The 115,343-nt window shown below is 74.9% G+C and carries 56 protein-coding genes (2 of these 56 only partly in view); 23 read left to right on the top strand and 33 right to left on the bottom strand.

Going from position 1 to position 115,343, the window contains the following annotated elements:
• The 5 genes from TK50_RS11375 to TK50_RS11355 form a co-directional block, all read right to left on the bottom strand.
• Nucleotides 1–1,026: the beginning of a type I polyketide synthase gene (locus TK50_RS11375; protein WP_043962714.1), read on the bottom strand. The gene continues 28,995 nt to the left of window position 1, outside the view; only the first 1,026 of its 30,021 coding nucleotides appear in the window; its start codon is at nt 1,024–1,026; its stop codon lies beyond the left edge, outside the window.
• 25 nt (nt 1,027–1,051) lie between these two features.
• Entirely contained in the window at nt 1,052–24,640 is a 23,589-nt protein-coding gene (locus tag TK50_RS11370; RefSeq protein WP_043962713.1) for a type I polyketide synthase, read from the bottom strand.
• A gap of 247 nt (nt 24,641–24,887) precedes the next feature.
• Entirely contained in the window at nt 24,888–25,745 is an 858-nt protein-coding gene (locus tag TK50_RS11365; RefSeq protein WP_043962712.1) for a metallophosphoesterase family protein, read from the bottom strand.
• Between the two features lie 326 nt (nt 25,746–26,071).
• Nucleotides 26,072–39,991, bottom strand: a complete 13,920-nt coding sequence (locus TK50_RS11360; RefSeq protein WP_422119942.1) for a type I polyketide synthase — start codon at nt 39,989–39,991, stop codon at nt 26,072–26,074.
• Between the two features lie 40 nt (nt 39,992–40,031).
• The gene (locus tag TK50_RS11355; RefSeq protein ID WP_199486000.1) at nt 40,032–45,584 is read right to left on the bottom strand and encodes a type I polyketide synthase; all 5,553 of its coding nucleotides are present in this window, start codon (nt 45,582–45,584) and stop codon (nt 40,032–40,034) included.
• Between the two features lie 286 nt (nt 45,585–45,870).
• On the opposite strand from TK50_RS11355, the gene TK50_RS11350 reads away from it, so the two are divergent.
• Entirely contained in the window at nt 45,871–46,629 is a 759-nt protein-coding gene (locus TK50_RS11350; RefSeq protein WP_043962709.1) for a thioesterase II family protein, read from the top strand.
• Between the two features lie 55 nt (nt 46,630–46,684).
• Here TK50_RS11350 and TK50_RS11345 read toward each other — a convergent pair whose 3' ends face one another.
• The 3 genes from TK50_RS11345 to TK50_RS11335 are packed head-to-tail and all read right to left on the bottom strand — an operon-like array spanning nt 46,685 to nt 64,193.
• Nucleotides 46,685–47,572, bottom strand: coding sequence for an SAM-dependent methyltransferase (locus TK50_RS11345; RefSeq protein ID WP_043962708.1), 888 nt, complete (start codon nt 47,570–47,572; stop codon nt 46,685–46,687).
• Between the two features lie 23 nt (nt 47,573–47,595).
• Nucleotides 47,596–49,176, bottom strand: coding sequence for a bifunctional 3-(3-hydroxy-phenyl)propionate/3-hydroxycinnamic acid hydroxylase MhpA (mhpA, locus tag TK50_RS11340; protein WP_043962707.1), 1,581 nt, complete (start codon nt 49,174–49,176; stop codon nt 47,596–47,598).
• A 35-nt stretch (nt 49,177–49,211) separates the two neighbouring features.
• On the bottom strand, nt 49,212–64,193 hold the full coding sequence (locus tag TK50_RS11335; RefSeq protein WP_043962706.1) for a type I polyketide synthase: 14,982 nt from the start codon (nt 64,191–64,193) through the stop codon (nt 49,212–49,214).
• A 200-nt stretch (nt 64,194–64,393) separates the two neighbouring features.
• Here TK50_RS11335 and TK50_RS11330 point away from each other — a divergent pair, with 200 nt between their 5' ends.
• The 5 genes from TK50_RS11330 (at nt 64,394) to TK50_RS11310 (ending at nt 70,729) form a co-directional block, all read left to right on the top strand.
• On the top strand, nt 64,394–65,251 hold the full coding sequence (locus TK50_RS11330; protein ID WP_063838564.1) for a hypothetical protein: 858 nt from the start codon (nt 64,394–64,396) through the stop codon (nt 65,249–65,251).
• The gene (locus TK50_RS11325) at nt 65,242–66,255 is read left to right on the top strand and encodes a 3-dehydroquinate synthase family protein (protein WP_043962705.1); all 1,014 of its coding nucleotides are present in this window, start codon (nt 65,242–65,244) and stop codon (nt 66,253–66,255) included. Before TK50_RS11330 ends, TK50_RS11325 begins: the two co-directional genes overlap by 10 nt.
• 126 nt (nt 66,256–66,381) lie before the next feature.
• A complete protein-coding gene (locus TK50_RS11320; protein ID WP_144420212.1) occupies nt 66,382–66,972 on the top strand; it encodes a hypothetical protein in 591 nt (196 codons plus the stop codon).
• 56 nt (nt 66,973–67,028) lie between these two features.
• Complete coding sequence (locus TK50_RS11315; RefSeq protein ID WP_043964296.1) at nt 67,029–69,824, top strand: carbohydrate-binding protein; 2,796 nt, start codon at nt 67,029–67,031, stop codon at nt 69,822–69,824.
• 170 nt (nt 69,825–69,994) lie between these two features.
• A complete protein-coding gene (locus TK50_RS11310) occupies nt 69,995–70,729 on the top strand; it encodes a class I SAM-dependent methyltransferase (RefSeq protein ID WP_043962703.1) in 735 nt (244 codons plus the stop codon).
• Between the two features lie 208 nt (nt 70,730–70,937).
• On the opposite strand, the gene TK50_RS11305 is transcribed toward TK50_RS11310, so the two are convergent.
• From TK50_RS11305 to TK50_RS11295, 3 genes are read right to left on the bottom strand one after another with little or no spacing between them, the layout of a single operon-like run.
• On the bottom strand, nt 70,938–71,636 hold the full coding sequence (locus TK50_RS11305) for an HAD-IA family hydrolase (protein ID WP_043962702.1): 699 nt from the start codon (nt 71,634–71,636) through the stop codon (nt 70,938–70,940).
• A gap of 37 nt (nt 71,637–71,673) precedes the next feature.
• On the bottom strand, nt 71,674–72,861 hold the full coding sequence (locus TK50_RS11300) for a Gfo/Idh/MocA family protein (RefSeq protein WP_043962701.1): 1,188 nt from the start codon (nt 72,859–72,861) through the stop codon (nt 71,674–71,676).
• Nucleotides 72,858–74,021, bottom strand: coding sequence for a DegT/DnrJ/EryC1/StrS family aminotransferase (locus TK50_RS11295; protein ID WP_043962700.1), 1,164 nt, complete (start codon nt 74,019–74,021; stop codon nt 72,858–72,860). The genes TK50_RS11300 and TK50_RS11295 overlap by 4 nt, the downstream gene beginning before the upstream one ends.
• Before the next feature lie 267 nt (nt 74,022–74,288).
• Between TK50_RS11295 and TK50_RS11290 the strand changes: the two genes are divergently transcribed.
• The 6 genes from TK50_RS11290 (at nt 74,289) to TK50_RS11265 (ending at nt 78,615) form a co-directional block, all read left to right on the top strand.
• Nucleotides 74,289–74,720: a type II 3-dehydroquinate dehydratase gene (locus TK50_RS11290; protein ID WP_043962699.1), complete on the top strand. Its 432-nt coding sequence runs from the start codon at nt 74,289–74,291 to the stop codon at nt 74,718–74,720.
• A 59-nt stretch (nt 74,721–74,779) separates the two neighbouring features.
• A complete protein-coding gene (locus TK50_RS11285; RefSeq protein ID WP_077937001.1) occupies nt 74,780–75,133 on the top strand; it encodes a DoxX family protein in 354 nt (117 codons plus the stop codon).
• Between the two features lie 5 nt (nt 75,134–75,138).
• Complete coding sequence (locus TK50_RS11280) at nt 75,139–76,116, top strand: ROK family protein (RefSeq protein ID WP_043962698.1); 978 nt, start codon at nt 75,139–75,141, stop codon at nt 76,114–76,116.
• A 54-nt stretch (nt 76,117–76,170) separates the two neighbouring features.
• The gene (locus TK50_RS11275) at nt 76,171–76,731 is read left to right on the top strand and encodes an NADPH-dependent FMN reductase (RefSeq protein ID WP_043962697.1); all 561 of its coding nucleotides are present in this window, start codon (nt 76,171–76,173) and stop codon (nt 76,729–76,731) included.
• A gap of 94 nt (nt 76,732–76,825) precedes the next feature.
• Complete coding sequence (locus tag TK50_RS11270) at nt 76,826–77,656, top strand: MEDS domain-containing protein (protein WP_043962696.1); 831 nt, start codon at nt 76,826–76,828, stop codon at nt 77,654–77,656.
• Entirely contained in the window at nt 77,653–78,615 is a 963-nt protein-coding gene (locus TK50_RS11265) for an anti-sigma factor RsbA family regulatory protein (protein ID WP_043962695.1), read from the top strand. Before TK50_RS11270 ends, TK50_RS11265 begins: the two co-directional genes overlap by 4 nt.
• Nucleotides 78,616–78,634: 19 nt before the next feature.
• On the opposite strand, the gene TK50_RS11260 is transcribed toward TK50_RS11265, so the two are convergent.
• The 4 genes from TK50_RS11260 to TK50_RS11245 all read right to left on the bottom strand — a co-directional run bounded on the left by TK50_RS11260 (nt 78,635) and on the right by TK50_RS11245 (nt 80,990).
• Nucleotides 78,635–79,489, bottom strand: a complete 855-nt coding sequence (locus tag TK50_RS11260) for a S1 family peptidase (RefSeq protein ID WP_043962694.1) — start codon at nt 79,487–79,489, stop codon at nt 78,635–78,637.
• Between the two features lie 62 nt (nt 79,490–79,551).
• Complete coding sequence (locus TK50_RS11255; protein ID WP_043962693.1) at nt 79,552–80,319, bottom strand: TetR/AcrR family transcriptional regulator; 768 nt, start codon at nt 80,317–80,319, stop codon at nt 79,552–79,554.
• A 139-nt stretch (nt 80,320–80,458) separates the two neighbouring features.
• Complete coding sequence (locus TK50_RS11250) at nt 80,459–80,686, bottom strand: GntR family transcriptional regulator (RefSeq protein WP_043962691.1); 228 nt, start codon at nt 80,684–80,686, stop codon at nt 80,459–80,461.
• A 79-nt stretch (nt 80,687–80,765) separates the two neighbouring features.
• Nucleotides 80,766–80,990 carry a GntR family transcriptional regulator gene (locus tag TK50_RS11245; protein ID WP_043962690.1) on the bottom strand — a complete coding sequence of 75 codons (225 nt, stop codon included), beginning with the start codon at nt 80,988–80,990 and terminating at the stop codon, nt 80,766–80,768.
• 119 nt (nt 80,991–81,109) lie between these two features.
• Between TK50_RS11245 and TK50_RS34385 the strand changes: the two genes are divergently transcribed.
• Together TK50_RS34385 and TK50_RS35410 are read left to right on the top strand one after the other, a co-directional pair.
• Nucleotides 81,110–81,271: a hypothetical protein gene (locus TK50_RS34385; protein WP_199485999.1), complete on the top strand. Its 162-nt coding sequence runs from the start codon at nt 81,110–81,112 to the stop codon at nt 81,269–81,271.
• A gap of 19 nt (nt 81,272–81,290) precedes the next feature.
• Nucleotides 81,291–82,454 carry a helix-turn-helix domain-containing protein gene (locus TK50_RS35410; RefSeq protein ID WP_043962688.1) on the top strand — a complete coding sequence of 388 codons (1,164 nt, stop codon included), beginning with the start codon at nt 81,291–81,293 and terminating at the stop codon, nt 82,452–82,454.
• Nucleotides 82,455–82,474: 20 nt separating this feature from the next.
• Here the strand turns inward: TK50_RS35410 and TK50_RS11230 are convergent, their stop codons facing one another.
• The 5 genes from TK50_RS11230 to rfbB form a co-directional block, all read right to left on the bottom strand.
• Nucleotides 82,475–83,830 (bottom strand): SWIM zinc finger family protein, encoded by a 1,356-nt coding sequence (locus TK50_RS11230; RefSeq protein ID WP_241773971.1) that lies wholly within the window; start codon nt 83,828–83,830, stop codon nt 82,475–82,477.
• 11 nt (nt 83,831–83,841) lie between these two features.
• Entirely contained in the window at nt 83,842–86,631 is a 2,790-nt protein-coding gene (locus TK50_RS11225; protein WP_043962687.1) for a DEAD/DEAH box helicase, read from the bottom strand.
• 98 nt (nt 86,632–86,729) lie between these two features.
• Complete coding sequence (locus TK50_RS11220) at nt 86,730–87,563, bottom strand: ABC transporter permease (RefSeq protein ID WP_043962686.1); 834 nt, start codon at nt 87,561–87,563, stop codon at nt 86,730–86,732.
• Nucleotides 87,560–88,531 carry a daunorubicin resistance protein DrrA family ABC transporter ATP-binding protein gene (locus tag TK50_RS11215; RefSeq protein ID WP_043962683.1) on the bottom strand — a complete coding sequence of 324 codons (972 nt, stop codon included), beginning with the start codon at nt 88,529–88,531 and terminating at the stop codon, nt 87,560–87,562. The genes TK50_RS11220 and TK50_RS11215 overlap by 4 nt, the downstream gene beginning before the upstream one ends.
• A 67-nt stretch (nt 88,532–88,598) precedes the next feature.
• The gene (rfbB, locus tag TK50_RS11210; protein ID WP_199485998.1) at nt 88,599–89,597 is read right to left on the bottom strand and encodes a dTDP-glucose 4,6-dehydratase; all 999 of its coding nucleotides are present in this window, start codon (nt 89,595–89,597) and stop codon (nt 88,599–88,601) included.
• A gap of 115 nt (nt 89,598–89,712) precedes the next feature.
• On the opposite strand from rfbB, the gene TK50_RS11205 reads away from it, so the two are divergent.
• Nucleotides 89,713–90,735 (top strand): phosphotransferase family protein, encoded by a 1,023-nt coding sequence (locus TK50_RS11205; protein WP_043962681.1) that lies wholly within the window; start codon nt 89,713–89,715, stop codon nt 90,733–90,735.
• Between the two features lie 25 nt (nt 90,736–90,760).
• Here TK50_RS11205 and TK50_RS11200 read toward each other — a convergent pair whose 3' ends face one another.
• Together TK50_RS11200 and TK50_RS11195 are read right to left on the bottom strand one after the other, a co-directional pair.
• A complete protein-coding gene (locus TK50_RS11200; RefSeq protein WP_144420211.1) occupies nt 90,761–90,991 on the bottom strand; it encodes a hypothetical protein in 231 nt (76 codons plus the stop codon).
• Nucleotides 90,992–91,134: 143 nt separating this feature from the next.
• Complete coding sequence (locus tag TK50_RS11195; RefSeq protein ID WP_043962679.1) at nt 91,135–92,160, bottom strand: trypsin-like serine peptidase; 1,026 nt, start codon at nt 92,158–92,160, stop codon at nt 91,135–91,137.
• A gap of 231 nt (nt 92,161–92,391) precedes the next feature.
• On the opposite strand from TK50_RS11195, the gene TK50_RS34380 reads away from it, so the two are divergent.
• Complete coding sequence (locus TK50_RS34380) at nt 92,392–93,507, top strand: NB-ARC domain-containing protein (protein WP_199485997.1); 1,116 nt, start codon at nt 92,392–92,394, stop codon at nt 93,505–93,507.
• A 286-nt stretch (nt 93,508–93,793) separates the two neighbouring features.
• Here TK50_RS34380 and TK50_RS11185 read toward each other — a convergent pair whose 3' ends face one another.
• From TK50_RS11185 to TK50_RS11165, 5 genes are read right to left on the bottom strand one after another with little or no spacing between them, the layout of a single operon-like run.
• Nucleotides 93,794–95,233 carry an ATP-binding protein gene (locus tag TK50_RS11185; protein WP_043962678.1) on the bottom strand — a complete coding sequence of 480 codons (1,440 nt, stop codon included), beginning with the start codon at nt 95,231–95,233 and terminating at the stop codon, nt 93,794–93,796.
• Nucleotides 95,230–96,888: an NAD(P)/FAD-dependent oxidoreductase gene (locus tag TK50_RS11180; protein ID WP_043962677.1), complete on the bottom strand. Its 1,659-nt coding sequence runs from the start codon at nt 96,886–96,888 to the stop codon at nt 95,230–95,232. The genes TK50_RS11185 and TK50_RS11180 overlap by 4 nt, the downstream gene beginning before the upstream one ends.
• 7 nt (nt 96,889–96,895) lie before the next feature.
• Nucleotides 96,896–97,789 (bottom strand): sulfite exporter TauE/SafE family protein, encoded by an 894-nt coding sequence (locus TK50_RS11175; protein ID WP_043962676.1) that lies wholly within the window; start codon nt 97,787–97,789, stop codon nt 96,896–96,898.
• A complete protein-coding gene (locus TK50_RS11170) occupies nt 97,786–98,391 on the bottom strand; it encodes a rhodanese-like domain-containing protein (protein ID WP_043962675.1) in 606 nt (201 codons plus the stop codon). The genes TK50_RS11175 and TK50_RS11170 overlap by 4 nt, the downstream gene beginning before the upstream one ends.
• Nucleotides 98,388–99,797, bottom strand: a complete 1,410-nt coding sequence (locus TK50_RS11165; RefSeq protein ID WP_043962674.1) for an MBL fold metallo-hydrolase — start codon at nt 99,795–99,797, stop codon at nt 98,388–98,390. The genes TK50_RS11170 and TK50_RS11165 overlap by 4 nt, the downstream gene beginning before the upstream one ends.
• Before the next feature lie 256 nt (nt 99,798–100,053).
• On the opposite strand from TK50_RS11165, the gene TK50_RS11160 reads away from it, so the two are divergent.
• Nucleotides 100,054–101,433 carry an MBL fold metallo-hydrolase gene (locus TK50_RS11160; RefSeq protein WP_043962673.1) on the top strand — a complete coding sequence of 460 codons (1,380 nt, stop codon included), beginning with the start codon at nt 100,054–100,056 and terminating at the stop codon, nt 101,431–101,433.
• Between the two features lie 67 nt (nt 101,434–101,500).
• Here TK50_RS11160 and TK50_RS11155 read toward each other — a convergent pair whose 3' ends face one another.
• The 3 genes from TK50_RS11155 to TK50_RS11145 form a co-directional block, all read right to left on the bottom strand.
• Nucleotides 101,501–102,586, bottom strand: coding sequence for a lytic polysaccharide monooxygenase (locus TK50_RS11155; RefSeq protein WP_422119924.1), 1,086 nt, complete (start codon nt 102,584–102,586; stop codon nt 101,501–101,503).
• 215 nt (nt 102,587–102,801) lie between these two features.
• A complete protein-coding gene (locus TK50_RS34825; protein ID WP_043962670.1) occupies nt 102,802–104,724 on the bottom strand; it encodes an alpha-L-fucosidase in 1,923 nt (640 codons plus the stop codon).
• A gap of 49 nt (nt 104,725–104,773) precedes the next feature.
• Complete coding sequence (locus TK50_RS11145) at nt 104,774–106,228, bottom strand: arabinofuranosidase catalytic domain-containing protein (RefSeq protein ID WP_052503688.1); 1,455 nt, start codon at nt 106,226–106,228, stop codon at nt 104,774–104,776.
• A 551-nt stretch (nt 106,229–106,779) separates the two neighbouring features.
• Between TK50_RS11145 and TK50_RS11140 the strand changes: the two genes are divergently transcribed.
• Nucleotides 106,780–107,568, top strand: coding sequence for a class I SAM-dependent methyltransferase (locus TK50_RS11140; RefSeq protein ID WP_043962669.1), 789 nt, complete (start codon nt 106,780–106,782; stop codon nt 107,566–107,568).
• An 84-nt stretch (nt 107,569–107,652) separates the two neighbouring features.
• Here TK50_RS11140 and TK50_RS11135 read toward each other — a convergent pair whose 3' ends face one another.
• The gene (locus tag TK50_RS11135) at nt 107,653–109,185 is read right to left on the bottom strand and encodes a COG1361 family protein (RefSeq protein ID WP_043962668.1); all 1,533 of its coding nucleotides are present in this window, start codon (nt 109,183–109,185) and stop codon (nt 107,653–107,655) included.
• Between the two features lie 89 nt (nt 109,186–109,274).
• Nucleotides 109,275–109,880 carry a TetR/AcrR family transcriptional regulator gene (locus TK50_RS11130; RefSeq protein WP_043962667.1) on the bottom strand — a complete coding sequence of 202 codons (606 nt, stop codon included), beginning with the start codon at nt 109,878–109,880 and terminating at the stop codon, nt 109,275–109,277.
• An 87-nt stretch (nt 109,881–109,967) separates the two neighbouring features.
• Here TK50_RS11130 and TK50_RS11125 point away from each other — a divergent pair, with 87 nt between their 5' ends.
• Nucleotides 109,968–110,891: an oxidoreductase gene (locus tag TK50_RS11125; RefSeq protein WP_043962666.1), complete on the top strand. Its 924-nt coding sequence runs from the start codon at nt 109,968–109,970 to the stop codon at nt 110,889–110,891.
• 8 nt (nt 110,892–110,899) lie between these two features.
• Nucleotides 110,900–111,817: an aldo/keto reductase gene (locus tag TK50_RS11120; protein WP_043962665.1), complete on the top strand. Its 918-nt coding sequence runs from the start codon at nt 110,900–110,902 to the stop codon at nt 111,815–111,817.
• Here TK50_RS11120 and TK50_RS11115 read toward each other — a convergent pair.
• Nucleotides 111,814–112,653, bottom strand: a complete 840-nt coding sequence (locus tag TK50_RS11115) for a DeoR/GlpR family DNA-binding transcription regulator (RefSeq protein WP_043962664.1) — start codon at nt 112,651–112,653, stop codon at nt 111,814–111,816. The two genes, TK50_RS11120 and TK50_RS11115, sit on opposite strands and share 4 nt — an antisense overlap.
• Before the next feature lie 294 nt (nt 112,654–112,947).
• Here TK50_RS11115 and TK50_RS11110 point away from each other — a divergent pair, with 294 nt between their 5' ends.
• The 3 genes in view from TK50_RS11110 to TK50_RS11100 are tightly spaced (at most 55 nt apart) and all read left to right on the top strand, a layout consistent with a single transcriptional unit that may run on beyond the window.
• A complete protein-coding gene (locus tag TK50_RS11110; protein ID WP_043962663.1) occupies nt 112,948–114,237 on the top strand; it encodes an ABC transporter substrate-binding protein in 1,290 nt (429 codons plus the stop codon).
• 55 nt (nt 114,238–114,292) lie between these two features.
• Nucleotides 114,293–115,249: a carbohydrate ABC transporter permease gene (locus TK50_RS11105; RefSeq protein ID WP_077936965.1), complete on the top strand. Its 957-nt coding sequence runs from the start codon at nt 114,293–114,295 to the stop codon at nt 115,247–115,249.
• A 1-nt stretch (nt 115,250) separates the two neighbouring features.
• Nucleotides 115,251–115,343 carry the 5' portion of a carbohydrate ABC transporter permease gene (locus TK50_RS11100; RefSeq protein ID WP_043962662.1) on the top strand. It continues 750 nt past the right edge of the window, so only the first 93 of its 843 coding nucleotides appear in the window; it begins with the start codon at nt 115,251–115,253; its stop codon lies beyond the right edge, outside the window.

The raw sequence follows: 115,343 nt of genomic DNA, 5'->3' as shown, positions 1-115,343 counted from the left end.
GGCCTCGACGGCGTCCACGTCGGCGGGGGCGAGCCGGGCGTTGCTGAGCGCCTGCCGGATGACCCGCTGCTGCGCCGGCCCGTTGGGGGCGGTGAGCCCGTTGGACGCGCCGTCCTGGTTGATCGCGGAGCCGCGCACCACGGCGAGGACGCGGTGGCCGTTGCGCTGGGCGTCGGAGAGCCGTTCAACGAGGAGCAGGCCGACGCCCTCGGCCCAGCCGGTGCCGTCGGCGGCGGCGGCGAACGACTTGCACCGCCCGTCGGAGGCGAGGCCGCGCTGCCGGGAGAACCCGACGAACGCGCTGGGGGTGGCCATCACGGTCACGCCGCCCGCGAGGGCCAGATCGAACTCGCCGGACCGCAGCGCCTGGCAGGCCAGGTGCAGGGCGACCAGCGACGACGAGCAGGCGGTGTCCACGGTGACGGCCGGCCCCTCCAGGCCCAGCGCGTACGCGATGCGGCCGGAGACGACGCTGGTGGCGGTGCCGGTGAGCAGGTAGCCCTCGTCGGCGCCGTCCGCGCCGCCGTCCTGGCCGACGCCGTAGCCGTTGGCGGCGGTGCCGACGAACACGCCGACCTTCTGCCCGCGCACCGACGACGGGGCGATGCCGGCCGACTCGAACGCCTCCCACGAGGTCTCCAGCAGCAGCCGCTGCTGCGGGTCCATGGCCAGGGCCTCGCGGGGGCTGATGCCGAAGAAGTCGGCGTCGAACTCGGCCGCCTCGTAGAGGAACCCGCCCTGCTGGGTGGTGGAACGGCCGACCCGGCCGGCCTCCGGGTCGTACAGGTTGTCCAGGTCCCAGCCCCGGTCGGCGGGGAAGCCGCCGATGGCGTCGCCGCCTGCGGCCACCAGGTCCCACAGCTCGTCCGGCGACGACACCCCGCCCGGGTAGCGGCAGGACATCGCCACGATGGCGATCGGCTCCCGGGCCGCCGCCGTCAGCTGCTGGTTGAGCTGCTTGAGCCGGCTGGTCTCCTTGAGCGAAGCCCGAAGCGCCTCGACGACCTTATCTGCAGACGTGGACATCAGTTACTCCGTACGTGGGGCAAGGTCAGGACTCGGAGCCGTCGAGCGCCAGCCTGATGAGGGTGTCGGCGTCCATCTCGTCGATGTCGACGTCCCCGCCGGTGGGGGCGGGGTCGGTGTCGTCGTTGGTGAGCTTGAGCAGCAGGTCGAGGAGCCCGGCCTCGCGGATGCGGGCCAGCGGGATGGTGGCCAGGGCCTGGCGTACCGCCGTCTCGGCCGGGTCGGCCGCCTCCTCCCGGTGCGCCTCGGGGACCAGCGCGGTGAGCAGGTGGTCGGCCACGGCGGCCGGGTCGGGGTGGTCGAAGACGAGCGTGGTGGGCAGGGGCAGCCCGGTGGCCCGGGTGAGCCGGTTGCGCAGCTCCACGGCGGTCAGCGAGTCGAAGCCGAGGTCCTTGAACGCCCGCCGCGGCTTGACCCGCTCCGGGCCGGGGTGGCCGAGGACGGCGGCGGCCTCGGCGCGGACCAGGTCGGTGAGGTGCCGGTCCTGCTCGTCGCGGGGCAGGGCGCGCAGCCGGTCCCGCAGGGCCTGCCCGCCGTCGGCCGGCGCGGCGTCGTCGTCGGGGCGCTCGGCGGGCCGGGCCTCGGGCAGGTCGGCCAGCAGCGGCCGGGGCCGCACCGACGCGTACGCCGGGGCGAACGTCGCCCAGTCGACGTCGGCGACGGTGAGGCAGGCCCGCCCGCGCCCGACGGCGACCCGCAGGGCGTGCACGGCGTCGGCGGGGGACATCGCCCGCAGCCCGCGCCGGGCCAGTTCCCGCTGGGCGTCGTCGGTGGCCATCCCGCCGTCGGCCCACGGTCCCCACGCCACGGAGGTGGCGGCGAGTCCGCGGGCGCGGCGGCGCTCGGCGATGGCGTCGAGGTAGGCGTTGCCGGCCGCGTAGCCGGCCTGCCCGCCGCTGCCCCAGATCCCGGCGATGGACGCGAACAGCACGAACGCGTCGAGCGGCCGGTCGCCGAGCAGTTCGTCGAGGTGCACCGCCCCGGCGATCTTGCCGGTCAGCACCCCGGCGAGCCGGCCGAGGTCGGTGTCGACGAGCGGGGCCACGTCGTTGAGGCCGGCGGCGTGCACCACGGCGGTCAGCGGGGCCGGGTCGGCGTCGACGCGGGCGAGCAGGGCGGCGACCGCGTCCCGGTCGGCCACGTCGCAGGCGGCGACGGTGACCCGTACGCCGAGGGCGGTCAGCTCGTCGCGCAGCTCCGCCGCCCCCGGCGCGTCCTCGCCGCGCCGGCTGGTCAGCACCAGGTGTTCGGCCCCGCTGCCGGCGGCCCAGCGGGCCACGTGCGCGCCGAGCGCGCCGGTGCCGCCGGTGACGAGCACGGTGCCGGAGGGCCGCCACCGGTCGGCCGCCGCCGCGTCGGCGGGGACGGCCCGGGTCAGCCGGCGCGCGTACACGCCGGTGGGCCGCACGGCGAGCTGGTCCTCGTCGCCGGCGGCGGTGAGGGCCGCCGCGAGCCGGGCGGGGTCGACGCGGCCGGCGCTGCCGGCGGGGTCCACGTCGGCTCCGGCGGCGGGCAGGTCGAGCAGGCCGACCCGCAGTTGCGGCAGTTCCAGGCCGGCGACGCGGCCGAGGCCCCACAGGCCGCCCTGGGCGGCGCTGCGGACGGCGTCGCCGTCGCCGGTGCCGACCGCGCCCCGCGTCACGCACCACAGGGTCGCGCTCGCCCCGGCATCGTGCAGGGCCTGCGCCAGCGCCAGCGTGGCCGCCGTGCCGACGGGCACGGCCGGGTGCTGCGGGTGCGGGTCGTCGGCCAGGCCGAGCAGGGAGACGACGCCGGTGACGGGCCCGTCGGCGAGCGCGGCGGTGAGCCGCCGGGCCAGGCCACCCCGGGTGGCGCCGACCGGGTCGGCGGGCAGCCGCCGCACGTCCGCGCCGGCCGAGGCGAGCGCGGCGGCGATGTCGTCGGCGGTGTCGCCGTCGGGCCCGACGAGCAGCCAGCCGCCGGCCGCCACCGGCGGGTCGGCCGGGTCGATCGGCCGCCACCCGATCTGGTACGACCAGCCGTTCACCGCCGCGTCCCGGGTGCGGGCCCGTCGCCAGGTGGTGAGGGCGGGCAGGGCCGGGGCGAGTGCGTCGAGGGCGGTGTCGTCGCCGAGTTGGGCGGCGAGGGCGGTGAGGTCGCCGCGTTCGACGGCGGCCCAGAACTCGGCGTCCCCGCCGTCGGTCTCCTTGCGCACCACCGGCCCGGCCTCGGGCCAGAACCGCTGGTGCTGGAACGCGTACGTCGGCAGGTCGATGCGGGACGCGCCCGTGCCGGCGAACCACTGCCGCCACGACACCGGCACCCCGTTGACGTGCAGCTCGCCTAGGGCGGCCAGCAGCGCGGTCGCCTCGGGCCGGTCCCGGCGCTGGGCCGCGACGGTCAGGACGCCCTCGTCACCGGGCAGCACGTCGGCGGCCAGAGCCGTCAACACACTCTGCGGCCCCACCTCCAGGAACGTGCCCACCCCGGCCTTGCGCAGCACGGTCACGCCGTCGGCAAACCGCACCGCCTCGCGGACGTGCCGCACCCAGTAGTCGGCGGTGCGGATCTCGTCGGCGTCAGCCAGCGCCCCGGTCAGGTTCGACACGACCGGCAGCAACGGTGCCGCGAAGCTGAGCGTGGCGAGGACAGCTCGGAACTCGGCCAGCATCGGCTCCATCAGCGGGCTGTGGAACGCGTGGCTGACGGTCAGCCGGCGGACGCGCACGCCCCGGTCCCGCCAGGTCTGCTCGACCTCGTCCAGGGCCTCGACGGCCCCGGAGACGACCACGGCCGACGGGCCGTTGACGGCGGCGATCCCGACGTCGGCGCGACCGGCGATCGACTCCGCCACCGCCTCCTCGGGCGCGGCCACCGCGAGCATCCCGCCGCCGGCCGGCAACGCCTGCATCAACCGACCCCGCGCCGCAACCAGTGCGCACGCGTCCGCCAAAGACAACACCCCCGCCACGTACGCGGCGGTGATCTCACCGACCGAGTGGCCCCCGACGAAGTCCGGCACCACCCCGAACGACTCCACCAGGCGGAACAACGCCACCTCGACCGCGAACAACCCCGCCTGCGTGAACACCGTCTGGTCCAGCAGACCTGCCTCGGGGCTGCCCTCCGAGGCGAACAGCACCGGCCGCAGCGGCTGCGGGAGCAGCGGGTCCAGCCCGGCGCACACCTCGTCCAGCGCGGCGGCGAACACCGGGAACGCCTCCGCCAACTCCCGACCCATCCCGGCACGCTGCGCGCCCTGGCCCGAGAAGAGGACCGCGAGCTGGCCGCGCTGCTCCGGGGTGCCGACCACCACGGCACCGGACGGCTGACCGGTGGCCAGAGCCCGCAGGGCAGCCAGCAGATCGTCCCGGCCCTCGGCGACGACCACCGCCCGCTGTTCCAACGCCGGACGCGTCGTCACAGACGACCACGCCACATCGACGGCGGCAAGCGACCCGTCACCCGCCAACCACCGAGCCCACCGACCCGCCTGCCCGGCAAGAGCCCCATCGGTGCGAGCGGACAGCAGCACCGGCACCACCGGCGGCACCACCCGCTCCACCACCACACCCTCGACGACCTCCACCGGAGGCTGCTCGATGATCACGTGCGCGTTCGTCCCCGAGATCCCGAACGACGACACCGCCGCCCGACGCGGCCGATCCACCACCGGCCACGGCGTCGCCTCCGTGGCCAGAGCCACCGCCCCCGCAGCCCAGTCGATGTGCGGCGACGGCTCGTCCACGTGCAGGGTGGGCGGCACCACCCCGTGCCGCATCGCCATGATCATCTTGATGATCCCGGCGACACCGGCCGCCGCCTGCGTGTGGCCCATGTTCGACTTGATCGACCCCAGCAACAGCGGAGTCTCCCGGTCCTGCCCGTAGGTGGCGAGCAGCGCCTGCGCCTCGATCGGGTCACCCAGCGTCGTGCCCGTGCCGTGCGCCTCCACGGCGTCCACATCGGCCGGGGTGAGGCGCGCGTTGGCGAGGGCCTGCCGGATCACCCGCTGCTGCGACGGACCATTCGGCGCCGTCAGGCCGTTCGACGCACCGTCCTGGTTCACCGCCGTGCCCCGCACCACGGCCAGGACCCGGTGACCGTTGCGGCGGGCGTCGCTCAGCCGCTCCACGAGCAGCATGCCCACACCCTCGGACCAGCCCGTCCCGTCCGCCGACGCCGCGAACGACTTGCACCGCCCGTCAGCCGACAACCCGCGCTGCCGGGAGAAGCCGACGAAGGCGCTCGGCGTGGCCATGACGGTGACGCCGCCGGCCAGGGCCAGGTCGCACTCGCCGGAGCGCAGCGCCTGCGCGGCCAGGTGCAGCGCGACCAGCGACGACGAGCACGCGGTGTCGACGGTTACCGCCGGCCCCTCCAGGCCGAAGACGTACGCCACGCGACCGGAGGCGACGCTGCCGGCGGTGCCGTTGACGAGGTAGCCCTCCAACTCCTCCGATGCCGCCAGGCGGCCCGCGTAGTCGTGGTGGATCAGGCCGGCGAAGACGCCGGTGGTGGCCTTCGTGTCGCGCGGGTCGATGCCGGCGTGCTCGAACGCCTCCCACGACGTCTCCAGCAACAACCGCTGCTGCGGATCCATCGCCAGGGCCTCACGAGGACTGATCCCGAAGAACCCCGGGTCGAACTCCGCCGCCTCGTACAGGAAACCACCCTGCCGCGTCGTCGACGTCCCCGCCCGATCCGCATCCGGGTCATACAACGCGTCGAGATCCCAACCCCGGTCCCCCGGGAAACCACCGATCGCATCCCCACCCGACGCCACCAGATCCCACAACTGCTCCGGGCTGGACACCCCACCCGGGAACCGGCAGGACATGCCGATGATCGCGATCGGGTCGTCGTCGTCCCGGGCTACGGCCCGGGTGGTGGCGGCCGGGGCGGCGGAGTGGCCGAGTTGCTCGTGCAGGTGCTCGGCCAGGCGCTCCGGCGTCGGGTAGTCGAACACCAGCGTCGCCGTCAACCGCAGCCCCGTCGCCGAGGCCAACCGGTTACGCAGCTCCACGGAGGTGAGCGAGTCGAACCCGAGTTCCTTGAACGCCCGCCCACCCGCAACCGCCTGCGCCGACGCATGCCCCAACACCGCCGCCGCCTGACCACACACGAGCTCCACCAACAACCGACGCGCCTCGTCCCGCGACAGCCCGACCAGCCGCTCGGACCAGCCCGAGCCGGCCCCGGCCCGCGCGGCACCCGCCTGGCGGCGTACGCCGGTCCGGGCCAGCAGCCGGACGATCGGCGGGACCTGCCCGGCGTCGCCGGTGATCCGCAGCCGGGCGGCGACCACCGCCGCCCGGGGCCCGGCGGTCGCGGCGTCGAGGAGGGCGGCGCCCTCATCGGCGGTGAGGCCGGTCATGCCGAGCCGACCCAGGCGCTGCCGGTCGTCGGCGCTGAGCTGGGCGGCCATCCCGCCCGTGGCCCACATGCCCCAGCCGATGCTGGTCGCCGGCAGCCCCTGGGCGCGGCGGTGCTGGGCGAGAGCGTCGAGGAACGCGTTCGCCGCCGCGTAGTTGCCCTGACCCGGCGAACCCAACGTCGCCGCGATCGACGAGAACACCACGAACGCCGACAGATCCAACCCCGCCGTCGCCTCGTGCAACGCCCACGCACCGTCCACCTTCGGCCGCAGCACCGCAGCCACGCCGTCGACGGAGAGCGAGCCGATCGTCGCGTCGGCGATCACCCCGGCCGTGTGCACCACCGCCGTCAACGGATGCGCCGGGTCCACCCCGGCCACCAGCGCCGCCACCTGCCCCGCATCGGCGACGTCCACCGACACGGCAGTGACCTGCGCCCCGGCCCCGGTCAGCTCCGCGACCAGGGCCGCGTAATCGGAACCCTCGACCGGCAGCCGACGCGACGCCAACACCAACCGACGAGCCTGACCCGTGGCCACCAGGTGCCGCGCCACCACCCCGGCCAGGGTGCCCGAAGCGCCCGTGACCAGCGTCGTGCCCTCGGCATCGGCGGCCACCGGCACGGTCAGCACCACCTTGCCGACATGCTTCGCCTGACTCAGGTGCCGCAACGCCTGCCGCGCCTGCCGCACGTCCCACACCCGCACCGGCAACGGCCGCAGCGCACCACTCTCGAACAACGCCAACAACTCGCCCAGCATCTGCCCGATGCGCTCGCCGCCCGCCTCGTTCAGGTCGAACGCCCGGTAGACCACCCCCGGGTGCAGCTGCGCGACCGCGTCGGCATCACGCACATCGGTCTTGCCCATCTCGACGAACCGGCCGCCACGCGGCAACAACCGCAACGACGCATCCACGAACTCACCCGCAAGCGCATCGAGGACCACATCCACACCCGCGCCACCGGACGCGGACGCGAACACCGCCTCGAACTCCGTCGACCGCGACGACCCGATCCGCTCCGGAGCCACCCCAAGGCCCCGCAAAGTCCCCCACTTACCAGGACTCGCCGTCGCGTAGACCGTCGCGCCGAAGTGCTGCGCAAGCTGGATCGCCGCCATCCCGACGCCACCCGCACCCGAGTGGATCAGCACCGACTCACCCGACCGCAGCCCTGCCAGATCGTGCAACGCGTAGTACGCCGTCAGGAACACCACCGGCACCGACGCCGCCTCGACAAACGACCACCCGCGCGGCACCCGCGCCACCCGCAACCGCTGCGCCACCACCTGCGGCCCGAAACCCGGCTCAAACAACCCGAACACCCGATCACCCGGGCTCAGATCATCCACACCCGGCCCGACCTCCAGCACCACACCCGCACCCTCGCTACCCATCACCGCCGACGGATCCGGATACATCCCCAACGCAATCAACACGTCCCGGAAGTTCACCCCGGCGGCACGTACCTCGATGCGGACCTCGCCGGGGGCGAGGGCGGCCGGGGCGGCGGCGACGATCTCGACGCCGTCGAGCGTGCCGGGGCGCGCGGCGGCGACGTGCCACGCACGGTCCGCCGGCGGGGTCAGCTCCGCGCCCGGCTGGCGCACGAGCCGGGGTACGCACACCGCGTCGCCCCGGAGCGCGAGCTGGCCGCCGACGGTGGACAGGTCGGCCGCGACGGTCGCCAGGACGGCGAGCGCCTGCGGGCCGATGGCCTCGTCGGTGTCGGCGAGCACGATGCGGTCGGGATGCTCCGACTGCGCCGAACGCAACAGACCCCACACCGCCGCACCCGCCAGGTCGGTCACCCGGTCCTCGTCCCGCGCCACCACGGCACCCCGGGTCACCACCACCAACCGCGAATCGGCGAGCAGATCGGCGGCAAGCCACCCCTGCACCACACCCAACACACCCGCGACGACATCCCGCACCGCGTCCGGCACAGGCCCTCCGGCGACGCCGACGGGCAGCAACACGAAAGCCGGAGCGGGTCGCCCCGCCTCCACGGCCGCCACCAGCGCCGGCACGTCCGCGTACGCGGACACGTCGTCAGGCAGCCCGACCTCGCCGAGCGCCACCCAGCCGGATCCGTCGGCGGTGGGGGCGACGTCCTGCGGCTGCCAGGTCACCTCGAACAGGGAACGGTCCACGGCGCTGGGCGCGGCCACACCGGTCAGCTCCCGCAGGACGAGGGAGTCGACGGAGACGACCGGCGACCCGGAGTCGTCGACCGCGACGAGACGCACCCCGGAACCGGCACGACTCATCCGCACCCGCAACACCGACGCACCGGCGGCGTGCACCTGCACACCGCTGAACGCGAACGGCACCCGAGGCCCGGTGCCGGCGTCGAGCAGCCCGATCGGGTGCAGGGCGGCGTCCAGCAGCGCCGGGTGCACCCCGAACGCGGACGCGTCCGCCGCCGACTCCGGCAGGGCCACCTCGGCACACAGCTCGCCGTCGCCCGTCCACACCCGCCGGAGCCCCTGGAACACCGGCCCGTAGGCCAGCCCATGCCCGACGAGCGCGTCGTACCAGCCCGACAGGTCCACCTCGGACATGCCGACCGGCGGCCACTGCCCCACCACCGGCTCCTCGGCCACGGCCGACTCCAGCACGCCAACCGCGTGCCGGACCCACTCCGCGTCCGCATCCTCGTCGGGCTGGGCGTGCACCGTCACCTCACGGGCACCGGAGTCGTCGGCCGACCCGACGCGCACCTGCACCCGCACCCCGCCCGAGACCGGGAGCGTCAGCGGGGCGGCGATCGTCAACTCCCGCACCCGCGACGCACCCACCTCGTCGCCCGCCCGCACCACCAGCTCGACCAGCGCCGCACCCGGCACCACCACCGCACCAGAGATGACATGATCGGCCAGCCACGGATGCGTCGACACCGACAGCCGACCGGTCAGCACGATCTCGTCGTCACCCGCCAGGCGCACCGCCGCGCCGAGCAGCGGATGCCCCGGGGCGGCCAGTCCGGCACCGGACACGTCGCCGGCCCGCCAGGCCGCCGCGTCGGGCCAGTACCGCTGCCGCTGGAACGGGTACGTCGGCAGGTCCAGCGGGCGCACGGCCGCGCCGCCGCCGGTGAGGGTGGTCCAGTCGACGGGCACGCCGCCCGCGTACGCCTCGGCGAGGGCCGCGAGCAGCGCGGACGCCTCGGTGCGGCCCCGGCGCAGGGTCGGCACGACCACCGGCCCGGCGGCGGGTTCCGCGGTGTCGGCGAGGCAGTCGGAGATCATGCCGGCGAGCACCCCGTCCGGCCCGACCTCCAGGTACGTGCCGACGTGGCGCTGCCGCAGGTAGGCGATCCCGTCGGCGAAGCGGACGGCCTCCCGGACGTGCCGCACCCAGTACCCGGGGTCGCACAGGTCTTCCGGGTCGGCGGCGACGCCGGTCAGGTTGGACACGACGGGCAGCGTCGGCGGCTGGAAGGTGAGCCCGTCGAGGACGGCCCGGAACTCGGCCAGCATCGGTTCCATGAGCGGGCTGTGGAAGGCGTGGCTGACCCGCAGTCGGCGGGTGCGTACGCCCCGATCCCGCCAGCCGGCCTCGACGGCGTCGAGGGCGTCGGCGGCGCCGGAGACGACGACGGCCGCAGGCCCGTTGACGGCGGCGATGCCGAGCCGGTCGGTCAGGCCCTCGATGGAGGCGCGGACGTCGGCCTCGCCGGCGGCGACGGCGAGCATGCCGCCCCCGGCGGGCAGCGCCTGCATGAGCCGCCCCCGGGCGGCGACCAGCGCGCAGGCGTCGGCGAGGGAGAGCACCCCGGCGACGTGCGCGGCGGTGATCTCGCCGACGGAGTGGCCGCCCACGAGGTCGGGGACGATCCCGAACGACTCGACGAGGCGGTACAGGGCCACCTCGACGGCGAACAGGCCGGCCTGGGTGAACACCGTCTGGTCGAGCAGGTCCGCGTCGGGGGAGCCTTCGGTGGCGAACAGCACGTCGCGCAGCGGGCGGGGCAGCAGCGGGTCGAGGTGACCGCACGCCTCGTCGAGCGCGGCGGCGAACACGGGGAACGCCCCGTACGCCTCCCGGCCCATGCCGGGGCGTTGCGCGCCCTGGCCGGAGAAGAGGACGGCGAGCCGGCCGGGCCGGACGGTGCCCCGGACGACGACGGACGACGGCTCGTCGGCGGCGACGGCGGTCAGGCCGGCGAGGAGGCTCTGCCGGTCGCGGGGCAGCAGCACCGCGCGGTGTTCGAACGCGGACCGGCCGGTGGCGAGGGCGTGGCCGAGGTCGGGCAGGCCGACGCTCGGGTTCTCCCCCAGCCAGTCGCGCAGCCGGCGGGCCTGCTCGGCCAGGGCGTCGCCGGTGCGGGCGGAGAGCACGCAGGGCGTGGTGAGGTCGCCGGTGGTGATGGCGGCGGGGACGGTCACGGTCGGCGCGGGCGTCGCCTCGGGCGCCTGCTCCAGGATGGTGTGGACGTTGGTGCCGCTGATGCCGAACGACGACACGGCGGCCCGGCGCGGCCGGTCCACCTCGGGCCAGGGGCGGGGCTCGGCGAGCAGCGACACCGCCCCGGCCGACCAGTCGATGTGCTCCGACGGGGTGTCGACGTGCAGGGTGGCGGGGAGCTGGCCGTGCCGCATCGCCATGACCATCTTGATCACCCCGGCGACGCCTGCGGCGGCCTGGGCGTGGCCGATGTTCGACTTGATCGAGCCGAGCAGCAGCGGCCGGTCGGCGGGCCGGTCCTGCCCGTACGTGGCCAGCAGCGCCTGCGCCTCGATCGGGTCACCGAGCGCCGTGCCGGTGCCGTGCGCCTCGACGGCGTCCACGTCGGCCGGGGTCAGGCGCGCGTTGGCGAGGGCCTGCCGTATGACGCGCTGCTGCGAGGGGCCGTTGGGGGCGGTGAGGCCGCTGCTGGCCCCGTCCTGGTTGATCGCGCTGCCCCGGACGACGGCCAGGACGCGGTGACCGTTGCGTTGGGCGTCGGAGAGCCGTTCCAGCAGCAGCATGCCGACGCCCTCGGCGAAGCCGGTGCCGTTGGCGCCCGCACCGAACGCCCGGCACCGCCCGTCGGGCGACAGGCCGCGCTGGCGGGAGAACTCGGCGAGCATGCCGGGGGTGGACATGACGCTGACCCCGCCGGCCAGGGCGAGGCCGCACTCGTTCTGCCGCAGCGCCTGCGCGGCGAGGTGCAGGGCGACCAGCGACGACGAGCAGGCGGTGTCGACGGTGACGGCGGGGCCTTCGAGGCCGAACAGGTAGGAGATGCGGCCGGAGGCGACGCTGCCGGCGCTGCCGTTGCCGACGTACCCGTCGAGCTCGTCGGACGTGCCGAGGGCCTTGCCCGCGTAGTCGTGGTAGATCAGGCCGACGTAGACGCCGGTGCTGCTGCCCCGGGCGGTCAGCGGGTCGATGCCGGCCCGCTCGAACGCCTCCCACGAGGTTTCCAGCAGCAGCCGCTGCTGCGGGTCCATGGCGAGCGCCTCGCGGGGGCTGATGCCGAAGAAGGCGGCGTCGAAGTCGGCGGCGTCGTAGAGGAACCCGCCGCGCTGCGGGGTGGCCGTGTCGTCTCCGGCGTCGCCGCGCAGGTCGGTGAGGTCCCAGCCGCGGTCGGTGGGGAAGGGCGCGATGACGTCCGCGCCGGCGGTGACGAGGTCCCACAGTTGCTCGGGGGTCCGCACGTCGCCGGGGAAGCGGCACGCCATGCCGACGATCGCGATGGGCTCGTCGACGCCGGGCGCGGCGGCAGCGGCGGGGGCCGGCGCGGGGGTGGCCCGGCCGCCGATCTCCCGGTCGAGGAAGTCGGCGAGCACGGCGGGCGTCGGGTAGTCGAAGGCGACGGTGGCAGGCAGCCGCAGCCCGGTGGCGGTGGCGAGCCGGTTGCGCAGCTCGACGGAGGTGAGCGAGTCGAAGCCGAGTTCCTTGAACGGCCGCTGCGGGTCGACGGTGTCGGCGGAGCGGTGGCCGAGCACGGCCGCCACGGCACCGGCGACGAGGTCGAGGAGCCGGCCGCGCCGTTCGGCGGGGCTGAGGGCGGCGAGCCGCTCGCCCAGCGACAGGTCGGTGGCGGCCCGGGTCGCCGCCCGCCGCCGGGTGCGGGGCTGGCGCACGAGGTCGCGCAGCAGCGCGGGGACCGGTCCGCCCGTGGCCGCCGGCACCTTCATGAGTACGAGGTGCGCGCCGCCGTGCCGCTGCGCGGCGTCGAGGAGCGCGAGCCCTTCGGCGTCGGTGAGCGGCGCGCTGCCGGCGCGGATGACGCGCCGGTGCTCGGTGGCGTCGAGGTGGGCGGTCATGGTGCTGGTGGTGGCCCAGAGACCCCAGGCGAGGCTGGTGGCCGGCAGTCCCTGGGCACGGCGGTGCTGGGCGAGGGCATCCAGGAACGCGTTCGCCGCCGCGTAGTTGCCCTGACCGGGCGAACCCAACGTCGCCGCGATCGACGAGAACACCACGAACGCCGACAGATCCAACCCCGCCGTCGCCTCGTGCAACGCCCACGCACCGTCGACCTTCGGCCGCATGACCGCAGCCACGCCGTCGACGGAGAGGGAGCCGATCGTCGCGTCGGCGATCACCCCGGCCGTGTGCACCACCGCCGTCAACGGATGCACCGGGTCGATGCCGGCGACCAGGCCCGCCACCTGCACCGGGTCGGCGACGTCCACCGACACGGCAGTGACCTGCGCCCCGGCCCCGGTCAGCTCCGCGACCAGGGCCGCGTAATCGGAACCCTCGACCGGCAGCCGACGCGACGCCAACACCAACCGACGGCTCTGGCCCGTGGCGACGAGGTGCCGGGCCACGACCCCGGCAAGGGTGCCCGACGCCCCGGTCACCAGGGTCGTGCCGTCCGGGTCCACCGCAGCCGGAACCGTCAGCACCACCTTGCCGACGTGCTTCGCCTGGCTCAGGTGCCGCAGCGCCTGCCGCGCCTGCCGCACGTCCCACACCCGCACCGGCAACGGCCGCAGCGCACCACTCTCGAACAACGCCAACAACTCACCGAGCATCTGCCCGATGCGCTCGCCGCCGGCGGCGTTCAGCTCGAACGCCTGGTACGTCACGCCGGGGTGTTGGCGGGCGACCAGTTCCGGGTCGCGTACGTCGGTCTTGCCCATCTCGACGAACCGGCCGCCGCGCGGCAACAACCGCAACGACGCGTCCACGAACTCACCCGCAAGCGCATCGAGGACCACATCCACACCCGCGCCACCGGACGCGGACGCGAACACCGCCTCGAACTCCGTCGACCGCGACGACCCGATCCGCTCCGGAGCCACCCCAAGGCCCCGCAAAGTCCCCCACTTACCAGGACTCGCCGTCGCATACACGGTCGCACCGAAGTGCTGCGCAAGCTGGATCGCCGCCATCCCCACGCCACCCGCACCCGAGTGGATCAACACCGACTCACCCGACCGCAAACCCGCCAGATCACGCAACGCGTAGTACGCCGTCAGGAACACCACCGGCACCGACGCCGCCTCGACAAACGACCACCCCGACGGCACCCGCGCCACCCGCAACCGCTGCGCCACCACCCGCGGCCCAAAACCCGGCTCGAACAGGCCGAACACCCGATCACCCGGGCTCAGATCATCCACACCCGGGCCGACCTCCAGCACCACACCCGCACCCTCGCTACCCATCACCGCCGACGGATCCGGATACATCCCCAACGCGATCAACACGTCCCGGAAGTTCACCCCGGCCGCGCGCACGGCGATGCGGACCTCGCCCGGGGCGAGGGGCTGGGCGGTGCCGGGCAGCAGGTCGACGCCGTCGATCGTGCCCGGGGCGACGGCGGCCACGTGCCACAGGTCGCCCTGCGGGGTGAGGGCGTCGCCGGCGGGGCGGGTGACCCGGGGCGCGAGGACGGTGCCGCCCCGGACGGCGAGCTGCCCGCCGGTGGGGGCGGGGTCGGCGGCCACCGCCGCGAGCAGCGCCACCGCGTCGGCGTCCAGCGGGCCGTCGAGGTCGGCGAGCACGATGCGGTCGGGGTGCTCCGACTGCGCCGAACGCAACAGACCCCACACCGCCGCACCCGCCAGGTCGGTCACCCGGTCGCCGGGCAGCGCCGCCACGGCGTCGCGGGTCGTCACGACGAGCTTCGTGTCGGCGAGGGCGTCGGCGGCCAGCCACGCCTGGACGGCCACGAGGATGTCCGACGCCGCGGCCCGGACCAGGCCGGGCAGGTCGCGGTCCGGGGTGCTCCCGGGGGTCCGGTCCGGGGCGGAGCCGGCGTCGCCGGGCGCGCTCGGGCCGGCCGGCAGCAGGACGATGCTCGGCGCGGGCCGGCCCGCCTCGACGGCGGCGGCCAGGGCCGCAACGTCCGGGTACGCCGGCACGTCGCCGGGCAGGGCGACCTCGCCGAGCGCCACCGCGCCCGACACGTCGGCGGCCGGGGTCACGTCCTCGGCGTGCCAGGTGAGCTCGAACACCGACCGGTCGGCGGCGTTGGGCGCGGCGACGCCGGTCAGCTCCCGCAGGACGAGCGAGTCGACGGAGACGACCGGCGACCCGGAGTCGTCGACCGCGACGAGACGCACCCCGGAACCGGCACGACTCAACCGCACCCGCAGCACCGACGCGCCCGCCGCGTGCATCTGCACACCGGCGAACGCGAACGGCACCCGAGGCCCCGACGCCTCCTCCGCCGACAACAGCCCGATCGGATGCAGGGCGGCATCCAGCAGCGCCGGGTGCAGCCCGAACCGGCCGGCGCTCTCGGCGACGTCGTCGGGCAGGGCCACCTCGGCGTAGACGTCGCCGTCGCCCGCCCACACCCGGCGCAGGCCCTGGAACACCGGCCCGTACGCCAGCCCATGCCCGACGAGCGCGTCGTACCAACCCGACAGGTCCACCTCGGACACGCCGACCGGCGGCCACACCCCCACCGTCGGCTCCTCGGCCACGGCCGGCTCCAGCACGCCATCCGCGTGCCGGACCCACTCCGCGTCCCCGTCCCCGTCCCCGTCCCCGTCGGGCTGGGCGTGCACCGTCACCTCACGGGCACCGGAGTCGTCGGCCGCGCCGACCCGCACCTGCACCCGTACGGCCTCGGCGGCCGGCAGCGTCAGCGGGGCGGCGATCGTCAACTCCCGCACCCGGGAAGCGCCGGCCTCGTCACCCGCCCGCACCACCAGCTCGACCAGCGCCGCACCCGGCACCACCACCGCACCCGACACCACATGATCGGCCAGCCACGGATGCGTCGACACCGACAGCCGACCCGTCAGCACGACCTCGTCGTCACCCGCCAGGCGCACCGCCGCACCCAACAGCGGATGCCCAGGAGCGGCGAGCCCCGCCCCCGACACGTCGCCCGCGTGCCACGTGCCCGCCTCGGGCCAGAACCGCTCCCGCTGGAACGCGTACGTCGGCAGGTCCACCCGGGACGCGCCGGAGCCGGCGAGGACGGCGGCCCAGTCGACCGGTACGCCGGCCGTGTGCAGGCCGCCGAGCGCGGCGAGGAGCTGGCGGGGGCCGTGCTCGTCGCGGCGCAGCGACCCGACCACGACGCCGCCGGGCTGGCCGTCGGCGGCCCGGTCGAGCGCGTCCTGCACCACCACCTTGAGCACGGGGTGGGGGCTGACCTCGACGAACGTGCGGTAGCCGGCGGCGATCAGCGCGTCCACGACGGGGGCGAGGCGCACCGGTTCGCGCAGGTTCCGATACCAGTAGTCGGCGTCCAGCTCGACGGTGTCGATGGGCTCGCCGGTGACGGTGGAGTGGAACGCCACCTCGGTGGGGTGGGCCTCGATCGTGCCGAGCGCGGCGGCCAGGTCCTCGCGGACGGCCTCGACGTGCCCGCAGTGGGAGGCGTAGTCCACGGCGATCCGGCGGGCCCGGATGTCGCGTTCCGCGCAGGTGGCGAGCAGTTCGTCGACGGGGCCGGCGTCGCCCGACACCACGGTCACGGCGGCCCCGTTCACGGCGGCGACGGACAGGGCACCGGCCCAGGGCGCGATGAGCTGCTCGGTGTCGGCGGCGGACAGCGGCACGGACACCATGCCGCCCAGCCCGGAGATGGCGAGCAGGCCCCGGCTGCGGGCGACGACGAGCCGCATCGCGTCGGGCAGGGTGAGCGCGCCGACGGCGCAGGCGGCGGCGATCTCGCCCTGCGAGTGGCCGATGACGGCGTCGGGCCGTACGCCGCACGACTTCCACACCTCGGCGAGGGAGACCATGACGGAGAAGAGCAGCGGCTGGACGACGTCCACCCGGTCCATCGGTGGGGCGTCGGGCGCGCCGCGCAGGACGTCCTCGGGGTTCCAGTCGACCAGCCGGGACAGTTCCGCCGCGCACTGGTCCATCCGGTCCCGGAAGACCGGCGAGGACTCCAGCAGGTCGAGGGCCATGCCGGCCCACTGGGAGCCTTGGCCGGGGAAGACGAAGACGACCTTCGGCGTACCGTCGGGGATGCCGGCGTGGTGGTCGGCCTCGGCGATCGCGGCGAGCCCGGCCAGCGCGGACTCCCGGTCGGCGGCCACGGTGACCTGCCGGTACGGGTGGTGGGCGCGGCCGGTGGCGAGCGAGTACGCGAGGTCGACGAGGTCGTGGGCCGGGCCGTCGGCGAGGTGGGTCCGCAGCCGGGCCGCCTGGTCGCGCAGGGCGCGGGCGCTGCGGGCCGACACGAGCAGCGGTGCGGCGTCGGCGGCGACCAGGCCGGGCGACGGCACCGCCGGGCGTTCGGGGCGGGGCGTCGGGGTGTCGGCGGGGGCCTGCTCGATGATGGCGTGGGCGTTGGTGCCGCTGATGCCGAAGGAGGACACGGCGGCGCGGCGGGGCCGGTCGACGGCCGGCCAGGGCGCGGCGGTGGTGGTGAGGGTGACGGCCCCGGAGGTCCAGTCGATGTGCTCCGACGGCGCGTCGACGTGCAGGGTGGGCGGGACGAGCCCGTGCCGCAGCGCGAGCACCATCTTGATCACCCCGGCGACGCCGGCGGCGGCCTGGGTGTGCCCGATGTTCGACTTGATCGACCCGAGCAGCAGCGGCCGGTCGGCCGGCCGGTCCTGCCCGTAGGTGGCGAGCAGCGCCTGTGCCTCGATGGGGTCGCCGAGGGTGGTGCCGGTGCCGTGCGCCTCGACGGCGTCCACGTCGGCCGGGGTCAGCCGGGCGTTGGCGAGGGCCTGCCGGATGACGCGCTGCTGCGACGGCCCGTTCGGCGCGGTGAGCCCGTTGGACGCGCCGTCGGAGTTGACGGCGCTGCCCCGCACGACGGCGAGGACCCGGTGGCCGCGCCGCCGGGCGTCGGAGAGGCGCTCGACGAGGAGGATGCCGACGCCCTCGCCCCAGCCGGTGCCGTCGGCGGCGGCGGCGAACGCCTTGCACCGGCCGTCGGGGGCGAGGCCGCCCTGGCGGGAGAACTCGGAGAACATGCCCGGCTGGGCCATCAGCGCGACGCCACCGGCGAGGGCCATGTCGCATTCGCCGGAGCGCAGCGCCTGCGCCGCGAGGTGCAGGGCGACCAGCGACGACGAGCACGCCGTGTCGACGGTGACGGCCGGGCCCTCGAAGCCGAAGGTGTAGGCGACGCGGCCGGAGGCGACGCTGCCGGCGGTGCCGGTGAGCAGGTGCCCTTCGAGCCCTTCGAGGCCGTCGCTGCCGGTGGCGGCGTAGCCGGAGGAGGCGGCGCCGATGAAGACGCCGGTGACGGTGCCGTGGCCGGTGGCGGGGTCGATGCCGGCGTGCTCGAACGCCTCCCACGACGTTTCCAGCAACAACCGCTGCTGCGGATCCATCGCCAGGGCCTCACGAGGACTGATCCCGAAGAACCCCGGGTCGAACTCCGCCGCGTCGTACAGGAAACCACCCTGCCGCGTCGTCGACGTCCCCGCCCGATCCGCATCCGGGTCATACAACGCGTCGAGATCCCAACCCCGGTCCCCCGGGAAACCACCGATCGCATCCCCACCCGACGCCACCAGATCCCACAACTGCTCCGGGCTGGACACCCCACCCGGGAACCGGCACGACATGCCGACGATGGCGATGGGCTCGTCGGTGCCCGCCGGGCCGGCGGCGCGGGCGGCGGCCGGGGCGGCGCTGGCGGTCTCGCCCAGCCGCTCGCGCAGGTGCTCGGCCAGGCGCTCCGGCGTCGGATAGTCGAACACCAGCGTCGCCGTCAACCGCAGCCCCGTCGCCGAGGCCAACCGGTTACGCAACTCCACGGAGGTGAGCGAGTCGAACCCCAACTCCTTGAACGCCCGCCCACCCGCAACCGCCTGCGCCGACGCGTGCCCCAACACCGCCGCCGCCTGACCACACACGAGCTCCACCAACAACCGCCGCGCCTCGTCGGGCGCGAGGCCGGCGAGGCGGTCCGACCAGGAGGTGCCGGTGCCGCCGGTCGCGCCGCCCGCCTGGCGGCGTCCGCCGGCGCGGGCGAGCAGCCGCAGGATCGGCGGGACCTGGCCGGCGTCCCCGGTGATGCGGAGGCGGGCCGCCGCGATCGCCGGCAGGGCCCTGGCGGTGGCCGCGTCGAGCAGGGCCGCGCCCTCGTCCGCGGTGAGGCCGGCCATGCCGAGCCGCCGCAGCCGCTGCGCGTCGTCGCGGTCGAGGTGGGCGGTCATGGCGCTGGTGGTGGCCCACATGCCCCAGCCGATGCTGGTCGCCGGCAGCCCCTGGGCGCGGCGGTGCTGGGCGAGGGCGTCGAGGAACGCGTTCGCCGCCGCGTAGTTGCCCTGACCCGGCGAACCCAACGTCGCCGCGATCGACGAGAACACCACGAACGCCGACAGATCCAACCCCGCCGTCGCCTCGTGCAACGCCCACGCACCGTCCACCTTCGGCCGCAGCACCGTAGCCACGTCGTCGGCGGTGAGGGACGTGACGACCGAGTCGGCGAGGACGCCCGCGCAGTGCACCACGGCCGTCAACGGGTGCGCCGGGTCGATGCCAGCGACCAGCGCCGCCACCTGCGCCGGGTCGGCGACGTCCACCGACACCGCACTGACCTGCGCACCCGCCTCGGCCAGCTCCGCCACCAGCGCCGCATAGTCGGAACCCTCGACCGGCAGCCGACGCGACGCCAACACCAACCGACGAGCCTGACCCGTGGCCACCAGATGCCGCGCCACCACCCCGGCCAGGGTGCCCGACGCCCCGGTCACCAGGGTCGTGCCGTCCGGATCGACAGCAGCCGGAACCGTCAGCACCACCTTGCCGACGTGCTTCGCCTGACTCAGGTGCCGCAACGCCTGCCGGGCCTGCCGCACGTCCCACACCCGCACCGGCAAAGGCGACAGCGCACCGCTCTCGAACAACGCCAACAACTCGCCCAGCATCTGCCCGATGCGCTCGCTGCCCGCCTCGTTCAGGTCGAACGCCCGGTAGGCGACCCCCGGGTGGAGCTGCGCGACCGCGTCTGCGTCGCGGATGTCGGTCTTGCCCATCTCGATGAACCGGCCGCCGCGCGGCAACAACCGCAACGACGCGTCCACGAACTCACCCGCGAGGGCATCGAGGACCACATCCACCCCGGCACCACCGGAGGCGGACGCGAACACCGCCTCGAACTCCGTCGACCGCGACGACCCGATCCGCTCCTGCGCGACCCCCAGACCCCGCAGCGTCCCCCACTTACCGGGACTCGCCGTCGCGTAGACAGTCGCGCCGAAGTGGTGCGCGAGCTGGATCGCCGCCATGCCCACCCCACCCGCACCCGAGTGGATCAACACCGACTCACCCGACCGCAGACCCGCCAGATCGTGCAACGCGTAGTACGCCGTCAGGAACACCAGCGGGACGGAGGCGGCCTCGGCGTAGGACCAGCCGGCGGGGATCCTGGCCACCCGCTGCCGCTCGGCGACGACCTGCGGGCCGAAGCCCGGCTCGAACATGCCGAACACCCGGTCGCCGGGTGCGAGGCCGTCGACGCCGGGACCGACCTCCAGCACGACGCCCGCGCCTTCGCTGCCCATCCGGGCCGCCGCGTCCGGATACATGCCGAGCGCGATGAGGACGTCACGGAAGTTCACGCCGGTGGCGCGTACGGCGATGCGGACCTGCCCGGCCCCGAGCTTCGCGGCCGGGGCGGCGACCAGGTCGACGCCGTCGATCGTGCCGGGGGCGACGGGCGCGAGGTGCCAGAGGCCCGACGCCGGGGGCGTCAGCTCGTCGCCGGTCAGCCGCGTCAACCGGGGTACGCGCACCACGCCCTCGCGGACGGCGAGCTGCCCGCCGGTGGGGGCGGGGTCGGCGGCCACCGCCGCGAGCAGCGCCACCGCGTCGGCGTCCAGCGGGCCGTCGAGGTCGGCGAGCACGATGCGGTCGGGGTGCTCCGACTGCGCCGAACGCAACAGACCCCACACCGCCGCACCCGCCAGATCGGTCACCCGGTCCTCGTCCCGCACCACCACGGCACCCCGGGTCACCACCACCAACCGCGAATCGGCGAGGACGTCAGCGGCGAGCCACCCCTGCACCACACCCAACACGCCCGCGACGACATCCCGCACCGCGTCCGGCACCGACGTCCCCGCAGCGGTGGTCGGCAGCAGCACGAGCCTCGGCGCGGCCGTGCCCGCCTCCACGGCCGCCACCAGGGCCGGCACGTCCGCGTACGCGGACACGTCGTCAGGCAGCCCGACCTCGCCGAGCGCCACCACACCGGGCACCTCGGCGGCCGGGGTCACGTCCTCGGCGTGCCAGGTCACCTCGAACAGGGAACGGTCGGCCGCGCTCGGGGTCGAGACGGTGCCCATCTCCCGCAGGACGAGGGAGTCGACGGAGACGACCGGCGACCCGGACTCGTCGACCGCGACGAGCCGCACCCCGGCACCGGCGCGGCTCAACCGCACCCGCAGCGCGCGGGCACCGGCGGCGTGCACCTGCACACCGGTGAACGCGAACGGCACCCGAGGCCCGGTGCCGGTGCCGGCGTCGAGCAACCCGATCGGGTGCAGGGCGGCATCCAGCAGCGCCGGGTGCACCCCGAAGCCGGTGGCGTCGGCCGCCGCCTCGTCGGGCAGGGCGACCTCGGCGTACACGTCGCCGTCGGGGTTGGTCCACACCCGGCGCAGCCCCTGGAACACCGGCCCGTACGCCAGGCCGTGCTCCGCGAACGCCGGATACCAGCCGGCCAGTTCCGCCTCGGTCGCCCCGGCGGGCGGCCACGCGCCGACGGTCGGCTCCTCGGCGGCGGCCGGCTCCAGCACACCCTCGGCGTGCCGGATCCACTCCGCGTCCGGCTCGTCGTCGGGCTGGGCGTGCACCGTCACCTCGCGGGCACCGGAGTCGTCGGCCGCGCCGACGCGCACCTGCACCCGCACGGCCTCGGCGGCCGGCAGGGTCAACGGGGCGGCGATCGTCAACTCCCGCACCCGGGAGGCACCCACCTCGTCGCCCGCCCGCACCACCAGCTCGACCAGCGCCGCACCCGGCACCACCACCGCACCCGACACCACATGGTCGGCCAGCCACGGGTGCGTCGACACCGACAGGCGACCCGTCAGCACCGCCTCGTCGTCACCGGCGAGGCGCACCGCCGCGCCGAGCAGCGGATGCCCCGCCACGCCCAGGCCGGCGGCCGACACGTCGCCCACCTGCCACGTGCCCGCCTCGGGCCAGAACCGCTCCCGCTGGAACGCGTACGTGGGCAGGTCCACCCGGGACGCGCCCGTGTCGGCGAACCACGACCGCCACCCCACCGACACCCCGTGCACGTGCAGCTCCGCCAGCGCGGCCAGCAGACCGGCGACCTCCGGCCGATCCCGACGCTGAGCGGCCACCGCGACCACGTCCCCGCCGTCAGGCAGCGCCTCCGCCGTCAACGCCGTCAACACACTCTGCGGGCCGACCTCCAGGAACGTGTCCACCCCCGCCGACCGCAACGCCGCCACCCCGTCGGCGAACCGCACCGCCTCGCGGACATGCCGCACCCAGTAGTCGACGCTGCGGACCTCGTCGGGATCGGCCAGCGCCCCGGTCACGTTCGACACCAACGGCAGCACCGGCGCGGAGAACGTCAACCGGCTGACCAACGCCCGGAACTTCTCCAGCATCGGCTCCATCAACGGGCTGTGGAACGCGTGACTCACCGCCAGCCGACGGGTCCGCACCCCCCGCCCCCGCCACGCCTGCTCCAGCACGTCGAGGGCGTCCACCGCACCCGACACGACGACGGAGGCCGGACCGTTGACGGCGGCGATCCCGACCCGGTCGGACAGCCCGTCCAGCGACGCCAACACGTCCGACTCAGCCGCGTTGACCGCCAACATCCCACCACCGGCCGGCAACGCCTGCATCAACCGGCCCCGCGCCACCACCAACGCACACGCATGCTCCAGCGACAACACCCCCGCCACATGCGCCGCGACGATCTCACCGACCGAATGCCCACCCACGAAGTCCGGCACCACACCGAACGACTCCACGAGACGGAACAGGGCCACCTCGACCGCGAACAGGCCCGCCTGCGTGAACACCGTCTGCCCCAGCAGCTCGGCCTCCGGCGTCCCCGCCTCCGCGAACAACACCGGCCGCAGCGGCTGCGGCAACCCACGGTCCAGGTGCCCGCACACCTCGTCCAGCACCGACGCGAACACCGGGAACGACGCGTACAACTCACGACCCATGCCCGCCCGCTGCGCGCCCTGACCGGAGAACAGCACGGCGAGCGGACCCCGGTCGGCGGCGCGGCCGGCGACGACCGCGCCGGACGGCTCGCCCGCCGCCAGGGCGCGCAACCCGGCGAGGAGGTCCTCGCGGCCCGTCGCCACGACCACCGCGCGGCTGTCCAGGGCGGCGCGGGCGGTGACCGACGACCACGCCACGTCCACGGGACGCGCGTCGGCGTCGGCGTCCAGCCAGGCCGCCCAACGGCCCGCCTGCGCGGCGAGGGCGGCGGGGTGCGCGGCGGAGAGCAGCACCGGCACCGCCGGGAGTTCCCGCGCGGGGGCCTCGGTCGCGGCGGCGGGCTCGGGCGGCGGGGCCTGTTCCAGGACGAGGTGGGCGTTGGTGCCGCTCATGCCGAAGGAGGAGACGGCGGCGCGGCGGGGCCGGCCGGCGTCCCCGGTCCACGGGCGGGCCTGCGTGAGCAGGGCGACCGCGCCGCCCGTCCAGTCGACGTGCGGCGTGGGCTCGTCGGCGTGCAGGGTCGCCGGGAGCAGCCCGTGCCGCATCGCGAGGACCATCTTGATCACCCCGGCGACCCCGGCGGCGGCCTGCGTGTGGCCGAGGTTCGACTTCAGCGAGCCGAGCCACAGCGGCCGGTCGGCGGGCCGGTCCCTGCCGTACGTGGCCAGCAGCGCCTGCGCCTCGATCGGGTCGCCGAGCCGGGTGCCGGTGCCGTGCGCCTCCACGACGTCCACGTCGGCCGGGGTGAGGCCGGCGTTGTCGAGGGCCTGGCGGATGACGCGCTGCTGGGCGGGGCCGTTCGGGGCGGTGAGGCCGCTGCTGGCCCCGTCGGAGTTGACGGCGCTGCCCCGGATCACGGCGAGCACGGGGTGGCCGTTGCGGCGGGCGTCGGACAGCCGCTCGACGAGCACCATCCCGACGCCCTCGGCCCAGCCGGTGCCGTCGGCGTCGGCGGAGAACGCCTTGCACCGGCCGTCGGCGGCCAGCCCCCGCTGGCGGGAGAACTCGACGAACCCGCCGGGGGTGGCCATCACGCTGACGCCGCCGGCCACGGCGAGGGTGCACTCGCCGTCGCGCAGGGCCTGACCGGCCAGGTGCAGGGCGACCAGCGACGACGAGCAGGCGGTGTCGATGGTGACGGCCGGCCCCTCCAGGCCGAACGAGTAGGCGAGCCGGCCGGAGATGACGCTGGCGGCGGTGCCGGTCAGCACGTAGCCTTCGGCGCCCTCGGGGAGGCGGCGCAGCACGGAGGCGTAGTCCTGCCCGGCGGTGCCGACGAACACGCCGGTGCGGCTGCCGCGCAGCGACCCGGCGTCGATGCCGGCGCGTTCGAACACCTCCCAGGTGGTCTCCAGCAGCAGCCGCTGCTGCGGGTCCATCGCGAGGGCCTCGCGGGGGGAGATGCCGAACAGGGTCGGGTCGAAGTGGCCGGCGTCGTCGAGGAACCCGCCCCGGTCGCTGTACGAGGTGCCGGGGTGGTCGGGGTCCGGGTCGTACAGCCGGGCCAGGTCCCAGCCCCGGTCGGTGGGGAACGGACCGGTCGCGTCGGTGCCGGCGGCCACGAGGTCCCACAGGTCCTCGGGGGAGCCGACGCCGCCGGGGAACCGGCACGCCATCGCGACGACGGCGATCGGTTCGGGTTCGGCGCTCTCCAGCTCCCGCAGGCGCCGGTGCGCCTGGCGGAGCTCGGTGGTCACCCACTTGAGGTGTTCGAGGAGCTTCTCTTCGTCCGCCATGACCCACCCGCCCGGAGCTTGCTACCGATCGATTCCGCCGAACACTGAGGAAGCCACCACCGCAGGCATCCGGCCCTGGGAATTGCCGGTATCCGACCCTCACCGTGAGTGGACGGTACTGAGCGCGCTACGGCGGCCCAACCCCTACGGGACCCCTCATTCAGCCCCCGCGCGGCGCCTCCCGGAGGGGCGATAACCGCAGGATGAGGCCGGTGGGAGGGCCCTCGGGGACGCCCGTTCCCGGCGGTCAGCCGTGGGGTCGGGCGGGGGCCGGGAGGATCTGGCGGGGCCGTCCCGGCGGGGTGGCGCGGCGACGCCACTCGCGCGGGTAGCCGACGGACACCTCCTCGAACCGGACGCCGTCGTACCAGGTGGTGCGCGGGATGTGCAGATGGCCGTAGACGGCGACGCGGGTGTCGTAGCGCAGGTGCCAGTCGGCGGTCAGGTCGGTGCCGCACCACTGGGCGAACTCGGGATAGCGCAGGACCCGGGTGGGCTCGCGGACCAGCGGGTAGTGGTTCACCAGAATGGTGGGCAGGCCGCCGCGCTCGGCGTCGAGCCGCCGCTCGGTCTGGATCACCCGCGCCCGGCACCAGGCGTCCCGGCTCGGGTACGGGTCGGGGTGCAGCAGGATCTCGTCGGTGCAGACCACGCCGGTCTCGTGCGCCCGCGCCAACGCCTGCTCCCGGGTGTACGTCCCCGGGGGCCGCCACGTGTAGTCGTACCCGACGAAGAGCGGGGCGATCAGGACGGGATCCCCGTCCGGGTCCCACACCGGGTACGGATCCTCCGGCGTGACCACGCCCAGGCTGCGGCACAACGCGACGAGGTGCCGGTAGCGTTCCTCGCCACGCAACTGGACGGTGTCGTCGCGGGGCGTCCACAGTTCGTGGTTGCCCGGCGCCCAGATCACCCGGGCGAACCGGTCGCGGAGCAGGCCGAGCGCCCACTCGATGTCCTTGGCGAACTCGCCGACGTCACCGGCGACGATCAGCCAGTCGTCGTCGTTGTCGGGGCGCAGGGCCTCGACGATGGCCTTGTTCTCCGCGTACACGACGTGCAGGTCGCTGATCGCGAGGAGCTGGCCGCTCTGGGAGCCGGTCACAGGGCACCTCCCGTGTCTCCGGGCACCCGCGCGCACCCCCGCCTCCGCCCGCCCCGCGCCAAGCGGGACGACAACCTGTCGGGCTCCGACCCTACGGAGCCCGACAGGAGGCGACACACCCCTAGATCCACCCACCAGACCCCTAGCCCCACCCTCCCGGCCGCCCTCCCGGCGGTCTCCCCCGGCCCTCCCCGGCGGTCTCCCCCCGGTGATCAAGAGGTTTGCGTCACCGTCGAGATCAACTTTGACACTTTTCTCTTGATCACCGGGGCGCGGGGCGGGGGCGCGAGGTGGGGGTGGGGGCGGGGGGCGGGGGGCGGGGTGGGTCAGGACTTGCCGAATTCGCGTTGGATGATGGCGAAGATGTCGTCCTCGGTGGCGGTGGACAGGTCGTCGGCCACGGCTACGGCCTCGGCCGGGGCGGGCGACGCGGAAGCCGGCGACGAGGGATCCAGCGAGGCCGGATCCAGCGAGGCGGGGGATGGCGACGACGGGGCGGTGGCACCTCGCCAGTGGGCCAGCAGATCCTCCAGGCGGCGGGTGATCTCCGAGTCGTCGCGCCGGTCGGCGGGGACGGTCCGCAGCAGTTCCTCGAGCCGTTCGATCTCGGCGACGACCGGGGTGGCCGCCCCGTGCGGCACCAGCTCGGCGCGCAGGTGCTCGGCGAGCGCGGCCGGCGTCGGATAGTCGAAGACGAGGGTGCTGGGCAGGGCGAGACCGGTCTCGGCGGTGAGCCGGTTGCGCAGCTCCACGGCGGTCAGCGAGTCGAAGCCGAGTTCCAGGAAGCCCCGGGCGGCACGGATCGCTGCCGGGGTGCGGTGCCCCAGCACGGTGGCGGCGGTGCCGCGTACAAGGTCGAGCAGGATGCGGTCCCGCTCGGTGTCGCCCGCGGCGGCCAGCCGGTCCCGCAGCTCCTGCGGGGCGCCGGTGCCCGACGGCGGCGTCTCCGGGCGTTCGACGGCACCGGCCTCGGGGACGCCGCCGAGCAGGGGGCTGGGCCGCAGGGCGGTGAAGGAGGCGGCGAACCGGTCCCAGGCGACGTCGGCGACGACGACGCTCGTGTCGTCGCGGTCGAGGGCCGCCTGCAACGCGGCGACCGCCAGCTCCGGGTCCATCGCCGGCAGCCCCCGGCGGCCGAGCTGTTCCTGCTGCTCGCCATGCGCCATCCCCGCGCCGGCCCACGGGCCCCACGCCACCGCGGTGCCGGCGGCACCCCGGGCGCGCCGCCGGGCCACCAGCCCGTCGAGGTACGCGTTGGCCGCCGCGTAGCCGGCCTGCCCGGCCGAGCCCCACACCCCGGCGATGGACGAGAACACCACGAACGCGTCCAACTCCGGCAGCAACGCATCGAGATGCGCCGCCCCGTCGACCTTGGCGCGCAGCACCTCGCGCAGCTCGTCGGCGGTCAGCTCGCCCAGCGGGGTGGAGTGCGCCGCGCCCGCCGCGTGCACGACGGCGCGCACCGGGTCACCGTCGGCGGCGAGGCCGTCGAGCAGCGCGCCCAGCGCTGACCGGTCCGCCACGTCACAGGCCGCCACCGTCACCCGCACCCCGGACGCCCGCAACCGCTCCGCCAACTCCACCGCACCCACAGCCCGCTCACCACGCCGACTCACCAACACCACATGCCCGGCACCCGCACCGACCGCCCACTCCGCAACCCGGGAACCGAGAGCCCCCGTACCACCGGTGATCAGCACCGTCCCCGACAACCGAAACTCCCGCCGCGCAGCCTCACCGCCGGCACGGGCCAGCCGGCGCACGAACAGCCCCGACGACCGCACCGCCACCTGATCCTCGACACGCGCCGCGAGCACCTGACACACCCGACGGACCGCGCGGGCGTCCACCACCTCCGGCAGATCCACCAGGCCACCCCACCGTCGTGGCTCCTCCAACGCGGCCACCCGGCCCAGGCCCCAGGCGGCAGCGGCGACCGGGTCGACCGGGGCGTCCGACGTGCCCACGGACACCGCGCCCCGGGTCACCCACCACACCCGGCCGCCCAGGTCGGCGGCGGCCAGCGCCTGCACCGCACCCAGGGCCTCGCCCACGCCGACGCCGGCCAGCGACAGCAGCGACACCACACCGGCGGCCTCGCCGACGTCGCGGAGCGACTTCGCCACCAGTTCGCGGTCGTCCGCCGGGCCGTCGAGCGTCAACGTCCGGACCTTCGCCCCGGCCGAGGCGAGCCCCTCGGTCACGGCCGCGAGCACCGGGGCATCGACCCCGTCGTACGGCACCAGCACCAGCCAGGTCCCGGTCAGCTCCGCCCGCGCATCGGGTACGGCCTGCCACCCGACGCGGTAGCGCCACGAGTCGACGGTGGACCGCTGCTGACCCGCCCGCCGCCAGCGGGCGAGCTTCGGCAGCAGGTCACTGAGCGACTGCTCCGCCGCCAACTCCGCACCGAGGCCGGTCAGGTCCTCCCGCTCCACCGCCGCCCAGAACCGCTCGTCGGTCGCCGAGCCCCCGGTGGTGGACGCGACGGCGGCCGGCGAAGCGTCGTGCAGCCAGTACAGCTGGTGCTGGAAGGCGTAGGTGGGCAGGTCGACGGTACGAGGTTGCCCGCCGGTGTGGGTGAACCAGGCGGCCCAGTCCACCGGGCTGCCGGTGACGTGCAGCCGGGCCAGGGCCGCCACGAGGGATGTCGTTTCGGGCTGGTCGCGGCGCAGCGCCGCCACCAGGTGCGCGGGGCGGTCGGCCGGGGTATCGGCGGCCATCGCCGTCAACGTCGCGTCCGGCCCCACCTCCACGAACGTCGACACGCCCAGCTCACGAAGGGTGACGATGGAGTCGGCGAACCGCACCGCCTCCCGCACATGCCGCACCCAGTACTCCGGGTCGGTGATCTCCCCCGCCTCCGCCACCCGCCCCGTCAGGTTCGACACGACCGGCAGCCTCGGCGCACGCCACTCCAGGCCGGCCAGGACCGTGCGGAACTCGGCCAGCATCGGCTCCATGAGCCGCGAGTGGAACGCGTGACTCACCGGCAGCCGCTTGACCCGCCAACCCCGCTCGGCGCACTCCCCCGCGATCCGATCCAACTCGACAACCTCGCCGGCCAGCACCACCGCCCGCGGCCCGTTCACCGCCGCCACGTCCACACCGTCACCGGCCAACCCGCGCGCCTCGCCCTCGGCCACGCCCACCGCCAACATCCCGCCACCGCTGGGCAACGCCTGCATCAACCGGCCCCGCGCCGCCACCAACGCGCACGCATCCTCCAGCGACAACACACCCGCCACATACGCCGCCGTCACCTCACCGATCGAATGACCCACCAGGTAGTCGCCGGTCACGCCGAAGGCAGCGAGCAGCTCGTGCAGCGCCACTTCCAGGGCGAACAGGCCCGCCTGCGTGTACGCCGTCTGATCCAACAGCCCCGCCAGATCACTGCCCGGTGAAGCGAACACCACCTCCCGCAACGAGCGGTCGAACCAGCCCTCGAACCGGGCGCACACCCGGTCGAAAGCATCCGCGTACACCGGGAACCGGTCGTACAACTCCCGGCCCATCCCCGACCGCTGCGCACCCTGACCCGTGAACAACAACGCCCGCCGACCCGAGACCACCTCACCGGTGAACACACCGGGTGCCGCAACGGAGCCGGCCAGCGCGGCAAGCCCCTCGCACAGGTCGTCCCCAGTCACGCCGAGGACGACAGCCCGGTGCTCCAGGGCGGCGCGGGCGGTCGCGAGCGACCAGGCGACGTCGGCCGCCGTCGGCCCCGCGTCGGATCCCAGGTGCTCGGCGAGCCGGGTGGCCTGCGCGGCGAGGGCTTCCGGCGTGCGCGCCGACACCAGCCAGGGCACCACGGGCAGGTCGACGGGCCGGGGCGGCTCGGCCTCGACGGGCTCCGCCTGCTCGAGGATCACGTGGGCGTTGGTCCCGGAGATGCCGAACGAGGAGACGGCGGCCCGGCGCGGGCGGTCCACCACCGCCGGCCACTCGCGGCCCTCGGTCACCAGCGTGACCGCGCCCGACGTCCAGTCCACCTTCGTGGAGGGCTCGTCCACGTGCAGGGTCGCCGGCACCACGCCGTGTCGCAGGGCGAGGACCAGCTTGATCACCCCGGCGACACCGGCCGCCGCCTGCGTGTGGCCGATGTTCGACTTGATCGACCCGAGTAGCAGCGGCGCGGCGTCGCCCCGACCCTGCCCGTACGTCGCAAGCAACGCCTGCGCCTCGATCGGATCACCCAACGTCGTGCCGGTCCCGTGGGCCTCCACCACGTCCACGTCGGCCGGGGACAATCCCGCCGACGCGAGGGCCTGCCGGATCACCCGCTGCTGCGACGGACCATTCGGCGCGGTCAACCCGTTCGACGCACCGTCCTGGTTCACCGCAGAGCCGCGCACCACGGCGAGAACCGTGTGACCGTTACGCCGCGCGTCCGACAGCCGCTCGACGAGGAGCACCCCGACGCCCTCACCCCACCCGGTGCCGTCCGCCGACTCCGCGAACGACCGGCACCGCCCGTCGGCGGAGAGGCCGCCCTGCTTCGCGAACTCGACGAAGGTCGCCGGTGAGGCCATGACCGTCACGCCGCCCGCGAGGGCCAGGTCGCACTCGCCCGAACGCAGTGACTGTGCCGCCAGGTGCAACGCGACCAGCGACGACGAGCACGCCGTGTCGACGGTGACCGCCGGCCCCTCGAACCCGAACGAGTACGCCACCCGCCCGGACAGGACGCTGGTCGCGTTGCCGGTGAGCAGGTGGCCGCCGACCTCCTGGTCCCGGCCCATGGCCGTGGACGCGTACCCCTGGAAGCTGGCACCCGCGAAGACGCCGACCCGCTCCCCCTTCAGGCGGGACGGGTCCACGCCCGCCGACTCGACCGCCTCCCAGGAGACCTCCAGCAGCAGCCGCTGCTGCGGGTCCATGGCGACGGCCTCGCGGGGGGAGATGCCGAAGAACTCGGCGTCGAACGCTCCCGCGTCGTAGACGAAGCCGCCCTGGCGGGGGAACGAGGTGTCGGACAGCCGGCCGTCGAGGAAGCTGTCCCAGCCCCGGTCGAGGGGGAAGTCGGAGATGCCGTCGCGCCCGGCGGTGAGCATGTCCCACAGCTGGTCGGCGGTGTCGACTCCGCCGGGCAGGCGGCAGGCCATGCCGACGATCACGATGGGGTCGTCGTCGACGGCCGCGGCCCGCTCCCGCTCCACCGCCCCGGCCGGGGTGCCGGTCAGCTCGGCGGTGAGGTGGGCGACGAGCGCCAGCGGCGTCGGGTGGTCGAAGACGAGGGTGCTGGGCAGGGCGAGGCCGGTCTCGGCGGTGAGCCGGTTGCGCAGCTCCACGGCGGTCAGCGAGTCGAAGCCCTGCCGCTGGAACGCCTGGTCGGCGGGGACGGCGTCCGGCGTGGCGTGCCCGAGCACCGCGGCCACCTGGGCGCGCACGAGGTCGAGCAGGTACGCGTCCCGTTCGGCGGTCGTCAGGGTGGCGAGCCGCCGGCCGAGCTGCGCCCGTTCCTCCCCCGCATCGGCGGCGGCATCGGGCGACGCGGGCCGCGCCTCGGGGATCTCGTCCAGCAGGGGGCTGGGTCGCAGGGCGGTGAAGGAGGCGGCGAACTGGTCCCAGGCGACGTCGGCGACGACGACGCTCGTGTCGTCCCGGTCGAGGGCCGCCTGCAACGCGGCGACCGCCAGCTCCGGATCCATCGCCGGCAGCCCCCGGCGGGCCAGTTGCTCCTGCGCCTCGCCCTGGACGGCCATGCCGGCACCCGCCCACGGGCCCCACGCCACGGCCGTGGCGGCGGTGCCCCGGGCCCGTCGGCGCGCGACGAGGGCGTCGACGAAGGCGTTGGCCGCCGCGTAGCCGGCCTGCCTGGCCGAGCCCCACACCCCGGCGATGGACGAGAACACCACGAACGCGTCCAACTCCGGCAGCAACGCATCGAGATGCGCCGCCCCGTCGACCTTGGCGCGCAGCACCTCGCGCAGTTCGTCCGGCGTGACGTCGGCCAGCGGGGTGAACTGGGGCGCTCCGGCGGCGTGCACGACGGCGCGGACGGGGTCACCGGCGTCGGCGAGGCCGTCGAGCAGCGCGCCGAGCGCCGACCGGTCCGCCACGTCACACGCCGCCACCGTCACCCGCGCCCCGGACGCCCGCAACCGCTCCGCCAACTCCACCGCACCCACAGCCCGCTCACCACGCCGACTCGTCAACACAAGGTGTTCTGCCCCGACACCCACCGCCCACCGCGCCACCCGGGAGCCCAACGCCCCGGTGCCGCCGGTGACCAGCACCGTCCCCGACAACCGGAACTCCCGCCGCGCAGACTCACCACCCGCCCGCACCAGCCGCCGCACGAACAACCCCGACGACCGCACCGCCACCTGATCCTCGACACCCGCCGCCAACACCTGACACACCCGCCGCACCGCCCGACCGTCCACCACCTCCGGCAGATCCACCAGGCCACCCCACCAGCCCGGCAGCTCCAACGCCGCCACCCGGCCCACGCCCCACACGGCCGCCGCGACCGGGTCGACCGGGGCGTCCGACCTGCCCACGGACACCGCGCTCCGGGTCACCCACCACACCCGGCCGCTGACGCCGCAGTCGTTCAGCGCCTGCACCACGGCGAGGGTCTCGCCCACGCCGGCACCGGCCAGCGACAGCAGCGACAGGACCCCGGCGATCTCACCCGGGCTGGGCAGCGCGGCCCGCAGCCGCTCGGCCGCGTCGTCCCGGTTCGTCCCCGCCGGGTCGAGGCTGACCGTCAGGACCTCCGCGCCGTGCGCGGCCAGGCCCTCGGCAAGGGGGTGGTCGGCCTGCGCCGGGGGCACCAGGACAAGCCACCTCCCGGTCAACCCCTCCGACGGTACGGCCGGAGCGGGCCGCCACTCGACGCGGTAGCGCCACGAGTCGACGGTGGACCGCCGCTGACCCGCCCGCCGCCAGCGGGCGAGCTTCGGCAGCAGGTCACGCAGCGGCTGCTCCGCCGCCAACTCCGCACCGAGGCCGGTCAGGTCCTCCCGCTCCACCGCCGCCCAGAACCGCTCGTCGATGTCGTCGCTCGCTCGCGAGGTGCCGCCGACAGCCGATACGGGCTCGGGCCAGTACCACCTGCGGTGGAAGGCGTAGGTGGGCAGGTCGACGGTGCGGGGCTGGCCGCCGGTGTGGGTGAACCAGGCGGCCCAGTCCACGGGCGTGCCGGTGACGTGCAGCCGGGCCAGGGCGTTCACGATGCCGGTCGCCTCGGACTGGTCACGGCGCAGCGCCGCCACCAGGTGCACCGGACGGCCGACGGGCGTGTCGGCAGCCATCGCCGTCAACGTCGCATCCGGCCCCACCTCCACGAAGCTGCTGACGCCCAGGTCGTGCAGGGTAGCCACGGCATCGCCGAACCGGACCGCCTCCCGCACGTGCCGCACCCAGTACTCGGGGTCGGTGATCTCCCCCGCCTCCGCCACCCTGCCCGTCACGTTCGACACGATCGGCAGCCTCGGGGCCCGCCAGTCCAAGCCTTGGAGCACCGTCCGGAACTCCGCCAGCATCGGCTCCATCAACCGCGAATGGAACGCGTGACTCACCGGCAACCGCTTGACCCGCCAACCCCGATCCACGCACTCCCCCGCGATCCGATCAAGATCGGCCACCGGCCCCGACAGCACCACGGACTGTGGACCGTTCACCGCCGCCACATCCACACCGCCACCAGCCAGCGCACGCACCTCGGCCTCAGCCGCGCCCACCGCCAACATCCCGCCACCGGTCGGCAACGCCTGCATCAACGAACCCCGCGCCGCCACCAACGCACACGCGTCCTCCAACGACAACACACCCGCCACATGCGCGGCCGTCACCTCACCGATCGAATGACCCACGAGATAGTCAGCCGTCACACCAAACGAGGCCAACAGCTCATGCAACGCCACTTCCAGGGCGAACAGACCCGCCTGCGTGTAAACGGTCTGATCCAACAACCCCGCCAGATCAGAGCCCGGTGATGCGAACACCACCTCCCGCAACGAACGTTCAAGCCGGCCCGCGAACAGGGCACACACCCGGTCGAACGCGTCCGCATACACCGGGAACCGGTCATACAACTCCCGACCCATCCCCGACCGCTGCGCACCCTGACCCGTGAACAACAACACCCGACGACCCGAGACCACCTCACCGGTCACCACACCCGGAGCCGCCACGCCGGCCGCCACCGCATCCAGCCCGGACAACAGGTCGTCTCGACCCGCCCCCAGCACGACCGCCCGGTGCTCCAGAGCAGACCGCGACGTGGCGAGCGACCACCCCACGTCGACCGGCGACAGCCCGGGGTGCTCCCGAACGAAGTCGGCCAGGCGTGCCGCCTGCCCACCCAGAGCCTCCGCCGAACGCGCCGACACCAGCCACGGCACCACCGGCAACTCGACCAGCACCGGCGGCTCCGCGTCGACCGGCCCCGCCTGCTCGACGATCACGTGCGCGTTGGTGCCGGAGATCCCGAACGACGACACCGCCGCCCGACGTGGCCGACCCACCACCGGCCACTCACGTGGCTCCGTCACCAACTCGACCGCACCCGACGACCAGTCCACCTTCGACGACGGCGCATCGACGTGCAGGGTCGCCGGCACCACGCCATGCCGCAGGGCGAGGACCATCTTGATGATCCCGGCGACGCCCGCCGCCGCCTGCGTGTGACCCAGGTTCGACTTCACCGACCCCAGCAGCAGCGGCGTCTCCCGACCCTGCCCGTACGTCGCCAACAACGCCTGAGCCTCGATCGGGTCGCCCAGCGTGGTGCCCGTGCCGTGCGCCTCCACCACGTCCACGTCCAACGGCGACAGCCGAGCCGACGCCAGGGCCTGCCGGATCACCCGCTGCTGCGACGGCCCATTCGGCGCGGTAAGACCGTTCGACGCACCGTCCTGGTTCACGGCGCTACCGCGCACCACGGCGAGGACCCGACGGGCGTCCCGCCGGGCGTCCGACAGGCGCTGCACCAGCAGCACCCCGACGCCCTCGCCCCAACCCGTCCCGTCCGCCGACTCCGCGAACGACCGGCACCGCCCGTCGGCGGACAGTCCCCGCTGCCGGGAGAACTCGACGAACGCGCCGGGAGTGGCCATCACGGTGACGCCGCCGGCCAGCGCGAGGTCGCACTCGCCCGACCGGAGTGACTGCGCCGCCAGGTGCAGCGCCACCAGCGACGACGAGCACGCCGTGTCGACGGTGACCGCCGGCCCCTCGAACCCGAACGAGTACGCCACCCGCCCCGACAGGACGCTCGCGGAGGCCCCGGTGGCGCCGTAGCCGGCGAGCTGTTCGCCGCCGTTGCGGATGAGGTTGTCGAAGTCCTGCCCGTTGGTGCCGGCGAAGACGCCGACGCGCCCGCCGCGCAGCGTGAGGGGGTCGATACGGGCGTCCTCGATCGCCGCCCAGGACACCTCCAGCAGCAGCCGCTGCTGCGGGTCCATGGCGACGGCCTCGCGGGGGGAGATGCCGAAGAACCCGGCGTCGAACGCCCCCGCGTCGGCGAGGAACGCCCCCTGCGTCACGTACGACGCCCCGGGGTGCCCGGGGTCGGGGTGGTGGAGCGCGGTCAGGTCCCAGTGCCGGTCGGTGGGGAAGTCCGACATGGCGTCGACGCCGTCGGCGAGCAGCCGCCAGAACTCCTCCGGCGAGCCGGCCCCGGCGGGAAAGCGGCAGCCCATGCCGACGATGACGATCGGGTCGTCGTCGACGGGGCGTACGGCCGGGGCCGTCGCGGACGGCGACTGCCCGCCCAGCAGTTCCGCGCGGATGTGGGCCGCCAGGGCGGTGGGGTTGGGGTGGTCGAAGGCGAGCGTGGCGGGCAGGGTCAGCCCGGTGGCGGCGTCGAGCCGGTTGCGCAGCTCGACGGCGGTCAGCGAGGTGAAGCCGAGGTCCCGGAACGCGCGTTCGGCCGGCACCCGGTCGGCGCTGCCGTGGCCGAGCACCGCCGCCACCTCGGCGCGCACCAGGTCGCGGAGGGTGTCGAGCTGCTCGGCGTCGGTGAGCCCGGCGAGGCGGTCCCGCAGGGCACCGCCGCCGGCTGCCCGGTCGGCGGTGGCGGCGTCGGTGACCTGCGGCGCGGTCAGCAGGCCCCGGATCAGCGGGTCGGGGCGGCGGCCGGCGGCGCTGCCCGCCACCCGGTCCCAGTCGACGTCGGCGACGACGAGGTGGATCTCGTCGTCCTCCAACGTGCCGGTGAGGGCGCGGACGGCCGTGGCGGGATCCATCGCCCCGAACCCGTTGCGGGCCATCCGGTGTTCGAAGTCGCCTGCGCTGACGCCACCGTCGGCCCACAGCCCCCAGGCGATGGCGGTGGCGGGCAGCCCCTCGGCGCGGCGGCGCCGGGCGAGGGCGTCGAGCCAGGCGTTGCCGGGGGCGTAGTTGGCCTGCCCGGGTCCGCCCATGGTGCCGGCGAGGGAGGAGAACAGCACGAACGCGGACAGCTCGTGGTCCCGGGTCAGCTCGTCGAGGTTGCGGGCCGCGTCGACCTTGGCGCGCAGGGCGGTCGCCATCCGGTCTGCGGTGAGGGCGTCGACCACGGTGTCGTCGAGCGCCGCAGCCGTGTGCACGACGGCGGTGAGCGGCAGGTCGGCGGGGATCGCCGCGAGCAGGTCGCGCAGGGCGTCCCGGTCGGCGGCGTCGCAGGCCGCCACGGTGACGCGGGTGCCGAGGGCGGTCAGTTCCTCGGCGAGGGCGGCGGCGCCGGGGGCGTCGGGGCCACGGCGGCTGACCAGCAGCAGGTGATCGGCCCCGGCCGCCGCGAGGGCGCGGGCGACGTGCCCGCCGAGCGCGCCGGTCCCGCCGGTGACGAGGGTGGTGCCGCGCGGGGTCCAGGCGCGTGCGGGGGTGGCGGGCCGCCGGGCGCGGGTCAACCGCCGGGCGTACGTGCCGGTGGCGCGCACCGCGAGCTGGTCCTCCGCGCGCTCGCCGCCGAGCAGCCGGCGCACCTGTCGTACGCCGCGCGCGTCGGCGGTCGGGGGCAGGTCCACGAGCCCGCCCCAGCGTTGGGGGTGCTCGGCGCGCAGCACGCCGCCGAAGCCCCACAGGGTCGCCTGGTCGCAGTCGACGGCCTGGTCGCTGGGGTCGACGGCGACCGCGCCCCGGGTGGCGATCCAGAGCCGGGCGGGGATCGCGGCGTCGCCGAGGGCCTGGGCGAGGGCGACGGTGTGGGCGAGGCCGGCGGGCACGGAGGCGGCGTCGGGGTGCGCGCCGGTTGCGAGGCCGAGCAGCGACAGGACGGTGCCGGGTCGCCCCTGGCCGTCGGCGTACGCGTCGGCGAGGTCGCGGGCGAGGCCGGCCCGGTCCCGGTCGGCGGCGACCCGCAGCACCCGTACGCCGGGCGCGGCGAGCGCGCTCGCCCACTGTCCGGCCGCCACATCGCCGGGCACGAGGGCGTCGTCGGGCACGACGAGCAGGAGGTCGTCGGCCTCCCGCCGGTGGTGGTCGGCCAGCGGCTGCCAGGTGACCCGGTACCGCCACGAGTCGAGGCTCGACCCGGCGGGGGCGGTGCCGTGGGGGCGGGTGCGGGCGTCGAGCCAGTAGCGCTGGTGGTGGAAGGCGTAGGTGGGCAGGTCGACGGTGCGGGGCTGGCCGCCGGTGTGGGTGAACCAGGCGGCCCAGTCCACGGGCGTGCCGGTGACGTGCAGCCGGGCGAGGGCGGTGACCAGGGCGGTCGTGTCGTCCTGGTCACGGCGCAGCGCCGCCACCAGGTGCGCCGGACGCTCCGCCGGGGTGTCGGCGGCCATCGCCGTCAACGTCGCGTCCGGCCCCACCTCCACGAACGACTTCACGCCCAGCCCGTGCAGGGTGGTGATCGAGTCGCCGAACCGCACGGCCTCCCGCACATGCCGCACCCAGTAGTCAGGGCTGGTGATCTCGGCCGTCTCCGCGATGCGCCCCGTCACGTTCGACACGATCGGCAACCTCGGCGTCTGCCAATCCAAGCCTTCGAGGACCGACCGGAACTCGGCGAGCATCGGCTCCATCAACCGCGAATGGAACGCGTGACTCACCGGCAGCCGCTTCGCCCGCCACCCCTTCTCCGCACACCGCTGGGCGATCACGTCCAGGTCGGCGACCAGCCCCGACAACACCACCGCCCGCGGACCGTTCACCGCCGCCACGTCCACACCGTCACCAGCCAGCGCACGCACCTCGGCCTCGGCCGCGCCCACCGCCAACATCCCGCCACCAGCAGGCAACGCCTGCATCAACGAACCCCGCGCCGCCACCAACGCACACGCGTCCTCCAACGACAACACACCCGCCACATGCGCGGCCGTCACCTCACCGATCGAATGCCCCACGAGATAGTCAGCCGTCACACCAAACGAGGCCAACAGCTCGTACAGGGCCACTTCCAGGGCGAACAGACCCGCCTGCGTGAACGCCGTCTGATCCAACAGGGCCGCCAGGTCGGAACCCGACTCCGCGAACACCACCTCCCGCAACGGACGATCGAGGCGACCCGCGAACAGCCCACACACCCGGTCGAACGCCTCCGCATACACCGGGAACCGGACATACAGTTCACGACCCATCCCTGACCGCTGCGCACCCTGACCCGTGAACAACAACACCCGACGACCCGACGACACCTCACCCGCCACCACACCCGGGGCGGTCTCGTCGGCGGCCAGCGTGTCCAGGCCGGACAGCAGGGCATCGCGGTCGGCGCCGAGGAGCACCGCCCGGTGCTCCAACGCGGCCCGCGAGGTCGCGAGGGACCACCCCACGTCGACCGGCGACAGCCCGGGGTGCTCCCGGACGAAGTCGGCCAGCCGCACCGCCTGCCCACCGAGGGCCTCCGCCGAACGCGCCGACACCAACCACGGCACCACCGGCAGGCCGACGGAACCGGCCGACCCGACCTCGGCCTCCACCGGATCCGCCTGCTCCACGATCACGTGCGCATTCGTCCCCGAGATCCCGAACGACGACACCGCCGCCCGACGCGGCCGACCCACCACCGGCCACTCACGTGGCTCCGTCACCAACTCGACCGCACCCGACGACCAGTCCACCTTCGTGGAAGGCTCGTCCACATGCAGGGTTGCCGGCACCACACCGTGCCGCATCGCCTGCACCATCTTGATCACACCGGCGACGCCGGCCGCCGCCTGCGTGTGGCCCAGGTTCGACTTCACCGACCCCAGCAGCAGCGGCGTCTCCCGCCCCTGCCCGTACGTCGCCAACAACGCCTGCGCCTCGATCGGGTCCCCGAGGGTCGTGCCCGTGCCGTGCGCCTCCACCACGTCCACGTCCAACGGCGACAGCCGAGCCGACGCCAGGGCCTGCCGGATCACCCGCTGCTGCGACGGCCCATTCGGCGCCGTCAACCCGTTCGACGCACCGTCCTGGTTGACCGCGCTGCCGCGTACCACGGCCAGGACGCGGTGGCCGAGCCGCCGGGCGTCGCTGAGGCGTTCCACGAGGAGCATGCCGACGCCCTCGGACCAGCCGGTGCCGTCGGCGCCCTCGGCGAACGACTTGCACCGCCCGTCGGGGGCGAGGCCGCGCTGCCGGCTGAAGTCGACGAAGGTCTCCAGGGTGGTCATCACGGTGACGCCGCCGGCCAGCGCGAGGGTGCACTCGCCGGAGCGCAGCGACTGCACGGCGAGGTGCAGCGCGACGAGGGACGACGAGCAGGCGGTGTCGACGGTGAGCGCGGGCCCCTCGAACCCGAACGTGTAGGCGACCCGGCCGGAGAGGACGCTGCTGGCGGTGCCGCCGCCGATGAACGCGTCCAGGGTCTCGGGCACCTCGGCCAGCCCGGCGGCGTAGTTGTGGTACATCATGCCGGCGAACACGCCGACGCGACTGCCGCGCAGGGACAGCGGGTCGATGCGGGCGTCCTCGATCGCCTCCCAGGACGCCTCCAGCATGAGCCGCTGCTGCGGGTCCATGGCGAGGGCCTCGTACGGCGAGACCTTGAACAGCTCCGGGTCGAAGTCACCGGCGTCGTGCAGGAACCCGCCCTCCCGCGCGTACGTGCTGCCCCGGCGCTGCCCGGTCGGGTCGTACGCGGCGTCGGTGTCCCAGCCCCGGTCGGTGGGGAATCCGGTGATGCCGTCGGTGCCGGTCGCGACGAGTTCCCACAGCTGCTCGGGCGAGCGGACGCCGCCCGGGTAGCGGCAGCTCATCCCGACGATGGCGATGGGCTCGTGGTTCTTGGCGTCGGCCGCCTTGAGGCGCTCGCTGGTCTCGGCGAGGTCGGCGGTGACGCGCTTGAGGTACTCACGGAGCTTGGCTTCGTTCGCCATCGGGATTCACCTGTCGCGTTGGTCGGCAAGCGGGGCGGTACGACGGTCAGGAGCGACCGAACGTGCTGTCGATGAAGTCGAAGAGTTCGTCGTCGCTGGCGTCGTCGATCACCTGGGCGACGCCGGCGGTGTCACCGCTGTCGCCGTCCCAGCGGGTGAGCAGCGCCCGCAGGCGGGCGGCGACGGCGGCGCGGGTCTCCTCGTCGGCGGCGAGTTCGGCGAGGGCCTCGGCGGGGGTCGCGGCGAACGCCGCCTCCAGCCGGTCCAGTTCGTCGAGGAGGGTGGGCGCGGACCGGCCGGGGCCGAGCTGCGTCATCAGGTGCCCGGTGAGCGCCTCGGGGGTGGGGTGGTCGAAGACGAGGGTGGCCGGCAGCGTCAGGCCGGTGCGGGCGGTGAGCCGGTTGCGCAGGTCGACGGCGGTCAGCGAGTCGAAGCCCAGTTCGGTGAAGGACTGGCCGGGGGCTACGGCGGCGGCCGTGGCGTACCCGAGGACCTCGGCGACCTGACCGGTGACGAGTTCCTCGACGAGCCGCCGGCGCTCGGCGTCGGGGGCGTCGGCGATCCGGTCGCGGAAGTTGCCGGCCGGTGCGGCGGACCCGGCGGCGCTGCGCCGGGCGCGGACGCCGGCCAGGCCGCGCAGCGGCGCGGGCAGGTGGTCGACGGTGGCGAGGGCACGCAGCGCGGCGAGGTCGAGGCGGACGGGCAGCAGCAGCGGCTGCCGGCTGCTGCGGCTGGCGTCGAAGAGGGCGAGCGCCTGCCCGACCGCGAGGGGGGTGATGCCCTGGCGGGCCATCCGTTCCCGGCGGGCGGTGCCCAGGTCGCGGGTCATCCCGCTGTCGGTCTCCCACAGCCCCCAGGCCAGGGAGGTGGCGGCGAGGCCGGCGGCGCGCCGGTGCTGGGCGAGCCCGTCGAGGAACGCGTTGGCCGCCGCGTAGTTGCCCTGCCCGGGGCCGCCGAGGGGGCCGGCGATGGACGAGAACAGCACGAACATCGGCAGGTCCAGGTGCCGGGTGAGGTCGTGCAGGTGCCAGGCGGCGTCGGCCTTGGGGCGCAGCGCGGCGGCGATCCGCTCGGGGGTGAGCGCGGTGACGGTCGCGTCGTCGAGGACCCCGGCGGCGTGCACGACGCCGGTGAGGGGGTGTTCGGCGGCGACGGTGGCGAGCAGCGCGGCGACCTGGTCGCGGTCGGCGACGTCGCAGGCGACGAAGCGGGCGTGCGCGCCGAGGCGGGTGAGTTCGGCGAGGAGGTCGGCGGCGCCGGGGGCGTCGCCGCCGCGCCGGCCGGCGAGGAGCAGGTGCCGGACCTTGTGGGCGGTGACGAGGTGGCGGGCGAGGAGGCCGCCGAGGGTGCCGGTGGCGCCGGTGACGAGCACGGTGCCGTCGGGGAGGAGATCGACGGCCCCCGTGGGGTCGGGTTCGGCGGGGGCGAGCCGGGGCGCGAGGAGCTGGCCGGCGCGGAGGGCGAGCTGGGGTTCGTCGCTGGCCAGGGCCCGGCCGAGCAGGTCGGCGTCGATGTCGGGGCCGGCTTCGGGGTCGAGGTCGACCAGCACGAGCCGGCCGGGGTGTTCCAGTTGCGCGGAGCGCACCAGGCCCCAGACGGCCGCGCCGGGCAGGTCGGTCACGTCGCCGGTGGCGGTGGCGGGGACCGCGCCGCGGGTGAGCACGACGAGCCGGCGGTCGGCGTGCCGGTCGTCGGCCAGCCAGCCCTGGACGGCGGCGAGGGTGTCGGCGAGCCGGGCGCGGGTGGCGTCGAGGGGGTCGCCAGGCGGGGTGGTCCCGGCGGGCGACAGGTCTCCGGCGGGCAGCAGCACGAACCGGGGGTCGAGCCGGCCGGCGGCGACGGCGTCGGCGAGCGCGGGGAGCCCGTCGGGCAGCGACGCGGCGGCGGTTGCGGTGGAGCCGGCGGCGTCGAGCGCGACGATGCCGGTCGCCGGGCGGGGCGGCAGGGGCAGCGCGGTCCAGCGCAGGTCGAACAGGGGCAGGTCGGCGGGGCCGTTCGGGTCGAGCTGGTCGGCGCCGACGGGCCGGGAGACGAGCGAGTCGACCCGGGCGACGGGCGCGCCGGTGCCGTCGGCGAGGGTGAGGGTGACGGCGGAGCCGGCGCGGGTGACGCGTACCCGAAGGTGGGTCGCGCCGACGGCGGCGAGCGCGACGCCGGACCACGCGAACGGGAGTCGGGCCCCGGCGGTCTCGTCGGCGTCGTCGGCGTCGGTGAGGCCGACGACGTGCAGCGCCGCGTCCAGCAGCGCGGGGTGCAGGCCGAACCCGTCGGCGGCGACGCCGTCGGGCAGCGCGACCTCCGCGAGCACGGCATCGGGGGTACGCCACGCGGCGCGCAGCCCCCGGAACGTGGGCCCGTGGTCGACGCCGAGGCGGTGGAGCTGGGCGTAGATGGGCTCGACGGGCACGGCGGTGGCGTCGGCGGGCGGCCACTCGGTGAGCGCCTCGGGCGCGTCGCCGCCGGGGGCGAGGAGCCCGTCGGCGTGCCGGGTCCAGTCGCCGTGCGGGTCGTCGGCGGGCCGGGAGTGGATGGCGAGCCGACGGCGGCCGTGTTCGTCGGGGGCGGCGAGGCTGAGCTGCACCGCGCGGGCGCCCTGCTCGGGCAGGACGAGCGGGGCGGCGAGGGTCAGCTCCGCCAGGGTGTCGCAGGCGGCCTGCGCCCCGGCGTGCAGGGCCAGCTCCACGAGCGCGGTGCCCGGCACGACGACGGAGCCCCACACGACGTGGTCGGCGAGCCAGGGCTGGGTACGCACCGACAGCCGCCCGCCGTACAGGCGGGTGTCGTCGTCGGCGGAGACGAGTTCGGCGGTGAGCAGGGGGTGTCCGGCGCTGCGGACCCCGAGGCCGGAGGCGTCGGCGCCGGACGGGCTCGCGTCGAGCCAGTAGCGCTGGTGGTGGAAGGCGTAGGTGGGCAGGTCGACGGTGCGGGGCTGGCCGCCGGTGTGGGTGAACCACGCCGCCCAGTCCACGGGCGTGCCGGTGACGTGCAGCCGGGCCAGGGCGTTCACGATGCCGGTCGCCTCGGACTGGTCACGGCGCAGCGCCGCCACCAGGTGCACCGGACGGTCGACGGGCGTGTCGGCAGCCATCGCCGTCAACGTCGCGTCCGGCCCCACCTCCACGAACGACGTCACGCCCAACCCGTGCAGGGTGGTGATCGAGTCGCCGAACCGCACGGCCTCCCGCACGTGCCGCACCCAGTAGTCGGGGCTGGTGATCTCCCCCGCCTCGGCGACCCTGCCGGTCAGGTTGGAGACGATGGGCAGCCTCGGCGTCTGCCAGTCCAGGCCCGCCAGGACCGTCCGGAACTCGGCGAGCATCGGCTCCATCAGCCGCGAATGGAACGCGTGACTCACCGACAGCCGCTTCGCCCGCCAACCCCGCTCGGCACACCGCTGGGCGATCACGTCCAGGTCGGCGACCGGCCCCGACAACACCACCGCCCGCGGACCGTTCACCGCCGCCACGTCCACACCGTCACCAGCCAGCGCACGCACCTCGGCCTCGGCCGCGCCCACCGCCAACATCCCGCCACCAGCAGGCAACGCCTGCATCAACGAACCCCGCGCCGCCACCAACGCACACGCGTCCTCCAACGACAACACACCCGCCACATGCGCGGCCGTCACCTCACCGATCGAATGCCCCACGAGATAGTCAGCCGTCACACCAAACGAGGCCAACAGCTCATGCAACGCCACTTCCAGGGCGAACAGACCCGCCTGCGTGTACACCGTCTGATCCAACAACCCCGCCAGATCAGAGCCCGGTGATGCGAACACCACCTCCCGCAACGGACGGTCGAGGCGGCCCGCGAACAGGGCACACACCCGGTCGAACGCCTCCGCGTACACCGGGAACCGGTCATACAACTCCCGACCCATCCCCGACCGCTGCGCACCCTGACCCGTGAACAACAACACCCGACGACCCGACGACACCTCGCCGGTGACCACACCCGGGGCGGTCTCGCCGGCGATAAGCGCGTCCAGGCCGGACAGCAGGGCATCGCGGTCGGCACCGAGGAGCACCGCCCGGTGCTCCAATGCGGCCCGCGACGTAGCGAGGGACCAGCCCACGTCGACCGGCGACAGCCCGGACCGCTCCCGGACGTGCCCGGCCAGCCGGCCCGCCTGTCCGGCGAGGGCGTCGGCCGTACGCGCCGACACCAGCCACGGCACCACCGGCAGCCTGACCGGCGCCGTCGGCTCCGCGTTGGCCGGCTCCGCCTGCTCGACGATCACGTGCGCGTTGGTGCCGGAGATCCCGAACGACGACACCGCCGCCCGGCGCGGGCGGTCGGCCGCCGGCCACGGCGTCGGTTCGGTCGCGAGGGCGACCGCGCCTGAGGACCAGTCCACCTTGGACGACGGCGCGTCGACGTGCAGGGTGGCGGGGACGAGGCCGTGTCGCATCGCCTGCACCATCTTGATCACCCCGGCGACGCCGGCGGCAGCCTGGGGGTGGCCGAGGTTCGACTTGATCGACCCGAGCAGCAGCGGCGTCTCCCGACCCTGCCCGTAGGTCGCGAGCAGCGCCTGCGCCTCGATCGGGTCGCCGAGGGTGGTGCCCGTGCCGTGCGCCTCGACCACGTCCACGTCGGCCGGCGACAGCCGCGCCGACGCGAGGGCCTGCCGGATCACCCGCTGCTGCGACGGACCATTCGGCGCGGTCAACCCGTTCGATGCGCCGTCCTGGTTCACCGCGCTCCCCCGCACCACGGCGAGGACGCGGTGGCCGAGCCGCCGGGCGTCGTCGAGGCGTTCCACGAGGAGGATGCCGACGCCCTCGGCGAGGGCGGTGCCGTCGGCGCCGTCGGCGAACGCCTTGCACCGGGCCGACATGGACAGGTTGCCCTGCCGGGTGAAGTCGACGAAGACGGCGGGGGTGGGCATCACGGTGACGCCGCCGGCCAGGGCCAGGTCGGATTCGCCGGAGCGCAGCGACTGCGCCGCCAGGTGCAGGGCGACCAGCGACGACGAGCAGGCGGTGTCGACGGTGACGGCCGGGCCCTCGAACCCGAGCGCGTACGCCACCCGGCCGGAGCTGATGCTGCCGGCGTTGCCGAGGCCGAGGTAGTCGACGACACCGTCGGGGACGTCGGTGGCCCCGGCGGCGTAGTCGCCGTGGGTGAGGCCGGCGAACACGCCGACGCGGCCGCCGCGCAGCCCGGTCGGGTCGATCCCGGCGGACTCGAACGCCTCCCAGGACACCTCCAGCAGCAGCCGCTGCTGCGGGTCCATGGCGAGGGCCTCGCGGGGGGAGATGCCGAAGAACCGGGGGTCGAAGTCACCGGCGTCGTGGACGAAGCCGCCCTCGGCGACGCAGGAGGTGCCGGGGCGTTCGCGGGTCGGGTCGTGCAGGTCGGTGAGGTCCCAGCCCCGGTCGGCGGGGAACGGGCCGACGGCGTCGCCGGAGGCGGCGACGAGGTCCCACAGCGCGTCGGGCGAGGTGATCCCGCCGGGGAAGCGGCAGGCCATCCCGACGATGGCGATCGGCTGCCCGGCGGCGTCCTCGACGTCGCGGAGGCGTTGCCGGGTCCGCCGCAGGTCGGTGGTGACCCTCTTCAGATACTCCCGGAGCTTCTCTTCGGTGTCCATCAACCTGACCCATCGCGGTGGCCGGCGGAGACCTGACGTAGGCGACGGGACGAATGCGCGAATTCCTCAGGCCAGATCGGTTCTACGTCCTTTGCACAATGCGGCCGGCAGCCCCCGGGTCCCCTCTGCCGGGGAAAGCTATGGCGTCGCGATGACCTGCGACAACCCCTAACCCGCGCGGCGGTCCGCTAGGGGTGGCCGCCCCCGGTGGATCCGATTAGCGTCCTTTTGATCGCACCGGTGCCGGCGGATCCCGGCACCACCGCTGGAAGGACCGCGTGTACGCATGACCGACTCAGACAACGGCCTGTGGGTCCGCCGGTTCCACCCGGCGCCGGCCGGGGCGCGGCGGCTGGTGTGCCTGCCGCACGCCGGTGGGTCCGCGAGTTTCTACTTTCCCGTGTCGCGGGCGCTGTCGCCGGCGGTGGAGGTGCTCGCGATCCAGTATCCGGGGCGGCAGGACCGCCGCCAGGAGCCGTGCGTGGACAACCTGCCGGAGCTGGCCCGGCAGGTGTTCGGGGTGCTGCGGCCGTGGCTGGACCAGCCGCTGGCGATCTTCGGACACAGCATGGGCGCGACGCTGGGCTTCGAGGTGGCGCGGCTGATCGAGGCGGAGACGGGCGCGTCGGCGGCGCACCTGTTCCCGTCCGGGCGGCGGGCCCCGTCGTGCCCACGGCACGAGACGGTGCACCTGCTCGACGACGAGGGGCTGCTCGCCGACGTACGCAGGCTCAGTGGCACGAACTCGGCGGTGCTCGGCGACCCGGAGATGCTGCGGGCGGCGCTGCCGGCGATCCGCAACGACTACCGGGCGGCGGAGACGTACGAGTACACGCCGGGGCCGAAGCTGGGCTGCCCGGTGACGGTGTTCACGGGCGACGCCGACCCGAAGACGACGGTCGACGAGGCGCGGGCGTGGGAGCGGCACACCACGGGCGCGTTCGACCTTCAGGTGTTCCCGGGTGGGCACTTCTTCCTGGCGCAGCACCAGCCGGCGATCCTGCGTACGATCTCGGCGGCTCTGGCGCGTACGCCGGTGTCCTGACCGCAGTGGTTCGTGGCGCGGCCCCCGCCGGACACCGGCGGGGGCCGCGTCGGTGTCACGGCTTGTGCGCGACGGCGATGACGTAGTCGAGCAGCGCGAGTTCCTTCTTGATGAGCGTCTCGTCGCGCCAGTGGTTGGCCATGCCCTTGACGGCGCTGCGGTCGGCCTCGGCCTGGAACGCGGGGTCGGACGGGCGGCTGGCCTGGAACCGCCGCCAGCCCTCCCAGGTGCGGTCCTGGATGGACTGCACGTCGGCGTTGGCGAAGCCGGCGGCGGTGAGCTGCTCGGCGTAAACGGCGCGGTCGTGCCAGTTCTCGTCGGGGATGCTGAACTTGACGAAGCTCAGCGGGCCCGAGTTGATCGACATGCGGGCGGTGTCGTTGCTGAGCGGGATGATGTCGGCGGTGGCGAGGGTGCCGCCGGGCTTGAGCACCCGGAACGCCTCGGCGAAGAAGGCGCTGCGCGGATAGAAGTGGAACGCCGACTCCAGGGCGACGACCCGGTCGAAGGTGCCGTCGGCGAAGGGCAGCGCGAGGGCGTTGCCGAGCTGGAACTCGGCCTGCTCGGCCAGGCCCTCGCGGCGGGCGCGCTGCTGGGCGTGCTCGACGTGGCGGGGGGTGACGTTGATGCCGTGCACCTTGGCGACGCGGCGCTCGCGCAGCCAGGCGAAGTCCTGGTCGCCGTAGCCGAAGCCGACGTCGAGGACGGTGTCGTCGGGCTTGAAGCCGGCCGCGTCGGCGAGCTTCATGGCCAGCGCCTCGCCGGCCACGTCGAGGCTGGTGACGCCGTCCTCCCAGTAGCCGACGTTCATGTAGCGGGTGGTGCGGGCGGCGAACTCCACGTTCGGGGACTGGATCTCGTAGAAGCGGCGGACCCGGGTCACCGGGTCCTTCGTGGCCAGGGTGCGGATGACCCGGCCGAGGGTGCGGAGGTTCTCCAGCATGTCACTCCTTGCGCAGCAGGTGGTCAGGGTTGCGGCACCCGGGCGGAGACCTGCTGGCGCAGGTCGTCCACCAGGGCGGCCAGGCCGGTGGGGCCGGCGGCGACGCCGAAGACGTAGAAGTCGGGCCGGACCAGCACGGCGTCGGCGTCCGCGCCGGCCAGGTAGGTGAGGTAGACGCCGTCGAGGTCGACGACGTCGGTGCCGGCCGCGTCGGCGTCGGCGTCGGCGGGACGGACGGTGACCCGGCGGACGTCGAGGGCGTCGAGGAACGCGGTGGCGGCGTCGTCGAGGGCGGCGGCCGGGTCGGCGCGGGTGATCAGCACGAAGCCGCGGCCGACGACGTCGTCGAAGCGCCCGGTGCGCCCGTCGGCGGCCACCCGCCCCTGGGGTACGGGGTCGCCGGCTCGCGGGGCGGGCGTGCCGTCGGGACGGCGGTGCAGCACCCCGTCGGCGATGGCCTCGCGCAGCGACCGGGCGTGCTTTTGCTGGGTACGGCGGCGCAGCGCGGCGAGCATCACCGAGTCGCGGCCGGCGGCCTGCTTCGGGTCGGTCTCGCAGATCACCTTGCCGGAGTCGATGGACATGCGGATGGCGTGCTGCACGTGCGCCTTGCGTTCCACCTCGTACGTGTCGAGCAGGGTGGCGTCGGCGAGTCCCCGGCGCACCAGGTCCAGCTTCCAGGCCAGGTTGATGACGTCGCGGAAGCCGGAGCTCATGCCCTGGCCGAGGAAGGGCGGCATGACGTGGGCGGCGTCCCCGGCGAGGAACACCCGCCCGGAGCGCCACGTGTCGGCGTAGCAGGCCTGGGTGGTGTAGACGCCGTACCGGTCGAGGCGGGCGGTGGCGGGGGTGATGTCGAACAGGCCGAGCAGCCGCCACACGCTGGCCTCGGTCTGGAACTCCTCCAGGGTCTCCCCCGGCACCCGCATGAACTCCCACCGCCGGTGGTCGGGGCCGGCGGAGACGGCGGTGCGGGGGCGGGCCGGGTCGCAGATCTGCAGGTTGTTGGGCTTGAACTCGACGGGCTCGTTCAGCACGACGTCGCAGACCAGCCAGTCGTAGCCGAACCCGAGGTCGGTCACGGTCGCGCCGAGCCAGCGGCGGACGAAGCTGTTCGCGCCGTCGCAGCCGAGCACCCAGTCGGCGGTGAAGGTGCGGGGCGTGCCGTCGGCGTCGACGGCGGCCACCTCGACGTGGTCGCCGTGGTCGGCGAGGTCGGTCACCTCGACGCCGCGCAGCACCCGTACGCCGGGCAGGGCCGCGCCGCGCGCGGCGAGGGCGGCCTCCAGGCCGGGCTGGTAGAAGGAGATCGAGTCGGGCCAGCCCGTCGGGCCGTCCTCGGCGACCTTGACGTGCAGCAGGGTGCGGCCGAAGCCGTTCTTCCAGGTGTATTCGCCGGACAGCTCGCACACCGGGTCGAGGGTGTCGCCGAGGTCGCAGGCGGCGAGGATGCGGCTGGCCTCGCCGTCGTAGGAGACGGCGCGGGGCATGCTGTAGGGGGTGGCCCACTTCTCCACCACCTGCACGGTGAAGCCGCGCTGGGCGAGCAGGATCGCCGCCACCTGGCCCACCGGGCCGTAGCCCACGATCAGTACGTCGGTCATCGCCGTCCCCCCGGGTCCGCGCGTCGGGTCGGGCGTCACAGCCCGAGTTCCGTGTCGATCAGGCTGAAGATCTCGTCGTCGCTGGCCTGGTCGAGGTCCAGGTCCAGGTCGTGGTCGGTGGCGGACGCGCCGCGCATGGTGCGCCACTTGGCGACCAGCACCTCCAGCCGAGCCGCGACCTGGGTGTGCAGCTCCGCCTCGACGACCGTCTCGGCCAGGGACCGTTCCAGGTTCTCCAGCTCGGCGAGGATGGCCGGCGCGGCCTGGCCGCCGTCGGGCACGAGCTGGGCGCGCAAAAAACCGGCCAGCGCGGTCGGGTCCGGGTAGTCGAAGATTGCGGTGGCGGGCAGCCGGTGGCCGGTGGCCTCGGTGAGCCGGTTGCGCAGCTCGACGGCGGTCAGCGAGTCGAAGCCGATCTCGTTGAACGCCTGGGCGGGTTTGACGGCGTCGGGGCTGGCGTGGCCGAGGACGGTGGCCGCCTCGGCGCGGACCAGGTCCAGCAGCAGGGCGGACTGCTCGCCGGTGGTGAGGGCGCGCAGCCGGCCGGCGAGGTCCCGGCCGCCGGGGGCGGCCTCGGCGCGGGCCCGGGGGCGAACGCGTCGGACGAGGCCGCGCATCAGCGCGGGCACGCTGGCCCGGCCGGCGAGGGCGGTCACGTCGACCCGGGTGGGCACGAGGTGTTCCTCGGGGGCGGCCAGGCCGGCGTCGAACAGCGCCATGCCGAGGTCGGTGCCGATGGCGAGCTGCCCGTCGCGGGCGGTGATCCGGGGGTCGGCGCGGTCCAGTTTCGCGGTCATCGCGCTGGCCTGCTCCCACAGGCCCCACGCGTACGACTGGGCGGGCAGGCCCGCGCCGCGCCGGCGGGTGGCGAGGGCGTCGAGGTAGGCGTTGGCGGCGGCGTAGTTGCCCTGGCCGGGCACGCCGAACACCCCGGCGCCGGAGGAGAACAGCACGAACCCGGCGAGGTCGAGGTGGCGGGTGACCTCGTGGAGGTGCCGGGCGGCGTCCACCTTGGGGGCGAAGACGGTGTCGAGGCGGTCGGGGGTGAGCGCGGTGACCACGCCGTCGTCGAGGACCCCGGCGAGGTGCACGACGGCGGTGAGCGGACGCTCGGCGGGCACGGCGGCGACGAGCCGGGCCACGGCGGCGCGGTCGGCGACGTCGGCGGCGGCCACGGTGACGGTGGCACCGAGGGCGGTCAGCTCGGCGGTCAGGTCGGCGACGCCGGGTGCGTCGGGGCCGCCCCGGCTGGCGAGCAGCAGATGCCGCACCCCGTGGCCGGTGACGAGGCGGCGGGCGACGAGGCCGCCGAGCAGGCCGGTGCCGCCGGTGAGCAGGACGGTGCCGTCGGGGTCCCACGGGGCCGGCACGGTGAGCACCACCTTGCCGACGTGCCGGGCCTGCTGGACGTGGCGGAACGCGTCGGGGGCCTGCCGGACGTCCCAGGCGCGCACCGGCAGGGGGGTCAGCTTGCCGGCGGCGAACAGGCCCATCAGCTCGACGAGCATCCGTTGGACCTCGTCGGGGTCCACGGTGGTCAGGTCGTACGCCTGGTAGGCGACGCCGGGGTGGTCGGCGGCGACGCGGTCGGGGTCGCGCAGGTCGGTCTTGCCCATCTCGACGAACCGGCCACCGCGGGGCAGCAGCCGCAGGGAGGCGTCGACGAACTCCCGGGCGAGGGAGTCGAGGACGACGTCGACGCCGCGTCCGCCGCTGGTGGCAAGGAAGTGCGGTTCGAAGTCGAGGGTGCGCGACGAGGCGAGGTGGCTGTCGGGGATGCCCATCGCGCGCAGGGCGGGCCACTTGCCGGGGCTGGCGGTGGCGTAGACGTGCGCGCCGAGGTGGCGGGCGAGTTGCACGGCGGCCATGCCGACGCCACCGGCGGCGGCGTGCACGAGCACGGACTCGCCGGCCCGCAGCCCGGCCAGGTTGACCAGCCCGTGGTAGGCGGTGAGGAACACCACCGGCACGGACGCGGCCTGGGCGTACGTCCAGCCGTCGGGCACCGGCGCGAGCAGCCGGCGGTCGGTGACGGCGACGGGGCCGAAGCAGCCGACGAAGACGCCGAGGACCCGGTCGCCGGGGCGCAGGTCGGTGACGTCCGCGCCGACCTCGGTGACGACGCCGGCGGCCTCGCCGCCGGGCGGCCCGGGGTCGCCGGGATAGAGGCCGAGCGCGTTGAGCACGTCGCGGAAGTTGAGGCCGGCGGCGCGGACCCGCACCCGCACGTCGAGGGGGCCGAGGGGCGCGTCGGCGGCGTCGGTGGGCGCGAGGGTGAGGTTCTCCAGGCTGCCGCGCGCCGTGGTGTCGAGCCGCCAGGCGGTCGCGCCGGCCGGCGGGGTGAGCGTCGCGGCCTCGACGCGGCGGGCCAGCCGGGGGGCGTACGGGGTGCCGGCGCGCAGCGCCACCTGGGGTTCCGCGGCGGCGAGGACGGCGGTCAGCTCGGCGTCGGTGGGCGGGGTGTCGGCGTCGAGCAGGACGAACCGGTCGGGGTGTTCGGACTGGGCGGTGCGGACGAGCCCCCAGGCGGTGGCGGCGTCGGGGTCGTCGACCTCGGCGGGGCTGTGCACGCCGACCGCGCCCCGGGTGAGCAGCACCAGCGGGGTGGCCGCCCAGCGGGGGTCGGCCAGCCACGCCTGGACGAGGGCGAGCGCCTCGGCGGCGACGGCCCGCGCCCGGTCGGGCTCCCCCGCGAACGCGTCGGGCACGTCGGGCACGTCGGGCGCGGGGGCGTCGGACCAGCCCAGCGGGGCGAGGACCGCGTCGGGCGGGGACGCGCCGCCGTCGACGGCGCGGGCGAGCGCCGCCGGGTCGGCGTGGTGCGGGAACGCGCCGACGGCCCGGCCGAGCGCGACGACGCGGGCCGGGGCGGGGGTCTCCGGCGCGGCGAAGGGCTGCCAGTCGAGGCGGAACAGCGCGTCGTCGACGGCGGCGTCGCGGGTGCCGAGTTCGGCGCGGGGGATGGGGCGCATCGCCAGCGACGCCACCTCGGCCACGGGTGCGCCGGTGGCGTCGGCGACGGTCAGCGCGATCGCGTGCGGGGCGACCCGGGTGAGTCGGACCCGCAGCGCGGACGCGCCGGCGGCGTGCAGGGCGACGCCGTTCCAGGCGAACGGCAGCAGCAGCCGGTCGGGCCCGGCGTCGCCGACGCCGCCGAAGTGCGCGGCGTGCAGGGCGGCGTCGAGCAGGGCCGGGTGCAGGTGGTACCGGTCGGCGTCGGCGCGCTGCCCGGCGGGCAGTTCCACCTCGGCGTACACCTCGTCGTCGCCGGTCCACACGGCACGCAGCCCCTGGAACGCGGGCCCGTACGCGTAGCCGTCGGCGGCGAGCCCGGCGTAGAAGCCGGTGAGGTCGGCGGGGCGGGCGTGCGGCGGCGGCCAGGCGGCGAGGCCGGCGGGCGGGGCGGGCTGCGCGGCGGAGAGGGTCGCGCTGGCGTGCCGCGTCCACGGGGTGCCGGGCGGGGCGTCGGCGGGGCGGGAGTGCACGGCGACGGGGCGGCGGCCCGTGTCGTCGGCCGCGCCGACGGTGAGCTGCACCTGGGTGGCGGCGCGACCGGCTCCGGGGCTGCCTGCGGCGTCGGCGGGCAGCGCGAGCGGGGCCTCGATGACCAGCTCGTCGAGGACGGGGCAGCCGACCTCGTCGCCGGCGCGCAGGCACAGCTCGACCAGGCCGGTGCCGGGCACCAGCACCGTCTCGCCGACCCGGTGGTCGGCCAGCCACGCCGGTGCGCCGGCGGCGATCCGGCCGGTGAACAGGTGCCCGCGCGCCTCGGCCAGCGCCACGGACGCGCCGAGCAGCGGATGCCCGGCGGCGTCGAGGCCGGCCGCGCCGACGTCGCCGGGGCCGGTGGCGGGCCGGGGCCAGTAGCGGCGGTGGTCGAACGCGTACGTGGGCAGGTCGACGCGCCGGCCGCCGGCCAGGGCGGGCCGCCAGTCGACGGCGACGCCGCGCACGTGCAGCTGGGCGGCGGAGAGCAGGAACCGGGCCCGGTCGCCCTGGTCGCGCTGCAGGGAGCCGACGACGACGTGCGGGGTGTCGTGCTCGGCGAGGGTCTCGGTGATGCCGACGGTGAGCACCGGGTGGGGGCTGCACTCGACGTACGTGTCGTGGCCGAGCGCGGCCAGTTCCGCCACGGCCCGGTGCAGCTCGACGGGCTGGCGCAGGTTGCGGTACCAGTAGTCGGGGCCCAGCTCAGGCCCGTCGAGCCAGCGCAGGTCGGTGGTGGAGAACAGCGGCACGGCGGCCGGGCCGGGGCTGATGCCGGCCAGTGCCTCGGCCAGGTCGGCGCGGATCCGTTCCACCTGGGCGGAGTGGGAGGCGTAGTCGACGGCGATGCGGCGCACCCGGGCCCCGTCGGCGGCCAGCTCGGCGAGCACCTCCTCGACGGCGGCCTCCTCGCCGGAGACGACGACGGCGGCGGGCCCGTTGACGGCGGCGACGGCGACGGCGTCGCCGTGGCGGGCGATGCGGTCGCGGACCACGTCGGCGGGCAGCGCCACGGACGCCATCGCCCCGTGCCCGGCCAGGGCCCGGATCGCGCGGCTGCGCAGCGCCACCACCTTCGCCGCGTCGGGCAGGGAGAGCACCCCGGCGACGCAGGCGGCGGCGATCTCGCCCTGCGAGTGGCCGACGACGGCGGCGGGCCGCACGCCGTAGGAGCGCCACAGCTCGGCCAGCGACACCATCGTCGCGAACAGGGCCGGCTGCACCACGTCGACCCGGTCGAGGCTCGGCGCGTCGGGGGCCTGGCGCAGCACGTCGAGCACGGAGAAGCCCAGGTGGGGGCGCAGGGCCGCGTCGCAGGCGGCCATCCGCTCGGCGAACACGGGTGCCTGGTCGAGCAGGTCGAGGCCCATGCCGGGCCACTGGGAGCCCTGGCCGGGGAAGACGAACACGACCTTCCCGGCGGCGGTGGCGTCGCCGCGTACCAGGTCGGGGTCGGGGCGGCCGGCGGCGAGCGCGTCGAGGGCGGCGGCGACCCGGTCGGGTTCGGCGGCGACGACCACGGCCCGGGCGTCGAACGCGGCCCGGGTGGTGGCCAGCGACCAGGCCGCGTCGCGGGGCGGCTGGTCGGGGTGGTCGGCGAGGTGGTCGCGCAGCCGGCGGGCCTGCCCGGCCAGTGCCCCGGGGGTACGCGCGGACAGCAGCCACGGCAGGGCGGCGGGGTCAGTGGGCGGGGCGGGGTCGGGCTGCGGCTCGTCGGCGACGGCCTCGACGACGACGTGGGCGTTGGTGCCGCTGATGCCGAAGGAGGAGATCCCGGCGCGGGCGGGCCGGTCGGCGCGCGGCCACGGGCGGGCCTCGGTGAGCAGCTCCACGGAGCCGGCGGCCCAGTCGACGCGGGTGGTGCGTTGCTGGGCGTGCAGGGTGCGGGGCAGGACGCCGTGCCGCATGGCGAGGACCATCTTCAGCACCCCGGCGACGCCGGCGGCGGCCTGGGTGTGCCCGAGGTTGGACTTGACGGAGCCGAGCAGCAGCGGCGGGGCGTCGGCGGGGCGTTGGCCGTAGGTGGCGAGGATCGCCTCGGCCTCGATCGGGTCGCCCAGCGGGGTGCCGGTGCCGTGCGCCTCGACGGCGTCCACGTCGGCGGGCGTGAGGCCGGCGGCGGCCAGCGCGGCCCGGATGACCCGCTCCTGGGAGGGCCCGTTGGGGGCGGTCAGCCCGTTGGACGCCCCGTCCTGATTGACGGCGGTGCCCCGGATCAGCGCGAGGACGGGGTGGCCGCGGCGGCGGGCGTCGGAGAGGCGTTCCACGACGAGGACGCCGACGCCCTCGGACATGCCGAACCCGTCGGCGTCCTCGGCGAACGCCTTGCACCGGCCGTCGGCGGCGAGGCCGCGCTGGCGGCTGAACCCGGTGAGCCCGGCGGGGCTGGACAGCACCGACACGCCGCCCGCGAGGGCCAGGTCGCAGTCGCCGGCGCGCAGCGCCTGCGCGGCCAGGTGCAGCGCGACCAGGGACGCCGAGCAGGCGGTGTCGACGGTGACGGCGGGCCCCTCCAGCCCGAGGGCGTACGCGACCCGGCCGGACAGGACGCTGCCGGCGGTGCCGGTGAGCAGGTGCCCCTCGTCGGCGGTGGTCTCCCCGTCGTCGGAGGCGACGCCGGGGGCGATCTGGTCGGCGTAGTCCTGCCCGTGGGTGCCGGCGAACACGCCGGTGCGGCTGCCGCGCAGGGTCCCGGGGTCGATGCCGGCGCGTTCCAGGGCCTCCCAGGAGGTCTCCAGCAGCAGCCGGTGCTGCGGGTCCATGGCCAGCGCCTCGCGGGGGCTGATGCCGAAGAACGCGGCGTCGAAGTCGGCGATGCCGGCGAGGAATCCGCCGGAGCGCACGTAGGTGCGGCCGGGGGTGCCGGGGACCGGGTCGTACAGGTCGGGCCAGCCCCGGTCGGTGGGCAGGTCGCCGATGACGTCGCCGCCGTCGTCGAGCAGCCGCCACAGTTGTTCGGGCGAGCCGATGCCGCCGGGGAACCGGCAGGCCATGGCGACGACGGCGACGGGTTCGTCGGCGGCGACGGTGGTGGCGTCGGCGACCTCGGCGGCGGTGGTGCCGAGCAGCCGGGCGTGCAGGTGCGCGGCGAGCAGCTCCGGGGTGGGGTGGTTGAACACGGCGTGCGGGGCGAGCCGGACGCCGGTGGCGGCGGAGAGCCGGTTGCTCAGCTCCACGGCCATCAGCGAGTCGAAGCCCAGGTCCTTGAACGGGCGGCGCGGCTCGATCTGCTCGCCGCCGGTGTGCCCGACGACGGTGGCGCACCGGGCGCGCACCAGGTCGAGCAGCGCGGCGGCCCGTTCGGGTTCGGTGCGGCCGGCGAGCCGGTCGGCGAACCCGGCGGCGGAGGCGGGCGCGGGGTCGGCGTTGACGGCCCGGCGCGGCGGCGGGGGCAGCAGGGCCCGCAGCAGGGCGGGCGCCTCCCCGGCAGCCCGGACGGCGGCCAGGTCCAGCCCGATCGGCACCAGCGCGGGCCGGTCGGCGTGCAGGGCGGCGTCGAACAGGGCCAGGCCGGCGGCCGTGTCCAGGGGGCGGGTGCCGCCCCGGGCGAGGCGGGCCAGGTCGGCGGCGGTGAGCGCGCCGGCCATCCCCTCGGGCTCGGCCCACAGGCCCCAGGCGAGGGCGGTGGCGGGCAGGCCGTGGGCGCGGCGGTGCGCGGCGAGGGCGTCGAGGAACGCGTTGCCGGCCGCGTAGTTGCCCTGCCCGGGGCTGCCGAACACGGCCGACGCGGAGGAGAACAGCACGAACGCGGCCAGGTCGAGGCCGGCGGTCAGCTCGTGCAGGTGCCACGCGCCGTGCACCTTGGAGCGCAGGGCCCGCTCCCAGCGGGCGGCGTCGAGGCCGGTGAGCAGGGCGTCGTCGGTGGCCCCGGCGGCGTGCACGACGGCGGTGAGCCGGCCGGCGAGCGGGGCGAGGACCGCGTCGAGGGCGGCCCGGTCGGCGACGTCGGCGGCGACGACCCGCACGGTCGTCCCGGCGGCGGTGAGCGCGTCCATCCAGTCGGCGTGCCGGCCGGTGCGGCTGACCAGCACCAGCTCGGCGACGCCGTGGGCGGCGGCCAGGTGGGTGGCGACGTGCCGACCGATCCCGCCGGTGCCGCCGGTGACGAGGACGGTCCCGCCGGCCAGCGCGGGCAGCGGCCCGGCGGCGGTCGAGCCGGGAGCGGTCGACGCCGGCAGCGGGCCGGCGGCGGGCGCGGGCACGCCGCCGGTCGGGGCCGGGGGCGGCGTACCGCCGGCGGGGGGCTCGACGGGGCGCAGCCGGGGCAGCAGGGCCCGGCCGTCGCGGACGGCGACCTCCGGCTCGTCGGGGCCGGCGGCCAGGGCCGTGCGGATCCCCGCGTCGTCGGCCGCGTCGAGGCGCAGCAGCAGGAACCGGTCGGGGTGCTCGGCCTGGGCGACGCGGACCAGCCCGGCGACGGTCGCGTGCGCGGGGTCGCCGTCGCGGACGGCGACGGCGAGCCGGGTGCTCTCGGCACGGGGGTCGGCCAGCCAGCGCTGGAGCACGCCGAGGGTGTCCAGGCCGACGGCGTGCGCCCGGTCGGGCACCGGCGCGGCCGGGTCGCCGTCGCCGACCCGCAGCACCAGCAGCGGCGGCAGTGGGCCGGCCGGCGGCGCGCCGTCGGCGAGCGCCCAGGCGGGCACCGGCGTCGCCGGGGCTGCGGCGGGCAGCCAGTCCACGGCGTACAGGCCTGCGGGGGCGGCGGCGGGGGCCGGGCCGTCGGGGGCCGGGGCGGCCACGGCGCGCAGCACCACCCGCTCCACGTCGAGCACGGGGGCACCGGCGTCGTCGACGGCGGAGAGGGTGACCGCGTCCGCCCCGGCGGGGGCGAGCACGACCCGCAGGGCGTGCGCGCCGGTGGCGTGCACGCGCACCCCCGCCCAGTCGGTCGCGGTCGGCCGCGCCGCGGCCCCGGCGGCGGGGGCGAAGCCGGCGAGCGGGAGCAGGCGCAGGGCCGCGTCCAGCACCAGCGGGTGCACCGCGTACCGGTCGGCGTCGGCGTCCCGGGCGTCCTCCGGCAGGCGTACGTCGACGCAGAGCCGGTCCCCCGCGACCCAGGCGGCCCGGGCCAGGTCGCCGGCGAGCGCCCGCCGCTGCGGGGTGTCCAGGTCGACGGGCCGGGCCCCGGTGGGCGGCCACACCGCCGCGGCGGCGGCCGGTCCGGCCTGGTGGTCGGCGGGGGCGAGGACGGCCTCGGCGACCTCCCGCCACGGCTGGCCGTCGGCGGCCCGCACGTGGCAGCGCGCCACCCGGCGCGGGTGCTCGTCGGGCGCGTCGACGGTGACCTGCACGTCGACGGAGAGGCCGGCGGGCAGCGGCACCGGCGCGGGGACGCGCAGCCGCTCCACGGTGGGCAGGTCGAGCAGCACGCCGAGGTGGGCGAACACGTCCAGCAGGGCGGTGGCGGGCAGCAGCGCCGGCCCGTCGGCGTCGGGCGCGACCAGCCACGGGTGGGTGGCGGCGGCGACCCGCCCGGTGCAGACGACCTGCCCGGTGCCGGCGACGGGCAGCACCGCGCCGAGCAGCGGGTGCCCGGCGTCGGCCAGCCCCACGTCGGCGGGTCCGCCGGCCACCGCCGAGTACGGCAGCCAGTAGTGCCGGCGCTGGAACGCGTACGTGGGCAGGTCGACCCGGCGGCGCGGCCCTGGGCCGGCGGGGGCGGCCGGGTCCACGGCGACGCCGCGCACGTGCAGCCGCGCCACGGCGGCGACCAGCGCGTCCGGTTCGCCGTCGACGGTCCGCACGGCGGGCACGAAGGCCAGCTCGTCGGCGGTGTCGTCGGCGAGGCAGTCCTGGGCCATCGCGGTGAGCACCCCGCCGGGGCCGACCTCCAGGAACGTGGTGACCCCCAGCCCGCGCAGGGCGCGCATCCCGTCGAGGAAGCGGACGGTGCCGCGCACGTGCTCCACCCAGTGCTCCGGCGAGCAGAGCCGGGCCGGGTCGACCGGCCGACCGGTCACGTTGGACACCACGGGCAGGTGCGGGGTGCGGTAGGTGAGGCCGGCGGCCACGGCACGGAACGCGTCGAGCATCGGCTCCATGCGCGGCGAGTGGAACGCGTGCGACACCCGCAGCCGGCTGGTGCGCCGGCCGGCGGCGCGCAGGGTCGCGGCGACGGCCAGCACCGCGTCGGTGTCGCCGGAGAGGACGACGCTGCGCGGCCCGTTGACGGCGGCGAGCCCGACCCGGTCGGTGAGGTGGGCGGCCACCTCCGCCTCGTCGGCCTCCACGGCGACCATCGCGCCGCCGTCGGGGAGCTGCTGCATCAGCCGGGCGCGGGCGGCCACCAGCGCCGCCGCGTCGGCGAGGGAGAACACCCCGGCGACGTGCGCGGCGGCCAGCTCGCCGACGGAGTGGCCGAGCAGCGCGTCGGGGCGTACGCCCCAGGACTCCAGCAGCCGGTGGAGGGCCACCTCGAAGGCGAACAGGGCCGGCTGGGTGTAGAGGGTGTCGTCGAGCCGGGCGGCGAGGTCGGTGCCGTCGGCGGCGGCGACCACGTCGGCGACGGGGTGCGGGGCGTGCCCGGCGAGGCAGCGGTCCAGCTCGGCGCAGGCGGCGTCGAACGTCTCCGCGAAGACCGGGTACGCGGCCCGCAGCTCGCGGCCCATCCCGGGGCGCTGGCCGCCCTGCCCGCCGAAGAGCAGGCCGAGCCGGCCGTCGGCGACGCGGCCGGTGAGCACGGCGGCGGTGTCGGGTTCCGCCTCGCCCCGGGTCAGCGCGGTCAGCCCGGCGCGGGCGGCGGCCGGGTCGCCGGCCAGCACCACGGCCCGGTGTTCCAGGGCGGCGCGGGTGGTGGCCAGCGCGTGCCCGACGTCGGCCGGGTCGGCGTCCGCGCCGGGGCCGTCGAGCCAGGCGAGCAGGCGGGCCGCCTGGTCGCGCAGCGCCTCGCCGGTGGCGGCGGACAGCGGCCACGGCACCGGCGGCCGGCGGCGGGTGGTGCCCGGGGCGGCCAGGTCGGCGGCGGTCTCCTCGTCGTCGGCGGCGGGGGGCGCCTCGATGATCACGTGGGCGTTGGTGCCGCTGATGCCGAACGACGAGACCGCCGCCCGCCTCGGCCGGTCCACCGCCGGCCACGGGCGCGCCTCGGTGAGCAGCTCCACCGCGCCGCCGGCCCAGTCCGCCTCGGACGTCGGGGCGTCCACGTGCAGGGTCGCCGGCAGCGTGCCGTGCCGCAGGGCGAGCACCATCTTGATCACCCCGGCGGCGCCGGCGGCGGCCTGGGTGTGGCCGAGGTTCGACTTCAGGGAGCCCAGCCGCAGCGGCTCGGCGTCGCCGCGCCCCGCACCGTACGTGGCCAGCAGCGCCTGCGCCTCGATCGGGTCGCCGAGCCGGGTGCCGGTGCCGTGCGCCTCCACGACGTCCACGTCGGCCCCGGTGAGCCCGGCGTTGGCCAGCGCCCGCCGGATGACCCGTTCCTGGGCGGGGCCGTTGGGGGCGGTCAGCCCGTTGGACGCCCCGTCCGAGTTGACCGCGCTGCCGCGCAGCACGGCGAGCACCGGGTGGCCGTTGCGGCGGGCGGCGGAGCGGCGTTCCAGCAGCAGCACGGCGACGCCCTCGGACCAGCCCGTGCCGTCGGCGGCGTCGGCGAACGCCTTGCACCGGCCGTCGGGGGCGAGCCCGCGCTGCCGGCTGAACTCGACGAACGCCTGCGGGGTGCCCATCACCGCGACGCCACCGGCGACCGCGAGGTCGCAGTCTCCGGCGCGCAGCGCCTGGGCGGCCAGGTGCAGCGACACCAGCGACGACGAGCAGGCGGTGTCCACGGTGACCGCCGGCCCCTCCAGCCCCAGCGCGTACGCGACGCGGCCGGAGACGACGCTGCCGGCGGTGCCGACGCCCAGGTAGCCCTCGGTGCCGGGCGGGGCCTGGCGCAGGTTGGCGGCGTAGTCGTGGTGCATGACGCCGGTGAAGACGCCGGTGGCGCTGCCCCGCAGCGAGGTGGGGTCGATGCCGGCGCGCTCGAACAGCTCCCAGGAGGTCTCCAGCAGCAGCCGCTGCTGCGGGTCCATGGCCAGCGCCTCGCGGGGGCTGATCGAGAAGAGGGTGGCGTCGAAGTCCGCCGCGTCGGGCAGGAACCCGCCGACGCGCACGTACGAGGTGCCGGGGGCGTCGGGGTCGTCGGAGAACAGGTGCGCCAGGTCCCAGCCCCGGTCGGTGGGGAACCCGGTGAGCCCCTCCCGGCCCTCGGCGACCAGGTCCCACAGCTCCTGCGGGGAGCCGACGCCGCCGGGCAGGCGGCAGGCCATCGCGACGATGACCACGGGATCGTCGGCGTCGGGCGCGGTGGCCGGCCCGGCCGGGGCGACGGGGGCGTCCGGGCCGCCGCGCAGCCGGGCGGCGACGTGCCGGGCGAGGGCGTCCGGGCTCGGGTGGTCGAACGCGGCCGTGGCGGACAGCCGTACCCCGGTGGCCCGGGCCAGCCGGTCGCGCAGGGCGACCGCACCGACGGAGGTGAAGCCCAGTTCCTTGAACGCGCGGCCGGGGCGGACGGCGGCCGGGCCGGGCAGGCCGGCGACGTCGGCGGTGGCGGCGCGGACCAGGTCGAGCAGGAGCCGGTCACCCTCGGCGGTGGTCAGGCCGGCCAGCCGGCGGCGCAGCTCGGCCGCGTCGCCGCCCTCGCCCGCCGCGCGCGCGGGGGGCCGCCAGGCGGGGTGGGTCGCGTCGGCCGGCACGGCGAGCAGCACGGGGTCGTCGCCGTCGTGGGCGACGTCGAACGCGGCGAGGTCGACGGCGGTCCCGCCCGCCGGGGCACCGGCGCCGGCCGTGTGCGGCGGCGCGGCGGGGTCGACCCGCCGGCCGGCGGCGTCGGTCGGCTGCGGCGGCGTGGCGGGATCGGCCGGCTGCGGCGGCGCGGCCGGGTCGGTCGTGCCGATCAGCCGGGCGGGCAGGCCCGCCGCGCGGCGGCGGGCGACGAGGGCGTGCAGGGCCGCGACGGCCGCCGCGGCCCGCTCCCGCCCGGCCGCGCCGAGCAGCAGGGCCGCCGGGACGGCGACGGTGAACGCCGTGGCGGCGGCGTGCCGGGTCCGGGCGTCGAGCGCCCCGGCGAGGGTCAGCAGCGCCGCGACGGCGGCGTCGTCGGCGAGGTCGGCGGCCGACGGACAGAGCAGGACCGCGCCGAGCGGCCCGTCGGCGGCGACGGCACCGGCGGGCGCTCCGTCGGTGTCGGCGTCGGCGTCCAGCGGGGTGACCGTCGCGCCCGCGTCGGTCAGGTCCGCGACGAGTCGCCGCAGGGCGGCGTCGTCGGGTGGGCCGGCGTGCGCCAGCCGCAGCCGGCGGGCGCCGTGCGCGGCGACCAGGTGCCGGGCCAGCGCCGCGCCGGTCGGCCCGTCGACCCCGGTCACCACCGCCGGGGCGGCCGGGTCGACCACCGTCGCCGGCCGCCGGGGCGCGCGGGCGGGGGCCGGCCCGAGGGCCGGGTGCCGGGCCGCGCCGGCGCGCAGCGCGACCTGCGCGACGCCGGTGGCCACGGCGGCCGGCACCAGGGCCAGCGACAGGTCGTCGGCGTCCCGGTCGACCAGCACGACCCGATCCGGGTACACGGCGTGCAGGCAGCGCCCCCACGCCCACGCCGCCACGGCCGCCGGCACCAGGTCGGGGTCGTCGGGGCGGTCGGGAGTGGACGCGTCGACGGCGCCGGTGGTCAGCAGCGCGATCCGGGTGCCGGCGTACCGGGCGTCGGCGAGCAGGTCGCCCAGCCGCCCGGCGAGGTCCGGCGGGTCGGCGACGCCGGCCGGCAGCAGCGCCACGTCGGGCGCGTACGGGTCGTCGCCCAGCGCGGCGAGATCCGGGTACGCCCGGAACACGTCGCCCGCCGACGCCCCGACCAGCGCCTCGACGAGGGCGTCGCCGCCCGGCCCGACGACCGCCCAGCGACGCGGTCCGGGGGTCGGCTCGGCGCTGGCCTCGGCGGTGGGCTCGGCGGCGGCGGCCAGGTCCAGCGGCTGCCAGGTGACCCGGCTGAGCGTGTCGTGGTGGCCGCCGTTGACCGCGCGCAGCCGCGCCGGCCGGGCCAGCAGCAGCCGGCGGGTGACCTTGCCGGACGCGGTGCGGGGCACCCGGTCGATCTCGTACAGCGCGTCGGGGACCTTGTAGTAGGACAGCCGCTCCCGGCAGGCCGCGTACGCGGCGGCGGGGTCGAACCCGTCCGGGCCGGGTACGAGGAACGCCACCGGCACCTCGCCGAGCACCTCGTGCGGCCGGCCGGTGACCGCCACGTCGGCGACGCCGGGCACCGACCGCAGCGCGTCCTCCACCTCGGCCGGGTGGATCTTCTCCCCGCCCCGGATGATCAGCTCCTGGTGTCGGCCGGTGACGAAGAGGTTGCCGTCGGCGTCGCGGCGGGCTAGGTCCCCGGTGCGGTACCAGCCGTCGCGCAGCGCGGCGGCGGTCACCTCGGGCAGGCCGTGGTAGCCGAGCATGACGCTCGGGCCGCGTACCCACACCTCGCCCTCGACGCCGGCCGGGACGTCCACCCCGGTCTGCGGGCTGACCAGGCGCACCTCGACGCCGGGCACGGGCTGCCCGCAGGAGCCCTCGACCCGGGGCCGGTCCGGGCGGGTGATCGCGATCGAGCCGCAGGTCTCGGTGCTGCCGTACGCGTCGAGCAGCGGCGCGTCGAAGACCTCCTCGAACGCCCGGCGCAGCGCCCCGGTGGTGATCGCCCCGCCGACCAGGCACACCCGCAGGTCGGGGGCGCGGAAGCCGGTGCTGCGGGCGGCGGTGACCAGGTGGTGGTACATGGCGGGCACGCCGGCCAGCACCGTCGCGGAGTCCTCGGCGACGGCGGCCAGCACGTCGTCGGCGGAGAAGCCGTCGACGAGCCGGGCGCTCGCGCCGACGGCGGTGACGCTGAGCACGCAACCGATGTGGGACAGGCTGTGGAACAGCGGCAGCGGCCACACGACCCGGTCGTCGCCAGTGAGGCCGGGGATCGGCACGTAGCAGGACGCCACCGACCACAGGCAGGTGCGCTGCGTGGAGAGCACGCCCTTGGGCCGGCCCGTCGTGCCCGAGGTGTAGAGCATCCAGGCGACCTCGTCGAGGCCCAGGTCGTCGCGGGCCGGCACGCCCGGTTCGGCGTCGACCAGCTCGCCCCAGGCGGCCACGTCGTCGGGGGCCACGCCGTCGCCGGTGACCCAGAGGCGCAGGGCGGGGCGGTCGGCGCGCAGCCGCAGCAGCTGGTCGAGGTGCTCCGGGTCGGTGACGACCAGCACCGCGCCCGAGTCGTCCAGCAGATGGGCCAGCTCCGCGTCGGTGCAGCGCGGGTTCAGCGGTACGCCGACCGCGGCGGCCCGGGTGACCGCCAGCCACGTCTCGACCGTCTCCACCCGGTTGCCCAGGCAGAACGCCACCCGCTCGCCCCGGCCCACCCCCGCCGCCGCCAGGTGCCCCGCCAGCCGGGCGGTACGCGCCGCCAGCTCGGCGTACCGGACGGCGCGGCGGTCGTCGCGGAACGCGACCCGGTCCCCGAACTCCTCCGCGTGCGCCTTCAGCAGACCGGGCAACGGCTGGACCAGGTCGCTCCGAAGCATGTCACCATCCGTCCGCTCGGCGAGACTCCCCATCCGCGGCGTAGACCTCGCTCGCCGTAACGGCACAAGTCTTCCCAGCGTCGTGGCGGCGACCTACCCCTGTCGCACCCCTAACCCGTCCCCAGTTCCGGCCGCCGACCGACCGGCGCGACCTGCGGCGGAGGTGATGATGGGGCGAGCCTGCGCAGACCGTCGTGCCCATGCCCCACCTTCCGTCAGTCGAGGTGCCGTCGTTGGAACGCTCGTGGTTGTTCGCCCGCCTGGCCGTGCCGGCCGGCGGCTGCCCGGACGCCGGGGCGGCCGAGCTGGTCGGCACCGTCGTCGCCGGGCTGGTCGCCGCCGCCCGCCGCGCCGACCCGGGGTCCGGCTGGTTCTACGACCGGCTCGACCCCACCGGCGCCCCGGTCGCCCCGGCCGGCTCCGCCGCCGGGCCGCGGCTGCGCCTCGGCATCCGCGCGTCGGCGGCGGGGCTCGACGTGGTCCGGGCCGGGCTGCGCGCGTACGACCGAGGGTTTTCCCTGGTCGACGAGGCGCACGTGGTCCGCGATCCGGCCCGGGGCGGACCCCTCGCGCAGGCCGGCAGCGACCTGGCGCTGGCCCTGCTCGCCGGGGACGGGCCGTGGCTGCCCGGCGCGGAGCTGCCGCTGGCCGTGGCGCACCTGCGGCACCTGGCCGGGCTGCTGCCGGCGGCCGACCGGGCCGCGTTCCTCTTCCTGCACTGGCAGGACCGCGGCGCGACGCTCACCGGGGCGCACCGCCGGGAACTGGCCGCGCAGGCCGCCGCCGGGGCGGACAAGATCGTCCTCGCGGCGGACGACCTGCCGCCGGGCGGGACGGCCGAGGCCGCGTGGCGGCGCTACCTGGACCGGGTCGCCGACGTCGCCGGGCGGGACCATCCGGACGCGCCGCGCGGCTTCCTGCTGGCCCACCACGCCCAGCTCAGCCACGACCGGTGGGGCATCGCCCCGGACGTCGACGCGCTGGCAGCGCTGGCGCTGCGGCTGACGCTGGTCCGCCGCGCACCCGAGTCGGAGGAGAGAGCAGCCGCATGCAGGTGACGGAGACCCCCGCGCGGATCGAGGTGGCGCTCGGCGAGCGCGCCTACCCGGTGCTGATCGGGCCGGGCGTGCGCCACCGGCTGCCGGCGGCGGTGGCGCGGATCGGCGCGCGGCGGGTCGTCGTGGTCTCGGCCCGGCCGCCGGAGTGGACGCCCGACCCGGGCGTGCCCCACCGGGTGGTGCCGGCCCGCGACGGCGAGCACGACAAGACCCTCGCCACGGTGGAACAGCTGTGCCGGGCGTTCGCCGAGTTCGGGCTGACCCGCACCGACGCGGTGGTCTCCTGCGGCGGCGGCACCACCACCGACGTGGTGGGGCTGGCCGCCGGCCTCTACCACCGGGGGATCGCCGTCATCCACCTGCCGACGTCGCTGCTGGCCCAGGTCGACGCCAGCGTCGGCGGGAAGACGGCGGTGAACCTGCCGGAGGGCAAGAACCTCGTCGGCGTCTACTGGCAGCCCCGCGCGGTGCTCTGTGACACCGAACACCTGACGACCCTGCCGGAGCGGGAACGGCGCAACGGGTACGGGGAGATCGCCCGCGCCCACTTCATCGGCGCGGGCGACCTGCGCGGGCGGCCCGTCGCGGAGCAGATCGCCGCGTGCGTGGCGCTCAAGGCGCGGGTCGTCGCCGCCGACGAACGCGACTCGGGGCTGCGGCACATCCTCAACTACGGCCACACGCTGGGGCACGCGCTGGAGGTCGCCACGGGCTTCCGGCTGCGGCACGGCGAGGCCGTCGGCGTCGGCACGGTCTTCGCGGGCCGGCTCGCCGGCGTCCTCGGTCGGATCGGCCCCGAGCGGGTCGCCGAGCACCACGAGGTGGTCGCCGGCTACGGCCTGGACACGGAGCTGCCCTCCGACGTGGACCACGACGAGCTGGTCGCGCTCATGCGGCGCGACAAGAAGGCCACGGCGGGCCTGTCGTTCGTCCTCGACGGCCCGGCCGGGCCGGAGCTGGTGGCGGACGTCCCACCGGAGGCCGTCCGCACCGCACTGGGGTGAGAGGAAGGGCACTCCGTCGGCGCTGATGACGGGACGATGATCCGGCCGTGACGGCCCCGGGGACGCTGGCGACATGATGACTCTCGGACTTCACCCAGCCCCATCGAGAAGTGGCCCATGCGCGGCATGAGCAGGCTCGCCTCGGCCGCATCCGCCGTGCGCAGCCGGTGGTCGCGCATCCTCGGGTCGGCGACCGCTCTCACCATCGTGCTGGCAGTCGGTGGCGCGGCTGTCACCCCACCGCAGGCGGCCCGGGCTGCGAGCTGCAAGGCGGAGACGTGCGAGGGCAAGTGGGCCGGTGACGCGGGTTGCCTGGCCGACAAGGTGGTCGCCGACGACCAACGGATCCTCGTCGAGTCGCCCGAGGACAGCGTCAAGCTGTTGGAAGGCACCAGCACGCTCTACTACTCACCGAGCTGCCAGTCGACCTGGACGGACTGGCTGATCACCTTCGACGAGACGTATTGGGAGGTGGAGTTCCAGTTCTGGGAGCTGACCCAGTACGGCGCGAACGAGATGCGCAAGCCAGCGGCACCGTCCCCGCTCTTCCCTGACGCGTACGTCAACTACACGACGGCCGGGGTCAACCTGTGGCGCTCGGCGATGACGGACTGGAACAAGTCGGTGCGGGCCTGCTGGTACGTGGTCGGCTCGGGGGACCCTCCCACTCCGAACAACGATCCCGACGAGCAACTGGAGTGCACCAAGTGGAACTGAAGCGTGACCGACCGGCGCGACCGGTCGTCCTTGGTGCGCTCGGTGCGGTGGTCGCGATGAGCGCCTCGGTGCTTGTCGTTCCCCAGCCTGTGGCCGCCCGGCCGATCTCACCGGTCCCCGCCGAGACCCTGAGCCGGGGGGCGCTCGCCGACCCGGACGCCTCGCTCGGCCCCGACTGGGCCGGCTCCAGAGACCAGTTGGTCGCCGGGGCCGGTGACCGAAGCGGCTTCCACCTGTTCGTGGCCCGGGAGCGGGACGCCTTCGCCTGGTCGAACCTGACCACACTGAATGCCGGTCTCCCCGACGTCGGCAACTGGACGGGCAGCGTCTGTGTCACCGGCTCCGGCAAGCGTGCCGTCGCGGTGTACGCGCCGACCTCGTACAGCAACAAGCCGGAACTGGCCACCAAGGGCGCCTACGTCGCGGTGGTCGACCTGACCAACGGCAAGGTCGTTCCGCTGAAGGAACGGGTTCAGCTGGCGTACTACAACCCGTCCTGCGGGGCCGGTGAACGCGTGCTGGTCACCCGGCCCACCGACGTCGACCAACAGACCACCGAGGTCATCGCCATCGACGCGGCAGCCGGCAAGGTGACCTCGACGGTCCGCCTGGCCGGGCAGTTCACCAACGCGGCACCGGCGGCCGAGGGCGACTACGGCATCCTCCGGGGCGGTCTGCACCGGCTCCGGGCCGGCAAGCTCACCAAGCTGGCCGACCCGGGCGGGCAGCCGTTCGCCGTGCGGGTGACGGCTGCCGGCGCGGTCGACGTGCTGACCGTGGACGAGGCGAAGCCGGGCGTCGAGGCCCGGGCGAGCGCCCACCGGTACGACGGCCGCCGGCACACCGTGCTCGGCACTGGCCGGGCCACCGGCCTCGAACTGGTCGGCCTTTCGGGCGGTCGCAACGCCCTCGTCGGCGACATCGCCGGAATCCGCCGGCACCCCGCCGACCTGGTGCTGCTCACGGCCGGCGACAAGACCCGGGTGGCCTCTCGGGAGGGACACCTGCTGCTGATGTCGGCCAGCCCGGTCGAGACGGGTCAGGCCGACCGCCGAACCCGCCTCGACGTCACGGTCCGGGCCACGAGGAGCGGCCGGGAGAGCCGGCACACGGTGACCACCACGCCGAAGGCTCCAGCGGACGTCGCCGCTCCCCGGGCCGGTCGGCGGCAGGCCCCCAGCGCGCAGATCACCGGAGAGGTCATCACCAACCCCTTCTTCCGGCCGACCTGCGCGGTTCCCCGCAACGACATTCGCCGCCAGGTGCTCCAGCCGAGCGCCAACCAGGTGGAGTGGGCGGTGGACCTCGCCGTGCAGGGCAAGTTGACCGTCTCCCGACCGGCGAACTACCTGAAGACCGGCGGGCCGGCGTACACCCCGCAGGGGCTCTTCCCGTTGCCGTCCGGGCCGCGGGTGCCCGCGCAGGTGATGCTGGCGGTGCTGGCCCAGGAGACCAACATGGCACAGGCTTCCTGGCATGCCGCGCCGGGCGACGGCGGCAACCCCCTCGTCTCCGACTATTACGGCAGCCGCAGCAGCAGCTCGTGGGGGTGGGACTACATCGACTACGACAGCAGCGACTGCGGATACGGCATCTCCCAGGTCACCGACGGCATGACCTGGGACTCGACGAAGTGGACCGAGGCCGAGCGGGTGGCCATCTCGAGCGACTACGCCGCGAACATCGCCGCCGGTCTGCGGATCCTCGTCGAGAAGTTCAACCAGGTGCAGTCGCTCGGCATATCGGTCAACACCAACGACCCCCGCTACATCGAGAACTGGTTCCTGGCGGTCTGGGGCTACAACAGCGGCGTGCACCCGCGGGGCGAGCCGGGCGCCAACGGGAACTACGGGCTCGGGTGGTTCAACAACCCGGCCAACCCGTCGTACCCGGCGAACCGGGCGCCGTTCCTGCGCATCAACACCGACGACGCCAGCCACCCGTCGGACTGGTCCTACCCGGAGCGGATCATGGGTTGGGCCGAGGTGCCGCAGTGGCAGTGGATCGATCCGGTGACGAAGTACTCCAAGCCGCTGTTCGGATCGTCGAGCAACCAGCTGAGCCTGCCGAGCAGGTACCAGTTCTGCGGTGCGGCGAACAACTGCTCCCCGTTCGGGGACAACTCGGGCTGCGACGAGTCCTGCTGGTGGCACGGCAGCACCAGCTGGGCGTCCGAGGCCGCCCCGCTGAGCACCGAGAAGCTGGTGTACGCGGTGGGTTCGGCAGAGCCGGCCGTCAAGGCGGTCTATCCGAAGCGGTGCACTCCGTTCTCGGCGAGCGGGGCTCTGGTGGTCGACGACCTGAAGGACTCGTCGATCAATCCGCTGGGCTGCGCGGGGCAGAGCTGGGGCGGCAAGTTCACCCTCCGCCTCGGGTCTCCTGCGGGCGACGGGAACAGCTTCTACGCAGACATCGACGTCCATCAGCTCGGGGCGGGCTATCTCGGCCACATGTGGTTCACCCACAGCGTCGACGACAGCGACGCGCCGCTGCACCAGGTGGTCGGCACGTGGACGCCGAACATTCGCAGTGGCATCCAGAGCTGGGACATCGTGGTGCACCTGCCGTCGCACGGCGCCAACGAGACGGCGGCCGAATACCTGATCCAGCCGGGTATCGGCATCTACAACGACCCCCGCGACCAGGAGCGCACCTGCGTGGTCAACCAGGACTCAGCCACCCAGGGCGCCGACCGGTGGGTGAGCCTCGGCCGCCACACCCTCGGGCCGCGTGCGCGCGTACAGCTCAGCAACAGGATCACCGGCGCGAACGGCGAGGTCGACATCGCCTGGGACGCGATGGCGTTCGTGCCGGCGACCGGCACCGCGAAGTCCTGCGGCACTGCCTGGTGACACAGCTGACCGGGTGAGTCGATCCGAGGGGCGGGGACCTACCGGTGCCCGCCCCTCGGCCTGCGCTCCGCGAAGAATCCGGCGACCGGCACCCGGTGCCCCCTTCGACACCCGTCGCGTCGACGGGTAATCGGGTGGACAGCGTGCCGTTGCGGGGCGATCGTCGGCCCATGAGGCAGGAAGACATCTGGGACGCAGACGCCGCCGCGCGCTACGACACGCCGGGCGTCGGCATGTTCGCCCCCGAGGTGCTGAGGCCGACCGTGGACCGGCTCGCCGCGCTCGCGGGCGGCGGGGCGGCGCTGGAGTTCGCCGTCGGCACCGGCCGGGTGGCCGTGCCGCTCGCCGAGCGCGGGGTGCCCGTCACCGGCATCGAGCTGTCCACCGCCATGGTCGACAGGCTACGGACGAAGGTGGACGAGGCGGCGTTGCCCGTGGTCGTCGGGGACATGGCCACCACCGTCGCGCCGGGGGCGTACACGCTCGTCTACCTGGTCTTCAACACGATCGCCAACCTGCTCACCCAGGCCGAGCAGGTCGCCTGCTTCCGCAACGCGGCCCGCCACCTCGGCCCGGGAGGCCGGTTCGTGATCGAGCTGTGGGTGCCGGAGCTGCGCCAGCTCCCGCCGGGCCGGCAGGCCACGGTCTGGCACTGCGAGCCCGGCTACATCGGCCTGGACACCTACGACGTGCTGCGCCAGCACGTCGTGTCGCACCACTTCAGGTTCGGCGAGGACACCGAGGCGCAGGTGTTCCGCACGCCGCACCGCTACATCTGGCCGGCGGAGCTGGACCTGATGGCGCAGTTGGCCGGCTTCGAGCTGGAGTCGCGGCACGCGGACTGGGCCGGCGGCGAGTTCACCGCCGAGTCGCGCGACCACGTCTCCGTGTACCGCCTCCCCTGACCGGCCGCCACGCCCGCCGAACGCCACGCCGCCACGCCGCCGGGGTCCGGGGCCGGCGGGTCGCCCCGCCATGTCGCCGACATCGCGGGATCCAGGCCGACTCGATACCGCCATGTCGCCGACATGCCGACCGCGCCCGACCGCCCGCCCCGCCCGACCGCGCCGCCGCCGCGCGGGTCAGCGCCGCCGCGCGCCCAGGGCGGGCGGGTCAGGGGACCAGGGCCGCCGGGCAGTACGCCAGCAGGTCCGTCGGCGCGTGGACGACCACGTCCGGGCCGGCGGCGAGCAGGACGGCGACGTCCCCGCCGTGCCAGGTGGTGGCGACCGTGGTGACGCCGGCGTCCCGGCCGCTGAGCAGGTCGATCACCGCGTCGCCGACCATCATGGCCTGCTCCGGCGGCACGTCGAGGTGGCCGAGGGCGGCGAGGACGATGTCCGGGGCCGGCTTCGGGCGGGCCACCTCGTCGGAGCCGATCACCTGGTCGAACAGGTCCAGTACGCCGAGCGTGTCGAGCAGCGAGCGGGCCCGGGGGCCGCTCTTGCCGGTGGCGATGGCCATCCGGACGCCCCGGCCGTGCAGCTCCTCCAGGGTCTGGCGTACGCCGGGGAACAGCGGCACGAGGTGCGCCATCCGGTAGCTCTCCCGGACGAACGGCTCCTCCATCTCCAGCGGCAGCCCCATCAGCCGCATGATGTCCGGGAAGTACCGGCCCATGTGCCGGTTGTACTCCTCGAACGGCGCGGGCCCGTCGCCCACCACCTCGGCGTACGCGATGCTGAACGCCTCGCGCATGACGGCCGAGCTGTCGACCACGACGCCGTCGAGGTCGAACACGACCGCGCGGATCGGGCCCCGGGCGGGCGGCGGCGGGAGGGTGACGTCGACGGTGGACGGTGGATGGGTCATGGCTGCTCCCCGGAGCGAGTGAGGTCGCCGGTGGTTCTCACCGGTCGCGTTGGCCCGCCAGCGCGTGCTCCCGCTCCGGCTCGGTGGGCCGGGCGGTGCGGTAGATCCGTTCGATGATGTCGATGGTCCGGTGTGCCTCGGCGACGGCCGCGCCCCGGCTGGCCGGGGCGGCGAGCAGGCCGGGCAGGGCATCGAGTTGGCGGTCGTACTCGGTGCCGATCGGCTCGGCCGGCAGCGGCAGCGCGACGGTCTCGCCGTCGCGGGTGCGGGTGAGCACCGGCGTCGGCTCCCGGTTCGGGCTGAACCCGAACGTGCAGCGCAGGGTGGCCGTGCCGGCGGCGCCCTGCACGGTGATGGTGGTGCGGTCCAGCGCCTCGTGCGACGCCCAGCAGGCGTGCACGGCGACGGACGCACCGTCGGCGGTGAGCAGGAACCCCCGCGCGGTGTCCTCGACGTCGCCCCGCGACCCGCCGACCGAACCGTCGCCCCGTAGCGCGCCTGCGGCAGCGGCGGAACCGGCGGGGTCGCGCCAGACGGCGTGCGCGGCGGTGTCGTTGACGAAGTCGGCGGAGACGCTGCCGACGGCGTGGGTGATCCGGGTGGCCGGGCCGAGCAGCGGCAGCACCGTGTCGAGCAGGTGCCAGCCGAGGTCGACGAGCGCGCCGCCGCCGGAGAGGTCGCGGCGGGTGAACCAGCCGCCCGCGTCGGGCACCCCCCGGGCGCGGACCCATGCCACGTCGACGTGCCGGATCGGGCCCAGCTCGGCGGCGGCGTCGGCGAGGGCCCGCACGTCGGCGCGCCACCGGGCGGCGCTGCCGGCCAGCAGCACCGCGCCGCCGGCGCGCTCCGCGTCGGCCAGCAGCGCCGCCTCGGCGGAGCTGAGGCAGACGGGCTTCTCCAGGAACACGGGTACGCCCCGGCGCAGCAGCCGGGCGGCGACGGCGGCGTGCAGGTGGTTGGGCACGGCCACCACCACCAGGTCCGCCGCTCCGGCGGGCAGGTCGTCGACGTCGGCGTACGCGAAGGGCACCGCGTGGGTGTCGCGGGCGGCTTCCCGGACGGCCGGCTGCGGGTCGACCAGGGCCGTCACCTCGAAGGCCGGGTGCGCGGCGAGCCGGGGCAGCCAGATCTCCCGGCCGGCCCAGCCGAGGCCGACCACGGCGACCCGGATCGGGCCGCCGGGCGGCACGGCGACGCCGGAGACGGCCGGCGGCGGGGTGGTCATCCGGCGAGGACGTCGGCCAGCACGGCGGCGATGTCGTGCATCTGCTGCTCGGTGCCGAGCAGGGTGCGGTGGTGCAGCCAGACGCAGTCGGAGTGGATCTGCTCGACGTTGGGGCAGCGGGCGGCGATCTGCTCGACGGTCTCGTCGGGGGCGCCGGCCTTCCAGAACCCCTCGCACCGGTAGATGGCCCGGAACGCCACGAACGCGGGCACGCCCCGGGCGATGAGCGCGTCGACCACGGCGCGGCGGCGCTCCGGGGTGATCCCCGGGATGCGGAACATGGCCATGTAGTGCGGGTTGCGGTCGGTGCGCGGGTCGATGGTCTGCGGGACCACGCCGGGGATCTCGGCGAGCAGGCCGGCCAGCAGCGGCCAGCGCTGCTCGCGTACGTCGATCTGGCCGGCGAGGCGGGCGAGTTGGGCGCGCAGCACGGCGGCGGTGAACTCGCCCATCCGGTAGTTGGAGCCGGTGGTGCGGTGCAGGTAGTCGCGGTCGGTGCGCGGCCGGCCGCAGCTGTGCACGAGGAAGGCGCGCTCGCGGGTCTCCTCGTCGGGGAAGAGCACCGCGCCGCCCTCGCCGGCGGTCATCAGCTTGCCGTTCTGGAAGCTGAACGCGGCGATCGAGCCGAGTTCGCCGACCTTGCGGCCCTGCCACTGCGCGCCGTGGGCGTGCGCGGCGTCCTGGAGCAGCGCCACCCCGGCGTCGGCGGCGATCTTGTCGAGCGCGTCCATGTCGGCGAACTGCCCGGCCATGTGCACCGGCATGATCACCTTGGTGCGGTCGGTGACGGCGGCGGCGACGGCGGCCGGGTCGACGCAGTAGGTGTCGAGGTCGACGTCGACCGGCACGGCGACCGCGCCGAGGCGCTGCGCCGCGAGCGACGACGAGATGAAGGTGAACGCCGGCACGATGACCTCGGTGCCGGGCCCGACGCCGAGCACCTCGAGGGCGACCTCCAGGGCGTGGGTGCCGTTGGTGACGGCGAGGGCGTGCGGCGTGCCGTGGTACGCCCCGAACTCGGCCTCGAAGGTGTCGACCTCGCTCCCGCCCATCCGCCACCACTGGCCCTGTTCGAGGGCACGGATCAGGCCGGCTCGTTCCTCGTCACCGAACTGCGGCCACTCGGGGAACTCCGGCACCGTCGACGGCTGACCACTCATGACTTCCCACTTCCCAATCCAGGAGGACCAGCGGTTCCCCGGCCGTCCCACGGCGGCTGGACGCAGCGGTCTCCAGCTGGCAACGTCATCGGCTCGCGGTGGACGCTAACCGACCCGGCAGCCTGCTCACTTCCCCTAGCGGGCCCCTACCCACCCCTTAGTTCGCCGGTCGGCCGGCGGTGCCCGGCCCGTGGTCGGCGGGTGGCGTAGTAAGACTGCGGGGAATCTGTCGCCGGCCCCGCCGGGTCGCCCCACGCGAGGTGAGCTGTGTCCGACGTGCTCCTGCTGAACGGCCCGAACCTGGGCATCCTCGGTCGACGCCAGCCGGAGATCTACGGCACCGACACCCTCGCCGACATCGAGCGGGCGGTCGGCGAGGAGGTCGCCGCGCGGGGCTGGAACGTGGTGGCCGTGCAGCACGACTGCGAGGGCGCGCTGGTGCGTACGGTGCAGGAGCACTACGACACGGTGGGCGCGATCGTGAACCCGGGCGCGTTGATGATCGCGGGCTGGAGCCTGCGCGACGCGCTGGCCAACTATCCCCGGCCGTGGATGGAGGTCCACCTGTCCAACGTGTGGGCCCGGGAGAGCTTCCGGCACGACTCGGTGCTCGCCCCGCTGGCCAGCGGGGTCATCGTCGGGCTCGGCCCGCTGGGCTACCGGCTGGCCGCCCGCGCCCTCGTCGCCACGGTCGGCTGAGCCGGGCAGCCCGATAGGGTCCCCGGCGACCCGTCACCCCCTCCACTAAGGATGTTTCCGTGCGGACTCCCACCATCACCCTCAGCATCATCCTGGCCGCCGTGTTCATGGCCACGGCCGTGCAGAAGCTCGTCGGCGAGCGCAAGACCCGCGAGCGGATGGACCACCTCGGCGTCTCCGCCGGCCTCACCCGGGTCATCGGGGTGTTGGAGCTGGCGGCCGTCGTCGGCCTGCTCGTCGGGCTGTTCTGGCCGCTGGCCGGGCTCGCGGCGGCGGTCGGCCTCGTCCCGCTGATGATCGGCGCCGCCGGCTACCACCTGCGCGCCCGGGACCCGTTCGCGGTGACGGTGATGCCGATCGCGTTCGGGTTGGCGGCCGCCGCGCTCGCGGTGCTGCACGTGCTCCAGAGGTGAGACCGGTGCCCGGGGGCAGCGGCAGGGACCACGTCGGCGTCCTCGGCGTCGACATCGGCGGCACCAAGGTGGCGCTGCGCGCCGAGGAGTTCGCGGCCGGGCCTGCGGAGGGCGCGCACGCCGGGGAGGTCCGGGTCGCGACGGGAGCGGGCGTCCGGGCGTACGAGCGGGTGCTGACCTGGCCCGGCGGCGGCGTCGAGGCCGACGTGGCGGCGCTGGCCGACGCGGTCGGCGCACTGCGCGCGGAGTCGGGGCTGCGGTTCGCGGCGGTCGGGGTGGCGATGCCCGGCACCACCGGCCCGACGGGCCGGGTGGTCGTGTGGCCGGGCCGGCCGAGCTGGGCGGGCCTGCCCTTCGACGAGACGCTGCGCGGGCTCTTCCCGGGCAGCCGCACCGCCTGGGCCGACGACGGTGACCTGGCGGCGCTGGCCGAGGCCCGGCACGTGGGCGCGCAGGACGTCGTCTACCTCGGGGTCGGCACCGGCGTGGGCGGTGGCGTGGTGCTCGGCGGCCGGCCCCTGCCGGCGCCGGGCCGGGGCTCCCCCGAGGTCGGCCACCTGGTCGTCGACGTCGACGGGCCCCGGTGCGACTGCGGCCGGCACGGCTGCCTCCAGGCGGTCGCCTCCGGGCCGGCGACGCTGCGTCGGGCCGGCGCGGCCCGGGGCGGCGAGGTGGGCTTCGCCGAGCTGCGCGACGGGCTGGAGCAGGACCGGCCGTGGGCCCACGACGCGGTCCGACCGGCGGGTACGGCCCTCGCGGCGGCCGTGGTCAGCCTGGGCGAGCTGCTCGACCCGGCGGTGGCGGTGCTGGGCGGCGGCTTCGCCGCCGGGCTGCCCGGCTTCGTCGACCTGGTCGGTCGGGAGGTGATCCGGCTCGCCCGGCCGGGCCGCCCGGCCCCCGCCGTGCGGGCCGCCGCCCTGGGCGGGCTCTCCTCGCTGCACGGCGCGGTGGCGCTGGCCCGGGACCTGGCCGCGCCCCGCTGAAGCCGCACCGGCCCGGGTCGACCCGGGCCGCCCGTTCGACCGAGAGGAACGCACATGATCAGGATCGGTGTCGTCGTCGGCAGCACCCGGCCGGGCCGCAAGGCGGAGGCCGTCGCCGCCTGGGTGCGGGACATCGCCGCCCAGCGCGGCGACGCGACCGCCGATCTGGTGGACCTCGCCGATCACGCCCTGCCGCACCTGAACACGCCGCTGCCGCCGTCGATGGCCCCGTCGGGTGACCCGGCGGTGCGCCGGTGGGCCGCCCGGATCGCCGCCTTCGACGCGTACGTCTTCGTCACCCCGGAGTACAACCACTCCGTGCCCGGGGTGCTCAAGGACGCGATCGACTACCTCTACCGGGAGTGGCGGAACAAGGCGGCCGGGCTGGTCAGCTACGGGGTGCACGGGGGCACCCGGGCGGCCGAGCACCTGCGGCTGGTCCTCTCCCAGGTGGAGGTCGCCGACGTCCGGTCGCAGGTGTCGCTCTCCCTGGTGACGGACTTCGTCGACTTCACCGAGTTCCGGCCGGCCCCGGCGCAGGCGAAGGCGGTGGGCGAGATGCTCGACCAGGTGGTCGCCTGGGCCGGCGCGCTGCGCGTGCTGCGGGGGCGCTGACCCGGCCGCCGCAGACCCACCCCCACCAGCGCGGACGGCCGGGACGGCCGGCCGCGGCGGGGTGGGCATAGACTGCGGGCATGGGGCAGCATCGGTGAGCGGCGACGGCTGCCCCGCGCTGCCCACCGACCACGTCTGCTGGCGCCACGACGACCCGGCCGCCTTCGCCGCCGCCGCCCGCGCGTTCCTCACCGTCGGCCTCGTCGCCGGCGAGGAGCTGTGGTATGTGACGGAGCGGAATCCGGCCGAGGCCCGCGAGTGGCTGGCCGCCGTCCCCGGGCTGGCCGACGCCCTGCGCGACGGCGCCGCCCGGGTCGTCCCGCTCGACGGCACCTACGTCGACGGCCGGATCGCCGACCCGGCCGCCCAGGTGCGGGCCTACGCGGAGGCGACCGAGGCGGCCCTGGCCGCCGGTCACGCCGGGCTGCGGGTCGTCGCGGAGGCCACCGGGCTGGTCCGCACCCCGCGGCAACGGGTGGCCTTCACCCGCTACGAGCACCTGGTCGACGGCTACATGCGGGCCCACCCGTTCTCCGCCATGTGCGTCTACGACCCCCGCGAGCTGGGTGCGGCGGCGGTCGCCGAGCTGGCCTGCCTGCACCCGGCGGGCAACGCCGACGACGTGCTGTTCCGGCTCTACGCGGCGGGCCGGGGCCGGACGGGGCTGGCCGGCGAGCTGGACCTGTCGGCCCGCGACCTGCTCGCCACCGCGCTGGAGCGGGCCGCCCCCCGCCCGGTCGACGGGCGGCTGGTGTTCGAGGCGGCCCGGCTGCGCTTCGCCGACCACCGCTGCCTGCAACTCCTTGGCGAGTACGCCCGCAGCCGGGGTGCCGTGGCAGTGCTGCGCGGCCTGCGCGGAGCCGGCGTGGCCCGCCTCGTCGACCTGCTGGGCCTGCCCGGGATACGGGTGGAGGCCGCACGATGAGGACGGGCGCGGCGGCTGGTCACCTGGGCCACTTCCACGAGGCGGTCTGCTATGCCTCCGACGAGGAGTTGCTGACGGTCGCGGTGCCGTTCCTGCTCGGCGGGGTCGCGGCCGGGGAGCCGACCGTGGTGTCGCTGGGCGCGCACAACGCCGCCCTGGTGCGGGGTGCCCTGCCCGGCGGCTGCGGGGTCACCTTCCTGCCCGGCGACGACGTCTACGCCCGGCCGGCCGCCGCCATCCGCTCCTACCGCGAGATGCTCGCCGGGCACGTGGCCGACGGGGCCCGGCAGATCCGGATCGTCGGGGAGCTGCCGCCGAGCGCGCTGGGGGTGACCTGGGACTGGTGGGCCCGCTACGAGTCGGCGACAAACCACGCGTACGACGAGTTCCCGCTGTGGAGCATGTGCGCGTACGACACGCGCAGCACGCCCGCCTCGGTGCTGCGGGACGTGGCGCGCACCCATCCCCGGCACGCCACCCCGGACGGGCGGCACGTGCCGAGTCCCGGCTACACGGAACCGACCACCTACCTGCGGGAGAACCGGCCGGTGCCGCCGGACCCGCTTCAGTCGACGCCGCCGGTGGTCGAGCTGTCCGAGCCCACGGCGGCGCAGGCCCGGGCCGCCGTGCACGCCGTCGACGGGGGCCGGCTGCCCGTCGACGACGTCGAGGACCTGGTGGTGGCGGTCAGCGAGACGGTGACCAACGCGCTGCGCCACGGCCAGCCGCCGGTCTGCCTGCGGCTGTGGGTGGGGCCCGACCGGCTGGTGGCGACCGTCTCCGACGGCGGCGACGGGCCGAAGGACCCGTTCGCGGGTCTGCTCCCGGCCGGCGACGGCACGGAGGGGGGCCTCGGCCTGTGGATCGCCCACCAGTCCTGCAACCACGTGTCGGCGCACCGGGGGCCGGGCGGCTACACGCTGCGGCTGACGGCGGGCAACCCGCACTTCGTCGCCTGAGGCCGCCCGGCCCGCCGGCTCAGGGGATCGTCACCCCGTACGCGGCGAGGATCTCGCCGATCGGCTGGTAGTAGCTGGTGCCGCCGGTGGTGCAGTTGCCGCTGCCGCCGGAGAGGATGCCGACGATCCTGCCGGTGGCGGCGACGTAGAGCGGGCCGCCGCTGTCGCCGGGTTCGGCGCAGATGTTGGTGCGGATCAGCCCGCTGACCGAGCCCTGGGCGTAGTTGACGGTGGCGTTGAGCCCGGTGATGGAGCCGCACCGCACGCCGGTGGTGGCGCCGCTGCGGCAGACCGCCATGCCGACGACGGGCGCGGCGGTGCCGGTGACGGTCAGCGTGCCGGGGTAGGTGTGGACGGCGCTGGGGTGGGCGACCGTGGTGGAGGTGTAGCGGACGATGCCGTAGTCGTTGCCGGGGAAGCTGCTGCCGGCGCGGGAGCCGAGCACGCTGGTGCCGGCGCTGTCGGCGTACCAGGTGGTGGCGGTCGTCGTGCAGTGGCCGGCGGTGACGAAGTAGTAGGTGCTGCCGCTGCGGACGTTCGCGCCGAGCGAGCAGCGCCCGCCGCCGGCGGCGTAGACGGCCTGCCCGCCGGCGATGAGGGTGCTCAGCCGGCCCGGTTCGCGGCGGACCACGGCGTCGGTCCCGGCCAGCCGGGCGCGCAGGGCGGCCAGTTGGCGGTCGCTGACCGTGTCGTCGGCGGCGACGGTGGTCCGGCCGGTGACCGGGTCCACGGTCCACGCGGTGCCGGCCGGCGCGTCGGCGACGACGACCGGGGCGGGCGCGCCGGTCGGGGCGGTGGGGGCGGCGTGGGCGGCCACCGGCGGCGCGAGCAGGGGTACGGCGAGCAGGAGGGCGAGCAGGGGGAAGCGGCGCATCCGAACCTCCATGTATCGGCGTGCGTGGATGCGTACAGCTTCCCCGTCCGGACCCGCCCGGATCAAGTGCCCTGACGGTCGGCGACCACCACCGAGATGCCGTCGAGCACCCGTTGCAGGCCGAACTCGAACGCGTGCTCCGGCCCGTACGCCGCGCCGTGCGCCTCGCCGGCCGCGGTGCCGACCCGGGCGGCCGTCGGGTAGCTGCCCGACTTCATGAACCGCTCCAGCCAGGGCGCGTGCGACTGCCACCACTGGCCGTCGGTCATGCCGGTCTCGCGCTCCAGGTTCACCACGTCCAGCTCGGCCCGCGCCGCGCTCCGGACGTGGCCGAGGACCAGGGTGAGCACGGCGTCCATCTCGACGTCGTCGAGCCCGATGTCGGCCACGGCGCCCAGCTCGTAGTCGTACTTGGCGAGCAGGTTCGGGCCGAGCACCGGCCGGCTCGTCTCGGCGCGCAGCAGCCACGGGTGGGCGCGGTAGAGCCGCAGGTTCTCCCGCGCGATCTGCTCCAGCCGGGCCCGCCAGCCACCGGGCACGTCGGCCGGGCGGCTCATCTCGCCGTAGAGCGTGTCGACCATGACGTCGAGCAGCTCGGCCTTGCCGGGCACGTACGTGTAGACCGACATGGTGCCGGCGCCCAGCGCCTCGCTGACCCGGCGCATGGTGAGCGCATCGATCCCCTCGGCGTCGGCGATCTCGATCGCCGCCCGGACGATCCGGTCGACGCTGAGGCCGGGCCCGGCGCTGCGGCTCGCCGGCTCGCGGGTGCGCCAGAGGATGGCCAGGCTGCGGGCGGGGTCGACCTTGCCCTTGCGCGCGTTCGACATAGTGCCGCCATCCTAACGGCGGGATACCGTACCTCGTACGGGGCGAGCGACGGGCCGGTCGCCGGCCGAGCCAGAGAAGCGGCTCAGACGGCGTTGTCGGACAGATGCCGCCGGCAGGGGGCGCACCGGTACCGCACCGTCACCTCGGCGGCTCGTCCGCGACGTACACCCCACTGCCGGCGCGACCCACCGTCAGACCTCGATCACGGGTCAACTCCAGGGCACGCTGGATGGTCGACACGCTGACCGAATAGAGGTCGGCCAGCTCGCGCAACGACGGCAGCTTGGTGCCGGGCTGGTACTCCCGAGCGTTGATCCGGGCAGTCAGGTCGTCCGCGATCTGCCGCGACGACATTGGTATGGGCATGTGGTAATCCCTGCTGGCGTCGACACGGACCGGTACAGCGCATTGACCCGGCTGGGCCAGCCTGAGGAGAGGCAGCGCGCTACTCGACCTCTGCCACGAAGACACCCTTGCCCTGCTTGCCATACACCAAGCCGCGATCGTGCAGCAGACCGAAGGCCCGGTTCACCGTTGCGAGCGAGACGTGATGCTTCTCTGCGAGTTCAGCGGTGGAGGGCAGCTTCTCGTGTGCCTTCAGCTCACCGGACCTGATCTGCCCAGTGATGCCGTCAGCGATGCGGCGGTACTCAGCCTGCTCGTATGGCACAAAAGGAGTCTAGGCCCGCAAGGTCATCACCTACCACAAGATCCGCAATATATCAAGGTCTGACTTAAGTCAAGCTATGACGTATGTTTGCTCTACACACCAACCAGAAGGCGGGAGACATGGACAGCGACCAGGAGCAGAGTCGGGGCGAGCAGTTGCAGGAGGCCGAACGGGAGGCGGCCCGGCAACGCCTGCTGGAGTTGGCCGAGGCGGAGCGGATACCTGCCGAGGAGACCACCCGGGCAATACCCGACCGGCGGTGGCGTCGTGACCAACGATGACCTGCCGATAGGCCGCCGCATGGCCCGCCTGCGAAGCCGGCGGCACATGACCCAGCAGATGCTGGCCGACCGGCTCGGCAAATCCAAAAGCTGGGTCGACAAGGTCGAACGCGGCGTACGCACCCTGGACAGGTTCTCCGTCATCGCCGAGGTCGCCACCGTGCTGTGCGTCGACCCGACACTCCTGCTCGGCCGGGACACCCCGCCACCAACCGGCGGCGGATCGGTCGCGGCCGGGATCGACGCGGTACGCGCTGCCCTCGCCCGCTACGACACCGACCCGGACCACCCGGCGGCCACCCCGACTGGCGACCTGGGCGCACGGGTGGGGCATGCCTGGCTGGCGTACGAGCACGCCGACTACCCGGGCCTGCTGCGCGCGCTGCCCGGTCTGCTCGGCGACACCCAGCTCGCCCATGCCGCCACGGGGAGCGGCAAGACGGCCAGCCTCCTGGTGCAGGTGTACCGGATCGCCGCGTCGGTGCTGGTCAAGCTCGGTCAGGCCGACCTCGGCTGGTTCGCCGCCGACCGAGCGATGGCCGTGGCCAGCAGCGACCCGCCGCTGTCAGCGTCGGCCGTCGTGCCGCTCGGGCAGGCGCTACGCGCCCTCGGCTGTGCCCGGCTGGCCCTGGCCGCCACCGTCCCCGCCACGCACCGGATCACTGCCGCTCGACCGCCCGACGACAATCCCGGCATCCTGCTGCTGCGCGGGGCCCTGCTGGTCGAGGCCGCCCGCGCCGCCGCAGCCTGCGGGGACGCGGACGGCGTGCGGGAGCTGCTCGACCAGGCGACCAGCATCGCCGCGCAGGTCGACGGCGGCGACGACCCGCACCGCGTCGGCTTCTGCCCCGCCACCGTGACACTGGCCCGGGTCACCGCCGCCGCCGACCTCGGCGACGCCCACGGGGCCGTCACCCGGCACGCCGAGGTCATCGCCCTCGGGCAGTGGCTGCGGCTGCCGGTCGAGCACCGGGCGGCCTATCTGTTGGACGTCGCGCGGGCGCACCTGATGGTGGGCGACCTGCTCGCGGCGGGACGTACCCTGATCCAGGCGGATCGGACCGCGCCCGGCGAGGTCCGGTTGCGGCCGGCGGCGCGTACGGTGATCGCCGAGCTGACGCGCGGCGGGCCGCTGCCGGCCGACGTGGCGAGCCTGGCCACGGCCCTCGGCCTCCCGGCGTGACCGGCCACTGCGGTTGGTGGTCAGTCCTTGGGCAGGTCGAGCAGCGCGTCCGCCGGGTCCGGGCCGGGCGGCCCCGCCGGCCACCACTGGCCCGCGCGCCTGCGGAATGGATACCAGCGGCCGTCGCGGCCGTAGCGCACCTGCGCGTCGCGGCCGACCGTCCACCGGTTGCGCCAGTTCTTCACCTCGGGAGCGGCCCCGTCGACCCCGCCCGCCTCGCGCAGCGCTTCGGTGGACCGGGCCACCAGCTCCCTCGGCGGGCTGAACACCGCGTCGACGACGTCCACGCCGGCCGCGCCCGCGTAGTCCCATGCCTTCACGGCCCGGGGCAGGTCGGCGGCCCGGCCGCTGGCCTCGCCCAGCCGCCCCGCCGACGCAGATCGCGGCATCCGGGCCGCCAACCGCACCGCGTCGCACCAGGCGTCGGGCTCGGGGGCGAGCGGTCCCGCCTGGGTCGCGCCCGGAGGCGACGACGCCGGTCCCGATCCGGTCACGGCGAGCAGGTCCCGGGCCCGGTGCGCCGCGTCGGCGGCGAGCGTCCCGAGCGCCTCGGCGTCGAGGCCCGCCGCCTCGTGCCCGGCGAGTAGCGGGGCGAGGGCGAGGGGCTCGCCGGTCACCGGCCCCGGCGGCGCGGGCAGGGCGGCGGGCGGCGCGGCGTACGCCTGCTCGGCCGGGGTGCCGGCCGCCTCGTCGGCGGCGTCGGTGGCGACGGACCGGCGGGCGTTGCGCCGGCGCAGGTCCGCCATCAGCTCCGCCTCGCCCCGACCGCGCATCAGCAGCAGCACGAACGGGTCCCGGTCGAGCAGCCACGCCGCCTGGTACGCGAGCGCGGCGGCGTGCCGGCACGGGTGGTCCCAGGACGGGCAGTCGCACTCGGGGTCGAGGTCGCCGTAGCCGGGCAGCAGGCGCACCCCGGCGTCGTCGGCGGTCTGCACCAGGTCGTGGGGCATGTCCCGGTCGAGCAGGGCCGCGATGTGCCCGGCCTTCGCGGCGACCCGGTCGAGCAGCCGGTCCCACTCGGCCGCGGCGAGGGTGCCGACGCGTACGACGGTGTCGTGCGGGGTGTACTGGTCACCGTCGTGCACCCCGGCGGAGATCCGGCCGGGGCTGACGGTGATCGGCCCGACCTGCCCGGCGAAGGCGTACCGGCGGCCCTTTCTGAGCTGCTCCGGGTCCAGCGCGGTGCGTTCCATCGACTCGATCCAGGCGTTACCCCACCAGGTGTCGGCGAACTTCCGGCCGACCCGCCGGCCGGGGGCGAGCCTCGGGAAGCTGCGCGCCCGCCGCTCGTCGGCGGACAGCTCCGTGTCGTCCTCGGGCTCCCGCTCGTCGTCGGCCTCCGCCTCGTCGAAGTCGTACTCGATGTCGAAGTCCACGTCGCGGCCCCTCATCCCTCGTGGCGCAGTTGCACGAGCCGGAGCAGCTCGGCGTCGGAGAGTTCGGTCAGGGCGGTCTCGCCGCCGGTGAGCACCGCGTCGGCCAGCTCCCGCTTGGCCTCCAACAGCTCGGCGATCCGGTCCTCCAGGGTGCCCTGGGCGATCAGCCGGTGCACCTGCACCGGCCGGGTCTGGCCGATCCGGTACGCGCGGTCGGTGGCCTGCTCCTCCACGGCCGGGTTCCACCACCGGTCGTAGTGGACGACGTGGTCGGCCCGGGTCAGGTTCAGGCCGGTGCCGGCCGCCTTGAGCGAGAGCAGGAACACCGGCACCTCGCCGGCCTGGAACCGGCGCACCAGTTCCTCGCGCTGCGGCACGGGCGTGCCGCCGTGCAGCAGTTGCGCCGGCACCCCCCGCTCGGCCAGGTGCCGCTGGAGCAGCCGGGCCATCTGGACGTACTGGGTGAAGACCAGCGCCGCGCCGTCCTCGGCGAGGATGGTATCCAGCAGGTCGTCGAGGAGTTGCAGCTTCTCCGACCGACCGGCGAGCGGGCCGTGCGCCTCCTTCAGGTAGTGCGCCGGGTGGTTGCAGACCTGCTTGAGGCCGACGAGCAGCTTGAGCACCAGGCCGCGCCGGGCGATGGTGGTGGTGCTGGCGCGGATCTCGGCGAGCACGTCGGCGACCACCCGCTGGTAGAGGGCCGCCTGCTCGGCGGTGAGCGACACGAGGTGGTCGGTGACGGTCTTCGGCGGCAGTTCGGGGGCGATGCCGGGGTCGGACTTGCGCCGCCGCAGGAGGAAGGGGCGGGCCAGTCGGGACAGCCGCGCCACGGCGGGGCCGTCGCGGTCCACCTCGATCGGCCGGGCCCAGGTGGCCCGGAACGCGCCGACGGAGTCGAGCAGGCCGGGGGTGGTCCAGTCGAGGATCGCCCACAGCTCGGAGAGGTTGTTCTCCACCGGCGTGCCGGTGAGCGCGACCCGGGCCCGGGCGGGGATCGCCCGCAGCGCCTTCGCGGTGCCGCTGAGCCGGTTCTTGACGTACTGCGCCTCGTCGGCGACCACCAGGCCCCACCCGTGGCCGGCGAGGTGGCCGGCGTCGACGCGCATGGTGCCGTAGCTGGTCAGCACGAACCCGCCGGTGAGCCCGTCGAGGGACCGGGCGGTGCCGTGGAACCGGCGGACGGTCGCGCCCGGGGCGAACCGCCGGATCTCCCGCTCCCAGTTGCCGAGCACCGACGCGGGGCAGACGACGAGGGTGGCCCCGGCGGTCGCCGGTTCCGCCTGGCGGCGCAGGTGCAGCGAGATGACGGTGACGGTCTTGCCCAGGCCCATGTCGTCGGCGAGGCAGCCGCCGAAGCCGAGCGAGGTCATCCGCTCCAGCCAGCGCAGGCCGCGTAGCTGGTATTCGCGCAGCGTGCCGTCGAGCGCGGCCGGGGGCTCCAGCGACTCGGGGCCGGCGTCGGGTTCGGCGATCCGCTCGCGCAGCGCGCCCAGCCAGCCGTCGGCGACCACCTCGACCCGTTCGCCCTCGACCTCGGTGCTGGCGATCAGCGTCGCGGCCAGGGCGTCGTAGGCCCTGCGCGGCTTGAGCTGCCGCTCGCGGGCCTTGCGGGCCAGCTCCGGCTCGACCGCCACCCACCGGTCCCGCAGCCGGACGATCGGCCGGGACTTCGCCACCAGGTCCATCTCGGCGTCGGTCAGCGCGTCGCCGGCCAGGGTGAGCTGCCAGCTCAGCGGCATCGGCGCGGCGGAGCGGAAGAACTCCGCCACCTCGGCGGGCCGTTCCGGTGGGGAGCTGACGAGCACCCGGGCGGCCAGCTCGCGGGAGATCCCGGGCGGCCATTCGACGTCGATGCCGGCGGCGGCGAGCCGCGCCTCGGCCCCGCCGAGCAGGTCGACCAGGTCCTCGTCGAGCAGCTCCAGCTCGACCGGCGCGGCGTGGTCGAGAAGCCGCTCCAGCGGCTGCCACACGGCGGCGGCGCGGCGCACGGCGAGCATGGCTTCGAAGGTGGCCTGCTCGCCGAGGCCGTGCCCGTCGCCCTCCCACAGGGCCGCCGCGTCGGCGACCAGCGTCGGGTCGGCGAGGCTGCGCAGCCGCACCACGGCGGCGAGGGGCGTGCTGCCGAGGTCGCCCCGGCCCTCCAGCCGCAGCGCCACCCGCAGGCCGGTGTCGACGCCGGCGGAGACCTCCCGCGCCCAGTCGCGCAGGTCGTCCACCGGCTCGGGCTCCAGGCCGGTGAACCGGGGGTCGCCGGTCAGCCACGTCGCGGCCGGGGTGCGCGGCAGCGTGTCGGCCACCGCGTCGAGGAAGGCGCGGACCAGCCCTTCCGGCTCGGGCAGGGCAAGGTGTTCGGCAGCGGCGTCGACCGGTATCGCCCGCGCCTCGGGCGGCATCGCCGCCGCGAGGGCCCGGATGCGTTCCACGTCGGCCACGTCGAGGGGGCCCACCCGCCAGGCGTCCCAGCCCTGCGGGGAGACGCCGGGCAGGATCCGCCCCCGGGCGGCCAGGTGCAGGCCGGTGACCGCCACCGCCGACCAGAACGCGGCGGCGGGAGTGGGGTCGTCGGCGTCGCGCAGCGCGGCGAGCTGCCGGACCGCGTCGCCGACCGGCACGGCGCAGGCGGGCACCGTCCAGGCCGCCACGGGGCCGTCGAGCCGGAGGGCGAGGTCCAGCTCGCCGCACTCCCCCAGCGCGTCGAGCTCCTCGGGCAGCGCGTGCCCGGCGGGGTCGTAGAAGCTGACCGTGCCGGCCCGGGGCGGGTCGCCCGGCTCGAAGACGACCGCGAACCGGCCGAGTCGCACCGTGCCTCCTGCGGTGGTCGGGCGGGCGGCGACCGCCCGCCGAGGGAAGGACAACCCTAGCGTACGTCGTACCGTAAGCGGCACGATCGGGGCGGGCGTCAGCGGCCCAGGGCCCGGTACCTGCGCACCGACAGCGGCAGGAAGACGGCGACCAGCGCGACCGGCCAGATCAGCGCCAGCTCCGGCGCGTGCTGGACGGCCCAGGAGTCGCCGCCCCAGCCGGGGTTGCCGAACAGCTCCCGGGTCGCGCCGACGGTCGCCGACAGCGGGTTCCACTCGGCGACCGCGCCGAGCCAGCCGGGCATGGTGGCCGGGGCGACGAACGCGCTGGACAGGAAGCCGAGCGGGAACTCCAGCGTCTGCACCCCGGCCACGGCCTGCTGGCCCTTCAGCACGAGGCCGAGGAAGACGCCCACCCAGACCAGGGCGAAGCGCAGCAGCAGGACCAGCCCGAACGCCGCGACGGTGTCGCCGACGCCGCCGTGCGCCCGCCAGCCGACCGCGAGGCCGACGAGCAGCATCACCGCGAGGGTGAGCACCGCGAAGAGCAGGTCGGCCGCCGCCCGGCCGACCAGCGGGGCCAGCGGGGAGACCGGCATCGAGCGGAGCCGGTCGGTGACGCCCCGGTCCAGGTCGGCGGAGACGGCGAGCGTGGTGAGGCTGATGCCGAACACCATGGTCATGGCGAACATGCCGGGCATCAGGAACTCCCGGTAGTCGCCGCCGCCGGGCACCCGCAACGCGCCGCCGAACAGGTAGGCGAACATCAGCACCATGACGACGTCGAACCCGAGGGACGCGACCAGCGGCCCCGGGTCGCGACGCCAGTGGGCCAGGCTGCGCCGGGTCAGCGTGACGCTGTCGGCCAGCAGGGCGGGGCGGCCGGGCGCCACGTGCGGGGACGCGGTGTCGGGCAGGGTCGTGCTGGTCACGCGGGGACCTCCTCGGCGGTCTCGGTGCGGCGGCCGGTCAGGTGCAGGAACACCTCGTCCAGGGTCGGCCGGCGCAGCGCCACGTCCTCGACGGCGACGCCCGCGGCGTCGAGCGCCCGCAGCACCTCGGTCAGCGCGCCGGCCCGGTGCTCCACCCGGGCGCTGACGAGCCGCCGGTCCGGGTCGACCTCCGGCTCGCCGCCGGCCACCCGGCCGAGCTGGGCGCCGGCCGCGGCCAGGTCGGCGGCGTCGCGGACGACCAGGTCGATCCGGTCGCCACCGAGCCGGGCCTTCAGGTCGTCGGGGGTGCCCTCGGCGATGACCCGCCCGCCGTCGAGCACCGAGATCCGGTCGGCGAGCCGGTCGGCCTCGTCGAGGTACTGGGTGGTGAGCAGGACGGTGGTCCCCGCGCGGACCAGCTCGCGGACCGCCTCCCACACCTCGTTGCGGCTGCGCGGGTCCAGCCCGGTGGTCGGCTCGTCGAGGAAGAGCACCGCCGGGGCCAGGATCATCCCGGCGGCCAGGTCGAGCCGTCGGCGCATGCCACCGGAGTACGCCCTGACCGGCCTGCCGCCCGCGTCGGCGAGCCCGAACCGGTCGAGCAGCTCGCTGGCGCGCTGCCGGGCGCGCTTCGCGCCGAGGTGGCACAGCCGGCCGAAGACGACCAGGTTCTCGTGGCCGCTGAGCACCTCGTCCACGGCGGCGCGCTGCCCGACCAGGCCGATGCGGTGGCGCACCTGGTCGGGCTGGCGGGCCACGTCGAAGCCGGCGACCTCGGCGCGGCCGGAGTCGTGGCGCAGCAGGGTCGACAGGATCCGCACGGCGGTGGTCTTCCCCGCCCCGTTCGGGCCGAGCAGGCCGCACACCGTTCCCGGCCGGACCCGCAGGTCGAAGCCGTCCAGGGCCGGGATGTCCCCGTACCGCTTGCGCAGCCCCTCCGCCGCGATCGCGAAACCGTCCGCTGTCACGTCGCCCCCTCCGCCACCTACCGTACAACATACGGTAGCACGTACGGAACAGGCGACGGCGACGCCGTTACCGGCCGATCGCCGCGTAGCGGGCCTCCGTTGCGGCCTTCTGCGGCCCCCACCACCACTCGTTGCGGCGGTACCAGTCGACGGTGGCGACCAGCCCGTCGGCCAGGTCCCGGTGGCGGGGACGCCAGCCCAGCTCCCGGCGGATCTTGGAGCTGTCGCAGGCGTAGCGCAGGTCGTGGGCGGGGCGGTCCGGCACGTGGTCGAAGTCGTCGGCGGGCCGGCCGAGCAGCGTCAGGGTCAACTCCAGCAGGGCGCGGTTGCTCCACTCGGCCCCGGAGCCGATCAGGTACGTCTCCCCGCACACCCCCGCGTCGAGGATCAGCAGCACGGCGTCGTTGTGGTCGTCGACGTGGGTCCACTCCCGCACGTTCGCGCCCGTGCCGTAGAGCTTGGGCCGCTGACCGCGCAGCACGTTGGTGATCTGCCGGGGCAGGAACTTCTCCACGTTCTGGTACGGCCCATAGTTGTTCGCGCAGTTGGACGTCGTCGCCCGCACCCCGTACGACCGGACCCACGCCCGGACCAGCAGGTCCGAGGCCGCCTTCGTCGCCGAGTACGGGCTGGACGGGTCGTAACGGCTCTGCTCGGTGAACGCCCCGCCGCCGTGCAGCGGCAGGCTGCCGAACACCTCGTCGGTGGAGACGTGGTGCAGCCGCCGGTCGTGCCGGCGGACCGCCTCCAGCAGCACGAACGTGCCCTCGACGTTGGTACGCAGGAACGGCGTCGGGTCCTGCAAGGAGTTGTCCACGTGGGACTCGGCGGCGAAGTGGACCACCGTGTCGCAGTCCGAGACGAGGGCGTCGACCAGGTCGCCGTCGCAGACGTCGCCACGGACGAAGGTGATCCGGTCGGCGACCTCGGCGAGGCTGTCCCGGCTCCCGGCGTAGGTGAGCGCGTCGAGCACGGTCAGCCGCAGGCCCGGCCGGGCGGCCAGCGCCCGGCGCACGAAGTTGGCGCCGACGAACCCCGCACCCCCGGTGACCAGCATGTGTTCCATGCCGCGACGCTAACCGACGCGGCCCGCAGCGGGGTCGGACCCGGCCACTTGGGCGCACTGCCTAGGCTCGCTGCCGGGCGGACTGTCCACCCGACACACGGCGCGGAGGTGCGGAATGAGCGGGCCCAGCCCCACCCAGCGGTCCCTCACCCGGGACGACGTGGCCTGGTACGTCCGGGCCTCCCTCGGCCCCGGGCGTGACGTGGTCGACTGCGGGCCGCTCGGCGGGGGCGGCTTCGCCACCGTGTGGTGGGTGACGCTGGACGACGGCGGCGCGGCCGCGCTGAAGGTGGCGCCGCCGCCCGAGGCCCGCCTGCTGCGTTACGAGCGCGGCCTGGCGGCGGCGGAGGCGCGCTACTTCCGGCTGGTGGCCGCGCACGCGCCGCAGGTGCCCGTGCCCCGGGTGCTGCACCACGGCCGGGACCCGGAGCGCGGCGAGTGGCTGCTCACCGACCGGCTGCCCGGGCGTCCCCTCGCCGAGCTGACGGCCGACATCGACGCCGGCCCGGCCCGCGCCGACTTCGGCGCCGCCACCGTCGCGCTGCACCGGATCACCGGCGACCGGTACGGCTACGACGGCGGCCGGGCCGGCGGGCCGACGTGGTCGCGCGCGTTCGCCGCGATAGTCGACGACCTGCTCGCCGACGCGGCGGACTGGGACGTCGCCCCGCCCGGCGGGCCACGGCTGATCCGGGAGCTGGTGCGCCACCACGCGGGGGCGTTGGACGAGGTGCGCCGCCCCGCCCTGCTGCACTTCGACGGCTGGGACGGCAACGTGCTCGCCGCGCCGGACGCGACCGGCGCGTACCGGATGTGCGGGCTGGTCGACGGCGAGCGCTACCTGTGGGGCGACCCGCTGCTGGACCTGGTCTCGCCGCTGCTGTTCCGGCGGGCCGAGGACGAGCCGGACCACCCCTTCCTGCGCGGCTGGCGGGCGGCCGGCGGCCAGCCGGCGGCCTTCGACCCGGCGGCCCGGGTGCGACTCGGCCTCTACCGGCTGCACCTCTACCTGCTGATGATCGTGGAGATGCCCAGCCGGGGGATGACCCCGGAGAACGCCCCGGACCGGTCCGCGCTCCTGGCCGAGCTGCTCGACCGGGAGCTGGCCGACCTCGGCCGGGGCCGGCCCCGTCCCTGAGCCGGGGCCCGCCGACGGTTCCGGGTCACTCCGTGGGCATCGGGGCCGGTTCCGCGCTGGCCATCCGGGCCGGGTCCCAGTACGAGGCGTCCGGGGACGGCGGCCGGCTGCTCGACGCGCCGGTGTCCCCCACGGACGCCGGCGCCGCCGGCCGCTCCCCCGGACCGGACCGGCGGGCCGCCACCCCGGCCACCACGGCGACGACCACGACCACGGCGACGGCCACCGCCACCGCCGCACCCCACCCCTGCCTCATCCCGCACTCCTCTCCGCCGCCCCCGCGGCGACGCGGGACCGGGAACCCGACGCCCGGCCACGACCACACCTCTTTGGACGCGCGCCGCCCCCGGCCGGATCCGTCGGATCCGGCCGGGGGCGGGCATCACCCGATCGGATGACTCAGACGCGGGCCGCGACCGAGTTGTAGACGTCCATGACCGCGGTGTCGAAGTACGAACTCTTGTTCACCCCGGCGCTGTTCAGTGTGCTCATGATTCCGTTCACGTAGCCGTACACGTCGTTGTAGAGGCGTAGCCAGACCGAGCCGCTGGAGCCGCCCGTGAAGCCGCAGTTGAGGGCGATCTTGTTCTCGCTGCCGGGCCGGTACGTCGTGCCCTGGCAGTACTGCTGCCACCCGCCGTCGTACGGCGGCGCCGCCGGGTAGGCGAGGATGGTGACGGCCTGGGTGTAGCTGTAGTTGACCGAGAGCCCGTTGCCGCCGACCACGTTGACCAGCTGCTGGCCCGACGCGTTCGGGTACACGGTGATGTACGAGACGTCCCGGTCGAGGTTGCTGTCGTTGATCCAGGCGTTGAACGCGGTCAGGTACTTGGCCGACCACCGGCCGTACGGCTCGGCGCCGTAGTTGTAGAGCGGCACGAAGATCCAGTTCTGCATCCACTGGCCGCCCCTGCCGCCGTGCACGCAGTGCCCGGCGCTCATGACGAGCAGCTTGGAGGTGCTGTTCACGGCACCGGCCGAGCAGACGTAGTTCTTGCCGTCCACGGGGTTGTAGAAGAAGACCTTGCCGACGGTGGCGGACGCGGCGACGTAGGCGCTGATGTCCCCACCGGCCTGCGACGCGACGCTGGAGGCGGCCGTCACGGTGGGCGCGGCCGGCGGCACGGAGCGGGCCGGCCCGGTCGGCTTCAGGCCCTTGCCGGCCACGGCTCCCGCCTTCTTGACCAGCACGTCCGCCGAGATCGCGGTGCGCATCCGCTCCTTGGTCCAGTAGTCGCTCGCCTGCTGGGCGGCGGTCAGCCCGCTGCGGGCCGCAGTGGTGGAGGTGGTCGCCGCCACCGTGGTGGCCGACGCTCCGCCGACGGGGGCTGCCTGCGCGGGCCCGGTGCCCACCAACACCGTCGCCGCGACGAGCGCGGCGGACGCGGTGACCGTGGCCACCCGCCGGATGTCCGGAAAGTGCATTCGTTCTCCTCCCACCAAACACATTGGCGCTTGTCTAAGCGCTCGGCACAGCATGCGGGGCCGGGAAACGGCGACGGAAGGACCCGGGGCCGTCAACTCTGTCGCTGACAGTGTGTCCGCGACCTGACTGACCGCAAGGATTCAACATCGGACAGTGGTGAAGCTCGGAGGTTTCCGGGCCAGCGCCAAGATGTGGGGAGAACGCCAATGGGCCGGCTCACCCGCCCTCTCGTGCCAGCAGGTCCCCTCGCCGACTTCTACGACCGACTACACGCCCTGCACCTCGCCGCCGGCCAGCCCAGCGTGCGCCGGCTGCAACAGCTCACCCGCGCCGAGCGGCGGCCCCGGGGCATCAACCCGACGTCGATCCACGCGGTCTTCACGCGTCCCCGCCTGGCCCGGTGGGAGGTGGTGGGTGAGATCGTCCGGGTGCTCGGCGGCGACGTCGAGGAGTTCGCCAGGTTGTGGCGTCGGGCCAACCGCTGCCAGTCGCACGACGACAGCCTGGTCGACCCTGCGCCGCACGCCCGGCCGTGGGCACCCGCCGACGCCACGCCCGTCCCCCGCGAGCTGCCGCCGGACGTGCTGCCGTTCACCGGGCGCGGCCCGGTCCGCGCCGCGCTCGACGGCCTGCTCGCCGAGGGCGCCACCCGGGCGGCGATGATGACCGTGCTGCTGACGGGCTCGACCGGGATCGGCAAGAGCGCGCTGGCCGTGCACTGGGCCCACCGGGTCGCCGACCGCTTCCCCGACGGCCAGCTCTACGCCGACCTGCGCGGCGAGAGCCCCGGGCAGCCGCCGACACCGGTCGAGGTGCTCACGGCCTTCCTCGACGCCCTCGGCGTCGCCACTGCCGGCCTGCCCGCGTCGCCGGCCGCCCTCGCCGCCCGCTACCGCACCCGGATGTCGGGACGCCGGATGTTGGTGCTGCTCGACAACGCCAGCACCGTCGGGCAGGTGCGTCCCCTGCTGCCCGGCTCGCCCGGCTGCCTGGTCCTGGTGACCAGCCGGGACGGCCTGGCCGAGCTGGTCGTACGGCACGGGGCGCGGCGGCTGGAGCTGGGTCCGCTGAGCGCCGAGGCGGGCGTCGAGCTGCTGCGCGGGCTGATCGGCGACCGGGTCGACGCCGACCCCGAGTCCGCCTACGACCTGGTCCGGCGCTGCGGCGGTCGGCCGCTGGCCCTGCGGGTCGCGGCGGAGCGGATGACCGCCCTGACCACACCCGCCCTGACCACACCCGCCCTGGCCACGACCGCCCTGCCGGGGCCGCCCCTGGCCCCGGTACGGGTGGTGGACCACCCCCGGTTGTGCGTGCAGCGGTCGACGGCGCTGGCTGACTCTGGGTGACCCTCCTCCGACCCCAACCGACCTCGCACGCCCCCTTTGCTCTGCACCCACGGACGCAGCACCCGGCTGGGCTGCGCGCGAACGCGAACGCGAACGACGCCGCGACCGGCGGACCGTCGCGCTGCGTAGGCGTTGCGTAGGCGGGTGCAGAGCAAAGGGGGCGGAGAAGGGTGTCGGCGCCCGGCGAGCGGAAACCACGCCGTGTCACACGACGTCGGCCGGACCGGGCCGGGCCGGGCCAGGCCAGGCCAGGCACGCAGCCAGCCAGCCAGCCAGCCAGCCCGCGTCACGGCGCTGGGGCGGCCTCCGGGGCCACGCCGGGGGCGGGGGTGATCGGCAGCAGCACGCGGAACACCGTCCGGCCGGGCTCGCTCGTCACCCGGATGTCCCCGTGGTGCTTGTTGACCACGATCCGGTACGAGATGTCCAGCCCCAGCCCGGTCCCCTCGCCGACCGGCTTCGTGGTGAAGAACGGCTCGAAGATGCGCGGGCGCACCGCCGCCGGGATGCCGGGGCCGGTGTCGGCCACCTCGACGGTCAGCTGGTCGTCGACCCGGCCGGTGCGGACGGTCAGCGTGCCCTCGTCGCCCATCGCGCCGAGCGCGTTGTCGATCAGGTTGGTCCACACCTGGTTCAGCTCGGCCGCGTACGCGGGGATCGGGGGCAGCGCCGGGGCGTACTCCCGGACCAGGCGGACCCCCGGCGGGAGCTTGCCCTTGAACATCACCAGCGTCGCGTCGAGCAGCTCGTGCACGTCCACCACCTGGTAGGGGGCCCGGTCGAGCTGGGAATACTGCTTGGCCGCGCCGACCAGCTTGGAGACCCGGGTGGCCGCGTCGGCGATCTCCCGCATGAGCAGCTCGGTGTCCACGGTGTAGGTGAGCCACCGCACCGCCGGCTCCAGGTCGTCGGTGCCGAGCTCCGCGCGGACCCGGTCCAGCCAGGCGACGTCCAGCCCGCCGGCGACCAGCGTCGGGGCCAGCTCCCAGCCGGCGGCGATCCCCTGGTCGTCCAGCCAGTCGGTCAGCTCGTCCTCGGCGTCGCTGGTGGCCAGGGGCGACAGCGCACACGCCTTCGCCGCCCGCTCGACCGCCTCCTCCTGCAACGCCACGAGGGCGTGCAGCCGCCGCCCGTCGAGCCGGCCGTCGGCGATCATCGCCAGCTTGTGCCGCATGCCGGCGACCCGGTCCCGCAGGGCGGACGCGGCCCGCACCGCCGCGCTCGCCGGGTTGTTCAGCTCGTGGGTCAGCCCCGCCGACAGGGCGCCCAGGGCCACCAGCCGCTCCCGCTCCCCGACGACCGTCTGGGTGTCCCGCATCCCGATGAACAGCCCCTCCAGCAGGTGCATCGCCATCGGGAACCAGGACCGCACCGCGTGGGCGAACGTCTCGGCGGGCAGCACGAAGAACTCCGCGTCGCTGACCGCCCACATCCCGTTGCGGTAGATCTGCTGGTCGTCCAGGTATGCCTGGGTGGCCCCGCCGTACACCCCGCGCTGCGCCGTGCGGAGGATCTCCACCTCCTCGCCGTGGATCGTCCGACACAGCCGCACCTCGCCGGCGAGCAACACGAAGAAGCAGGTCGCCGGCTCGCCCTCGGCGTAGACGGCCTCCCCGGCCGTACGCTGCTCGACCCGGCCGTGCTCGGCCAGCCAGGCGACCTGCCGGTCGTCGAGCGACTCGAACAGGAACAGCGTCCGCACCTCGGCGGGGGTCAGGCCGGTCACTGCGCCTCCAGGTAGCGGTGCACCAGCGACACGGCCATCGCGCCCTCGCCGACGGCGGAGGCGACCCGCTTGACCGAGGCCGCGCGCACGTCGCCGGCCGCGAACACGCCGGGCAGGCTGGACTCCAGGTGGTAGGGGTCGCGGGGCAGCGACCAGCCGGGCGGCCGGCTGCCACCGGCCACCAGGTCCGGCCCGGTGACGACGTACCCCCGCTCGTCGCGGACCACGACGCCCTCCAACCATTCGGTACGCGGCTCCGCGCCGATGAACACGAACAGCCACGACGCGTCGACGTCGCGCCGCTCGCCGGTGCGGGTGTCGCGCAGGGTCAGCCGTTGCAGGTGCTCCTCCCCCGCGCCGGCCACCACCTCGGTGTGCGGGTGCACGGTGATGCGGTCGATGCGGTCGAGCTGGTCGATCAGGTAGCTCGACATCGACGCCGTGAGGTCCGCGCCCCGGATCAGCACGTGCACCCGGGCGGCGTACCGGGAGAAGTAGACGGCCGCCTGGCCCGCCGAGTTCGCCCCGCCGACGATGTAGACGTCCTGGTCGACGCAGCTCGGCGCCTCGGTGGCGGCCGAGCCGTAGAACACGCCCCGGCCGGTGAGCTCGGCCAGGCCGGGGGCGTCGAGCATCCGGTACGACACGCCGGTCGCCAGCACCACCGCGTGCGCGGCGATGGTGGACCCGTCGTCGAAGCGCAGCAGCCGCGCCGAACCGGCCTCCGCCAGGCCGACGACCTCCCGGGTGCTCAGCAGCTCCGCGCCGAACTTCAGCGCCTGCCGGCGGGCCCGGTCGGTGAGCTGCGCCCCGGACACGCCGTCGGGGAAGCCCAGGTAGTTCTCGATCCGGCTGCTCTGCCCGGCCTGCCCGCCGGTGGCCCGCCGCTCCACCAGCACCGTGCGCAGCCCCTCCGACGCCCCGTAGACGGCAGCGCCGAGCCCGGCCGGCCCGCCGCCGACGACCACCAGGTCGTAGAAGTCCGACGCCGGGACGACGTTGAGGCCGACGAGGCCGGCCAGCTCCGTCTCCGAGGGCGCCACCAGGGCCTTGCCGTCGGCGGTGACGACCAGCGGCACGTCGGCGGCGCTCACCCCGGCCGCCGCGAGCAGCCGCCCGCCCTCGGGCTCGTCGGCCAGCAACCAGCGGTACGGCACCAGGTTGCGGGCCAGGAAGTCGCGCACCGCGAAGGACGGGGCGGACCAGCGGTGCCCGACCACCCGGATCTCCGTGGTGGCGGCCTCCGGGCTGGCCGTCCACGCCTCCAACAGCGCGTCGACGACCGGGTAGAGCTTCTCCTCCGGCGGGTGCCACGGCTTGAGCAGGTAGTGGTCGAGGTCGACGAGGTTGATGGCGTCGATGGCCGCGCCGGTGTCCGCGTACGCGGTGAGCAGCACCCGGCGCGCGGCGGGGAAGAGGTCCATCGCGGCCTCGAGGAACTCGATGCCGTTCATCTCGGGCATCCGGTAGTCGGCGACCAGCACCGCCACCTGCTCGCCGCGCAGCTTGATCTCGCGCAGCGTGTCGAGGGCCTCGGGGCCGGAGCCGGCGCGCACCACCCGGTACCGGTCGCCGTAGCGGCGGCGGAAGTCGCGGGCGACCGCGCGGGAGACCGCCGGGTCGTCGTCGATCGAGAGGATCACCGGGTGCGCCATCGGACCATCAAACCACTCCGGCGTTACGACTTGGCTGCCCACGCCCCCTGCCACCAGGCGTGCGGCCGCCGGCGGCAGTGGCGGTGACCGCCGCGGCGACGGCGACGCCGAGGACGATCCACAGCACCGGGTTGGTGCGCAGCCCGTCGGGCAGCTGCTGGGCCAGGACGAACACGCCCATCACCACCACGAACCACCCGAACGCCCGGCGCAGCACCGCCTCGGGGACGCGCCCGGCGAGCCGGCCTCCGGCGAGGCTGCCGACCACGGCGGCGGCGGTGACGGCGGCGGCCAGCCCCCAGTCGATGCTGACGGTGGAGAGGTAGCCGGCCAGGCCGGCGAAGGACTTCATGGCGATGACCACCAGCGAGGTGCCGACGGCGACCGGCATCGGAAGGCCGCCGAGCAGCGCCAGCGCGGGCACCACCAGGAAGCCGCCACCCGCCCCGACCAGGCCGGTGACCAGCCCGACCACGACCCCGTCGAGGATCACCCGCGGCACGGGAAGCTCGTGCGGCACGGGCCGGTCCCCGGTGTCGCGCCGCCCCCGGATCATGGCGACCGCCGTGGCGAGCATCATCAGGGCGAACCCGGTGAGCAGGACGGCGGCCGGGACGTACGCGGCGAGGCGGCCTCCGGCGTACGCGCCGGTCATGCCGGCGAGGCCGAAGACGAGGCCGGTGCGCCAGCGCACCCGGTGCGCGCGGGCGTGCGGCAGGACGCCGACGGCGCTGGTGGCGCCGACGACGAGCAGCGAGGTGGCGATCGCCTCCTTCGCCGGCAGGTCGGCGACGTAGACCAGCAGCGGCACGGCGAGGATGGAGCCGCCGCCGCCGAGCAGGCCGAGGCTGACGCCGATGAGGACGGCGAGGCCGACGGTCAGGGCCAGACTGCCGGTCACGACCGCCGCCCGGTGGTCGAGCCCTCGCGGAGCTGGCCGACGATGGTGTCGAGGTCGCAGCTCGCGCCCCGGTTGTAGGGCAGCCTGCCCAGCAGCATGCCCATCGCGCAGGTGTTGGTGAGGGCGGCGAAGGTGAGGCCCGCGCCGATGGCGGCGGCGACCCACTTGAGGCCGGGCACGAGCACCGATCCCAGGACGGCGACCAGGACGATCGAGCCGGCGACGAGGCGGACCTGCCGTTCCAGGTCCCAGCGCGGGACGCCCTGCCGGACGGGCGCGTGCGCGGCCTGCCAGGCCAGCATCCCGCCGTCGAGGACCTTGAGGTGGGGCAGTCCGACCCCGGCGAGGGTCTGCCCGGCCTGGGTGGCGCGGGCGCCGGAGCGGCAGATCAGCACCACGTCCTCGTCGAGGTGGTTGCGCAGCTCCTCGCGGTGCTCCCGCAGCAGGTCGAGCGGGACGTTGTAGGCGCCGGGGATGTGCGCGGTCTCGAACTCGGCGGGGGTACGCACGTCGAGCAGGCGGGGCGCACGGCCGGAGTCGATCAGCTCGCGCAGGCCGGCGGCGTCGAGCGTGGCCGGGCGGGTGTTCTCGGAAGTGCTCATGTCTCCTCGTTCCTGTTGTCGGTCCCGGTCGGTCGGGTCCCGGCCTGCTCGAACCGGTCGTCGATGACGACGACCTCCCGGCCGGCGTTGGCCAGCAGGGACGCGGCGGCGGTGGCGCGGTAGCCGGAGCCGCAGTGCACCCAGACGGTGCCGGCGGGCACGTCGGCGAGGCGGTTCGGCAGGTCGGGCAGGGGGATGTGCACCGCGCCGTCGAGGTGGCCGGCGGTCCACTCGTTGGTCATCCGGACGTCGAGCACGACGTCCGGCGTGGGCAGGCCGGCGGGCGGGTGTCCGGCGCGGGCGGCGGCGAGCGCGGGGAAGTCGGCCGTGGGCAGCTGCCGTAGCTGCTCCGGCCGGGCCGCCCACCGCTCGGGCGAGCCCGTGGCCTGGGCGGCGGGCCGGTCGATGCCGATGCGCGCCAGTTCGCGCTGGGCGTCGGCGACCTGCTCGGCGGTCTCGGCGAGCAGGGTGAGCGGGGCGCCCCAGTCGATCAGCCAGCCGAGCCAGGTCGACATCGGCCCGTCGAGGCCGAGGGCGACCGTGCCGGCGAGGTGCGACGCGGCGTACGCCTTGCGGTGGCGCAGGTCGACCACCCACTGCCCGGCGGCGAGCCGATCGCGCAGCTCGGCGGCGTCGGCGCGGGCCACCGGGGTGAGGTCGACCGGCGCGGGTCCGGCGGCGTTGGCCACGCCCATGTGGGCGTAGTAGGCGGGGTAGGCGTCCAGCCCGGCGAGGGTCTCGGTGACGAAGTCGGCGGCGGCGAGCCGCAGCACGGGGTTGACCCGCCGTTCCCGGCCGATCGTGGAGTCGGGTGCGTCGGCCTGACTGGCCGAGCAGAAGCTGCCGAAGCCGTGGGTGGGCCACACCTGCGTCCCGTCGGGGAGCAGGTCGGCCAGCCGTCGGGCCGAGGCGTGCTGGCGGTGGGCGAGGTCGTGGGCGTGCCGCCGCCCGAGCAGGTCGGTGCGTCCGGTGGTGCCGAACAGCAGGGAGCCGCCGGTGAAGACGCCGACGGGCTGCCACCGGCCGGCGGCGGCCTCGTCGAGGACGTACGACAGGTGGTGGAAGGTGTGGCCCGGCGTGGCCACGGCCCGCAGCCGCAGGGTGTCGGAGATGGCGACGGTGTCGCCGTCGACGACCGGGTCCCGGTCGAACCGGACGTCGTCGGCGGCGGCGACCAGGTATCGCGCGCCGGTCAGGCGGGCCAGTTCCAGGCCACCGGAGACGTAGTCGTTGTGCAGGTGGGTCTCGACCACGTGGGTGATCCGCGTCCCCTTCGTGCCGGCGAGGTACAGGATGCGGTCGACGTCGCGCTGCGGGTCGACCACGACGGCCACCCGGCCGTCGGAGGCCAGGTAGCTGCGGTCGCCCAGCGACGAGGTCGCGACGACGGACACGTCGAGCGTCATTGCGTACTCCCTCCACAAATACCCCGGGGGGTATGCTGTCGGCGGACTGCGCCCCGAGCTGGGCGCACCACGGTCTACCCGCGCCCGCCGTCGCCATGCGGGCCGCGCGCCACCGGGTCGAACATACCCCCGGGGGTACGGGATCCGCCAGCGACCCAGCCGGGGAAGGGCGGGTCCCTCGGCCTGGAATATACCCCCAGGGGTATGCGCTACAGTCGGTGTACCCGCCGACCATCACCGCAGAGGAGACCGGCCCATGTTGTTCACGCAGTACTACCTCGACTGCCTGTCCCAGGCGTCCTACCTCGTCGCCGACGAGCGCACCGGCCGGGCCGTGCTGGTCGACCCCCGCCGCGACATCGGCGAATACCTCGCCGACGCGCGGGCGCACGGGCTGACCATCGAGGGAGTGATCAACACTCACTTCCACGCGGACTTCCTCGCCGGCCACCTGGAGGTCGCCGCCGCGACGGGCGCGTGGATCGGCTACGGCCGGCGCGCCGAGACCGAGTACCCGATCCGCAAGCTCGCCGACGGCGAGCGGATCAGCCTCGGCGACGTCACCCTGGAGATCATGGAGACCCCGGGCCACACCCCGGAGTCGATCAGCGTCCTGGTCTACGAGCACGCCGCCGACCCGGTGCCGCACGGCGTCCTCACCGGCGACGCGCTGTTCATCGGCGACGTCGGCCGCCCCGACCTGCTCGCGTCCCTCGGCGTCACCGCTGAGGAGCTGGGCGCGATGCTCTACGACAGCGTGCAGCGCAAGCTGATGGGCCTCCCCGACGAGGTGCGGGTCTTCCCCGCGCACGGGGCGGGCTCCGCGTGCGGCAAGAACCTCTCCACCGAGCGGCAGTCCACCATCGGCGAGCAGCGCCGCACCAACTACGCCTGCGCGCCGATGAGCCAGGGGCAGTTCCTCGCCCTGGTCACCGGGGGCCAGCCGGCCGCGCCGGGCTACTTCGCGTTCGACGCCGTGCTCAACCGGCGGGCGCACGAGCTGTTCGACTCCCGCGCCACGGCCCGCCCGCTCACCGCCGCCGAGTTCGCCGGGGCCCGCGCCGACGGCGCGGTCGTCGTCGACGCCCGCGACCCGCAGGAGTTCGCCGCCGGGCACGTCGCCGGGGCGATCAACATCCCGGCCGACGGCCGGTTCGCCGAGACCGCCGGCAGCGTGGTGGCCCCCGACCGTGCAGTGCTCGTCGTGGCGCCGGAGGGCCGCGAGGAGGAGATCGTCGTACGGCTCGCCCGGATCGGCTTCGACCGGGTCCTCGGCCACCTGCGCGACGCGGGGGCGACCCTGGCCGAGCTGGCGTCCGAGACGAGCCGGGCCAGCCGGGTGACGGCGACGGAGCTGCGCGCGGCGCTCGACCGCGCCGAGCCGCCGGTCGTGCTGGACGTCCGCAACATCGGGGAGCGGGAGCAGGGGGCCATCGCCGGTTCGCTGCACATCCCGCTGGCCGAGCTGACCCGTCGGCTCGACGAGGTGCCCGCCGACCGGCCCGTGGTCGTGCACTGCGCCGGGGGCTACCGCTCCTCGGTCGCGGCCAGCCTGCTGCGCAGCGCCGGCCGGCGCGACGTCTCCGACCTGCTCGGCGGCTACGGCGCCTGGCGGGCCGCGTACGCACAGGTCTGACCGCCGGCGGGAGCGGCCACGGGCCGGGCCGCCCCCGACATGGGATCGGGGGCGGCCCGGCCGTCGGTCAGGCCGTCGCGGTGCAGCTCAGCGTCGGGGTGCTGGCCGCCCCCGAGCCGGTGAAGCCGAAGCTGGCCTTCCCCCCGGCCGCCAGCGTGCCGTTGTAGCTGGCGTTGCGGGCGGTCACGGTCGACCCGCTTGTGGTGACCGTGGCACTCCAGGAGGAGGCGATCTGCTGCCCGCCGGACCACGTCCAGGTGACCGTCCAGCCCCGGATCGGGCTGCTGCCGGCGGTCACCTCGACCTCGCCCTGGAAGCCGCCGGACCACTGCCCGGTGGACTTGTAGACGGCCGAGCAACCGGCGGAGGCCGGCGGCGTGGTCGCGGGCGGGGTGGTGGGCGGAGCCGTGGTCGGCGTGGTGGTCGGCGGCGTGGTGGTCGGCGGGGTGGTCGTGCCGCCGAAGTTCACGTCGCTGCACAGGTAGTAGGACTGGTCCGAGTGGCTGGCCTGCCAGATCGTGTAGACGATGTGCCGGCCGGTGCGCCCAGGCGCGTTCGCCGGGACCTGGATCGACACGCCCTGGCTCTCCTTGGTCGGCCACTGCGACGCCGGGGTGTTGCCGATCTGGCCGACCAGCTCCAGGTCACTCCACGCCAGCGGCTTGGTCAGGGCGTTGAAGCCCTGCTTGGTGACGTACACCCGGATGTAGTCGGCGCCGTGGCTGGCCTGGTCCCACAGCTTGACCTTGAAGCTGTTGGAGACGTTGGTGGTCTTCCACGCGCCGAGCGCGTCGAGGGAGTTGTAGCGGCCGTCGCCGGTGTGGCCGGCGCTGCACAGCTGGCCGTCGGGGATGGCCGCCTGGTGGTTGCCGGCGACGCCCTCGCGGTACAGGCCGTTCCAGTTCCACATGGCCGACGCGTTGTACTGCCAGGCCTGCCAGCACATCGGGTCCTCGGTGGCCATGGCCGGGTTCTGGAAGTCGCTGCCCCAGCGGGCCCAGCAGCCGTAGTTGCGGGACGCGGGGTCGACGGTGGAGCCGTGGGCGGCGGCCGGGTTGGCCAGCGCGGTGGTCAGCAGCAGCGCGGCGGCCGCGCCGACGGCGAGCAGCCACGCCACGAGGGGGATGCGACGTGGTCGGACGAGATGGGACACGGAGCCCTCCAGGGAAAGGTCGGACGACGACACCCGGACGGTCGGGAGTTGCCCACTCCCGCGCCTGCTTGCGTGGCTCCCGCTGCGGCTCTGCCTGGCAGACTCCCACATGCATCGAAACTAGTCAATCTTGACCAGTCCGGGTCGCCGCGGCGCGGGGCACGGACGCCCCGTGCCGCAGCGGCCCGGTCACCGGCGGGCGCCGTCGCGGACGGTCAGCTGGTGGTGCAGGTGATGCTGGCCGGCGGGTTGTTGGTGCCGTTCCAGGTGGCGGTGAAGCCGAACGTGGTGGAGGCCCCCGCGGCGAGCGCGCCGTTGTAGGCGACGTTGGAGACCGTCACGTTCGACCCGCTCTGGGTGTGGCTGCCGTTCCAGATCTGGTTGATCACCTGGCCGTTCGGGAAGCTCCAGGACACCTTCCAACCGTTGATCGGTGCCGCCCCGGCGGTGACGGTGACGTCGGCCTGGAAGCCACCGGACCAGGAGTTGGTGACGGTGTACTTCGCGGTGGCCTGGCCGGCCGGCGGCGGGGTGGTGGTGCCGGTCGGCGTCGGGGTCGGCGCCACCGTCGGCGACGCGGTGGGGGTGGGGGTCGCGCCGACGAAGGTCAGCTTGACCACGTACGCGAGGGCGCTGTACGGCGCGCTCGCCGACGGCATGGTGATGTGCAGGCCGCCCCCGTCCTGGGTGGGCCGGGGCAGGTTGATGTAGGTGCCGGCAGTGGAGCCGAGCAGCTGCACGCCGGTCAGGTTGGCCAGGTTGACCCGGCTGGAGGTCATCGTGGTGATGGTCAGGGTGCTGCCCGGCCAGCCCATGACGGTGGCGTACAGGACGGTGTTGTTCTTGTTGCGGGTGAACCGGATGTCCTTGTTGGTGCCCGCGCGCGGCGTGACGAACGAGCCGCCGCCCATCTGGGTGGGGCCCTCGCCGAAGACGGACCAGGCCCGGGTGCCGTAGATGGACTCGCCGAACCGCTTGAGGTGGTCGCCGATGCCCCGCAGGATGGTCTGCTGCCCGGACGGGATGACGCCGTCGGCCGTCGGGGCGACGTTGAGCACCATCGTGCCGTTCTTGCTGACCCGGTCGATCAGCGCGTGCAGCATGGCGGTGGTCGAGTAGTAGCCGATGCCCTGGGTGTAGCACCAACTGCTGCTGGAGACGCTGTCGTCGGTCAGCCAGTACGGGGTCTGGATGCCCGCCGGGCCGCCGCGCTCGAAGTCGTAGACCTCACCGCGGTTGTTGAACCCGTCCTTGTAGGTGACCACCACGTCCTTGTTCCACGCGACGGCCTTGTTGTAGTAGTACGCCAGGAAGTCGAGCCGGCGCGCCTCGTCGATCCGGCCCAGGTAGAGGTCCTGCCAGATCAGGTCGGGCTGGTAGCCGTCGATGACCTCCCGCAGCTTGTCGGTCCACAGCTGCTGCTCGGTGGCGTTGTCGAGCTGCCCGTACAGCTTGCGCAGCGTGGTGCTGGACTGCTGCGGCACATACTGGTAATAGCCGCCGAAGTTCCACTGGTGGTGCAGCGAGACGAACAGCTTGAGGCCCTTGGCGCGGATGGCGTCGGCGTGCAACCGCAGCAGGTCCAGCTTCGGGCCGGTGGCCACCGAGTTCCACTCGTTGACCCTGCTGTTCCACATCGAGTAGCCGTCGTGGTGCTCGGCCACCGGGCCGGCGAACTTGGCCCCGGCGTCGACGAAGAGTTGCGCCCACTCGTTGGGGTCCCAGTTGCCGCCGGCGGACTTGAGCTTCGGCGCGAACTGCACCCAGTTGCCCGCCTTGTCCCGGGCCCCGTTGATGAAGTTGTGGTACGGCCACGCGGACGGGTCGCCGTACACGCTCTTGTGGTGGTTGTTCTCGTACGAGCCGTTGTTGTACATGTTGCGCGGGTACCACTCGTTGCCGAACGCGGGGACGGCGAACGCGCCCCAGTGGTAGTAGATGCCGAACTTGCCGTCCTGGAACCACTCGGCGGCCGGCGGGTGCTGGTCGACCGAGGCCCAGGTCGGCGTGTAGCTCTGCGGCCCGGCGGTGGCCAGGGCGTTGCGGACGCCGAGCAGGCCGGTGGCGGCGGCGACGCCGGTGGCGCCGCTCGCGACGAGCAGGCCGCGGCGGGTCAGCCGGAGGGATGACGAGGACATGAATGATCTCCTGGAGGGACGGTGGTGAAAGGACGTGCAGCGGGAGGCGTTACCGGTAGCCGGCGGCGGTGATGTTGGCCTGCACGGCGTTCTCGGTGGCGTCGGACGGGTACCCGGAGGTCATCACGCCCTCGTAGAAGGTGCCGCGCGCCCCGTGGCTGTTGTCGCCGCCGATGCCGAGGATGATCGCGCCCTCCTTCTTCATCGGGTTGTAGCCCGGGACGTTGGGCCGCACGCCGTTGTAGAAGGTCGACAGGCCGCCGGACTGGGCGTTGCCGCCCCGGATGGCCCAGTGGTTCGGCTCACCCTTGACGATGGCGGTCAGGTAGCGGTGGCTGATGCTGGGATCGTTGGCGTTGTACTTCTGGTTCACCCCGGAGAAGAGGCCGTTCTCCAGGTCGGCCATGATCCACGGGCCGTTGCCGGCGCCGTAGCCCCAGACCTTGTTGTTGCCGAAGTAGATGGCCTCCATGGTGCCGTTGCCGTTGTCGCGGCTGTTGGTCTCGGCGTTGCCGTAGTCGAAGCAGCAGCCGCCGTTGTAGTGCGTGCCGTCGAGGATGGCGTACATGCCCTCGGGCTGGTCACCCTTGGCGATGCCGTTGGTGCTGTTGTTGCGGTATCCGGTGCCGGGGGCGACGTAGACGCCGTACGCCTTGTGCCCGCCGACCGTGGTCGGCGCGAGGGTGGCGTCGGCGAGGTTGTCGTAGCCACCCGGGGCGGGGCCGGAGAACCCACCGGGCGGGGCCTGGGTGAGCTTGTTACCGCGACCGGACTGGTCGTAGATGATGGTGATCAGGCAGGTGGTGCCGGCGCAGAAGGAGTCCTGCGCGGCGGCGTTGGCGACCCCGCCGGGCGCGAGCGGGCCGATGTCGCGGGTGGTGTTGTCCGACCCGCGCCGCACCTGGTAGAGCGGCCCGTTGTACGCGCCGTACAGCGCCCGGGTGGTGCTGTGCGCGGCCACGCACGGCGTGCTGCCCGCCGCGTAGATGTCACAGGGCTGTTGCGTCGCCGGCGGCGGGGTGGTCGGCGGTGCAGTGGTCGGCGGCGGGGTCGGCGTCGGCGGGGTGGTCGGCGTCACGCCCCCGGTGCAGGTCGTGCCGTTGAGCGCGAACGAGGCGGGCACGGGGTTGCTGCCGTTCGCCGTGCCGTTGAAGCCGAACGAGGTGGTGCCCCCGGTCGGGATGCTGCCGTTGTAGGACACGTTGGTGACGGTGACCTGGGCGCCGGACTGGGTGTAGGAGCCGTTCCAGAGCTGGGTGACGGTCTGCCCGGCCCCGAAGTCCCAGGTCAGCCGCCAGTTGCTGACCGGGTCGCCCAGGTTCGTGATGGTCACGTTCGCGCCGAAGCCGCCCGGCCACTGCGAGCTGACCGCGTAGCTGACCTGGCAACCGGCTGCGGCGGCGGTCGCCAACCGCGTGCCGACCAGGCCGCCGCCGACCAGGACCAGCGTTGCCAGGGCCGCGACCAGCCCCGGCAGGCGACGCCATGCTTCGCCACGTTTCATGGAGCCCTCCAGATACGGATGGAAGTGCAGGGGATCGGGCCCGGACGGGGTGGGCCCGTACGCCGCCTGTCGGGACCCGGACTCCGAGGGGCGGTGGATGACCGCGGCCCGATGGGGGCCCGGCGGCCGGCACCGGCGTGGCCGGCGGCCCGGACGCCGGGGGCCGCTTACCAGCCGGATCGGCGGCAGCGGAGGTGACCCGCGCCGCTGCACCGAGGAGAAAGTTAACGTTCACATCGGACGATGTCAATGACCCGGTCGACGGACTCCTCCCGCACCGAGCCACCCACGACCGATCCGCAGCGGTCGCCCACCCAGGGACAGTCGGCGCGACGGGGCCACGGGGCGGGTGAGCGATCTGCAAGAACCGACTCTTGCCGTGTGAACGTTAACACCATATGTTTCGATGTGGGCGAAGGGCACGCCCCACCATGTCGCCCCACCGCGACGACGGCTTCGCCGTGCGCTGCCCACGGCCCGCCCCAACGGGCGGCACATGCCCTGCGCAGAACTGCTGGCGTTCCGTCCCGTGCCCGGGGCAGGCTGAGGCCATGACGGCGGGCTTCAGCGGTGCGGTGGCGACCTACTACGCGAGACACCGGCGCGGCTATCCGCCCGAGGTTCTCGACGCCGTCGCCGGGGCGTTCGGCCTCGACTCAGGCGACAGGGTCGTCGACCTCGGCTGCGGCACCGGTCAGCTGACCCTGCCGCTCGCCGCCCGCGTGGGAGCCGTCATCGGTGTGGACCCCGAGCCGGACATGCTGGCCCTCGCCCGCCGGGCCGCCCTCGACGCCGGGGTGACCAATGCCGGGTGGCTGCTCGGCGCGGACGGCGACCTGCCCACGCTCGGGCGGCTGCTCGGTGAGGGAACCGTCGGCGCGCTGACCGTCGCCGTCGCCATCCACTTCATGGACCGCGATACCCTGTTCCGCTCCGCCCGACCCCTGCTGCGGCCCGGCGGCGGGGTCGCTGTGATCACCAACGGCGCGCCGCTGTGGGCGCAGGACGCCGAATGGTCCCGGGCGCTGCGCCGGTGCCTGGATCGGCTGCTCGGGCAGCCGGTCACGGCGACGTGTCAGACCGACGAGGCGGGCCGCCGCCGCACCCGGGACGCCTTCGTCGTCGCCGGGTACCGGTGCGTGGAGTCGTCGGTGCGCTACGAGGCCCCGCTCACCGTCGACGACATGGTGGGCGGCGTCTTCTCCGCGATGTCGCCCGACCGGCTGCCCTCGCCGCAGGGCCGGGCCGAGTTCGCCGCCGAGGTCCGCGCCGCCCTCGGCGGCCGGGAGACGGTCACCGAGCGGGTCCGGGTCTGGCTCCAGCTCGGCCTGCCCGCCTGACGCCCCACCGACGCCCCGGGCCGAGCCGGGGCGGGTCGGTGCCGCCCGACCCCGCCCCGGCTCAGGTCGTGGGCAGGTGCCGCGTCAGGCGACGAAGCGGGTGCGGCGACGGCGGGCCAGCAGGTAGCCGCCCGCGCCGGCGGCGACCAGCAGCCCGCCGAGGCCAGCGATCAGGCCGGTGGGCAGACCGGTGATCGGCAGCGACCCTTCGTCGCCGCCCCCGGTGCCGCCGGCCTGCTTCACCGTGATCTGCGCCGTGTCGTTGGTCGGGTCGAGGTCCTTGACCGGGCCGTCGCCGTCGAAGGTGTGCAGCTTCACCGTGCCGGTCCGGCTGCCGGCCCGGTCGATGCGCAGCGCGAACTCGAACGTCACCCGCTCGCCCTCGCCGATCGTGCCCCGGGCGGAGCACTCGTAGACCCGCGCGCCGGGCTTGCCGGGCTGCCACTCGTCCTCGTCCGGGTCCACGCAGGACTTCGACACCGTCACGGCGGTGACGCCCTCGGGCAGCGTCACGATGGTGGCGATGTTGAGCCCTCGCTGGCCGTTGGGCCCGACGCGCGCCGGGCCGTTGTTGCGGTAGCCGACGGTCATCGGCACGGTGGCACCGACCGCGCCGGTGACCGTGGCGCCCTGCGCGGCGGCGTCGCCGCGCTGGTCACCGGCGACGGTCAGCGTGACCCGGGTCTCGTTGTCCACCGCGTTGGTGTCGGTCTGACCGGCCGCGCGGGCCTGCGCGCCGCTGGCCGGCACCAGCTTCAGGGCCGCGTCGGTGCCCTTGCGGCCGAACGGCTCGGCCGGCCCGTGCTGGGCCCGGAACTCCGCCCAGTCGGCCGGGGTGAACCACACGGCGAAGCTGTAGTGCAGGTTCGGGGCCCAGGCGTCGGCCGGGATCGTCCCGCCGAACGTCGGGTCCACCCGGACCGTCTCGCCGGGAGCCAGTTCGTCGTCGAAGGTGCAGGCGAAGCTGCTGTCGTCGAGGGTCGGGTCGGCGTACTCGCAGTTGCTGTAGCGCTTCCCCGGGGTGAACCCGTAGGAGCCGGAGAGGTACAGCACCGCGCCGCGCACGGCCTTGGTGCCCCGGTTCGTCACCGCCAGCGGGACGTCGACCCGGGCACCGGGCCGGCCGTCGAGCGCGAGCTGCCGGTCGGCGACGAGGTCGACCCCCTCGCCCGTGCTGACGGTGGACTCGTAGGTCGCCGTGCCCACGCCGGGCGCGGTCACCGTGAACGCCAGGGTGCCCTGCCGGCCCGGCTCCGCGCCCGCCCGCGCCGTCACCGCCAGGCTGACCAGGCTCGAATCCTCGCCGTCGTCGGTGATCGAGCAGGTGATGACGTCGCCCGCCGTCGTGCAGGAGCCCCGGTCGTCCTCGGCGACCTCGGCGAACGCGGCGACCGCGCTGCGGTCCACCCGCACCGTGTACGTGCCGAAGGCCCGATCGGGCAGCGCGCGCAGCGAGACCCACTTCTGCGGGCCGCCGGGGGCGACGGTCACGTCGTTGGCGTAGAGCGTCACCTCGTCGGCCGGTGCGGCGGCGACGGCGGCGCCGGTGGGGGTCGCGACGAGCGCGCCGGCCACGGCCAGCCCGGCGAGCCAGCGACGGGCGGGGTGCGGGTGCATGGCGGTGCCTCCGGTCGGGAGGGCGGACGGGGGTGCGGAAAGGCTCTCACGGATTCCGCCGCCGTGGTGACCCGTACCGCGCTGCGGGATCAGCGCAGGTGACGCTGTCGCCGCCGGTCAACCGGGTTGCCCGGCGTCGGCCGGAGGCCGTCGAGGAGGACCCGCAGGTAGCGGTCGGCCCGCTCGTCGGGCCCGTCGCCGATGCGCACGGCGAAGGCCACGCCACAGAGGAGATGACGCAGGTCGTCCTCGGTGAGGTCGGGGCGCAGCGTGCCGGCCCGTCGGGCGTCGTCGAGCACGGCCCGGGCCAGCTCACCGAGTTCGGCGCGGCGGGCGGTGGTGCCGGGGTCGGCGTCCTGCTCCGGTTCCCCGGCGATCACCTCGGCGAACGCCGGGTCGGCCAGCTGGCGCGTCAGGAGCGCCCGCAGGAGGATCTCGACGCCGGTCCCCGGGTCGTCGTGGTGCCTCGCGGACCGGGCGTCGTCGAGCAGCGCGGTGAAGGTGTCCTCGGCGAGGGCCTCCAGCAGGGCGCGGCGGGTCGGGAAGTGCCGGTAGACGGTGCCGACGCCGGTCCCGGCCCGGCGGGCGAGGTCGTTGTGCTGCAGGGACAGGTCGCCCGAGGCCACCGCGAGTCGGGCGGTCGCCAGCACCCGGTCGCGGTTGCGGGCGGCGTCGGCACGACGTGGCGTGGTCACCCCGCCAGCCTACCGAACCGGATTGACAATCCGCTTCGGGTAGCCTTGAATCGGATACGTAATCCACTTAACTCTCGGGAGGGGTCCATGGCTCACGCCGCCACCTGGAACATCGCCGACCTGCGCGACCAGACCGGCCGCACGATCGTCGTCACCGGCGCCAGCAGTGGCCTCGGGGTCGCGATCACCCGCCACCTCGCGGCACGCGGGGCCCGCGTGATCATGGCGGTCCGCGACACCGGCAAGGGCGATCGCGTACGCGACCGACTGCGCGCCGAGCACCCGAAGGCGGACCTCGACGTCCGCCACCTGGACCTGCTCGACCTCGACACCGCGCGCCGGTTCGCCGACGGCCTGCGCGCCGAGCGGGTCACCGTCGACGCGCTCGTCAACAACGGCGGCATCGGCAACGTGCCCCGACGGCTGAGCCCGCAGGGGGTGGAGAGCCAACTCGCGACCAACCACCTGGGACACTTCGCGCTCACCGGCCTGCTCCTCGACCGGCTGGCCGAGGGACGCGACCCGGTCGTGGTCACCGTCGCCTCCGGCCTCTACCGGCTGGGCCGCCTCGACCTCGACGATCTCGCCGCCGAGCGCCGCTACTCCCGGAGCGGCGCGTACGCCACCTCCAAGCTCGCCAACGTGCTCTTCGCCCTGGAACTCGACCGCCGCCTGCGCGCCGCCGACTCCCCGGTGCGCAGCCTGCTCGCCCATCCCGGCGTGGCCAGGACCGACCTGGACCGCGACTCGCCGCCCCTGATCCGCGCGGTCGGAGCGCTGCTGAGGCTGTTCCTGAGCCGGCCGGTCGACGAGGCCGTGACGCCGATCCTCTACGCCGCCACCGAGCCTGCGGCGCCCACCGGCCGGCACATCGGACCGGGTCGGCCGCCACGCCCGGCCCGGCCGACGTTCGAGACGCTCGCCGGGGCGGCCACCGATCCCGACCTCGCGGCGCGGCTGTGGGCCCGCTCCGCGCAGCTCACCGGAGTGGACGTCGCGCCGGGGTGTTAGATGGGATCATGGACATCGTCGAGCGGCTGGCCGGGGCCCCGCGCATCGGGCTGGGGCTGGCGGCCGTCGGCCGACCGGGCTACATCAACCTGGGCCGGGCCGCCGACCTGCCGGCCGAGCGCTCCGTCGAGGCGATGCGGGCCCGCGCCCACGAACTGCTCGACCAGGCGTACGCGGCCGGCATCCGCTACGTCGACGTCGCCCGCTCCTACGGCCGGGCCGAGGAGTTCCTGGCCCAGTGGCTGCGCGCCCGGCCGGACGCGGACGACGTCGTCGTCGGCAGCAAGTGGGGCTACACCTACACGGCCGGGTGGCGGGTCGACGCCGAGGTGCACGAGACCAAGGACCACGGCGTCGCCACGTTCACCCGGCAGCTCGGCGAGACGCGGGCGCTGCTCGGCGACCGCCTCGACCTCTACCAGATCCACTCGGTCACCCCGGACAGCCCCGCCCTGCGCGACGCGGACCTGCACCGGCGGCTCGCCGACCTCGCCGCGCAGGGCACGGTGGTCGGGCTGTCGACCAGCGGCCCGGCGCAGGCCGAGACGATCCGGGCGGCGCTCGGCGTCCGGGTCGACGGTCGGCCGCTGTTCCGCAGCGTGCAGGCGACCTGGAATCTCCTGGAGCCCAGCGCCGGCCCGGCGCTGGGCGAGGCGCACGGGGCCGGCTGCCTGGTCGTCGTGAAGGAGGCGCTGGCCAACGGCCGGCTCGCCGTGGGCGAGCACGCGCCCGGCGACGCCGCCGCGCTCGCGGCGGCGCTGCGCCAGCCCTGGGCGACCGTCGTGCTCTCCGGGGCCGCGACCGGCGACCAGTTGGCCTCGAACCTGCGGGCGCAGGAGTGCACCGGCGACCCCGACCGGTGGGCGGGCCTGGCCGTGCCCGCCGACCGCTACTGGGCCGACCGGTCGCGGCTGCCCTGGGCCTAGCCTTTGGCCTCGCGCGGTCGGGGCGGGTTCGCCGGGACGACCAGTTCCACCTCGTTCGCCTCCAGGGCGTCCCGCATCTCGGGTGCCGGCATCCGGTCGGTGACCAGGTAGTCGGCGACGCCCAGCTCCGACACCTGGGCGAACAGCCGGCGGCCGAACTTGGACGAGTCGGCGAGGATCGCCACCCGGGTCGCGCGGGAGAGCATCTCCTGCATCATCGCGGCCTCGGCGAGGTTGCTCGTCGTGTAGCCGGCGTCGGCGTCGACCGCGCCGACGCCGATCAGCGCCAGGTCGCAGCTGACGTCCAGCTCGGCGCCGGTGTTGGCGCGGAAGCTGACCGGGCCGACCGTGGCCAGGGTGAGCGAGCGCACCGCGCCGCCGAAGATGTAGATGTCGCGGACGGCCGTGGCCGGCAGCGCGCCGGGCACCAGCAGGTTGTTCGTCGCCACCGTGAGGTCGCGGTGCTGGCGCAGGTTGCGGGCGAGCGCGAGCGTGGTCGTCCCGCCGTTGATCATGATGGTCGAGCCGTCCTGGACCAGCCCCGCGGCCAGCGTCGCGATCTTCTCCTTCTCGCGTTCCTGGAAGGTGAGCCGCTGGTCGACGGCCCGGTCGGTGCGGGAGACCGTGGCGAGGCTGACGGCGCCGCCGTACGTGCGCACGAGGACACCCTCGGCGCTGAGCTGGTCCAGGTCGCGCCGCACGGTGTCGATGGAGACGCCGAAGCGCTCCGCCAGCTCGCCCACCGTGACCTGGCCGGCGTCGGCGACGTACGCGGCAAGCTGGGCCTTGCGTCCGGCGGGCAGGTGGCGCTGCCGTTCGTCCCTGTCCTCGGTCACTGATCTCCCTCCATCAGTGCGGCAGTATGCCACAAATGCGGCCCACCCACGCGCATCGCCGCACAGAACAGCAGGGAGCAGCCCGCCTCCGCAGAGCAGTCGAAGCGGTCTCCACCTGCGTGCAGGCAGGTTCTTCGCGGACCCGCAGGGCAGCCAGTCGACCTTGCAGCGCCGCACTATGCCGCACTCCGCAGTTTTCTGCTGTTCTTCTCTTGTCTCCATCCGTAACACGCTGCTAACGTGGCCGCCAACACAGCACAGAACAGAAAGATCTAGATATAGAAGGAGCCCGCCATGACGACTCGCGCTACCCGGCTGAAGCGACTGATAGGGGCGGTGACGGTGGCTGCAACGGTCGCCACCGTCGCGGCGTGCGGCTCGGGCGACTCGGGGGACGCCGCCGCGGACGGCACCGTCACGCTGGAGTTCGCCCAGTGGTGGGGTGCCGAACTCCCGGCCGGGGACTTTGACAAGATCATCAACGACTTCACGGCGCAGAACCCGAACATCAAGATCAAGCTGCTCAGCGCGCCGTACGCCTCCACCAAGCAGCAGCTCGTCACCGCCGCGGCGTCCAAGACGCTGCCCGACGTGGTCGGCCTCGACGGGGCCTGGGTCAACGACTTCGCCAAGCAGGGCGCGATCGCCGACATGTCCAAGCTGATGACGGACGCGAACTACGACTCCAGCCAGCTCGCCAGCCAGATCCAGCTCGACGGCAAGACCTACATGATCCCGGTCGTCAACTTCGTCTACCCGCTCTTCGTCAACAAGGACCTGTTGACCAAGGCCGGCGTCGCGGACGTGCCCGCCACGCGCAGCGAGTTCCTCGACGCGGCGAAGAAGATCAGCGCCACCGGCGACAACGTCAAGGGCTGGGCGCTCCCGCTCGACACCGCCGTGCCCAACGGCATCCAGAACGACGTCATGTCCTGGCTGTGGGCCTCGGGCGGCAGCATGCTGACCGACGGCAAGCCGAACCTGACCAGCCCCCAGGTCAAGAGCACCGTCGAGTTCGTCAAGAGCCTCAACGACGCCGGCGTCATCGCCCCCGGCTCCCTCACCATGAAGGAGCAGGACAAGGTCGAGAAGTTCACCAACGGCCAGGTCGGCATGATGATCGACTCACTCGCGCACATCAACCTGATCAAGAAGAACAAGCCGGACCTGAACTTCGAGGTGGCGGCCCTGCCGGCCGAGGACGGCTACACCGGCAAGCGCGGCATCCCGTACGCGTCGTGGGGCATCGGCATCTCCAACTCCACCAAGCACAAGGCCGAGGCGTTCAAGTTCGTCTCCTACCTGATGAGCCAGGAGACCAACGCGAAGCTGAGCACCATCGCCAACGGCTTCCCCGGCAACAAGAACGCCGAGCCCGACTTCAGCAACAGCGACCCGCTGTTCAAGTCGGCCTTCGACATCTACAAGCAGGGCTACCCGGCCAACGAGTTCGTCGGCCTGCCCAAGGCCGAGGACCTCATGCGCAGCTTCGACGAGCAGCTCCAGCTCGTGCTGACCGGCAAGCAGAGCGTCGACGACGCCCTGAGCAAGTCGCAGGAGTCCTGGACCTCGGTGATCGGTTAGTCCACCCGGGCGCCGCGCCGGTCCACCGGCGCGGCGCCCGACCAAGGAGACAGCGATGACATCCGCGCACGTCGAGCCCGTGACCGCGCCGCAGGGCGCGCCGCCGGCCGAGCGGGCCACCCCCGGCCGGGCCCGCGCCAACCCGGCCCGGCGCCTGATCCCGTACGCCTACCTGTCCCCCACGATCGTGCTGGTCGTGGTCCTGATGATCGTCCCCATCGTCATGGTGGTCGGCTACTCGTTCCGGGACAACGTGATCGTCCAGGAGAACCCGGTGTTCGTCGGGTTCGCCAACTACGCCAAGGTGCTCACCGACCTGGACTTCCTGGCCGCGTTGAAGAACACCGCCGTCTTCATCTCGGTCAGCACCGTCGCCCACCTGGTCCTCGGCCTCGCCTTCGCGATGATGCTCAACACGCAGTTGCTGAGCGGGGTCACCAAGGCGATCTTCCGGATCGTCTACATCCTGCCCTGGCTGTTCACGATCGCGGTGATCGCCGTCATCTGGCGGCTGCTGCTCGACCCGGCCGGCGTGGTCAACTACGTGCTGCAGACGCTCGGCCTCGTGCAGGAGGGCGTGAACTGGCTCGGCGACCCGGGCACGGCGCTCTGGGCGGTCACGTTCGCCAACATCTGGTCCGGCTACCCGTTCTTCATGATCAGCCTGCTCGCCGCGTTGCAGGGCATCTCCGCCGACCTGTACGAGGCCGCCGCCGTGGACGGGGCCGGCCCGCTGCGGCGGTTCCTCAACGTGACGCTGCCGCAGCTGCGGCCGGTGATCGTCAGCATGGCGGTGCTCGACCTGATCTGGACCTCCCAGCAGTTCGCGCTGATCTGGATGATGACCGGCGGCGGGCCGCTGAACACCACCGAGATGCTCAGCACCTACACCTACAAGCAGGCCTTCAGCGAGTACGAGTTCGCGAGCGCCTCGGCCGCCGCCGTGATCGTGCTGCTGCTGACGATGGTCCTGGCCTTCTTCTACGTACGCCAGCAGCAAAGGGAGCGGTGAGATGGCAGGCGTCAAGCGGAGGCACACCCTCGCGAAGGCCGGCGTCGTCACGGGGCTCGTCCTCGGCGGGCTGTTCGCCGCCCTGCCGGTGCTG

Origin of the sequence: Micromonospora haikouensis (genome assembly GCF_000876225.1) — a bacterium.
GTDB lineage: Bacteria > Actinomycetota > Actinomycetes > Mycobacteriales > Micromonosporaceae > Micromonospora > Micromonospora haikouensis.
The sequence above is the reverse complement of the archived record's forward strand: the minus strand, read 5'-3'. Positions and strand labels throughout refer to the sequence as shown.

Coding starts and splice junctions, on each gene's coding strand:
- rfbB (WP_199485998.1), bottom strand. CDS start 89,597: ATGGAACACATGCTGGTCACCGGGGGTGCGGGGTTCGTCGGCGCCAAC.
- TK50_RS11315 (WP_043964296.1), top strand. CDS start 67,029: ATGAGCGCCTCGGTGCTTGTCGTTCCCCAGCCTGTGGCCGCCCGGCCG.
- TK50_RS11125 (WP_043962666.1), top strand. CDS start 109,968: ATGGCTCACGCCGCCACCTGGAACATCGCCGACCTGCGCGACCAGACC.
- TK50_RS11320 (WP_144420212.1), top strand. CDS start 66,382: ATGAGCAGGCTCGCCTCGGCCGCATCCGCCGTGCGCAGCCGGTGGTCG.
- TK50_RS11165 (WP_043962674.1), bottom strand. CDS start 99,797: ATGACGCTCGACGTGTCCGTCGTCGCGACCTCGTCGCTGGGCGACCGC.
- TK50_RS11350 (WP_043962709.1), top strand. CDS start 45,871: ATGACCGACTCAGACAACGGCCTGTGGGTCCGCCGGTTCCACCCGGCG.
- TK50_RS11355 (WP_199486000.1), bottom strand. CDS start 45,584: ATGGACACCGAAGAGAAGCTCCGGGAGTATCTGAAGAGGGTCACCACC.
- TK50_RS11305 (WP_043962702.1), bottom strand. CDS start 71,636: ATGACCCATCCACCGTCCACCGTCGACGTCACCCTCCCGCCGCCGCCC.
- TK50_RS11120 (WP_043962665.1), top strand. CDS start 110,900: ATGGACATCGTCGAGCGGCTGGCCGGGGCCCCGCGCATCGGGCTGGGG.
- TK50_RS11180 (WP_043962677.1), bottom strand. CDS start 96,888: ATGGCGCACCCGGTGATCCTCTCGATCGACGACGACCCGGCGGTCTCC.
- TK50_RS11310 (WP_043962703.1), top strand. CDS start 69,995: ATGAGGCAGGAAGACATCTGGGACGCAGACGCCGCCGCGCGCTACGAC.
- mhpA (WP_043962707.1), bottom strand. CDS start 49,176: ATGACCGACGTACTGATCGTGGGCTACGGCCCGGTGGGCCAGGTGGCG.
- TK50_RS11160 (WP_043962673.1), top strand. CDS start 100,054: ATGTTGTTCACGCAGTACTACCTCGACTGCCTGTCCCAGGCGTCCTAC.
- TK50_RS11205 (WP_043962681.1), top strand. CDS start 89,713: ATGAGCGGGCCCAGCCCCACCCAGCGGTCCCTCACCCGGGACGACGTG.
- TK50_RS11335 (WP_043962706.1), bottom strand. CDS start 64,193: ATGCTTCGGAGCGACCTGGTCCAGCCGTTGCCCGGTCTGCTGAAGGCG.
- TK50_RS11300 (WP_043962701.1), bottom strand. CDS start 72,861: ATGACCACCCCGCCGCCGGCCGTCTCCGGCGTCGCCGTGCCGCCCGGC.
- TK50_RS11195 (WP_043962679.1), bottom strand. CDS start 92,160: ATGCACTTTCCGGACATCCGGCGGGTGGCCACGGTCACCGCGTCCGCC.
- TK50_RS35410 (WP_043962688.1), top strand. CDS start 81,291: ATGGCCCGCCTGCGAAGCCGGCGGCACATGACCCAGCAGATGCTGGCC.
- TK50_RS11135 (WP_043962668.1), bottom strand. CDS start 109,185: ATGCACCCGCACCCCGCCCGTCGCTGGCTCGCCGGGCTGGCCGTGGCC.
- TK50_RS11275 (WP_043962697.1), top strand. CDS start 76,171: ATGATCAGGATCGGTGTCGTCGTCGGCAGCACCCGGCCGGGCCGCAAG.
- TK50_RS11325 (WP_043962705.1), top strand. CDS start 65,242: ATGCAGGTGACGGAGACCCCCGCGCGGATCGAGGTGGCGCTCGGCGAG.
- TK50_RS11330 (WP_063838564.1), top strand. CDS start 64,394: ATGCCCCACCTTCCGTCAGTCGAGGTGCCGTCGTTGGAACGCTCGTGG.
- TK50_RS11345 (WP_043962708.1), bottom strand. CDS start 47,572: ATGCTGGAGAACCTCCGCACCCTCGGCCGGGTCATCCGCACCCTGGCC.
- TK50_RS11200 (WP_144420211.1), bottom strand. CDS start 90,991: ATGAGGCAGGGGTGGGGTGCGGCGGTGGCGGTGGCCGTCGCCGTGGTC.
- TK50_RS11265 (WP_043962695.1), top strand. CDS start 77,653: ATGAGGACGGGCGCGGCGGCTGGTCACCTGGGCCACTTCCACGAGGCG.
- TK50_RS11170 (WP_043962675.1), bottom strand. CDS start 98,391: ATGAGCACTTCCGAGAACACCCGCCCGGCCACGCTCGACGCCGCCGGC.
- TK50_RS11370 (WP_043962713.1), bottom strand. CDS start 24,640: ATGGCGGACGAAGAGAAGCTCCTCGAACACCTCAAGTGGGTGACCACC.
- TK50_RS11145 (WP_052503688.1), bottom strand. CDS start 106,228: ATGAAACGTGGCGAAGCATGGCGTCGCCTGCCGGGGCTGGTCGCGGCC.
- TK50_RS11110 (WP_043962663.1), top strand. CDS start 112,948: ATGACGACTCGCGCTACCCGGCTGAAGCGACTGATAGGGGCGGTGACG.
- TK50_RS11295 (WP_043962700.1), bottom strand. CDS start 74,021: ATGAGTGGTCAGCCGTCGACGGTGCCGGAGTTCCCCGAGTGGCCGCAG.
- TK50_RS11250 (WP_043962691.1), bottom strand. CDS start 80,686: ATGCCCATACCAATGTCGTCGCGGCAGATCGCGGACGACCTGACTGCC.
- TK50_RS11105 (WP_077936965.1), top strand. CDS start 114,293: ATGACATCCGCGCACGTCGAGCCCGTGACCGCGCCGCAGGGCGCGCCG.
- TK50_RS11140 (WP_043962669.1), top strand. CDS start 106,780: ATGACGGCGGGCTTCAGCGGTGCGGTGGCGACCTACTACGCGAGACAC.
- TK50_RS34385 (WP_199485999.1), top strand. CDS start 81,110: ATGGACAGCGACCAGGAGCAGAGTCGGGGCGAGCAGTTGCAGGAGGCC.
- TK50_RS34825 (WP_043962670.1), bottom strand. CDS start 104,724: ATGTCCTCGTCATCCCTCCGGCTGACCCGCCGCGGCCTGCTCGTCGCG.
- TK50_RS11260 (WP_043962694.1), bottom strand. CDS start 79,489: ATGCGCCGCTTCCCCCTGCTCGCCCTCCTGCTCGCCGTACCCCTGCTC.
- TK50_RS11255 (WP_043962693.1), bottom strand. CDS start 80,319: ATGTCGAACGCGCGCAAGGGCAAGGTCGACCCCGCCCGCAGCCTGGCC.